The organism is Paenibacillus sp. Root444D2, from assembly GCF_001426375.1.
In the GTDB taxonomy this organism is placed as follows: domain Bacteria; phylum Bacillota; class Bacilli; order Paenibacillales; family NBRC-103111; genus Paenibacillus_E.
In genome coordinates, this window is sequence record NZ_LMEO01000012.1 from 257267 (window position 1) to 372609 (window position 115343).

Annotated in this window: 102 protein-coding genes, 1 pseudogene and 1 other annotated feature (1 of these 104 cut by a window edge); of the genes and pseudogenes, 17 read left to right on the forward strand and 86 right to left on the reverse strand. The window is 45.2% G+C overall.

The window, feature by feature from the left end:
• Positions 1–641: 641 nt before the first annotated feature.
• On the reverse strand, positions 642–2012 hold the full coding sequence (locus ASD40_RS09870) for a class I SAM-dependent rRNA methyltransferase (RefSeq protein WP_057303122.1): 1371 nt from the start codon (positions 2010–2012) through the stop codon (positions 642–644).
• Between the two features lie 126 nt (positions 2013–2138).
• Here ASD40_RS09870 and ASD40_RS09875 point away from each other — a divergent pair, with 126 nt between their 5' ends.
• Complete coding sequence (locus tag ASD40_RS09875; protein WP_057303123.1) at positions 2139–3173, forward strand: Na/Pi cotransporter family protein; 1035 nt, start codon at positions 2139–2141, stop codon at positions 3171–3173.
• Here the strand turns inward: ASD40_RS09875 and deoC are convergent.
• From deoC to prmA, 5 genes are all read right to left on the reverse strand, one after another.
• Complete coding sequence (deoC, locus tag ASD40_RS09880) at positions 3136–3819, reverse strand: deoxyribose-phosphate aldolase (RefSeq protein ID WP_057303124.1); 684 nt, start codon at positions 3817–3819, stop codon at positions 3136–3138. The two genes, ASD40_RS09875 and deoC, sit on opposite strands and share 38 nt — an antisense overlap.
• 133 nt (positions 3820–3952) lie before the next feature.
• Positions 3953–5293, reverse strand: a complete 1341-nt coding sequence (mtaB, locus tag ASD40_RS09885; RefSeq protein WP_057303125.1) for a tRNA (N(6)-L-threonylcarbamoyladenosine(37)-C(2))-methylthiotransferase MtaB — start codon at positions 5291–5293, stop codon at positions 3953–3955.
• Positions 5294–5298: 5 nt separating this feature from the next.
• Complete coding sequence (locus ASD40_RS09890) at positions 5299–6066, reverse strand: 16S rRNA (uracil(1498)-N(3))-methyltransferase (protein ID WP_057303126.1); 768 nt, start codon at positions 6064–6066, stop codon at positions 5299–5301.
• Positions 6067–6174: 108 nt separating this feature from the next.
• Positions 6175–6846, reverse strand: a complete 672-nt coding sequence (locus tag ASD40_RS09895; protein WP_057303127.1) for a site-2 protease family protein — start codon at positions 6844–6846, stop codon at positions 6175–6177.
• A 10-nt stretch (positions 6847–6856) separates the two neighbouring features.
• Positions 6857–7831: a 50S ribosomal protein L11 methyltransferase gene (gene prmA / locus ASD40_RS09900; protein WP_057303128.1), complete on the reverse strand. Its 975-nt coding sequence runs from the start codon at positions 7829–7831 to the stop codon at positions 6857–6859.
• A gap of 237 nt (positions 7832–8068) precedes the next feature.
• On the opposite strand from prmA, the gene ASD40_RS09905 reads away from it, so the two are divergent.
• Positions 8069–8875, forward strand: a complete 807-nt coding sequence (locus ASD40_RS09905; RefSeq protein WP_057303129.1) for a glycerophosphodiester phosphodiesterase — start codon at positions 8069–8071, stop codon at positions 8873–8875.
• A gap of 69 nt (positions 8876–8944) precedes the next feature.
• Here ASD40_RS09905 and ASD40_RS09910 read toward each other — a convergent pair whose 3' ends face one another.
• The 18 genes from ASD40_RS09910 to gpr all read right to left on the reverse strand — a co-directional run bounded on the left by ASD40_RS09910 (position 8945) and on the right by gpr (position 28915).
• The gene (locus ASD40_RS09910; RefSeq protein WP_057303130.1) at positions 8945–9316 is read right to left on the reverse strand and encodes a hypothetical protein; all 372 of its coding nucleotides are present in this window, start codon (positions 9314–9316) and stop codon (positions 8945–8947) included.
• Complete coding sequence (locus tag ASD40_RS36320) at positions 9316–9471, reverse strand: YfhD family protein (protein WP_082562148.1); 156 nt, start codon at positions 9469–9471, stop codon at positions 9316–9318. The genes ASD40_RS09910 and ASD40_RS36320 overlap by 1 nt, the downstream gene beginning before the upstream one ends.
• A gap of 84 nt (positions 9472–9555) precedes the next feature.
• On the reverse strand, positions 9556–10971 hold the full coding sequence (locus ASD40_RS09915) for a multicopper oxidase domain-containing protein (RefSeq protein WP_057303131.1): 1416 nt from the start codon (positions 10969–10971) through the stop codon (positions 9556–9558).
• An 81-nt stretch (positions 10972–11052) separates the two neighbouring features.
• The gene (locus tag ASD40_RS09920; RefSeq protein ID WP_235549213.1) at positions 11053–13203 is read right to left on the reverse strand and encodes an alkaline phosphatase PhoX; all 2151 of its coding nucleotides are present in this window, start codon (positions 13201–13203) and stop codon (positions 11053–11055) included.
• A gap of 226 nt (positions 13204–13429) precedes the next feature.
• The gene (dnaJ, locus tag ASD40_RS09925; RefSeq protein ID WP_057303132.1) at positions 13430–14545 is read right to left on the reverse strand and encodes a molecular chaperone DnaJ; all 1116 of its coding nucleotides are present in this window, start codon (positions 14543–14545) and stop codon (positions 13430–13432) included.
• A 282-nt stretch (positions 14546–14827) separates the two neighbouring features.
• Positions 14828–16669, reverse strand: a complete 1842-nt coding sequence (gene dnaK, locus ASD40_RS09930) for a molecular chaperone DnaK (RefSeq protein WP_057303133.1) — start codon at positions 16667–16669, stop codon at positions 14828–14830.
• Positions 16670–16737: 68 nt separating this feature from the next.
• On the reverse strand, positions 16738–17322 hold the full coding sequence (grpE, locus tag ASD40_RS09935) for a nucleotide exchange factor GrpE (RefSeq protein ID WP_029193540.1): 585 nt from the start codon (positions 17320–17322) through the stop codon (positions 16738–16740).
• 60 nt (positions 17323–17382) lie between these two features.
• A complete protein-coding gene (locus ASD40_RS09940) occupies positions 17383–18924 on the reverse strand; it encodes a TCP-1/cpn60 chaperonin family protein (RefSeq protein ID WP_057303134.1) in 1542 nt (513 codons plus the stop codon).
• A complete protein-coding gene (gene hrcA, locus ASD40_RS09945) occupies positions 18921–19949 on the reverse strand; it encodes a heat-inducible transcriptional repressor HrcA (RefSeq protein ID WP_057303135.1) in 1029 nt (342 codons plus the stop codon). Before hrcA ends, ASD40_RS09940 begins: the two co-directional genes overlap by 4 nt.
• Before the next feature lie 111 nt (positions 19950–20060).
• Positions 20061–20534: an N-acetyltransferase gene (locus ASD40_RS09950; protein WP_235549214.1), complete on the reverse strand. Its 474-nt coding sequence runs from the start codon at positions 20532–20534 to the stop codon at positions 20061–20063.
• A gap of 158 nt (positions 20535–20692) precedes the next feature.
• Positions 20693–21844, reverse strand: a complete 1152-nt coding sequence (gene hemW / locus ASD40_RS09955; RefSeq protein WP_057303136.1) for a radical SAM family heme chaperone HemW — start codon at positions 21842–21844, stop codon at positions 20693–20695.
• Positions 21845–22058: 214 nt separating this feature from the next.
• On the reverse strand, positions 22059–23873 hold the full coding sequence (lepA, locus tag ASD40_RS09960; protein WP_057303137.1) for a translation elongation factor 4: 1815 nt from the start codon (positions 23871–23873) through the stop codon (positions 22059–22061).
• A 74-nt stretch (positions 23874–23947) separates the two neighbouring features.
• On the reverse strand, positions 23948–24343 hold the full coding sequence (locus ASD40_RS09965; protein WP_057303138.1) for a DUF3679 domain-containing protein: 396 nt from the start codon (positions 24341–24343) through the stop codon (positions 23948–23950).
• Positions 24344–24422: 79 nt separating this feature from the next.
• Positions 24423–25652, reverse strand: a complete 1230-nt coding sequence (spoIIP, locus tag ASD40_RS09970) for a stage II sporulation protein P (RefSeq protein WP_057303139.1) — start codon at positions 25650–25652, stop codon at positions 24423–24425.
• 542 nt (positions 25653–26194) lie between these two features.
• Positions 26195–26362 carry a hypothetical protein gene (locus ASD40_RS37140; protein WP_156389954.1) on the reverse strand — a complete coding sequence of 56 codons (168 nt, stop codon included), beginning with the start codon at positions 26360–26362 and terminating at the stop codon, positions 26195–26197.
• Positions 26334–27311 carry a TIR domain-containing protein gene (locus tag ASD40_RS09975; RefSeq protein ID WP_057303140.1) on the reverse strand — a complete coding sequence of 326 codons (978 nt, stop codon included), beginning with the start codon at positions 27309–27311 and terminating at the stop codon, positions 26334–26336. The genes ASD40_RS37140 and ASD40_RS09975 overlap by 29 nt, the downstream gene beginning before the upstream one ends.
• Positions 27308–27781: a TIR domain-containing protein gene (locus ASD40_RS09980; RefSeq protein ID WP_057303141.1), complete on the reverse strand. Its 474-nt coding sequence runs from the start codon at positions 27779–27781 to the stop codon at positions 27308–27310. Before ASD40_RS09980 ends, ASD40_RS09975 begins: the two co-directional genes overlap by 4 nt.
• 135 nt (positions 27782–27916) lie before the next feature.
• Complete coding sequence (gene gpr, locus ASD40_RS09985) at positions 27917–28915, reverse strand: GPR endopeptidase (RefSeq protein ID WP_057303142.1); 999 nt, start codon at positions 28913–28915, stop codon at positions 27917–27919.
• Between the two features lie 289 nt (positions 28916–29204).
• Here gpr and rpsT point away from each other — a divergent pair, with 289 nt between their 5' ends.
• Positions 29205–29456, forward strand: a complete 252-nt coding sequence (gene rpsT, locus ASD40_RS09990) for a 30S ribosomal protein S20 (RefSeq protein ID WP_028557986.1) — start codon at positions 29205–29207, stop codon at positions 29454–29456.
• A gap of 74 nt (positions 29457–29530) precedes the next feature.
• On the opposite strand, the gene holA is transcribed toward rpsT, so the two are convergent.
• The 3 genes from holA to ASD40_RS10005 form a co-directional block, all read right to left on the reverse strand.
• A complete protein-coding gene (gene holA, locus ASD40_RS09995) occupies positions 29531–30550 on the reverse strand; it encodes a DNA polymerase III subunit delta (protein WP_057303143.1) in 1020 nt (339 codons plus the stop codon).
• A gap of 211 nt (positions 30551–30761) precedes the next feature.
• Complete coding sequence (locus ASD40_RS10000; RefSeq protein ID WP_057303144.1) at positions 30762–31970, reverse strand: zf-HC2 domain-containing protein; 1209 nt, start codon at positions 31968–31970, stop codon at positions 30762–30764.
• Positions 31967–32515, reverse strand: coding sequence for an RNA polymerase sigma factor (locus ASD40_RS10005; protein ID WP_056838612.1), 549 nt, complete (start codon positions 32513–32515; stop codon positions 31967–31969). Before ASD40_RS10005 ends, ASD40_RS10000 begins: the two co-directional genes overlap by 4 nt.
• Positions 32516–32863: 348 nt before the next feature.
• Here ASD40_RS10005 and ASD40_RS10010 point away from each other — a divergent pair, with 348 nt between their 5' ends.
• From ASD40_RS10010 to ASD40_RS10025, 4 genes are read left to right on the forward strand one after another with little or no spacing between them, the layout of a single operon-like run.
• Positions 32864–34432 carry a spore germination protein gene (locus ASD40_RS10010; protein ID WP_057303145.1) on the forward strand — a complete coding sequence of 523 codons (1569 nt, stop codon included), beginning with the start codon at positions 32864–32866 and terminating at the stop codon, positions 34430–34432.
• Complete coding sequence (locus tag ASD40_RS10015) at positions 34429–35538, forward strand: GerAB/ArcD/ProY family transporter (protein WP_057303146.1); 1110 nt, start codon at positions 34429–34431, stop codon at positions 35536–35538. Before ASD40_RS10010 ends, ASD40_RS10015 begins: the two co-directional genes overlap by 4 nt.
• Entirely contained in the window at positions 35528–36706 is a 1179-nt protein-coding gene (locus ASD40_RS10020; RefSeq protein WP_057303147.1) for a Ger(x)C family spore germination protein, read from the forward strand. Before ASD40_RS10015 ends, ASD40_RS10020 begins: the two co-directional genes overlap by 11 nt.
• Before the next feature lie 7 nt (positions 36707–36713).
• Positions 36714–36902 (forward strand): hypothetical protein, encoded by a 189-nt coding sequence (locus ASD40_RS10025; protein ID WP_057303148.1) that lies wholly within the window; start codon positions 36714–36716, stop codon positions 36900–36902.
• 18 nt (positions 36903–36920) lie between these two features.
• On the opposite strand, the gene ASD40_RS10030 is transcribed toward ASD40_RS10025, so the two are convergent.
• The 3 genes from ASD40_RS10030 to ASD40_RS36325 all read right to left on the reverse strand — a co-directional run bounded on the left by ASD40_RS10030 (position 36921) and on the right by ASD40_RS36325 (position 41309).
• The gene (locus tag ASD40_RS10030) at positions 36921–39479 is read right to left on the reverse strand and encodes a DNA internalization-related competence protein ComEC/Rec2 (RefSeq protein ID WP_057303149.1); all 2559 of its coding nucleotides are present in this window, start codon (positions 39477–39479) and stop codon (positions 36921–36923) included.
• 587 nt (positions 39480–40066) lie between these two features.
• Positions 40067–40579 carry a deoxycytidylate deaminase gene (locus tag ASD40_RS10035; RefSeq protein WP_057303150.1) on the reverse strand — a complete coding sequence of 171 codons (513 nt, stop codon included), beginning with the start codon at positions 40577–40579 and terminating at the stop codon, positions 40067–40069.
• Positions 40580–40688: 109 nt separating this feature from the next.
• Positions 40689–41309, reverse strand: a complete 621-nt coding sequence (locus ASD40_RS36325; RefSeq protein WP_057303151.1) for a helix-hairpin-helix domain-containing protein — start codon at positions 41307–41309, stop codon at positions 40689–40691.
• 213 nt (positions 41310–41522) lie between these two features.
• Here ASD40_RS36325 and comER point away from each other — a divergent pair, with 213 nt between their 5' ends.
• Positions 41523–42341 carry a late competence protein ComER gene (comER, locus tag ASD40_RS10045; RefSeq protein WP_057303152.1) on the forward strand — a complete coding sequence of 273 codons (819 nt, stop codon included), beginning with the start codon at positions 41523–41525 and terminating at the stop codon, positions 42339–42341.
• Positions 42342–42377: 36 nt separating this feature from the next.
• On the opposite strand, the gene leuS is transcribed toward comER, so the two are convergent.
• The 18 genes from leuS to ASD40_RS10135 all read right to left on the reverse strand — a co-directional run bounded on the left by leuS (position 42378) and on the right by ASD40_RS10135 (position 60004).
• Positions 42378–44846 carry a leucine--tRNA ligase gene (gene leuS / locus ASD40_RS10050; protein WP_057303153.1) on the reverse strand — a complete coding sequence of 823 codons (2469 nt, stop codon included), beginning with the start codon at positions 44844–44846 and terminating at the stop codon, positions 42378–42380.
• An 87-nt stretch (positions 44847–44933) separates the two neighbouring features.
• Positions 44934–45280 (reverse strand) — a binding site (T-box leader).
• A 67-nt stretch (positions 45281–45347) separates the two neighbouring features.
• Positions 45348–46106: a class I SAM-dependent DNA methyltransferase gene (locus ASD40_RS10055; RefSeq protein ID WP_057303154.1), complete on the reverse strand. Its 759-nt coding sequence runs from the start codon at positions 46104–46106 to the stop codon at positions 45348–45350.
• Between the two features lies 1 nt (position 46107).
• Positions 46108–47001, reverse strand: a complete 894-nt coding sequence (locus ASD40_RS10060) for a CvfB family protein (protein ID WP_057303155.1) — start codon at positions 46999–47001, stop codon at positions 46108–46110.
• Positions 46998–47345: a ribosome silencing factor gene (gene rsfS / locus ASD40_RS10065; protein ID WP_057303156.1), complete on the reverse strand. Its 348-nt coding sequence runs from the start codon at positions 47343–47345 to the stop codon at positions 46998–47000. The genes ASD40_RS10060 and rsfS overlap by 4 nt, the downstream gene beginning before the upstream one ends.
• Positions 47346–47363: 18 nt before the next feature.
• Positions 47364–47930 carry a bis(5'-nucleosyl)-tetraphosphatase (symmetrical) YqeK gene (gene yqeK / locus ASD40_RS10070; protein ID WP_057303157.1) on the reverse strand — a complete coding sequence of 189 codons (567 nt, stop codon included), beginning with the start codon at positions 47928–47930 and terminating at the stop codon, positions 47364–47366.
• Positions 47920–48507, reverse strand: coding sequence for a nicotinate-nucleotide adenylyltransferase (locus tag ASD40_RS10075; RefSeq protein ID WP_057303158.1), 588 nt, complete (start codon positions 48505–48507; stop codon positions 47920–47922). Before ASD40_RS10075 ends, yqeK begins: the two co-directional genes overlap by 11 nt.
• A 12-nt stretch (positions 48508–48519) precedes the next feature.
• Entirely contained in the window at positions 48520–48813 is a 294-nt protein-coding gene (gene yhbY / locus ASD40_RS10080; protein WP_029193567.1) for a ribosome assembly RNA-binding protein YhbY, read from the reverse strand.
• Positions 48814–48833: 20 nt separating this feature from the next.
• A complete protein-coding gene (gene aroE / locus ASD40_RS10085; protein WP_057303159.1) occupies positions 48834–49697 on the reverse strand; it encodes a shikimate dehydrogenase in 864 nt (287 codons plus the stop codon).
• A gap of 17 nt (positions 49698–49714) precedes the next feature.
• Positions 49715–50830 carry a ribosome biogenesis GTPase YqeH gene (yqeH, locus tag ASD40_RS10090; protein ID WP_057303160.1) on the reverse strand — a complete coding sequence of 372 codons (1116 nt, stop codon included), beginning with the start codon at positions 50828–50830 and terminating at the stop codon, positions 49715–49717.
• Between the two features lie 8 nt (positions 50831–50838).
• Positions 50839–51333: a YqeG family HAD IIIA-type phosphatase gene (locus ASD40_RS10095; RefSeq protein ID WP_200957390.1), complete on the reverse strand. Its 495-nt coding sequence runs from the start codon at positions 51331–51333 to the stop codon at positions 50839–50841.
• 204 nt (positions 51334–51537) lie between these two features.
• On the reverse strand, positions 51538–52314 hold the full coding sequence (locus ASD40_RS10100; RefSeq protein WP_057303161.1) for an alpha/beta hydrolase: 777 nt from the start codon (positions 52312–52314) through the stop codon (positions 51538–51540).
• A gap of 60 nt (positions 52315–52374) precedes the next feature.
• Positions 52375–54609, reverse strand: a complete 2235-nt coding sequence (locus ASD40_RS10105; protein WP_057303162.1) for a transglutaminase TgpA family protein — start codon at positions 54607–54609, stop codon at positions 52375–52377.
• The gene (locus ASD40_RS10110) at positions 54602–55888 is read right to left on the reverse strand and encodes a DUF58 domain-containing protein (protein ID WP_057303163.1); all 1287 of its coding nucleotides are present in this window, start codon (positions 55886–55888) and stop codon (positions 54602–54604) included. Before ASD40_RS10110 ends, ASD40_RS10105 begins: the two co-directional genes overlap by 8 nt.
• Before the next feature lie 4 nt (positions 55889–55892).
• Positions 55893–56852 carry an AAA family ATPase gene (locus tag ASD40_RS10115; RefSeq protein WP_057303164.1) on the reverse strand — a complete coding sequence of 320 codons (960 nt, stop codon included), beginning with the start codon at positions 56850–56852 and terminating at the stop codon, positions 55893–55895.
• A 419-nt stretch (positions 56853–57271) separates the two neighbouring features.
• Positions 57272–57622: a stage V sporulation protein AE gene (gene spoVAE, locus ASD40_RS10120; protein WP_029193575.1), complete on the reverse strand. Its 351-nt coding sequence runs from the start codon at positions 57620–57622 to the stop codon at positions 57272–57274.
• On the reverse strand, positions 57619–58638 hold the full coding sequence (gene spoVAD / locus ASD40_RS10125; RefSeq protein WP_057303165.1) for a stage V sporulation protein AD: 1020 nt from the start codon (positions 58636–58638) through the stop codon (positions 57619–57621). Before spoVAD ends, spoVAE begins: the two co-directional genes overlap by 4 nt.
• 4 nt (positions 58639–58642) lie before the next feature.
• Positions 58643–59116, reverse strand: coding sequence for a stage V sporulation protein AC (gene spoVAC, locus ASD40_RS10130; RefSeq protein WP_057303166.1), 474 nt, complete (start codon positions 59114–59116; stop codon positions 58643–58645).
• A gap of 27 nt (positions 59117–59143) precedes the next feature.
• The gene (locus tag ASD40_RS10135) at positions 59144–60004 is read right to left on the reverse strand and encodes a DUF421 domain-containing protein (protein ID WP_057303167.1); all 861 of its coding nucleotides are present in this window, start codon (positions 60002–60004) and stop codon (positions 59144–59146) included.
• A gap of 239 nt (positions 60005–60243) precedes the next feature.
• Here ASD40_RS10135 and ASD40_RS10140 point away from each other — a divergent pair, with 239 nt between their 5' ends.
• The 3 genes from ASD40_RS10140 (at position 60244) to ASD40_RS10150 (ending at position 62500) form a co-directional block, all read left to right on the forward strand.
• The gene (locus ASD40_RS10140) at positions 60244–61077 is read left to right on the forward strand and encodes a phytanoyl-CoA dioxygenase family protein (RefSeq protein WP_057303168.1); all 834 of its coding nucleotides are present in this window, start codon (positions 60244–60246) and stop codon (positions 61075–61077) included.
• A gap of 51 nt (positions 61078–61128) precedes the next feature.
• Positions 61129–62130 (forward strand): LacI family DNA-binding transcriptional regulator, encoded by a 1002-nt coding sequence (locus tag ASD40_RS10145; protein ID WP_057303169.1) that lies wholly within the window; start codon positions 61129–61131, stop codon positions 62128–62130.
• 163 nt (positions 62131–62293) lie between these two features.
• Positions 62294–62500, forward strand: a complete 207-nt coding sequence (locus ASD40_RS10150) for a DUF1657 domain-containing protein (protein WP_057303170.1) — start codon at positions 62294–62296, stop codon at positions 62498–62500.
• Positions 62501–62663: 163 nt separating this feature from the next.
• On the opposite strand, the gene ASD40_RS10155 is transcribed toward ASD40_RS10150, so the two are convergent.
• From ASD40_RS10155 to galU, 4 genes are all read right to left on the reverse strand, one after another.
• Positions 62664–62804, reverse strand: coding sequence for a hypothetical protein (locus tag ASD40_RS10155; protein ID WP_047672235.1), 141 nt, complete (start codon positions 62802–62804; stop codon positions 62664–62666).
• A 23-nt stretch (positions 62805–62827) separates the two neighbouring features.
• Entirely contained in the window at positions 62828–63586 is a 759-nt protein-coding gene (locus tag ASD40_RS10160) for a C1 family peptidase (protein ID WP_156389955.1), read from the reverse strand.
• 113 nt (positions 63587–63699) lie between these two features.
• Positions 63700–64668, reverse strand: a complete 969-nt coding sequence (locus ASD40_RS10165) for a glycosyltransferase family 4 protein (protein WP_057303171.1) — start codon at positions 64666–64668, stop codon at positions 63700–63702.
• Between the two features lie 7 nt (positions 64669–64675).
• Entirely contained in the window at positions 64676–65548 is an 873-nt protein-coding gene (gene galU / locus ASD40_RS10170; RefSeq protein ID WP_057303172.1) for a UTP--glucose-1-phosphate uridylyltransferase GalU, read from the reverse strand.
• A 192-nt stretch (positions 65549–65740) separates the two neighbouring features.
• Here galU and ASD40_RS10175 point away from each other — a divergent pair, with 192 nt between their 5' ends.
• Positions 65741–68002: a carbohydrate-binding protein gene (locus tag ASD40_RS10175; protein ID WP_057303173.1), complete on the forward strand. Its 2262-nt coding sequence runs from the start codon at positions 65741–65743 to the stop codon at positions 68000–68002.
• 85 nt (positions 68003–68087) lie between these two features.
• Here ASD40_RS10175 and ASD40_RS10180 read toward each other — a convergent pair whose 3' ends face one another.
• The 15 genes from ASD40_RS10180 to ASD40_RS10255 all read right to left on the reverse strand — a co-directional run bounded on the left by ASD40_RS10180 (position 68088) and on the right by ASD40_RS10255 (position 85948).
• Positions 68088–68378 (reverse strand): putative quinol monooxygenase, encoded by a 291-nt coding sequence (locus tag ASD40_RS10180; protein WP_057303174.1) that lies wholly within the window; start codon positions 68376–68378, stop codon positions 68088–68090.
• A gap of 36 nt (positions 68379–68414) precedes the next feature.
• Positions 68415–69053, reverse strand: a complete 639-nt coding sequence (locus ASD40_RS10185) for a nitroreductase family protein (RefSeq protein WP_057303175.1) — start codon at positions 69051–69053, stop codon at positions 68415–68417.
• A 14-nt stretch (positions 69054–69067) separates the two neighbouring features.
• The gene (locus tag ASD40_RS10190; protein WP_057303176.1) at positions 69068–69496 is read right to left on the reverse strand and encodes a MarR family winged helix-turn-helix transcriptional regulator; all 429 of its coding nucleotides are present in this window, start codon (positions 69494–69496) and stop codon (positions 69068–69070) included.
• Between the two features lie 421 nt (positions 69497–69917).
• Complete coding sequence (locus tag ASD40_RS10195) at positions 69918–71036, reverse strand: rhamnogalacturonan acetylesterase (protein WP_057303177.1); 1119 nt, start codon at positions 71034–71036, stop codon at positions 69918–69920.
• Positions 71037–71049: 13 nt separating this feature from the next.
• Positions 71050–72075 carry a glycoside hydrolase family 88/105 protein gene (locus tag ASD40_RS10200; protein ID WP_057303178.1) on the reverse strand — a complete coding sequence of 342 codons (1026 nt, stop codon included), beginning with the start codon at positions 72073–72075 and terminating at the stop codon, positions 71050–71052.
• A 54-nt stretch (positions 72076–72129) separates the two neighbouring features.
• Positions 72130–72975, reverse strand: a complete 846-nt coding sequence (locus ASD40_RS10205) for a carbohydrate ABC transporter permease (RefSeq protein ID WP_057303179.1) — start codon at positions 72973–72975, stop codon at positions 72130–72132.
• A gap of 12 nt (positions 72976–72987) precedes the next feature.
• A complete protein-coding gene (locus tag ASD40_RS10210) occupies positions 72988–73875 on the reverse strand; it encodes a carbohydrate ABC transporter permease (protein ID WP_057303180.1) in 888 nt (295 codons plus the stop codon).
• 99 nt (positions 73876–73974) lie between these two features.
• Positions 73975–75303, reverse strand: a complete 1329-nt coding sequence (locus ASD40_RS10215; protein WP_057303181.1) for an ABC transporter substrate-binding protein — start codon at positions 75301–75303, stop codon at positions 73975–73977.
• A 116-nt stretch (positions 75304–75419) separates the two neighbouring features.
• Entirely contained in the window at positions 75420–76973 is a 1554-nt protein-coding gene (locus tag ASD40_RS10220; protein WP_057303182.1) for a response regulator, read from the reverse strand.
• A gap of 6 nt (positions 76974–76979) precedes the next feature.
• Positions 76980–78749: a cache domain-containing sensor histidine kinase gene (locus tag ASD40_RS10225; protein WP_057303183.1), complete on the reverse strand. Its 1770-nt coding sequence runs from the start codon at positions 78747–78749 to the stop codon at positions 76980–76982.
• A gap of 157 nt (positions 78750–78906) precedes the next feature.
• The gene (locus ASD40_RS10230) at positions 78907–80943 is read right to left on the reverse strand and encodes a beta-galactosidase (protein ID WP_082562159.1); all 2037 of its coding nucleotides are present in this window, start codon (positions 80941–80943) and stop codon (positions 78907–78909) included.
• A 552-nt stretch (positions 80944–81495) separates the two neighbouring features.
• Complete coding sequence (locus ASD40_RS10240) at positions 81496–82347, reverse strand: copper amine oxidase N-terminal domain-containing protein (RefSeq protein ID WP_057303186.1); 852 nt, start codon at positions 82345–82347, stop codon at positions 81496–81498.
• A 135-nt stretch (positions 82348–82482) separates the two neighbouring features.
• Positions 82483–84042: an ABC transporter substrate-binding protein gene (locus tag ASD40_RS10245; protein ID WP_057303187.1), complete on the reverse strand. Its 1560-nt coding sequence runs from the start codon at positions 84040–84042 to the stop codon at positions 82483–82485.
• A gap of 61 nt (positions 84043–84103) precedes the next feature.
• On the reverse strand, positions 84104–85003 hold the full coding sequence (locus tag ASD40_RS10250) for a carbohydrate ABC transporter permease (protein WP_057303188.1): 900 nt from the start codon (positions 85001–85003) through the stop codon (positions 84104–84106).
• 27 nt (positions 85004–85030) lie between these two features.
• The gene (locus tag ASD40_RS10255; RefSeq protein WP_057303189.1) at positions 85031–85948 is read right to left on the reverse strand and encodes an ABC transporter permease; all 918 of its coding nucleotides are present in this window, start codon (positions 85946–85948) and stop codon (positions 85031–85033) included.
• 254 nt (positions 85949–86202) lie between these two features.
• Here ASD40_RS10255 and ASD40_RS10260 point away from each other — a divergent pair, with 254 nt between their 5' ends.
• Both ASD40_RS10260 and ASD40_RS10265 read left to right on the forward strand, forming a co-directional pair.
• Positions 86203–87777 (forward strand): response regulator, encoded by a 1575-nt coding sequence (locus ASD40_RS10260; protein ID WP_057303190.1) that lies wholly within the window; start codon positions 86203–86205, stop codon positions 87775–87777.
• On the forward strand, positions 87774–89558 hold the full coding sequence (locus ASD40_RS10265; RefSeq protein WP_057303191.1) for a cache domain-containing sensor histidine kinase: 1785 nt from the start codon (positions 87774–87776) through the stop codon (positions 89556–89558). The genes ASD40_RS10260 and ASD40_RS10265 overlap by 4 nt, the downstream gene beginning before the upstream one ends.
• Positions 89559–89606: 48 nt before the next feature.
• Here ASD40_RS10265 and ASD40_RS10270 read toward each other — a convergent pair whose 3' ends face one another.
• The 7 genes and pseudogenes from ASD40_RS10270 to ASD40_RS10295 form a co-directional block, all read right to left on the reverse strand.
• Positions 89607–89933: an L-rhamnose mutarotase gene (locus ASD40_RS10270; RefSeq protein WP_057303243.1), complete on the reverse strand. Its 327-nt coding sequence runs from the start codon at positions 89931–89933 to the stop codon at positions 89607–89609.
• Between the two features lie 143 nt (positions 89934–90076).
• Positions 90077–91252, reverse strand: coding sequence for an MFS transporter (locus ASD40_RS10275; protein WP_057303192.1), 1176 nt, complete (start codon positions 91250–91252; stop codon positions 90077–90079).
• Between the two features lie 186 nt (positions 91253–91438).
• Positions 91439–92098, reverse strand: coding sequence for a DUF2238 domain-containing protein (locus tag ASD40_RS10280; protein ID WP_057303193.1), 660 nt, complete (start codon positions 92096–92098; stop codon positions 91439–91441).
• Positions 92099–92222: 124 nt separating this feature from the next.
• The gene (locus ASD40_RS37790) at positions 92223–92381 is read right to left on the reverse strand and encodes a hypothetical protein (protein WP_162251215.1); all 159 of its coding nucleotides are present in this window, start codon (positions 92379–92381) and stop codon (positions 92223–92225) included.
• Positions 92382–92548: 167 nt separating this feature from the next.
• Positions 92549–93382 (reverse strand): nucleotidyltransferase domain-containing protein, encoded by an 834-nt coding sequence (locus tag ASD40_RS10285; RefSeq protein WP_057303194.1) that lies wholly within the window; start codon positions 93380–93382, stop codon positions 92549–92551.
• 71 nt (positions 93383–93453) lie between these two features.
• Entirely contained in the window at positions 93454–96081 is a 2628-nt protein-coding gene (locus ASD40_RS10290; RefSeq protein ID WP_156389956.1) for a GH116 family glycosyl-hydrolase, read from the reverse strand.
• A gap of 50 nt (positions 96082–96131) precedes the next feature.
• Positions 96132–96452 (reverse strand): annotated as a pseudogene (locus tag ASD40_RS10295) (ABC transporter permease subunit); the annotation flags it as partial.
• 333 nt (positions 96453–96785) lie between these two features.
• On the opposite strand from ASD40_RS10295, the gene ASD40_RS10300 reads away from it, so the two are divergent.
• Positions 96786–97790: a LacI family DNA-binding transcriptional regulator gene (locus ASD40_RS10300; protein WP_057303196.1), complete on the forward strand. Its 1005-nt coding sequence runs from the start codon at positions 96786–96788 to the stop codon at positions 97788–97790.
• Positions 97791–97835: 45 nt separating this feature from the next.
• Here ASD40_RS10300 and ASD40_RS10305 read toward each other — a convergent pair whose 3' ends face one another.
• The 10 genes from ASD40_RS10305 to ASD40_RS10355 form a co-directional block, all read right to left on the reverse strand.
• The gene (locus tag ASD40_RS10305) at positions 97836–98081 is read right to left on the reverse strand and encodes a DNA-directed RNA polymerase subunit alpha C-terminal domain-containing protein (RefSeq protein ID WP_057303197.1); all 246 of its coding nucleotides are present in this window, start codon (positions 98079–98081) and stop codon (positions 97836–97838) included.
• A gap of 25 nt (positions 98082–98106) precedes the next feature.
• A complete protein-coding gene (locus ASD40_RS10310) occupies positions 98107–99012 on the reverse strand; it encodes a DUF3221 domain-containing protein (RefSeq protein WP_057303198.1) in 906 nt (301 codons plus the stop codon).
• Positions 99013–99202: 190 nt separating this feature from the next.
• Positions 99203–99964: an endonuclease/exonuclease/phosphatase family protein gene (locus ASD40_RS10315; RefSeq protein WP_057303199.1), complete on the reverse strand. Its 762-nt coding sequence runs from the start codon at positions 99962–99964 to the stop codon at positions 99203–99205.
• Between the two features lie 16 nt (positions 99965–99980).
• On the reverse strand, positions 99981–103229 hold the full coding sequence (locus ASD40_RS10320; protein WP_057303200.1) for a PQQ-binding-like beta-propeller repeat protein: 3249 nt from the start codon (positions 103227–103229) through the stop codon (positions 99981–99983).
• Positions 103230–103344: 115 nt separating this feature from the next.
• Positions 103345–104346 carry a zinc-dependent alcohol dehydrogenase gene (locus ASD40_RS10325; RefSeq protein WP_057303201.1) on the reverse strand — a complete coding sequence of 334 codons (1002 nt, stop codon included), beginning with the start codon at positions 104344–104346 and terminating at the stop codon, positions 103345–103347.
• A 34-nt stretch (positions 104347–104380) separates the two neighbouring features.
• The gene (locus tag ASD40_RS10330) at positions 104381–106630 is read right to left on the reverse strand and encodes a helix-turn-helix domain-containing protein (RefSeq protein ID WP_057303202.1); all 2250 of its coding nucleotides are present in this window, start codon (positions 106628–106630) and stop codon (positions 104381–104383) included.
• 58 nt (positions 106631–106688) lie between these two features.
• Positions 106689–107552, reverse strand: a complete 864-nt coding sequence (locus ASD40_RS10335; RefSeq protein WP_057303203.1) for a carbohydrate ABC transporter permease — start codon at positions 107550–107552, stop codon at positions 106689–106691.
• Complete coding sequence (locus ASD40_RS10340) at positions 107546–108430, reverse strand: ABC transporter permease (protein ID WP_082562160.1); 885 nt, start codon at positions 108428–108430, stop codon at positions 107546–107548. Before ASD40_RS10340 ends, ASD40_RS10335 begins: the two co-directional genes overlap by 7 nt.
• A gap of 172 nt (positions 108431–108602) precedes the next feature.
• Positions 108603–110222 carry an extracellular solute-binding protein gene (locus ASD40_RS10345; RefSeq protein ID WP_057303204.1) on the reverse strand — a complete coding sequence of 540 codons (1620 nt, stop codon included), beginning with the start codon at positions 110220–110222 and terminating at the stop codon, positions 108603–108605.
• Between the two features lie 245 nt (positions 110223–110467).
• Complete coding sequence (locus ASD40_RS10355; protein ID WP_057303206.1) at positions 110468–111823, reverse strand: TrkH family potassium uptake protein; 1356 nt, start codon at positions 111821–111823, stop codon at positions 110468–110470.
• A gap of 183 nt (positions 111824–112006) precedes the next feature.
• Between ASD40_RS10355 and uraA the strand changes: the two genes are divergently transcribed.
• The gene (gene uraA / locus ASD40_RS10360) at positions 112007–113278 is read left to right on the forward strand and encodes a uracil permease (RefSeq protein WP_057303207.1); all 1272 of its coding nucleotides are present in this window, start codon (positions 112007–112009) and stop codon (positions 113276–113278) included.
• A 100-nt stretch (positions 113279–113378) separates the two neighbouring features.
• On the opposite strand, the gene ASD40_RS10365 is transcribed toward uraA, so the two are convergent.
• Positions 113379–114284 carry an aminoglycoside phosphotransferase family protein gene (locus tag ASD40_RS10365; protein ID WP_057303208.1) on the reverse strand — a complete coding sequence of 302 codons (906 nt, stop codon included), beginning with the start codon at positions 114282–114284 and terminating at the stop codon, positions 113379–113381.
• Positions 114285–114478: 194 nt separating this feature from the next.
• On the opposite strand from ASD40_RS10365, the gene ASD40_RS10370 reads away from it, so the two are divergent.
• Positions 114479–114823: a DUF1904 family protein gene (locus ASD40_RS10370; protein WP_057303209.1), complete on the forward strand. Its 345-nt coding sequence runs from the start codon at positions 114479–114481 to the stop codon at positions 114821–114823.
• A 370-nt stretch (positions 114824–115193) separates the two neighbouring features.
• On the opposite strand, the gene fosM is transcribed toward ASD40_RS10370, so the two are convergent.
• Positions 115194–115343, reverse strand: partial view of a FosM family fosfomycin resistance protein gene (fosM, locus tag ASD40_RS10375; protein WP_057303210.1) — the final stretch only. The gene runs 276 nt beyond the window's last position; 150 of the gene's 426 nt are visible here — the last part of the coding sequence; its start codon lies beyond the right edge, outside the window; it ends in the stop codon at positions 115194–115196.

The window sequence follows — 115343 nt, forward strand, 5'->3', positions numbered from 1 at the left end:
CATCGTTAGATTCAAGTTCAGGTAGCATTGTGATTGCTGCAACGATGTTTTACATCGTTAGATTCAAGTTGAGGCAACATTGTGATTGCTGCAAMGATGTTTTTCATCGTTAGGAGGGGGATTGGGAGTATAACGGCTCATAAAAGGTTGATGGAACGATGTTTTTCATTGTTGCAAGGGAGCTCAATCTTCGTTCCAACGCTGCAACGATACTTTTCATCGTTGTGTTACAGGTCGGTAAACACGGCGTGCACTGTTTATCGTGTTCAGCCTAACTCACAGACATCTTCGACTACTTTTTGGACAACCACCACTTAATAAAGGGGCTGTCCAAAAAGTCATATTCGGGAAAATCAGCTCTCACTTTGTGAATTACGCATTTTGCCTACTACTACCATTGGATTAATCCAGTGGTAGTAGAGATTTGGCGACCTAAAAGTCAATTCCATTGGATTATTCCAATAGAATCATGAATTTCATAGCCTGAGAGTAGATTCATTGGAAAAATCCAATGGAAGAATGAATTTCGTTCTGCATACCGATTGGAATGTCCCAGAAGGTAATACGGCTTAAGGGGCTGTCCCCAAGTAGATTTCTACTTTTGGGACAGCCCCTTACAAAGTCCAATCTATTCGTTATTCCTACTTACTCCGTACCTCAAAGATGGCAAACTTCAAGTAATGTCCCTCGTCTACACCGAGGATGCGAGGATGGTCCATGCCCGCCTCACGGAACTCGATTAAACGTAGAATTTTACCTGCGTCAGTCGCCGCCGCGTGAATAGTCTCTAGGAATAACTCAGGGTGCATGTGATACGAACAACTCGCTGTTACCAAGTATCCGCCTTCGTTCACTAGCTTCATACCGTGCAAGTTAATATCTTTGTAGCCGCGGCAGGCGCCTTCCACGGCGCTCTTCGTTTTTGCGAAAGCAGGAGGATCAAGAATGACTACATCCCAAGTCCGTCCACCTTCTGCAACCGGCTTCGACGTATCCACTTTAGCTTTACCGCTGCCCGCATTGGCACGAACTTTACGCTCGTCCAATCCCTTGACTTGAGTACGCAAGTATTCGAAAGCATCTGCGACCACAAACTCTACGCGTTCTTCAAAACCGTTCAACGCAACGTTCGTCCGCGCACTTTCAATCGCATGCTCCGAAATATCGAGGCAGGTTACTTTTTTCGCACCAAATTTACAGGCATTTAACGTGAAGCTCCCCGTATGCGAGAAACATTCCAGCACCGAAGCGCCGTCCCAATATGGAAAGGAAACGATTTTGCCATTCGCATTCACAGGGAGTGTCTGGCTCACGCCATCCTCCTCAACCTCTTTCAATTCAATTCCGCTGCGATGGCCCCATCCTGTCATTAGGGGAGCGATGGCTGCGCGATTCTCTCTTTGGTCAAAGAAATAACCGGTTTTCTGACCTTCTTCAATGTCAACGCGAATGCGCAGGCCATTTTCTAAGATGTCAACATGCTTGGGACACTCGCCATACCGTAAGCCCTTGGTCTGTTTCAACCCTTCCAGCTCACGAATCGAAACATCACTGCGTTCAAATATGCCTGTGGGCTTCACAACCTGAACTAATGCGGCAACAATTTGTTCTCTGCAGCGATCCATTCCCATGGTGAGAATCTGAACAACCAGCGTATCCTCAAATTTATCTACAATGAGACCCGGCAAAAAGTCGGCTTCCCCATAAACCAAGCGATAAGATTGCGCATCTTTCACAAAGCGCTTGCGATGCTGCAAGCATCGCGTAAACCGTTCAACAAAAAATTCTGTTGTCATCGCTTCAAGCGGTTTATAGGATACGATCCGGACCGTAATTTGGGAAGCCTCGTTATAATAACCCGTTGCTAGGTATTGGCCGAGATGCGTTTGAACAGGAATTAGCTGTCCTGGTTCGATCTCACCATCTACACGATCGATTTCACTTTTGTATACCCATGGGTGTCCTTGCTCCAAACGAGGTTTGCGTTTCTTATGTAAAAATACTGCTGCCATTATGCTTTTAGCCGTCCTTTTTTGTGAAACCGTTCACTCTCATCAGCTTGCTTGTCATGCTTGTCTGTACGGTCACATATATTGGTTGAAAAATGATTAGCACGCTCGCGAAGGAGATCTGCTGCAATGATAACTACTACCATCGTACTGCCTGTATTAACAGGCTTAGCTCTATTTCTGTTCGGTATGAAGCTGATGGAAACCGCGCTTCAGCGGTGGGCAGGCCCCCGCCTCCAGCTGTGGCTGGAGCGGTTTACCCGCACGCCGGTACGTGGCCTCGCCACCGGCACTGTACTCACGGCGGCGCTCCAAAGCAGCACCGCCATTACCGTAATCGCCATCGGCCTCGTCGGCGCTGGCGTACTGACCTTCCCGAGAACGCTCGGCGTCATTCTCGGCACGAACATCGGCACGTGCCTCACCACCGAGCTGATCGGGCTCAGCCTCGGAGGCATCGGCCTGCCGGTGCTGCTCGCGAGCGCCGCCGTCTGGCTGGCGAGCTGGTTCGCCGGGCCGCTGCCGCAGGGCAGGGCCCCATCTGTTATCGCCACGCAGCCACTAGCGGCGACAACCGGCTCGCCCGCCACCATCGGCGGACGCAGCTGGCTGCGCAGCGTCCGCTACGGCTCGCTTGCGGTCAGCGGCTTCTCTCTCGTGCTGCTCGGCATCGAGATCATGCAAACCATCGGGCCTGCCCTTCAGTCCCGAGGTCTGTTCGCCTGGTTCGTGCTCCAGGCGCAGCATAGTCTGCTGTGGGGCGTCATCGCCGGCGCCGCGGTCACCGCGCTTGTCCACAGCAGCGCAGCCGTCATTGCGATGGCGATGGGCCTCGCAGCCGTTCAAGGCATTCCCGTCGAGCTAGGCGTAGCGATTACCATCGGTGCCAATGTCGGCACCTGTGTGACCGCACTGATCGCCGGGATGAGCAGTTCCCGCGCCGGGCGATACGTCGCCTGGTCGCATATCCTCCTCAATGTCGGAGGCGCAGTCCTATTCTACCCCTTCATCCATCAGCTCGTGAGCCTTTCAGCTCTTCTTGCTAGTGATGCATCCGAACAAATTGCCCGTTCCCAAACGATATTCAATATTGTGTGTTCCTTACTCGCCTTGCCGTTATGCTATCTTAATATGTGGAAGCGTCTTGAGTTCCGCTCACAATAGCAACACCTGAGCTTGTCCCTAATCTTGTAGCCCCTGCTTCAATCATAGCAATCGCAGTTTGCAAGTCTCTAACGCCACCCGATGCTTTCACGCCAATCGTGTCGGATACGTTTTGGCGCATTAAACGAACGTCTTCCACCGTAGCCCCGCCCGGACCAAAGCCAGTAGATGTTTTAACAAAATGAGCGCCAGCTTCTTCAGAAAGTCGGCAAGCAGCTGCTTTTTGCTCATCATTTAGGAAACCCGTTTCCATAATTACTTTAACAATCGCTTTGCCTTTTACAGCGTCCACAACTTGTTTAATGTCCGAACGAACAGCGTCATATTGCCCTTCAAGCAATAAACCGATCGGCAATACTGTGTCAATTTCAGCAGCCCCATTTTCTACAGCCTTAGCCGCTTCAAATGCTTTCACTTCGCTCAAGCTTGCGCCAAGCGGGAAGCCAACAACAGCAGCAACCTTTACACCCGTTCCTTCTAGTGCTTTACTTGCTGTTCCAACAAACTGGGAGTTTACACAAACACTAAAAAATTGATGCTTCGCAGCTTCCTCACACAATTTGTGGATCGCGGCTGTGCTCGCATCTTGCTTTAATAACGTATGGTCAATGTATTTTGCAATTTCCTTAGCGCTCAAAGTACTCATTTGATGCACCTCATCGTTTTTATTTTTGATACCATTCCCTATTTAAACCCTTTAATGAGAAAACCTCTAGCGTAGTCATTCAAGATGAGCAACTACGTTTAGAGGTAGGTTTTATAGCCTTAAGAGAAACGCATTACAAATTCACAACATTAGCCGCTTCTAAAACACGAACCAACTGTCCCTTACTTTCATTAACTCCGGCTTCCGTTACCTTAACGCGGCAAACTTGGCCAATCATATCTTCGGAGCCTTGGAACACAAGCTGCACATAATTATCGGAGTAACCCATGTACAATCCGCTGTCAGGAGCGCCTTTGTAAGCACGTTCTGGAATGACTTCCAGGACTTCACCTACAAATTTCTGCGCATAAGCAAGCTGCATTTTCTCGGAAAGATCGATGAGCTCGTGTACACGGGCATTTTTGATTTCCTCATCCACTTGGTCTTCCATCCGCGCAGCAGGAGTACCTGTCCGTTTGGAGTAAGGGAATACGTGCATTTCGGAGAATTTCATTTGCTCCATAAACTTGTAGCCGTCGCGGAACATTTCCTCGGTTTCACCTGGGAAACCTACAATAACGTCCGTCGTTATCGCAACATCTGGCATGATTTCATGAAGACGTTCGATTTTACGAGCGAATTCCGCTGTTGTATATTTTCTGCGCATCCGTGCGAGAACTTGATCATCGCCAGCTTGCAGCGGGATATGCAGATGACGGCACATTTTGTCCGAAGACTTCAGAACTTCAATGACTTCATCTGTAATTTGGCTAGCTTCGATTGAGGAGATTCGAATTCGTTTCAATCCTTCAACCTTGTCCAAATCCCAAAGCAGCTTCGCTAAGCTGTAGTCTTCAATATCTTCGCCATATCCACCAGTGTGAATACCCGTCAATACGATTTCTTGATAACCTGCAGCCACAAGCTGCTCAGCTTGTGCAATAACGCTTTGCGGTTCACGGCTGCGCATCAAACCGCGTGACCACGGAATAATGCAGAAGGTGCAGAAGTTATTGCAGCCTTCTTGGATTTTAAGGAAAGCTCTTGTCCGATCGGCAAAATCAGGCACATCAAGTTCCTCGAACTGACGTGTTTTCATAATGTTGCGCACGGCATTGATCGGCTGACGATCCTGCTCAAATTGTTTCACAAGCGGAATAATTTTCTCCCGATCCTGTGTTCCGATCACCATATCCACACCTGGAATAGCCATGATTTCAGCTGGTGAAGTCTGCGCGTAACAACCAGTTACGGCAACAATCGCCTCAGGATTACGACGAATCGCACGACGAATCATTTGGCGGCTCTTCTTATCCCCTGTATTCGTAACGGTACATGTATTAATGACATACACATCTGCCGTATTCTCGAAATCAACCTGTTCGTAACCCTCATTTTTGAATAGCTGCCAAATGGCCTCTGTATCATAGAAATTTACTTTACAACCTAATGTATGAAACGCTACCGTTGCCATAACGCTTATCCTCCCATCTCTCCGGTTTCATAGAAAAGGCACGTAAGACCTACCATTGCGGCAGTCTCCGTGCGTAAAATGCGCGCACCCAGTGATACGGAAGCGAAACCAGCCTCTTCGGCCTGCTTAATTTCCTGTTCCGTAAAACCACCTTCAGGGCCAACCGCAATCAGCACTTGTTTCCCTGGTCCCAATTTACCGGCAGCTTGCGCTTCCTGAATAGCAGGCTTTAATTGCTGACCATCTTCCTTCTCATAACAAATCCAAGCGACATCCGCTTCCTTCGCACGCTGCAGCAGCTGCTTCCAGGAATAAACAGATTCCACTTGCGGCACACGATTCCGATGAGCCTGCTCTGCCGCTTCTTTGGCGATCTTCTGCCAACGTTCGGTGCGCTTTGCTTCTTTCTTTGCATCGTACTGCACAATCGTGCGCTCTGATAAAAAAGGAAGAAACCGGGCTGCCCCGATCTCGGTCCCTTTTTGAATAATGAGTTCCATCTTATCGCCTTTGGGCAAGCTCTGTGCAATCCACACCCGAACAGCCGCTTCAGCATCCATAGGCAGCTCTTCCACGATCTCCGCGGTCGCATGCCCTTTATCCAGCTCCGAAATGCGAGCGAGCACTTCACGGTCTACGCCATTACTGCAAATAATCTTATCTCCAATATCTGCTCGCATGACTCGAATTAGATGATGTGCGTCGTCTCCCTCAATGGTGACTGTATGTGTAGCTTCGTGAAACTGTCCAGCCGGGAGAAAATAACGCTGCATAGTCTAAGCCCCTCTATCTTCATTCATTTCGTTATTGAAGTGAAACTTCCACTCACGATCATACCTTTTTTGGTCATGGAAATCTACAATGGGTTGAATTTGGAATGCTTACATCCCCAAGATCCAAGCAATCGGCGTTGAGAAAATACGGATGATGTCATTCCCCAAACTTAAGTAAGGATCTAACGTCACTTGTCGTAAAGGTCTTACAAATACAACTAGCAAGAAAATGACCGATGCCCATTGTTCAAACTTCTGCAGCGACTCCGTGTATCTCAGATCCACTAAATCTTGAATAATTCGATAACCATCTAATGGCGGAATTGGTATTAAATTGAATAGGAACAAGGTTAGATTCGTATTGATCATTAATTTCAAGAAGATAAGGATCGCGCTTGCGCTCCCCTTAGACATACCTTCTAACCAACCGTATTTCTGGAATAAAGCAAATACAAATAAACTGATAAAGGCAAGAATCAAGTTGCTTAGAGGCCCTGCTGCGGTCACAATGATCCCCATCAAGCGTGGGCTTTTAAAATTCCCGCGGTTCACAGGAACAGGCTTCGCCCAACCAAAGCCAGCAATCAACAGCATAATCGTACCGAACAGATCAAGGTGAACCATTGGATTTAAAGAAACTCTGCCGAACTGATAAGCCGTAGAGTCTCCTAATTTATAGGCGCTATACGCATGAGCAAATTCATGAATGGTAAAAGAAAGAACGAGGACTAGAATAACAAACGGCAATGTACTCCAGTCATAAAACAATAATCCTCCCATGTATGGACACCTACAGCTTTCTAGCTACAATCACAACCCAATTCGAATCATAGTTTTTCTCTACGATCGTAAATTTGGCTGCAATTAGTGCTTTTTCGACATCAGCTTCTTTGTTTGTAATAATCCCCGAGGTGATATAATAACCACCTTGCTGCAAGACTTCATACACATCATCTACGAAAAGAACAATGACTTCAGCCAAAATATTTGCAACTACCAACTGTACAGGAATAGAAACACCCAGCTTCGCAGCGCCTTCAGTCTCGCTTTCTTTCAGTACTCCAAGTAAATCACTAAGTTTGACAGTAATCTTATCTTCGAGCTGATTCTGTTTTGTATTATCAAGTGCACTCGTCACAGCTACCGGATCCAAGTCAACTGCTAGCACATGTTTCGCGCCAAGCTTTGCAGCAGCGATGGATAGAATACCGGAACCCGTTCCAACATCAATGACATCGTCCCCAGGCTGGAGCACCTTCTCCAGCGTTTTCAAACAAAGAGACGTTGTCGCATGCGTACCTGTACCGAAAGCCATCCCCGGATCAAGCTCCAAGATCAATTCATCAGGCGAAGCCGTATACTCTTCCCATGTTGGTTTAATCGTCAAACGGTCAGACACACGAATAGGTTTAAAATATTGCTTCCAAGCATGCGCCCAATCCTCATCGTCTACTTCTACTAATTCAAATGTTGGATTTCCAGTGTCAATATCGAACTCTTTAAGCTGCTCGACAGATTCCTTCAGGTTAGCCATGATCGGCTCCATATCAGTGCCATGATAGAAGTAGCCTTTAATAACGGCTCTTCCTTCTGGGATATCGTTAAAAGGTGTTTCGTACAATTGACCAAACGAGGTATCTCTCTCTTTGTTTAAGGTCCCTGATTCTTCAATGGAAACGCCCCCGGCGCCCAGTTCATGAACAAAGTTCGTAATCATTTCTATTGCTTCTTCTGTCGTATGTACAGTTAATTCCTGCCAAAGCATCGGTATTGCTCCTCCTGTCGGTTATCACTTACAAATAAACCAAGCCGTAATCGGCTGTTTGGGCTATTTTCACATTGATTATTGTACTACACTTCGCTTCTTGGGTAAAATGGCGCCCAACATGTAAGCGCTCTAAAATATTTTATTTCCTAACAACTTCCTAATACCTTCATGATAAATTGAGAAAGTAGACAGCATCAAGTCAGCCATAATTCATACGTAGAACGGAGTTTCCCTATGCTCAAAACACTTTTTTTGTTTATTGTTATCCTCGCGCTTGCGCTGACAGCTCCATTCACTACAACTACATTACTTGCTGACAACTATAGCCAGGTCACCGCTCACCGAGGCAGTTCCGCTGCTGCGCCCGAGAATACTCTAAGTGCATTCCGCCAAGCGATCTCAGACAAAGCGGGTTATGCTGAACTTGACGTCCAGGAAACTTCTGACGGAGTCGTCATGGTTATGCACGATGACAATGCCCTCCGTACAACGGGAATTAATAAAAACATGTGGGAAGTCACCTCTTCGAAGCTACTAGAGGCAAGCGCAGGCAGTTGGTTTAGCCCGGAATTCCAGAATGAGCGCGTGCCAACACTGGATGAAGTCATAGGATTAGCCAAAGGCCATTTAAAGCTAAATATAGAAATGAAAAATAACGGCCACGGTAAGCTGCTCGCAGAAAAAACAGTCGATCTTATTCAATCACACGGTTTCGAGAAGGAATGCACGGTGACTTCATTTGATGACAAGCTGCTTCATACCGTGAAAAAGCTTAATCCCCAGATCAAGACTGGCCTTATCGTGGGGCAAAAAACGGAAACCATTGAAACCATCATGGAGAATTCTGATTTCGATGTTATTTCTGCAGCCTATCCCCTCGTAACTGAATCATTCATGAAGCTTGCCGTGACACATCAGAAGGAAGTCTATGTATGGACGGTCAATCAACCGGCGATCATGAAGCAGATGCTTGCACTCGGTGTCTCCAGCATTATAACGGATCATCCAGACCAACTTGTTGAAATCATGAGTGGGCCATAAGCACTTTCCTATATAAAAAAAGCATCTGTTCATAAAGGCATTAGCCTTTTGATCAGATGCTTTTTATGCTTACATAGTTCCGCCAGCGCTTTGAATGACACGTACAGCCTGCTCATAGATAGAATCGTCGATGACGACAGCTAACACAGTGTCAATTCCCGTTACACCGCCGCCTCCGCCGTCACTCAAACCGCTTGCCGCTGGGTCGGCTGCAATCAAGATACCTTCATCCGGCGTAGACACATCCGCGGCCTGGGTTAACCTCCCCAAGCTGCCGAAATCGCCTGCATAAGGATTCATCACGGATTGGTACCCGCTGCCTGCATATTTGCCAAATCGATCTACCTGAACGTCAATCGCACGCAGTGCTTTCAGCTTGGAAGCTGCTCCCTCTGCTTGCTCCGGTGAATGAAAATAGGCGAGAATATTTTTCTCAGCCATTACTGTTCTTCCTGTCTGTAATCCGCCGATTGCGCTCTCTCAGCCGCCTCGAAATCATCGGCATCAGCTACTTCTGCCGCAAACTCAACATCCTCGTTTTTGACGATAGGAAGCTGGTTGGCACTTTGCTGCTTCTGCTTTTTGTTCTCACTCATGTTTGAACCTCCCTGAATCGGTATAAGTAAACCAATTTTATTGTCCCAAAGAGATTCATTTTTATGCAATGAAAGACTTATCTATTATTCCGTCACTTTGAGAATTGTAATTAAACCACCCATTTCGCCATTCGCCATTTCACCGGCATTCATCGTGTGGTCCAAAATATGACAATGGAACATCCAACTACCTATGGTATCGGCGGTCAATGCAATATCATAGGTCTCACCCGGGCCTATAAGCACAGTATTCATCGTTTGTGGTTCCTTAACAGGATGACCATCCTTCGCAATCACTTTAAAATCCATGCCGTGAAGATGCATCGTATGAACCTCCATCGTATCAATATTGGCCATACGGATACGGACTGTTTCTCCTTTTTTCACTATAATTGACGGTGTATCGGGATAGCTTCGACCATTAATCGTGTAATAGTCCTGATCTTCCTCATCCGAAGTGTTAACGTGGAAACCGCTAAGCATCATCGTATAATCATGGTCGTATTTGGTTTCCGATGAGCTGCTCTTAGGGTCAATAATAAATGCGCCATAAAGACCGTTACCTATCTGCTTCATATCATCATAGTGGGAATGGTACATGAAAGTCCCTGGATGACTTGCAACAAATTCATATGTATAGTTATCTCCTACTTGTACGGTTTCCTGTGTTAAGCCTGGAACACCGTCCATCCCATTTGGAAGATGCAGACCATGCCAGTGTATAGCCGTCCGCTCAGGTAGTTTGTTGTCCAGCTTAATCCGAACACGATCACCTTCTGTAACTCGTATGACTGGACCAGGTGCTTGGCCATTAAACATCCATGCGTTTGTGACAACCCCTTTGACTGGCGACCATGGGCCGATTTCAGCCGTCAAATGAAATTCCTTCGCACCGTCTGCCGCAATCACGGGCACCATTCCAATCCCATGAAATGCGTTATCAACTTGCTCTTGTTCTTTTTCAAACTGTGCCGTCGCAGATGAAATGATCTGTACCTTACTCAGCGCCTTATTCCACTTGACTTGAACATGGAAGGCTTTCTCAATGGTATCAGTCGAAACGAGCAAAGAGCCATTCATTCGGATAGGATCCATATCTGCCTGATACAGTACACCATCCAGGACGATTGGCGTTGGATGCATCATCATATTACCCATATCACCCATAGATTGATGTTCTTGATGGGCCGAGTGGTCCATGGAATTCGAATTATTTTCAGGATAAAATGCGCTATTGATTAGTACGGCTTGATGCTCGGCATCCCATCGAACCTCTGACCCCAGAATTTCTCCAATGCTGCGCAGCGGAAGCATCAGTTCGGACATATCACTGCTGATCATCGCGCTTCCTTCCACCATCCTGCCATCAACCATTACTTTTACAGAACCTTCTCCATCTTCCTCATGCATTTCACCGCCATGTGCAGAAGAAAGTATAGGGGAGACCTGCACCATCAATGCAAATAATGCTGCTAAGAGACCCATTTTTTTCATTGACATGATAGAATTTACCTCCTAATAAAATGAAGAGACCATGGGTGCAATGCACACCACAATGATCTCCTCCAAGATTTGTTAAAATTAATGAGTCAAGAAACTGTTCAAAACAGAAGTAGACATCATCGTTTTTTCGTTCTCAATGCGCGCTGCGTATGGCAATTGAACGGATTGACCATCAACAATAGCCGAAGTATCGTTAATTTTCACTACCAGGGAATGACTGCCTTTGATCACTGTAACGCTACGATCCGCTTCATTCCATTTTACCGTTGCGCCGTTAGCCTCCGCCATATCACGAAGAGCAGATAGCGATTTATCCGTCGACATCCACTCCAGCATTTGACCTGAAGTCGGGATTCCACTAACATAGCCAACTACCCCAGCACGCTTATTGTCATAAGTTTTATTAATAACTGCATCAACTTGGCCTTTCAACGGTTCCGGCAAAATCATTTCATCTCCGGGATGCTGCATATTGCTCATGACATAGCTGAAGCCATTCAAGTTATCTACCACTTGCAGCCCAGTAGCTTCTCCACCAGCTGGAATGGAAAGAATACGAGAAAGCTTTTTCGTATCTACGTTATAAGCCCAAGTGAAGTTATTCGCATGCATGCCGCTGTCTTCGCCAATAAACAAAGTTCTTAGCTCATCTGAGTAAGACAGATTATCAGGGTTCGCAACTAGATCCTCAACGGCCGTATTGCCTTTGTTATCAGCTTTTGCCAAGTCTTGACCAACAATTAGCCCCTTCATCATAGAAGGAACGTAGTCACTGTTGATTGGCTGCTTGCTGCGATCTATTTGTCCCCCTTTCATATCAAGCTCATAAGTTACGCCAGCTCTGATTTTTTTGACTTGGATATCGTCTGTAGGATCAGCAGCCTTCGTATCTTTTTCCATGGATTTCTCAACATAAGACATCGCTACATAAACTTTATTATCCTTGGCGTTAACTGCAACGCCTTCCATTTTGTTGAACTCAGCTGTCGCTCCGACAACTGCTCCATATCGACGAGACTCAAGGAAAGCAGCTGCCTTCTCCATACCCGGCTTCACTTTTAGCCATTCCACTTTACCGCTTGGATACGATTTGATTTTTGTAAATCCTGCTGTATCTTTGTCTGCTGTTTCGAAAATATCGCTAAATTTCAAACCTTTGTCTACATAACTTTTTACTTCAGCATCCGTCGCATGACCAAGCGGAATCCATTGAAGATTTGCGGATCCACCATTCTCGTCACTTGTTTGGATCCATTTAGCAGCATACAGCGTTCCAGCAGACAGGTCTTTCGCTTTGTCCGCAACATAGAGGAACAACATCGTATTTCCACCATCATCACCGAAGAAGACGGTTTTCATGTCAGGTGCAACACGGCCAAGTTCGTGTGAGAAACGACCCATACTATAATGCTTTACTACAGTAGATGTGTTATCTGCAAGGACAGTAACTTCAGGAATATAACCGTTAGCATAAGGATTTCCTACTTTTTTATCATCTTGATAGAACGATCTAACAAATGAATTTACATATGTTTGTGTAGGATCCGCTTCAAAAGCACGTGCATCGGCTTCATACTCTTCACTGCTTAAGTGTGTATTCCACGGTGTTAAAGAACCGTTACATGGAATCCACAAACCGTCTACGCCACTAAAATCCACTTTTTTCAAATCGATAGCCGCGAGTTCACCCGTTGTTTTATTTTGATCTAACGTAGTTAGTGACATCGACGCAGGAACCATTCCATAAGCTGACTTTCCAGCATTATTTAAAGTTATATATTCATAGTGAGTAATCAAAGAGAGTGGGTTGCCGCCTTTTGCCGTCGCCTTTGCGCCATCCACTTTAAATAAGGAGTTGGAATCCGGTGCATCGGAGACAAATGGAGTTGGGCTGTTAGGGACACTTGTGTCCATGATCGGCTTTCCATTCTTATCTTGAGATACACCAGCAACGGTGCCATTAATGGATTCATCCGTTTTAAACAGTGTTTTATACGTTAAAGGGAACGATTTAACCGTACCATCTGTATATGTAACTTGAACAGAAGAGCCAGAATACATTTTCGCCATATCTTGCGGGGTAGTTGGTGCAGCCATTCCAATGAACTCAACTGATTTCACTTTGACCTCGTTAGCCGCGTAAGCCATATTCGGAAGAACACTAGGAGCTAAAAGAGCAAGTCCTAAAACTGGCATTAACATTTTGCGGGAATTAAATTGATTTTTCAAAGTAATCTACCTCTTCCTATTAAAATAATTCTATTCATTAAAAGTTTACAAGTCTTTTGTAAAGGGACTATAGGATAAATTGGCGTTTTGTGTAAAATTGACGTTTTTTTTTTGTAAAGCCCCCATTTAACAAAACAAAAAAACACTCCGTTTCATAGAGCTAGACTAAAACCAACTTTAGTCTATATCTAAAAACGAAGTGTTTTTATCCCATTTATGACTCTCTTTAATCGCCTAAGAAGGCTCTTTTCATACGCTCGAAAATGGACTGATTCTGCTCAGACGTATTTTCGCCGCTTTGTTTACCGAATTGACGGAGCAAATCCTTTTGTTCTTCGCTCAGATTCGTCGGCGTCATTACGATCACTTTCACGTGCTGATCTCCTTGACCGAATCCGCGAAGGTGAGGAACCCCTTTACCTTTTAAGCGGAAGTACGTATCGGTTTGGGTACCAGCAGGAATTTTGAGCTTAACCTTCTCAGTAAGCGTTGGAATCTCGATCTCATCACCTAATGCTGCCTGCATGAACGTTAATGGAACTTCACAATAGACGTCATTGCCTTCACGTTCGAAGAATTCATGTGTTTTCACACGAATAACGACATAAAGGTCGCCCGCAGGGCCCCCGCGAGTTCCGCCTTCACCTTCGCCGGAGACACGCAATTGCGCGCCATCATCAACACCAGCAGGAATCTTGATGTGGATGGTACGCTGTTTTTTCACTTTACCAGCGCCATGACACGTTCCGCATTTTTCTTTGATGATCTTCCCTTGGCCATTACAAACCGTACATACGCGACGGTTAACAATACGGCCAAACGCTGTATTCTGTACCACTTCCTGCTGCCCGCTGCCATGACAACCGCCGCAAGTTTCTGGCTTCGTACCTGGCTTTGCACCGGATCCGTTACACGTATCACAATTCTCAGTTCGAGGAATATGGATATCGGTTTCTTTCCCGAAAATCGCTTCTTTGAACTCAATCGTCATTGTGTATTGCAAATCGTTCCCGCGCTGCGGAGCATTCGGGTTACGACGATTTCCACCGCCGCCACCGCCAAAGAACATATCAAAAATATCCCCAAAGCCGCCGCTGAAGTCTTGGCCGCCCATACCTTGGTTAGGATCTACATGACCAAAGCGATCATATTGGGCTTTTTTCTGATCATCGCTCAAAACATCATAAGCGTCTTTCGCTTCTTTGAATTTATCTTCCGCATCTGCGGCTTTATTCACGTCAGGGTGATACTGACGTGCCATTTTACGGTAAGCCTTCTTAATATCATCTTGCGATGCATCTTTGCCTAGCCCTAGCACCTCATAATAATCACGTTTACTCATTGTTCCACTCCCATGTTCAAGACTACAAACGGAAAGTCAAAGCCACGGAGAACCCCCTGGTGGCTTTGACTATTCGTTGATTAATAAAATACAGGTTTAAAAATTGGCTTTCAGAACCGAGAAGATTGGACGAAAATCGGTGAAGGAGGAACGGAGCGTAGGCAAACCTACGTGAGTACCGGACTTCCCGATTTTCGTTCAATCTTCGATGCCGTGATACTTCATGAAAAAACATCGTTATCAAAGTCAACTTTTTAAACTTCATATTTAATTAGGATATGATTATTTTTTTGGTTCGTCAACAACCTCGTAGTCCGCGTCGACAACATTTTCTCTGCCTTTAGGTGCTTCGCCAGCACCAGCATCGCCGTCTCCAGTACCTTGCGCCTGAGCAGCTTGCTCATACAGCTTAACTGAAAGCTGTTGAATCACTTCTGTCAACTCTTCTGTTGCTTTTTTGATCGCTTCGAGTTCGTTACCAGCTAGAGCAGCTGTCACTTTCTCTTTAGCAGCGTTCGCTTTGTCGATCTCGCCTTGGTCTACTTTATCGCCAAGATCTTTGATCGTTTTTTCAACGGAATATACGAGTTGATCCGCTTCGTTGCGAGCTTCTACAAGCTCTTTACGGATACGGTCTTCCTCAGCATGAGCTTCCGCATCTTTCACCATTTGTTCAACTTCTGCATCGCTTAGGCCGCTAGAAGAAGTGATCGTGATTTTTTGGCTTTTGCCAGTTCCTTTGTCAAGTGCAGACACATTAACGATACCGTTCGCATCGATATCGAAGCTAACTTCGATTTGCGGAACGCCACGCGGAGCTGGAGGAATATCACCAAGCATGAAACGGCCTAGTGTTTTGTTCCCGCTAGCCATCGAACGCTCACCTTGAAGAACGTGAATCTCAACGCTTGTTTGGTTATCTGCATAAGTGGAGTACACTTGTGATTTTGTTGTAGGAATCGTTGTATTGCGGTCGATCATTTTTGTGAACACGCCACCCGCTGTTTCGATACCAAGGGATAGTGGTGTTACGTCAAGAAGAACAACGTCTTTCACTTCACCAGTCAATACGCCCGCTTGAACCGCTGCGCCAAGGGCAACAACTTCATCCGGGTTAACGCCTTTATGAGGCTCTTTACCAGTTAATTTCTTGATCGCTTCAACAACTGCTGGGATACGTGTGGATCCACCAACAAGAACTACTTTATCGATTTGACTTGTAGACAAACCGGAATCCTGCAGTGCTTGACGAGTTGGTCCAAGTGTTCTTTCAACAAGGCTAGCGGAAAGCTCTTCGAACTTCGCACGAGTTAGGTTCAATTCCAAATGCTGAGGAACGCCGTCAGCTACTGTAATGAACGGCAGGGAAACAGTCGTTGTCAGAACGCCGGAAAGCTCTTTTTTCGCTTTTTCAGCTGCATCTTTCAAACGTTGTACCGCTGCTTTATCTTTAGAAAGGTCGATGCCTTGCTCTTTTTTGAATTCAGCTACGAGGTAATCGATGATGACTTGGTCGAAGTCGTCGCCGCCAAGCTTGTTGTCTCCGCTTGTTGCTTTAACTTCAAAGAAACCATCGCCTAATTCAAGGATGGATACGTCAAATGTACCGCCACCAAGGTCATAAACGAGAATTGTTTGATCTTCTGTTTTTTCCAAACCGTAAGCAAGTGCTGCTGCAGTTGGTTCATTGACGATACGAAGAACTTCAAGACCAGCAATTTTACCAGCATCTTTAGTTGCTTGACGTTGGCTGTCATTGAAATAAGCAGGGACCGTAATTACGGCTTGAGTTACTGTTTGACCAAGGTAAGCTTCAGCATCAGCTTTTAGCTTTTGCAGAATGATTGCTGAGATTTCTTGTGGCGTGTAATCTTTGCCATCGATGTGTTCTTTGTGGTTAGTACCAATGTGACGCTTGATAGAGCTAATTGTTTTGTCTGGGTTTGTGATTGCTTGACGTTTTGCTGTTTCACCAACAACGCGCTCGCCATCTTTCTTGAAACCAACTACTGAAGGGGTTGTACGGTTACCCTCCGGGTTAGGGATTACGACGGCTTCGCCGCCTTCCATTACGGCAACGCAAGAATTTGTTGTACCTAAGTCAATACCAATTACTTTACTCATGTAAAGCTGCCTCCTTTTGCTCCTATGGAACATTTCGTTTATTTGAATGTTGAGAAAAATAAGATCTCTTACACGCTAACTTTGACCATGGCAGGTCGGATGACTTTATCTTTTAGGATATAGCCTTTTTGCAGTTCTTCTACCACGATACCTTCTTCGTGTTCTTCGGATTCAACCTGCATAACCGCTTGGTGGAATTCCGGATTGAACGGTTGACCTACGGAATCGATCGGTTTAAGCCCTTCTGCTGTTAGCAGTTGATCGATGCCGCGGTACGTCATATCCAAGCCTTTCACCAAAGCGTCGAAATCCTTCGTCTCTTTGCTTGAAGACAGCGCGCGATCGAAGTTATCTACAATCGGTAAAAGCTGCTCAATCAATTTTAGCGAAGCGTATTTCGCGAAGTCTTCCTTCTCCGCTCTAGCGCGGCGGCGGAAGTTGTCGAAGTCCGCTTGAACGCGTAATAAACGCTGATAGTTTTCTTCTGCTTGCATACGCGCCGTTTCCAACTCGCTAACTTCTTTGGTTTCCTCAGAAACCTCCGCTTGCGAATCTTGGCTTACCGCTTCTTGTTGTTCAGCGGCTTGCTCGCCTTCGGCTGCGTATGTAGTGTTCACGTCTTGCTCGGCTGTTTTGTTATCTCCAGTACTCAATTGTCCTTCACCTCCTAAACATAATACATCATAATCTCTCTGACATCAGTTTGCCCATCTTTAGGCCTCTTCAAAAGGCTGCTTCATCTTAATAACCGTATGAATACGCAGCACAGCGGCAGCAACTTCTCCAGCCGCTTGCAGAGCGTGAATTTTCACATCCGCTGGATCCACAATGCCTGCTTCTAAGAAGTCAGTTACTTGTCCGGTATCACAATCGATACCGAGACTGTCGGTTTCAAGCGCTATCTGCGCGGCCTTCAGCTCTTCAACCTTCTCGAGCGGATTATATCCCGCATTGACAACAATCTGGGCCACCGGCTTACGAAGTGCCCCTGCGACAGCGGCAACTCCGAAGCCTTCCATGCCCTTCATCGTCTCGCGAACGCGCTCGAGATCATGGGCGACCGCCATCTCCGCGGCGCCGCCTCCAGGCAAGTACCCGCCGCGCACGGCGGCTTGAACGGCTGACGCAGCATCCTTCGCGATGCGCGAGCGCTCATGCGCCGCTTCGCGTGTCGCGGCGCCGACGATCACGGTCACGTGCTGCTCGCCGTGACCGCGCGCTACGCGCACGCGCTCCAGCCGCTCGTCGTACGCGGCATAGCCCGCGTGCCCAAGGGCGGCGCCGAGCTCGGGTGCGCTCTTGCGCAGCGCCGTGCGCCGCACCGGCCTAGCGCCGGTGTGCTCGCTCAGCAGCTGCATGTCCCTGCGGGACAGTCGCTGCAGCACGATAATGCCATGGTCGGAGCAGAACTGCTCCGCCTCGGGGTCAACCCCGCGGTCTGATGCGATCAGACCGACGCCAAGCTCCAGCAGCGAGCCTAGGCTGCTGCGGAACTGCTCCCGCAGCTGCATGTAGCGCTGGAAGCCTGCCTCGGTGACCAGCGCTTCTTCGCTGACCGCCTCAGGCTCCAGAGCATCATGCAGCACGAGAATTCGAGCATCACGCAGCTCATGCTCGAGATGCAGGTTCATCGGCTTCTGGTTCAGCAGAATGCCGGTCCATACCTCGCTGCTCGCCTCTTCATGGGCGAGCACGCTGTCTGCGAAGCGGTAGCCGTCTTCGCGAAGCTTCGCCTCACCGACCGCTTCGGCGGCTTGAACGATGAGCTTTGCGATGTCCGCCTGCTCCCTACCGGCCGTGATAGCAATGCGTTTCAGCGCGCTATCACCTAGACCGACAATTGCGCGGCTTCGGCTTTGTAAGCTTTTTACCGCAAGCTCGATGCCTTGCAGCATTCCGCTGACGACCTTAGCGACCGGTACGCCACGTGTTACCTGAGCGACACCTTCCTGTACCAACGCTCCAGCAAGAACCGTTGCCGTCGTTGTACCGTCGCCGATTTGGCGCTGCTGGCTGCGTGCGACCTGAATCATTAACCTAGCCGCGGGATGGGTGACGTCCATTTTTTCCAAAATAGTTACACCATCATTGGTAATAATGACTTCACCCTGCCCGCCAACTAGCATGGTATCGAGACCTTTGGGTCCAAGTGTCCCCTCGACCGCAGAACAAATCGCTCTTACGGCAGCAGCATTGTTGACCAGCGTAGAGTAACGTTCCTCACCCTCGCTATGAACTGTTTTCATTCCGCTCATTTGCCGTACCAACGCCCAAGAACGACTTCTAGATGCTTCGACAAATGTTCCATTAAGCTAATGACCCTGCCATATTCCATTCGGGTAGGACCCAATATCCCTATTGTTCCAAGAGGTTTATCACCGATCGAATACGAGGCCGTTATTAAGCTGCAATTATTGATAGCTTCAATACTATTTTCAGCACCAATTTTAATCTCAATGCCTTCATTTGACGATGTAAACAATTTGATGAGGGTGGGTGCTTCTTCCAATAGATCAAAGATGCTCTTGACCTTGTCAACATCCTTGAACTCGGGTTGGGTCAGCATATTCGTCATACCGCTTAGGAAGACGCGATCTTTCTCGTTACTTTGAAGCACGCTTTCCACAACCGAAAGAAGCTCTTGATACCCGTTCACATATTTGCTTAACTCGCTCGAAATTTCATTGTAAAGCCTGGATTTAAACTCTATCAACGGTACATTTTTAAGCTTTGCATTCAGAATATTAACGACTTTCTCGATCTCAGACATCCGTATGCCTTCAGGGATGGAAACTGTTTTATTCTCCACATGACCCGTATTCATAACAATAATGGCAACGGCCGTCGTCTCTGTAAGCGGGATAATCTGTAGGTGTTTCAGCGTTGTACTGAATACCTCAGGGCCAAGCACGATCGATGTATAATTCGTAAGACTGGAGAGCATTCCCGCAACGTGCTGGATCACACCTTCCATCTCTTGAATGCGTTCGGCAAAAGCACCCTTCATGGAGTCCAAATCGTTATTATGCAAGGTACCATGTTGAAGCAAATGATCGACATAATAGCGATAACCTTTGTGCGAGGGTATACGACCTGCGGACGTATGGGGCTGCTCCAAATAACCCATTTCTTCGAGATCAGACATCTCGTTACGGATCGTCGCCGGACTGAATCCGACATTGCCCCGCTTCGAAATACTTCGCGAACCAATTGGCTCTGCTGAACGAACATAATCATCAATGATAGCACTTAAAATCATGCGCTGACGCTCCGTCAACATAAGGTACCCCTCCTCTTCACAAATCACTATTTGCCACTTTCGTTAGCACTCGTATTTAGTGAGTGCTAAATCCTAATACAAAAATAACAGACCCTTAGGTCTGTTGTCAAGTCAATCCAAACGTTTAAGTACGGCGATTTCGTCGCAGCAATACTGTTTTTTGCAATGCATACAATCTTTCCAAACCTTCTCCGGGAAAATCTCTTTTGGCACGAGGGTAAAGCCGTTTTTTTGAAAAAAAGCAACTTCATACGTGAGCGCCATCACTTTAATAATGCCTTGGCTCCTTGCCTCTTCAACTAAGAAGTTCACAAGTTTTCCGCCGATTCCTTGTCCCTTGTAGCCTTGGGTCATCCCAAGTGAGCGAATCTCAACAAGATCAGGCCCAAGTCGTGTAAGGGAGCCGCAGCCAATCAGCAAGCCATCCGATTCGGCGACAACGAAAGTGTCGATCTGCTCCTGCAGCATCTCTTTGCTCCGCGGCAGCATAATCCCCTGCTTGGCATAGCCTTGTATAATATCATGCAGCTTCTCGATATCACTTATCGAAGCTTTTCTAACGGACACTGTAGTTGATAGACTCACTGTCATCCCACCAATCGCAACAAAATGCATAAAACCCACGCTAGCGCCACGACGGCTTTGCCGCTGATTCGCTTGTGGATTCATGTATAAATATACAATAAACCGTATATTTGCACAAGAGTTTTTTGCATCAAAACAGGTCTCTCTATGTTTCTCGCCTAGGCAAGGAACGAAGCAAAGACTTCGTTGCCAAGCAGGATGCCATGTTTGGACAATCGATACCCATCCGGTGTTTGTTCAAGCAGCTGTTTTCGCAGCCAGCCATTCAAGGTTTCCCCGAATTGTGATTCGATGGTAGTTCCGAATTGTTCGATAAAATCCGCATTCCGCACACCTTCGAGCAATCGCAAACCAACCATCATGAAGTCTTCCATAGCTTCCTGCCGCGTTACCTCAAATTGTTCCATGATCGGTAAGCCTACCTTTGCAGCATCAATATAAGGTTGAATTCCCTTCACGTTCACATGACGCTGGCCATTCATATATCCATGAGCCCCTGCTCCGAGTCCATAGTAAGAACGATTGCGCCAATACATCGAGTTATGTCTGCTCTCTCGACCCGGTTTAGCGAAGTTGCTGATTTCATATTGCTTATAACCCGCTGCCTCTAACCTCTTCATGATGAGTTCGTACATATCGACTTCCTCATCCTCACTTGGAAGAGGCAGTTGATTCTTATTGAACAATGTGTGAAACAACGTATTCTCTTCTACTTTTAGGCTATAGATGGAGTAATGCTGCAGATCTAGAGATAAAGCCTCATCCAATGTAGCCTGCATGATGTCCACGGTTTGTTTGGGAAGCCCGAACATCAAATCAATGGAAAGGTTATTGAATCCTAACTTTTTGGCATTCGCGATGCTTCGATGCACGTCATCTGTATTATGAATGCGCCCAATTGCGGCAAGCAAATCATTATTAAAAGATTGCACACCGAAACTGATCCGATTGACGCCGCCTTCTTTCATAACAGCCAGCTTATCTTCGTCCGTCGTTCCTGGGTTTGCTTCCATCGAAAACTCGATTTCAGCGCTATCTGCTGGAAAATACGTACGAACCATGCGGAGAAACCGCTCCATTTGATCAGGAAGCAAAACAGTTGGTGTTCCCCCGCCCACGAAAATCGTTTCCACCTTGATCGGCGGATTATTCCTAACCGTAAGCTCCATCTCGCGCTCAAGCGCATCCAGATACTCCATAACGGGTTGGCCTTTGAGGACATAAGAGTTGAAATCACAATAATGGCATTTGTTTGTGCAAAATGGGATATGAATATACACAGCTGTTGGGGCCGTATAGGTAACTAACATAGGGGTATTTCCTTTCTATTGAGAAAACCTCTATCGAGGCAATTCAAGGATGAGCGACCGCGTTTAGAGGTGGGTTTTATCGCCAATAAGAAAGCAGTTTTCGGGAACCGAAAACTTATACTTTCTTATGTGGTAAGAAAAAGCCAAGGGGCAGAGTTACTCTGCCACCCCAGCTTCTCATTCATTTCGATCTATTCTTCGATTTCATTTCAATCTATTCGTCGATTTTGAGAACAGCCATGAACGCTTCTTGCGGCACTTCTACGCTGCCGACTTGCTTCATGCGTTTCTTACCTTCTTTTTGCTTATCGAGGAGCTTACGTTTCCTTGAAATGTCACCGCCATAACATTTGGCGAGTACGTTTTTACGCATCGCTTTAACCGTCTCACGCGCAACGATCTTCTGTCCAATCGCCGCTTGAATCGGCACTTCGAACATTTGCCGAGGAATCAGTTCCTTCAGCTTATCACAAATGATTTTGCCGCGATGATACGCAGTATCACGGTGAACAATGAAGGAGAGAGCATCCACTTGCTCGGCATTCAAAAGAATGTCCATTTTCACGAGATTCGATTTCTTGTAGCCGGATATTTCATAGTCAAATGAAGCATAGCCCTTTGTTCTTGACTTCAACATATCGAAGAAATCATATACGATCTCGGATAACGGAATTTCGTACGTTAATGTCACACGGTTGGTATCCAGATATTCCATGTTCAAATATTCACCGCGTTTGCCTTGGCAAAGCTCCATAATCGTTCCTACGTAATCATTCGGAACAATAACCGATGCTTTGACATATGGCTCTTCAACGAAGTCAATACGTTGTGGATCTGGGTAATTCGATGGATTATCGATTTCCATTACATCGCCATTCGTCAATGTGATGCGATATATAACGCTTGGCGCCGTCGTAATTAACGGAATATTGAACTCACGCTCAATCCGCTCCTGAATAATTTCCATGTGCAGCAGACCCAAGAAACCACAGCGGAAGCCAAAGCCTAGCGCTGTAGATGTTTCCGGTTCAAAACGCAGAGAAGCATCATTCAGCTCCAGCTTCTGCAAAGCTTCACGCAGATCGTTGTAATCCGTTGTTTCGATCGGATACAGTCCGCAGAACACCATCGGGTTGATCCGGCGATAGCCTGGCAATGCTTCAGGCGCCGGGCGATCCGCTTCGGTAACCGTGTCACCGACTCGTGTATCCCCTACATTTTTGATACCGGCAACAACGAATCCAACATCTCCAACCTCAAGGGAAGGAACGGATGACATTCTCGGTTTGAAAGCCCCGACTTCAATGACTTCAAACACCTTGTTCGTCGCCATCATTTTGATTTTGGAGCCCGCTTTGATCGAACCATCTACGACACGCACATAAACGATTACGCCTTTGTAGCTATCGTAATGGGAATCGAAGATCAATGCTTTCAACGGATTGTCCGGATTTCCTTGCGGAGCCGGCACTTTCTCACAAATTTGCTCGATGATCTCTTTAATCCCAATACCGGCTTTCGCGGAAGCATGAACAGCCTCGCTAGCATCGAGTCCGATAACGTCCTCGATTTCCTGCTTCACTTTGTCAGGATCAGCACTAGGTAGATCGATTTTATTGATAACAGGTAAAATTTCTAAATTATTTTCCAATGCCAGGTATACGTTGGCAAGCGTTTGCGCTTCGATACCTTGTGCAGCGTCTACAACAAGCAGAGCGCCTTCACACGCTGCAAGGCTTCGGGATACTTCGTATGTAAAGTCTACATGTCCCGGTGTATCAATTAAATTAAGAATATAATCGATGCCATTGTCAGCACGATAAGCTAATCTAACCGCCTGAAGTTTAATCGTAATTCCGCGTTCCCGCTCCAAATCCATCTGGTCCAGCACTTGCTCCTGCATCTCACGCGATGATAACGCGCCCGTATATTCCAATATGCGGTCGGCAAGTGTTGACTTGCCATGATCGATATGAGCGATAATTGAAAAGTTGCGAATTCTTTGTTGTCTTTCTCGAATGTCCGTCATGCTAAAGACTAACCCCCACTACATGCAAATAATTTTCATTATAGCAGTTGTGGGAAGTTGCAGCAATGTACCCCTTAACCTTTCCCTAAGATGGCATCAAATATAGACACGAATAACTTAATTCCATGATGTGAAGCAATCTGCAGAAAGTCCCCTAATTTATTCCCAACGTGATTCAATGAATTATCGTGATCAGCAACCGGTTCGGTCTTCTTTTCAGCCTCTGGCTTCGCGGCAGTCTTAGCTTTCGCAGCTGCATCTCCTTTGGCCGCCCCAGTTGGTGACGCCTTAACTGTGGACACTTTCACAGGTGGCGTCTTGACATCTGACTCCTGTGCAGTTTTGGAGGATGGCTGAGGTCCTTGTATGCGTTCCATCCCGCTCGACGCCAAGCTGACTCCGAATAAAATACAGAACAACAGCAAGAGTCCAAACAAGCCTACTTTCATATAAAAATGCCTCAGCCTCATTTTGATATCCTCCTTAGAGTTTTCGTAAGAAAACTGGCATCGTAAGCTTTAACTGAGTTTTGCAATAGCAAAACGAATTCTATGACTGCTTAGGGGTAATAACCGGCGCATCCACTTTCTTCGCGTTCAAAATCACCTCTGAAATAGCTTCTGCCAACCAATCTGTGGTTCGATAGCACTCTTCGAGTGAATTGTACGGACCGCCGACCTCAATTAATATATTATTAGGCGAAAAGTTCTGATTATATAATCCGTTGCCTTCACTGGCTTCTTTTGCATGAATTCCTTTGGATATACCGGGATGCTTGGCTTCTAACGCTTGATGAATTTTGCTTGCGAATTCCTCGTTCTTTTTCCAATTCGGATTCTTACCGCCGATGATGAAATACACCTGGGCATAATCTTTGCCGTCGAAGGTTGCGGTCGTTTTATTGCGAGCAGCGGAATCCCGATGAATATCGAAGTAATATTGCAAATCCGGATGTGAAACAGCAGCTTCCTGTAACGTTTTCAAGGAATATTTGTAGGAATACGGATATTCGAAATTTTTGACTGTACTTGGATAGACCGTCTTGGAATGTACGGCACCGATGCCGTCCTTTTCCAAATTTTGAGCTAATCTTTGACCTACGGAAATGATATTCACCTTATCGCTATAAGCCTTGTCAGGATCCGTAACACCTCTTAGCTCCGGCAAAAATGACTCATTGCTGTGTGTTTGATAAATGAAAGCTATATTATCCCCCGCGGTTCTTGGCGGTTGTCCCGTTGGGTTTGTGATCGCAGCGGCACCACCCGCAGGTGAGGGTTCTGGTGATGGAGGAAGCTGAGGATTCCTCGCCTCTGCCTCTAGATCCTGAGAGTTTGGACTGTAATCAATAGGATCACTGGGATTCGTTTCTGTCCCTTTTACCAAGACCGTCGTTTTATTCGCATCCATACCAGGAACTTCACTAGCCACAAGGCTTTTGGGATCGCTCGGATTAATGTCCGTCATGAACTGAAAAGCGAAATGAAACACATTATGCTGAGAAAATGTAAATTTCTTCTGATCTTTATGTAGATGAGGCACTTCCATGCCCAGCATATCGATAAAAAATTGATTCGTGACGGATGCAGCTAAGCTCTTCATAGAAGATACTGGCGAAGTAGTCATAACTCTATTCTGCAAGAAGCCGCCTAGGCCAATAAGAACAAAAAGAGCTAATGTGCCGAAGCTGAGTATAAAAAAAGTTTTCCCGACGGAACTTGCGCTCTGAAACGTTTTCCGAACATGGCTGAGATTCAATGTAGCTGATGTCCATTTCATAGTTTGATTCCTCCTAATCTATCTTACTTCAATCTATGAAACGAGCTCCGTCGATAGAACCCGAAACACTAGAATTTTTCTGATAGAGAGAAAAAGAAACGCAAATAGACCTGAGACGCTGCTCAGGCTCTTTCTTCAGTCGATCCACTTCAAATTCACCTGTAGCCTCATGAATGGGAACGTAGATACCTTATTTGGGGCTAAATTGGTCTTTTTCATGTCTAGGCGGAACGACAATCTCTTATTCCTCCTTCGAGCGCAGTAAATCAGCCAAAAATGGCAAAATAACGCTTCTACGTTCCTCTACTTACCTAAAAGTGCAGTTATTTGATAAATAGCGTATCGTAGTTCCCCTTGGATCGACTTCTTGCGCCTGAACCCTTGAGTAATTATAATCCCCCCCATGTCTCGGGTCCGAAAAAGCTGTTACTTGTATCATTACTTAGTAGTCAGTAGTAATCGCGGGTTAAGCTAAATAGTAATATTACGCATATACGCAAAAAAGAACCCCATATGGGGTTCTTAAGTTTATCCTATTCATGCTACGCGAGGGATTCGAAATCAAATGACCCTTTGGCCACAATCGTTACCCCACTCGTTTTGTTCAGAACAGTAGGTCCGTTATATAATTTGAGCAGCGACTTGTCACTCGGTTTATGTTTATGGTCTGTGGTTGGTCGGTTACGAACTTTCTTCATGTGCTTCAGCATAAATAATCCTTCCTTTCACAATGGATTTGAGTGAAGACACGAGCTTCGCATTTCTTTCCGATAACTCCATCATGACTTGATGATGATTGCGCGCGGGAATATCCGTCCTTGTTTTGAAATGTATGGATGAAACAATGGTTGGATGCAGCTTAATGCAATAAATGTATTCAAACTCGCCATCTTCTTTATCCTTGGCTTGCCCCAGGTAGATGTTCGTATCTTTGCCCCGGTAACATTCGGCTAAATAGCTAGTTGGGTCATTGACGTTGAAACTGTGGTTGTTGCTAACCTGACCGGCACGGCCAAACTGCTGCAAGGTGACACCATCTTCGAGAAGCTCAAAGAGCGTTGCCGCTGTCACTTCTTGAAGCTCAATTATACCACAATTGGTATCAAATGTCTTATGGAATTTATCCAAAACGCGGTCATAATCCACACTGGACACACTAAGCGAATCCAAAGCATCGAACAAAAAACTGCGTATAGCATCGTTCTTCTTCATATCGGATTGCTTAAAGCGATTCTTATGAACACCGATACTATGTTTAATCGGGTAGAGATGAGGACCTGCTAGCTCCGCGATTCCCGAAACGGCCTGCTGATCATCGATTCGCAGAGGGTTATAACCCTCCAGATATTCAGGAAGTTCACAATTTTTAGACATCACAATGAACGTGCGGCTGTGACCCAATTCTCCGATACAAAGCCCTATCAATACGAGTATATTCCCGTAAACCAAGGGATCATGATAATCCGCATGTGTGATAATAAGAAGGGCAAAATCCGTCTCTTCGATATGCTTTTTTAGCATTTTCAATTTATGATTGGACGCTGTAAGCACACCCTGATTAATAACCGTAACCTCGGATGAAGACGACAACTGCGCTTGATAGAATTCTGCCCACAGCGAACTTGAAGGGGAGCAGCCTATAAATATCTTTGGTTTCATTTCTCTCTCAGCCCTAACTCTTTGAGCATTTGCTTCACGACGAAAGTTGCCGGTCCTAGGCCAGCCATTAGCCCAGAGGAATGATTCGCATCATAAGTAAGTGGTGTTAGGCCGATTAAATCGGAGGCTATATGTAATTTTTCTTTTTCCGGAATTAGAAAATATGTTCGCTCTAGACCTATTTGTCCAATAAATAGCCCCAATTCCAGAATAACATTGTCACGTACCGTGCTAACCAATGAATCTCTCAAAAGTGTCAAATCATTCGGTTGGAAGACAAAGATAGCAAAATCACTAGACTTCGCCTGCTTAATAAGTGGAGCCAAGGTTGTATGTGAAGGTGGGAAAAGCAATTGACTCCAAACTGTTACATCAAATGAAAAATGGAGATTAGACTGCAAGGCCTCTGCAACTTCAACACTTTCAGCAGATGACCCTATGAATAGCTTCGCTTTATTTGCGCTGCTCAACAGAACCACGTCCTCATTTAAGGTGATCGTCCCTTATTTCGACGCCCCCCTCCTTATTCCTTCCAAATTACGTAAAAATGGACAAAAAGAAAGAACTGTATCCGCCAATCTAGCGGACCCAGTTCTTAAAATCATTTAGTGCGTATAGGCCGCCACATTATCGACACTTACGGCATCGTGTAAGGCAGCATTTAAGCCGCTAGCAATAATATTGGCGATGTCTTCAATAAACTGGTCGATCTCCTTCGGCGTGACAAGCAGATCGTGTCCTACGGGGTTTAGCACCTCTTTCACAAGCATTAGACGCTCTTCCTCCTGCATACCGTCCAGAAGGCCTAGGATCTGCCCTGTATTTCGCGTCTGCTCGCTAAAATGTTTCTGCATCAGGTCGAAGGCATTATTGACGATGGTAGACGCATATACAACGGTCGGGACTCCAATGGCAACAACGGGAATGCCAAGGTTTTCTTTGGTCAACCCTTTGCGTTTATTTCCGATGCCTGAACCGGGATGAATGCCCGTATCCGCGATTTGAATGGTCGTATTGACCCGATCAAGGGATCTGGAAGCCAGCGCATCAATAGCAATAATGAAATCAGGTTTGGACATATCGACAATCCCCTGAACGATGTCACTGCTTTCAATTCCCGTGGTTCCGAGCACCCCTGGCGCTACCGCGCTAACTGCCCGATACCCTGGACTAACGTCCTCTGGAACTAGTTCAAAGTAATGACGTGTGACCATCACGTTATCCACAACCAAGGGGCCAAGAGCATCGGGTGTCACATTCGAGTTGCCCAGACCGATAACAAGAGCCTTCGCATTCTTAGGAATGCCGATTTCACGCAAAAACTGTTCAAACTCTTGAGCCAGTTTCGTGGCGACGCGGTCCTGTAATTGGCTGTCTTTCTCCCGCAGAGCTGGCACTTCTATCGTTATATAATGTCCGAGAAGCTTACCAAGCGCTTTGGAGCCCTCTTCGTTCAGAACGTTGATCTTGGTAACTCGTATCCCGTTTTCTCGTGTCGACTCCTGTTCAATGCCAGGTATCGGTTGCCCCTGATTAGCTGCATGAGCCATATCCCTTGCATCTAACGCAAGATCCGTATGTGTTGTAAAAGAGCCTAAGTCCATTGAAGTTCCCCTTTCTCAAAATATAAGAATTTATATGTTTCACATTATAAGCTTTGCATATTTCTGGGGAAACGCGCCTGTCCTTGGAGGACAGCTTAGCCGTTATCCTTGGGTGCATTGCATCCCTTATTGTGCTACGATTTACAACCACTTATACAAAAACTAAGACCACTGAAAACCTATTGACAGGTCTTGCATTTTCAATAGTTGCATGGTAGAATACTTAAAGTTGTCAGCAAACAAACAAATGTAACGTTGAACCGTGTTTTGTAAGTAGGAGGTGAATTTCATGCCAAACATTAAATCCGCTATTAAACGAGTAAAAGTTAGCGAAAAGCGCCGTCTTCGTAACGCTTCCCAAAAGTCCGCTCTGCGTACTGCTGTGAAAGCTTTCGAAACAGCTGTAAGCCCAGAAGCTCTAATTAACGCTTCTAAGAAATTAGATAAAGCAGCTTCTAAAGGCTTAATCCATAAAAATGCCGCTAACCGCAAGAAGTCCCGTCTGGCTAAAAAGCTGAACGCTCTTACGGCCCAAGCGTAATACACGGACATAAAGCAAAAGTCCAGTTCTCTTCACAGAGAGCTGGACTTTTTACTTTTCCAAAGGTTGTCCTCCTAGGCAGCAAGCCTAAGAAGAAACAACTCAAGACCTAACACTTTATCGATTTTCCCCGTTTTCATTTGGAAATCGAGATCCGCAAGCTGCGACATGATCCTGCTCAGCTTCTCAATATCATATTTGCGCGCCTGCCCTTCAGCCACCTTTACGGCAAAGGGATGCAAACCGATCTGTGAAGCCATTTGCTGCTGGGAATAGCCTTGTTTACTTAGCTCTTTCACCTGCAGCATGATGCGGAACTGTCTGGCGATGAGCGCCGCGATCTTGATCGGCTCCTCACGCTGCTTCAACAGCTCTTCAAGAATAACGAAGGCGCGTTCCAGCCTTACATTTACAATATCTTCTATAAGAATGAAGACGTTCTGTTCTGTACTGCGGGCCACCAATTGATCGATAACATCAACTGATGCTTCCGCACCTACTCCTACATATAAAGAAATCTTCTCAATTTCTGCAGATAAAGATTGCAAATTCCCGCCGGTGTATAAGATCAGTTGGTCGGCGGCTTCCCCCGTAAACGTAAAACCCAGCTGCCCAGCTTGTTTGGCCACCCATTGCTGCAATTCTTCCGGGCTCAGTGATAGGAAGGGAACCGCGGCTTCAAGGTCCTTGAGCGCTTTCACAATCTTCTTACGCTCGTCCAATTTATCTGCATCTACCGTAAACACCACGACGGTATGTTCCGCTGGAGATTTCAAATAATCGGTCAAACGATCCAAGTGATGTTCAATCTTCGAACTTTCCTTCGCCCCAGTGAAAAAAAGCGCATTCTTCGCGATAACCAGCTTCTTCGGAACCATAAAGGGAAGGGTCTCTGCATCCTCCAGCACCGCAGAGAGACTAATCTCACTTAAATCAAATTTACTCACTGCAAACTCTTTGTGCTCGGGCTCTATGAGCAAATCCGTTAATAGCTGAATAAATTCCCTCATCTTATATTTCTCAGGACCGTAGCACAAATAAACCGGTGCAGGGCGCCCTGCTTGTATATCTTTCAATGCTCTCTTTGCGTCCATAGCTAATGTTCACTCCTTGCAACCATTTTACCAACAACAAAGGGATTACGTCAAAGCCCGAAGACCTTGAGGTAACCCCTTTGTTTGTCTATTTAAACACCGGTTAAAGGCTCTAGAAACCTTATACCGTGTGGACAAACCACCAAAACATTGCCGCTTCCTTATACAACATACGCTAGAACCGTCACATTGGTGCATTCGTATCACAAATTTACTTAGCTGCTTCCTCTTTCGCATTTACATCAATGAGAATAGTGTGAAGCGTGCCTTCGCTTTGAACTTGATAAAATAATTTGTCGTCCTTAGACCATTCCACTAGCGTAATAAGATCACCAGACTTCCAAACTTGCTTGGACGCAAAAACAACTTCTTGGGTAGAGCTGTTTCGGATCACAACATGCTGCTCTTCAACAACAGCCTCGAGAACGCCTGTTGTTGATTTCAACGATTTCGCACTAGGTGCTGTCAAAGAATATATGCCTCCAACATCATTCGTTTCTCCACCATTCTTAGCAGCAGGCGTAGGTGTTGGTTCCGTAGTTTTCAATACCTTCTGGTCCGGCACTTTATTTGAAGTTTCACTGCCTGCTGGCGGATTCGTCGATACAGGGTCCGATCCCTTCTTCTCATTAGTTCCAGCGGAAGCTTGATCTTTCAGCCGTTCAGGCTCTGAGGTAGAAGGTGCCTGGCGCAAACCATTCGTATCTTTCGCGGCCCCAGATGAACTCAGCGTTTGCGGGTCCTCCAGTTTCGCGTCTGTTGTAGCTTGCGGCCCCACTATCTCATTCCCCGTTGTTACATCTGGCTTAGCTTTCTCTTGCCCAAATGACTCAGCGGCCGGGGCATTAGGTGCCTCCTGCTTTGCGTCTGCACTGTCTGCTGCCTTCTTCTTGCCAGCATCTTCTGCGGCCTTTGAATCGGACCCCGCCGTGCTTGGCATTTGTCCGGCAATCTGCTTTCCAGATGCAGCCTTGGGCTGCATTAAATCATCTGCTTGATCCAGCATAGGATGCTTTAGGTTGAATGCAAAAAAACCAAGGATGAGACCTGCGGCAACGACACCACCTGCGAATTTCCAGGAGAACTGTGATCCTAAACGGCGTGTCCAAGGGAGTTTGGGAGGCTGCACAGAAGCTGTCTGGCTAGCATGGGTGCCGAAAGCAGCCACCTTGTCGGTAATGGACGCCGCGGCATGTTTATCAATATCAGCTAGCTGCGGCATGATAGCATCGACCAAACTGTATGGAGGAATGACCTTTGGTAACTGGGTCAGTTCATCGGACAATCTTTGTAAACGTTCAAACATCTGTGCACAGTCCAAGCAATGCATCAGGTGAGCATGAAGCTCATCTTCCTCTTTTGCATCTAAATCCCCATCCAGCTGTCTTTGCATAAATTCCATCACCTCTTGACAATTCATCCCCGAACACCTCCTTTCTGATATTCTTGGAGCAGCGACTGTAATTGCTGTCTAGCTCGAAATAAGTAAGACTTCACCGTGTTTAACGGTAAGTTGAGAGATTCTGCAATTTCATGATACGAAAAGTCCTGCAAATAACGGAGAACAACAACAGATCGATGGTGTTCGGGAAGCTTTTCGATTGCTTCTCTAATATCTTTGGCTAAATAGCCAATTAACATTTCCTGTTCAACATTATGTTCTGCTGTAAAGGTCATATCATGCTCATCAATCGAAACCGTTGGTTTCGCCTTGCGAAATTTATCGATGCAGATGTTCGTTACAATCCGCTGTACCCACGTCTTGAAGAGCGCTTTTTCTTCATAGGAATTAATTTTTGTATAAATCCGAAGGAGTGCCTCCTGTGAAGCATCGAGGGCATCCTGTTCATTATTCAAAATATAATAAGCGGTTCGATAAACGTGAGACTCAATTTCTCGCAATAGGGTAATGAGAGCATCACGATCACCGGCTTGTGCAGATCTTACCAGTTCGGGTGCTACCACTGGGATCCCTCCCTCTTGCAATCTTACAGACGCAGTAGCGTCTCATAAGGTTGCAACTCTTTTAGAATAAAAAAACAATGGCCGTCTTGCAACTACCAGAATATCAAACTTCCTGAAATAAATACACTTGTTATTAGACGTATGCTAGACCGATTAGTTTCACCTTCGTCTCACAAACCGTTCTCCCCTCTCTCTCATTCATCAAATTACTCTCCATTGTAAGCTTTTTTAAAAGAAGGAATAGTACTATGTTTGGGTAGTACCGCCTAAGAAATTGCCATAACCGTTTAATTCTAACCGAAGTGGTAAATATTACAGATGAGCTATTCGAAAGTGGAGGGCTGCATCATGTTCAAACAATTATTTGGCAGAAAGCATCTGCTTCGAACCCCTAAGGATCCCAACAAGCCAATCACTTCAAGTCCAGATTCCAATAAACGGTTATCAGCATCATTGCAAGAAAATTTGACTACCATTCAGACAATCCTGCACCATCCAAGCGATCTGCTCATTAGACAGTTTACAATCGGTACAGAGCAATATCCGTGTGCTTTAGTCAGCATTGATGGTCTGGTCGACATAGCTATGATTAATGAACAATTACTAAGCCCGATGCTCCATTCCTTTGATCATCCTGTTACCTCATCTTCGGATTTAATAAACGTATTGAAGCAGCAAATTCTGACAGCTTATGAGTTGGAAACAGTTGAACTTCTGGACGAAGCTTTAATGGCCATTCTATCAGGCGATACGCTTCTTCTATTCAACAATCTCGCACAATCCATCATCATTTCCAGCTGCGGTTGGAAAACCCGTTCGATTGAAGAACCGCAAACTGAATCGATTATTCGGGGACCCAGAGCAGGCTTTACAGAAGACATACGCACGAACACCGCTTTGCTTAGAAGAAGAATTAAAGAAACCAACCTTGTTTTTGACACGTATCAAATCGGTCAAAGAAGTAGACGTGAGGTAATTGTCACTTATATTGCAGACATTGTGCATCCCGACCTTGTGAAAGAAGTTACTCGCAGAATAAAGACCATCGACATAGATGATATCGAAGGGTCCGGTTACTTGGAGCAATGGATAGCAGATAGTTTCCTTAGTCCATTTCCTCTTATTATGAATACGGAACGGCCTGATCGCGTATCTGGAGCACTTCTCCAAGGCAGAGTTGCCATTCTGGTTGATGGAGACCCCTTCGTCCTCATATTGCCGATTACATTCGCTTCAAGTTTACAATCACCCGAAGATTACTACCAACATTGGCTCATCTCTACGTTGACTCGGGTACTCCGATTAATATCGGCTTTCATCGCTACCTTTTTGCCAGCTCTTTATATCGCTTTGCTCGAATTTCATCATGGGATGATCCCTTCAAAATTGGCATTCTCCATCGCTGGAGCTCGGGAAGGTGTGCCATTCCCTGCAGTCGTTGAAGCTTTCGCTATGGAATTCACGCTCGAACTTCTCAGGGAAGCAGGACTCCGACTGCCCAAACCAATCGGCCAAACTATTGGGATCGTAGGCGGTTTAGTTATTGGAGAATCAGCTGTGGCTGCCGGCATGGTAAGTCCCGTTATGGTTATCGTCGTTGCCGTCACTGCTATCTCTTCTTTCTCGCTGCCTTCTTATTCGTTTGCCATTTCACTGCGCGTCATGCGATTCAGCATTATGTTGGCCGCTGCTTTTTTAGGCTTATACGGAATCATCTTAGCCTACATCATGATCAATATTCACCTGGTAAATCTGAAGAGCTTTGGCGTTCCATATTCCACCCCTTTTGCGCCAATCTTATTACGGGACTGGAAAGATCTCATTTTAAGATCACCGCTGTTGTTCGTAACAAAGCGGCCAAAAATGATGCAAACGAAAAATGATCAAAGAATGAGAGGAAGGAGAAATAGAGGATGAAATCTTTTGAATATGGCGATAGTGAGATCGGTTTCGTGGATATAGTCATCACGATTTCATCCATGATTATTGGCGTAGGTATACTATTTCTGCCGAGGGAGCTAGCGAAAACGGTTCAATCTTCTGACGGGTGGGTGTCCATGCTGCTGGCAGGCCTTCTTACGATCGTCTCAGCCTGGATGCTAGCCAAAATTGCGACTCATTTTAGCAAACAAGGTTATTTCGCTTATGCCTCAGCAGCCGTTACGAAGCCTATTGCCCTCATTGCAGTCCTTTCTCTCATCGGTTACTTTATCCTATATAGTGCTTATGAAGTTAGGGCTATTGCTAATATTTCCAAACAATACTTATTTGAGCGGACTCCTGTTGAAGCGATATCCTTAACCTTCTTACTGGTTGTCGTATATGCGGTTTCTGGCAGCCGAGTCGGTATTATTCGTCTTAATATTTTATTTTTACCCATTGTTATCGTCATCTCACTCGTTGTACTCACCTTTAGCATGAACATATTTCATTTAGACGACTTAAAACCTTTCTTAATCTCAGATTGGAAAGGTTTAGCGAAGGGAGTGCAAACAAGCGCGTTCTCGCTCTTTGGTTTTGAAGTCATCTTAATTTACATCACCCTAATGAATCACCCAGAGAAAGCCCCGAAAGCTGTTATGATCGGAGTAGCTATTCCTATTGTTCTATATACGGCAATCTACATTACTTGCGTTGGTGTATTTTCACATTTCGCCCTTCAACAAATTACGTATCCTGCCATTGAGCTTGCCAAGGAAATGCAAATTCCAGGCGCATTCTTTGAGCGTTTTGAATCTATATTTTTTACAATTTGGATTATGGCTGTTTTCACAACGACGATTATGGCCTATGACTGTTCCATCTATCTGCTTATGTCCGTTTTCCCTAAAACAAAGAAAAAAACGTGGGTATTCCTACTAAGTCCGTTCATTTATATCCTTTGCATGTTTCCACGAAACTTAGCTGATTTCGATGAAATAAGCGGTATCATTAGTTATATTGGATTAATTGTCGCCATTCTCTTTCCTATCCTCATCCATGTTGGTGCTAAACTTCGAGGAGTGAATAGTGATGCTTCTTAAAAAAAGGAGCTGCTGGACCAGTCTAATCTGCATCCTCTTCCTTTTAACAGGCTGCTGGGATCGTATAGAAATAGACCAACGGGGGTTTGTAGTCGGCGTTGCTATCGATTACAGCAATACTCCGAAATACAAATTCAAAGGAACCTATCAGATTGTCGTACCCAGTGGGCTGAAACAAAGCAGTCAAGGACAAAGCGGATCAGGCAGTTCCAATAAAGCCTACTTTAATTTATCAACAACCGAAAACTCCATGCCTGCCCTTAGCTCGAGATTGGCAATTAGGACGAGTCGTTCCCCTTATTTCGAACATCTAAAAATCATTATCATTTCCAGCGAAGTAGCCAAAGACGATAAAATTTTCGCTGACTTGTTGGACTTTTTCTTACGGAATAGTGAAATGCGAAGAGGCGTTCAAATATTAATTGCCAATGGAAAAGCCTCAGATATATTAGATATCCCTACTTTTAATGAACCAACACCTATCGATTATATTACATCTATTGCCAGAAATGACCGAAAATCCAATTACATGTTACCCGAATCACGAATAGGTGATGTCCACGAATTTTTGGTCAAACATGAAAGCTTCGCTATTCAAACTGTAAAATTGGAAGAGAAAGGCGTTTCAATGACCGGATCCGCTATCTTCGATGGTCATACGAAGGAACTGGTCGGATTCTTGCAAGGCGATGAAACGCAAGGGTTGAACTTCGTCACTGACCAAATTAAAGGCGGGATCATCGAAGCTAAGATTAAAGATCACACTTTTGCCTTCCGAGCGGAAAGAGCGAAAAGTAAAATAACAATGCAGCAGCTCAATCCAACAAAGTTCAAGTTTAATATTAAACTTGCAACTGAGGGCGTTCTTGATAAATCGATTTCAGATTATGATCCCTCTAGTTCAGAAGCAATTAAAGATTTGGAGAAAAGCTTGGAAGATATGGTCAAAGCCAATACCCTTAAAGCAATTAAAAAGCTCCAACAAACTTATAAAAAGGATGCACTGGGACTAGGGGCCTATCTCTATCAAAATCATTATAAAATATGGAAACCAATTGCAGATGATTGGGATCAGGGATTAAATATATTCACACAATCAGAAATTAACGTACAGGCTGAGGTCATTATAAGGCGTATCGGAAATATCATCAAAACGACAGAGGAGTAATGCATGTATGTGGTTTTCTCTCATTGGAAGGTTTCCATCAGGGATGATACTGATCTGTACCATTCTCTCATTCGTCATTCCCTTCGGTGTTCATTGGATATACAAAGAGCTGCACGCACATGGGGATCCACCATGGAAACAGGAGCCTACAGCAGCAGAAGAACACGAAGATCTACAATCGAACAACTCTGGATAGAGGCCATTCAGATGTTAATTAATCTATTATTTTAACACGGGAGTAAATCCCTTCTTTGCGGACTTCAAGTTGCACTTCCCCCATTTGATCTGTTCGTAAAACCTGCACTTCATTTTCATCCAAACGCCTTAATACATCGGGTGATGGGTGACCATAACTATTCATAGCTCCTACGGATATGACGGCCCAGGTAGGCTTCCAAAAGTCGATCCACCCTGGTGTCGTCGATGTTTTGCTGCCATGATGAGCAATTTTCAGTACATCGACCTTGTGATTTATATGTTGTTCTTGATCAATTAACGAAGAATGTTCTTTAAAATAATCGACCACAACAGCTTCAGATTCTTTCTCCATATCCCCCGTAAATAACCAACGCGTCCCCTGCATCTCGAGCAAAAAAACAACGGACTGCGCATTCTGTTCTTTGACAATTTCGATGAGCCGATTATCTTTTTCCAAAGGATACAGGACCTGCAATCTGGTAAGCGGATCGATCTGAATCCAATTGCTTACGTTCGCAGGCAAAAGCGGCACTTTTCGCGTTAGCAGGGTATCAAATAATTTCTCGATACTTGCCCCTGGCTTAAGCGTTCCATTAAAAAGAAATTGCTTGACGGGCATTTGCGCAATAACTGCTTGCAGACCGCCGCTATGGTCAGCATCTTCATGTGTGAGAACGACGAGATCAAGTTGATGAACACCGCGTTTCTTGAGCAGCGGAACAAGCAGCTTTTGGCCAACTTCATAAGGATCCTTGCGAATTTTCCAAGCTTCACCAGGTTTCCTAAATGTAAGAGTCCCTCCACCATCAACCAGAATATGTCGATCATATGGCGTCCGAATCAGTATAGCATCACCTTGACCCACGTCGATAAATTGAACGAGACCGGAACGGTTGAAGCGCTCAGGCGAGTATCCTATCCAAAGCAATAGCAGGAAACCTCCTGCCGCACATACTAACCATTTCGATAAGTTCACTTTCCTTTTACCTTTGACACTTACCAAAATGATTGGAAGCTCTCCTCCAGCTTGTTGAGACAAGCGCTGACATAATCCATAAATCATAATGAGAAAAGTATAATAAAAAACAATCCAGGGTAAGCTTGGCGACGGCCACAGCAGCTTAAACTGCTGTAAATGCTGAAGCTTGTCTGTCATCCAGAAAATCACTTCGTTTAACCAAGAAATAAGCCAACCGATGCTTTTCCCAGCAGGAACGTAAACCATTCCCAGAACTAAAGCAAGCAGGCCAGCTGGGAATACAATCATGCTAATAACAGGAACCAGGAAGGCATTAGCCAGCCAAGACAATAAAAAAAACTGATTAAAATAATAAATGGATACCGGAAAGGATACCATTTGGGAAACAAGCGTGATAGAGGTCGTATTTCTTATAATTGGGGAGGAAATCCAAGGAACGAATAAATCATTGACTCTTTGTACGCCAACGATGAGACCAAGTGTAACCAGAAACGAAAGCTGAAAGCTGACATCCAGCAGGAAGTATGGATCCCACAAAAGCATGACCCATGCGACAATCGACATAATATGCAAAACATCCTTAAAGAGCCCTCGCCGTGCTGCATAGAGGGCAATTATAGACATGAGTCCGGCCCGAACAATGGAGGGGGAAGCACCTGTCAGTAGGATATAGAATGGCAATAACCATATACAGATAAGCAAATAGGTCTCCTTTGCCAGCTTTAATCGGCGCATGATCCAAATGCAAACACCAAGAAATACGGCAATATTCAAGCCGGAAATGGCCAAAATATGCGTCAATCCCAGCTCCGAAAATTGCTGGAAGCGCTCGGGATCGAGATCGTCCGTCTGACCGATCAGCATGCTCTTCATGAACCCCGCCTGCGGCGCGGGGAAGATAAGGTCCATTCGCCTGCTGAGGGCGCCGCGCAGCTCATCGTTCCAGCGCAGCAGCTGGACGACGCTTAAGCGCGCAGCCGCAGGCTCGACCTGCGCCTGATCCACCCCTTTGGCGGAGAGCAGCCAATGGGTGTGGTGAAGGCGCAGGTATCGGCGGTAGTCGAAGCCGCCGAAGTTGCGGGCCGGGGACGGGCTGCGCAGCGTCCCGTGCAGCGTCAAGGCGTCGCCTCGGCGCCAGCCCGACGCCACCGCCTGCTGCTCCTGCTGGAGCAGGCGCAGCGAGACCTGCACGCTTTCCCCGCCGAGCGGGAAAGCTTCCGCACTTGGGAAGCGGATGGACTCCGCTTCCATCGTGAAGCTGGCCCTGTCGCCGTCAACGGTGACAGGGCTGGAGAATCGGCCGAGCAGCGTGACCTCGCTGCCGACCAGGTTCTGCTGCTGCGCTAGCGGCAGCAGCGCAGAGACGTTGCGCTGGTCGGTCCACTGGAAGTAGCCATAGGCTACCCCGACCAGCAGCAAGGCGCACAGCGGCTGTCTGCCAGGCAGCCGCAGCGCATAGATGACGATAAGCGCGGCTAACAGCAGCGCGCTCGTCATCAAAGATAACCACCGCAGCTCGGTATAGAGAGCGAGCGCGTAGCCAGTTATCCACAGACAACACCCTATAACAACTGGTCGTTTCATTAGCATTTGCATATGTATTCGCTCCCCCTCCTCTTGAATGTTATAAAATCGAATTGCAATCATTTACATGAGTTACGAAAATAGACGAAGCGATCTATACACTGAAAATTCATCATTCATCTTTCTTCTTTCTTCTTTCTTCTTTCTTCTTTCTTCTTTCTTCTTTCTTCTTTCTTCTTTCATCTTTCATCTTTCATCTTTCATCTTTCGCCTTCTTCCTTTATCTGGATCTTCAACATTCACCTTCATCATTTATCTCATCATCCATCTTCGTCATTGGATTTTTTACAATGCTTTCTCTCCTCAGACCTCGAAAAACAGTTTCTATTGGAGCAATTCCAATAGAAGTCTCTTAAAAAGACAATTTTCAAGGAAAACATTAATTCCATTGGATTTTCTCCAACAGAAGTACGATAACCCCAGTCAGAATATCGATTACACTGTATTTACTCCAATGAAAATGTAGATTCCGCGCCATTACCGCACCTTTGATATCCATACTTTTCCCCATCTAAAAAACAAACAAAAAACCTCTCCCCAGATCAGCTCCATAGGCTGCGTCTAGAAAAAGGTTCTTCCTCTCGCTTCAGTAAACATATTTAATTCACGACATCAGATACAGTACCAGGTGGAGGTTCATATCCTTCCATTCTACGGAAAACGATGCCTCTGTTCTCCATCAAATGGCTTACTTTCTCATGATCCTTTGGGTACCCGCGATGGAAAACGATCTCCATCACACCGCTGTTGGCCAGCATATTCGCACACGTCCAGCAAGGCTGATCTGTCACATAGACAGTCGATCCTTCGCGATCTTCCCGATCCGTGAACAGCAACAGATTTTGCTCAGCATGAATCGTACGAATACATCGCTGTTTACGAATAACTTCTTCCGTATCGTCCACAACTTTCAGCTCAATTTCTTCTACAAGCATGCAGCCTGCTTCTGTACAATCTGGAACACCCATCGGAGCGCCATTGTAAGCAGTTCCAAGCAGCTTCTTACCCTGCACCAACACTGCCCCCACATGCCGACGGTTACATCTTGATCTCGTTGAGGCCATGTAAGCAATATCGAGGAAATAAGTATCCCAATCTTTACGGTTGCTCATAACGGATTGCAATTCCTCCTTCCGAAGATCCTTGTATGTTCTTGGATCCCTTTTTTCATTTCTAGTATTCTCTCATATTTCCTAGCAAAATAAAAGAAAGGAAAGAATATTAAGAAGTTACATAAAGAAATACCATTAACTTCTCAAGCATTTTCTCTCCGATGCCCTTCACCTCCATCAGCTCTTCAATCTGGCTAAATCGTCCCTTTTTCAACCGATAGTCCAGTATGGCCTTTGCTTTGCTCTCTCCAATACCCGGTAATTCAACTAATTGCTTGAGCGTAGCTGTGTTTAGATCCAATTGATCGGTAGACCGTGCTGATGGCAAGCTAGCTTCTGGTTCTTCATTAGATACAACAGTAGGCGTAGGTATTGCTGTAAGTGCAGGTATTGTCGTATTTGGTTCAGTGTCACTCGTTGTTTTCGATTCTGTGTCTCTCGTTTCCTTCGGTTTTGTATCTTTCGTTCCCTTCGATTCTGTATCTACTTTTGCTTTCGGTTCTGTGCCTATGTTTGATTTCAAATCTGTTTTTCTTACAACCTCTGCTTCAGCTACCGGCTCATCTCCAGTATGAGAAATCATAGCCTGCATCTGAGAGTTCAAAGGCATAAAATCTGTTTGTATCATAGATCTGCCTCCACGAATGAATGGCCAAACGACAAAAGCAAATAAACAGATCGCTGCCATCATGAGCAGTATCCTTCCTCTTTTGGAACCAAAAAAATCCACGAATTCCCTCCTAAGAGTTTTGCTTTAGCAAAACTGACATCGTAAGCATAATCATTAGAATTTTGCTTTAGCAAACTTGCAACTTAAGTCTTTCCAAACATAATTGCTGACATATGAACATATACATGAAAAAGCATCTGAATGGCATTTATAACTGACCCCGTTCAATAAACTATGAAAGAAAGTGACTGATTTTTCGGGAGGGATTACTGGATGAAAGCAGGATTCATCGGTACTGGGAGTATGGGAAGTATTCTGATTGAAGCGTTCATTCATTCTGGAGCTTTCAATCCGGAGCAAATTATTGCGGGAAATCGAACAATTCATAAAGTTGAGCTTCTAGCGGAGACATATCCTGGACTTCATGTTGCCGGGTCGAATAGAGAAGTCGTACTGGGGAGCGATCTCATCTTTCTATGTGTGAAGCCGTCTGAATTTAAGAAGGTTATTGATGAAATCAAAGAGGACGTGCTTCCCTCTCAACTCATCGTATCCATTACAAGCCCTGTCCTGCTCAAACATTTGGAAGGTCTTCTGCCGGCGAAAATCAGTAAAATTATCCCGAGTATCACGAACTACGTGCTAAGCGGTGCTACACTATGTATTCATGGGAATCGAATGCAGCCTGAGGACAAAGAATGGCTAGAGAACCTATTTGCGCATATTTCCTCACCTATTCGTGTATCCGAAAATTATACGCGGATCTCTTCTGACATATCCAGCTGCGGTCCCGCTTTTTTAGCCAAATTCCTGCAATCTTTTATTGATGCAGCCGTTGAGGCAACTGGTATTTCTATTGAGGAAGCTACCTTACTTGCCAGTGAAATGACGCTAGGCACTGGAAAACTGCTTACAACCGGAGGATTCAACCCTGCTACCCTACAAAAACGCGTATCTGTTCCCGGCGGAATTACAGCGGAAGGATTACGTATTTTGGACGATGAGCTTGCGGGGATATTCTCACGAGTCATTAGTGCTACACATGCCAAATATGAAGAAGACATTGAGAAGGCTGAGCTGCTGTTTACTTAGAATCAGTAGCCTTCCCAAATTGCCCACTTTGTATTGTTATCCTACGACAATATTTACTAATTTGCCTTTTACAACAATCAATTTGCGAACGGCCTTTCCGGCGGTCGCTTCTTTGACTTTATCGAGGTCAAATGCGATTTTCTCCATCGCTGCTTCATCTGTATCCTTGGAAATCAGAACACGATCAACAATTTTACCATTGACCTGTACAACAATCTCAATTTCATTGTCGACTGTCCACACTTCATCATAGGTTGGCCACGGCTGATACGTAATTGATTCTGTGCCTCCGAGCTTCTCCCAAAGTTCTTCGGCCAAATGCGGCGCAATTGGAGATAACATCTGAACGAAATTTTTCATCGCTTCAAGCGGTAAACGCTCTGTTTTATAGGCTTCGTTAACGAAAATCATCATTTGACTGATCGCTGTATTAAACCTAAGGGCTTCGAAATCCTCGGTTATTTTTTTTATCGTCCGGTGCCAAGTACGTTTGAATGAATCACTGCCTAATGTTTCGTCGGCGCTGATTTTGGCGTTTATCTGACCATTCTCGTCAACAAACAGTCTCCACACACGATTCAAGTAACGATAGATGCCATCCACGCCTGTTGTATTCCATGGTTTTGTAGCTTCAAGTGGTCCCATAAACATTTCGTAAATACGTAGTGTGTCGGCCCCTTGATCGCTGACGATATCATCCGGATTTACAACGTTACCACGAGACTTACTCATTTTCTCCATGTTCTCACCAAGAATCATCCCTTGGTTTACAAGCTTATGGAAAGGCTCCTTGGTATGAACAAAACCAAGATCATAAAGCACCTTATGCCAGAAACGCGCATACAGCAAGTGGAGAACAGCATGTTCCGCTCCGCCGATGTAAAGATCTACAGGCAGCCATTGCTGCTGAAGCTCATGCGAACAAAACTCTTTATCATTACGCGGATCGATAAAACGTAAGTAGTACCAGCAGCTGCCGGCCCATTGCGGCATGGTATTCGTTTCACGGCGAGCTTTCATGCCGGTTTCCGGATCAATTGTGTTTACCCATTCGGATACGTTCGCAAGCGGTGATTCTCCTGTACCTGAAGGTTTAATTTCATCGACTTGCGGAAGTAAGAGTGGCAGTTGATCCACGGGAACAGGCTTCATCGTGCCATCTTCAAGATGAAGAATTGGAATCGGCTCTCCCCAATATCTTTGACGGCTGAAGAGCCAATCTCTCAAACGGTAGGTTACTTTGCCGCGGCCTTTGCTGTTTTGCTCCAGCCACGCGATCATATGGCTGATCCCTTGTTCGATATTCATGCCATTAATCGGACCGGAATTGACAATCGCCCCGTCACCAGTGTAAGCTTCCTTCTCAACATCTCCACCTTGCACGACTTCGACAATCGGCAAATCAAACTGTTTTGCAAACTCCCAGTCACGTTGATCGTGTCCTGGAACAGCCATGATTGCTCCCGTTCCGTAACCGCCAAGCACGTAGTCAGCAATCCAAATCGGCACTTTCACGTCATTAACCGGATTGACAGCATAGGCCCCTGTGAAAACACCTGTCTTGTCTTTTGCCAGATCCGTACGCTCGAGATCGCTTTTGCGGGAAGCCTTTTCTTGATACTCCTTAATGGCAGCAGCTTGATCTCCCGTAGTAATTTGCGCAACAAGCTCATGCTCAGGTGCCAGAACGCAGTACGTGGCGCCAAACAATGTATCTGGACGTGTAGTGAAAACCGTCAAACTCTTCTCATCGTATCCGTCAATCGCAAATTGGACTTCTGCGCCTGTTGATTTACCAATCCAGTTGCGCTGCATATCTTTAATGCTTTCGGACCAATCCAGCTCCTCAAGATCTTCAAGCAGACGTTCAGCGTACTCGGTAATTTTCAGTATCCATTGACGCATCGGCTTACGAATAACGGGATGGTTACCGCGCTCGCTCAGACCGTCAATTACTTCTTCATTAGCAAGAACAGTTCCCAGCGCTGGACACCAGTTTACAGGCACTTCATCCACATAAGCGAGTCCTTTATTGTACAACTGGATGAAGATCCATTGTGTCCATTTGTAATACTCAGGATCTGTCGTACTGATTTCACGATCCCAATCGTACGAGAAGCCTAGTGATTTAATTTGACGACGGAATGTATCAATGTTCTTCTTGGTGAATTCTCGCGGATCATTTCCCGTATCCAGTGCGTACTGTTCAGCAGGAAGTCCGAAAGCGTCCCATCCCATTGGATGAAGTACGTTAAAGCCTCTCATCCGTTTGAACCGTGAAACGATATCAGTTGCTGTGTAGCCTTCCGGATGTCCTACATGCAGACCAGCTCCAGATGGGTAAGGGAACATATCCAGCGCATAAAACTTCGGCTTATCCGAATTCTCAAGCACCTTAAACGTTTTCTTCGCATCCCAGTAAGCTTGCCATTTCGGCTCAATTGCTTGTGGATTATAGCCTTGCTGCTCTTTTGTTTCTTTGGTTTCTTTCGTTTCCTGTGTCATGTGTAAAATCCTCCCTGTGTACAGCCATCTTCTTCATGATTCAAAGCGCTGCAAGCGCCAAAAAACCCCTCATCGCTAGCGGATATCGCTAGGGACGAGAGGTTAGATTCCCGTGGTACCACCCTAGTTAACACAGACATTCTTTGCCTGTGTTCACTCTGCCCCTTAACGCGGGTGAGACGATCCGGCTAGCACCATATATAGGGACCTTTGAGTGTAGCTCAAAGTCTCTCCGCTTTGGGATCTTTGAACGTAGTTCAAAGTCTCTCCGCTGTAGGGATCTTTGAGCATACTCAAAGTCTCTCCGCTTTAAATGGTGATTCACCTTCTAGCTCCAAGGCGAGTTCACAAGACTGACATCTACCGGCTTCCACCCTACATCCGGCTCTCTGAAAGATGCTGTACAAGTTACTAATCCTCTTCTAAGCTCTAATCATCTAATTAGCTTTGATTATATGTAAAATAATGCCGCACTGTCAAGCCGCAATGAACCTCATTGTGTTATTTCTTAGCAATAAAGAAAGCTCTCTCTGTCATAGAGGTAGGCTGCTCCCAAGTGAAGTCAGCAGCCATATGCACCTCAGTGAAACCGACTGCAAGCAGCATTTCCTTAAGCCATTGTAAAGAATAAGCCCTTTGTAGATGAGTTTCATCGATGCGTCGGAAAGTATCCTTTCCGCTATCTTTGACAAATATGGTCAACTCGTGCTCAATTTGTACTCTTTCATCATCTAACTCGCTTGTCCAAATGTAGGCAACATCGTCTTCATTCAGGAAAAAGGGCTGAGAATCTGCATAAGCGAATAACTGCTCAGGAGTATGTACATCGAAAAGGAAAAGCCCCCCAGGCTTGAGCCCCTTAAAGGTTTGACGGAAAGCATCAATGATATCTTCTTCCTCTAACAAATAGTTGAGACTATCACAGATGGAAAGCGCAACATCCACTTGTTCACCGAGGTCCCATTCACGCAGATCCTGTTGTACCCAATGAATGGTGCCGCCGCGCAATTGACTTTTGTGCTCTCCCGTTTTTTGCTCAGCGACTGCCAGCATGTCTTCTGATAAATCAATACCCGTCAGCTGGTACCCCTCCAAGGCAAGAGGAATCGTCAAATTCCCAGTACCACAGCCCAGATCAACAATCGTAGATGGTTTCATACCAAATCGTTCGAAGCTTTCTTTCACGAAACGAAGCCAATCTTCATATGGCATGCTATTCATCAAGCGATCATAGGTGTACGCGAATTTTTCGTAACTCATGTTAACCTTGCGTCTCCTCTTGCTTCAGATAGGTCCAATCATCTTCCTGATAAATGAGCCCGTCCTTCATTAGCTTGCCTAATGCGCGTTTGAAAGCTGCTTTACTTAGGCCAAACCGATCCTTGATGACATCTGCCTGCGTTTTATCCGAAAATGGCATCGCATTCCCTGGTCGTTCTTGGAGGACACTCAAAATGGTCTCTGCATCTTCATCGCGCCCTTTTTCCTTCGGAAGCCGCATCGACAGATTGACCCGACCATCCTCTTCACGTACGAATGCGACACGCACTTCAACCATCTCACCTACACGAAGCAAGCGTGTCCGTTCCGGAGCAGCTATAAGTCCAATAACACCATAACCAAGGACTCCGGCTTCGCAAATGACGAAGGTGCCAATTTGCAAAGGTCTGTACACACGTGCTTTGACCCACTGATTACTCCAACTCGAGGGTGCACGAACGCAAAGAGGAGCCAGGTCCTCTTCCAGAGCCAGCTTAGCGATCAAACGTCCTTGCCGATCGTGAGCTAATGTGGCAAATACCTTATCTCCTACTTGTGGACGCAGCTCCTCAAGCTCTGGCACATGTCTGTAGGGAAGCAACAGGTTGCGGCCCAGTCCCATTTCCAGAAAATATCCAAATCTAGGATGAATATCTACAACTTCCAGAAGTCCTACTTCGCCCATGAGAAGAAGAGGACGCTTCATCGTAGCCATCAATCGATCCTGTGTATCGTGGAACATGAAGGCTTCAACATGCTCTCCGGGTTGTATCTTACCTACGATTTCTGCATAAGGCAGAAGAACATCCTGCTGGCCGTCAGTAAGGAAATAACCGTTAGGAGGAACCTCCCTCGCTACCTCTAGGGTAACAAGGGATCCTGCTTCCATTCTCATACGCGCTCCACAACTTTGGCATCGGACCAAAGTCTCTCGATATTATAATATTCACGATCATCGCGGTGGAAGACATGAAGAACAACATCCCCTAGATCAAGCAAAACCCATCTTGCTGTATCAATACCCTCGTAGCCTCTGATATTAACGCCGTACTCATGCGCTTTCTTTCTAGCTTCGCCGGCAATTGCTTGCACTTGTGTTTCTGAATTCCCGTGACAAATAACGAAATAGTCGGCGATTAGGGATACGCCTTTCAAGTTCAGGGTTACAACATCTGCCGCTTTTTTATCTTCAGCAGCCTCAACGACAAAAGCCAAGACTTCTTCTGGGTTTTTACTCATTCAATCATCCTCCAAGGTTTATGTGTTTATTTGTGTAATCAAATCGTTCCGAGTCAAAATCGTAAGCGGATAAATCCGTTTACCTTTGGCAATTAAAAAGCTAATCGTAGAATCAAAACCGGCGACCAGCGCCTTCTCTAGGCTTTGCCCAGCGATTTCGCGAATGATATCTACACCTGGAAAATCACGTCCGGGCTCCATATAATCCGCTAAGCATACGATTTTGTCCATTAATGTCATCTGAACACGACCGGAGGTGTGATACCGAATTGCATCTAGTATCTCCTCATCATGGATGTCAAATTGCTCCTTAGCGATATAAGCTCCAGCGTGGGAGTGCCAAAGCTCCTTATCATAGTCCAGCAAGTCTTGGGGCAATCCGTTCTCGCGGATAATCTTAGCTTGCTCCTGAACGGGCCAATACTTGCAATAATCGTGTAAAATGGCCGCCAGATCGGCTTTGACGGGGTCTCCGCCAAAGCGTTTTGCTAAGATAACGCTAGTTTCCATGACACCGAGTGTATGCAGCCAGCGTCGCTCAGGCATTTGTTCCTTAACCGCCGCTATCAGTTCCTCACGATTCATACAAACGGTTCACCTCCATATAACCATTCACCGCATCTGGGACAAGGTAACGGACTGAACCGTTCCTTTGCCTTTCATTACGAATAGCTGTTGACGAAATTTCAACAAGCGGCATGGGTACAATCGTGACTCGATTACGAATGTTAATAGGCATATGCGATAAGTCAAGTTCATAACCAGGTCTAGCTAATCCAATAAAGCGAATATGCCGCACGATGTCATCAATGCGATGCCACTGCGGCAAATATTGAACCATATCGGCACCTATAATATAAGCAAATTCCGTACCTGGATATTCCTTGCTTAGCAGCTCAATCGTATCGATACTATAAGATACGCCGCCTTTGTTGATTTCGATATCAACTGGACGAAAAAAAGGATTGCCTTCCGCTGCAAGGCAAACCATCTCCCAGCGCTGCTTCGTCGTCGCTTTCGGCGCATTTGGCTTATGCGGCGGCACATTTGCCGGCATCAACCACACCTCGGCGAGATCTGCTTCGACCCTCGCTCTCTCCGCCGCGATCAGATGACCGGTGTGGATAGGATCGAAGGTGCCACCCATTATTCCGACAAGCATACTTCCACCTCTTTAGCGCGGCAGTTCAATCTTCTTCTTGTCACGCGATTCTTTGTAAAGCACGACGATTTTACCGATAACCTGAACGAGCTCTGCGCCAGATTTTTCGGATAATTCAGTGCCGACCTCGTCGCGGTCTTCTCCACTGTTGTTGAGTACAGTAATTTTAATCAATTCACGAACTTCCAATGCTTCTTGAATGTGACGGATTAAATGATCGTTCACGCCGCCTTTACCTACTTGAAAAATTGGATCTAAATGGTGCGCCATTGAGCGCAAATAACGTTTCTGTTTGCCTGTTAACATTGATGTCCCTCTATTCATTCTTATTCAGCTAACGACTGTTCTACCACCTGTCTCATCGCCGCAACGGGCGCAGGGGTGCCAGTCCAATATTCAAAGGCAAAAGCACCTTGATAAATAAACATACCGAGTCCGCCATGTATGCGGGCTCCTCTTGCTTCCGCTTCACGAAGGAATCTTGTAATTCGCGGATTATAAATGAGATCGCTGACCAGATGATGCGAACGCAGGAGTTCAAGCGGCAACGGAACTTCCTCGACATGAGGATGCATACCGGCCGAAGTTGTATTCAGAACGAATTGGACCTCATCTACAACAGGTCCTAGCTCGTCCATGCCAAGTCCAATCGCTTCGGTGTACGTACTGATCGTGTCTGCAAGCTCCAAGGCGCGTTCTTTGGTACGATTCGCGATGTAGATACGGCGAATCCCTTCTTTTGCAAGGGCATAAGCAACGCCTCTGGCCGCTCCACCAGCCCCAAGGAGAAGAACACTTTTCTTTTTCAGATCAATACCCGTCTCTTCCTTGAGCGATCGCACATAGCCAATACCGTCCGTATTGTAACCGATGAGCTTGCCTGATTCATTAACGATGGTATTCACCGCCCCAACGATCCTAGCCCCTTCATCGATTTCATCCAAGTACTGCATAACTTCCACTTTATGCGGAATCGTTACGTTGACACCTCGATATCCTAATGCCCGTATCCCGCGAACAGCATCCCCAAGTTCTTCTGGACGAACGTGGAAAGCAGCGTAAACTGCGTTAATACCTGCTTCCTCAAAAGCCCGATTCAACATAATCGGGGAACGGGAATGCCGTATCGGATCTCCGAAAACCCCATATAGAATGGTATGACTGTCAATCGGCGTCACCAGTTTCTCCATGTTCTCCTCTTGTCCCCCTAAATCAACGACTCACGTGTGATAACCTTAATCCCCTTCGGCGCATGAACGGCAAGCTGAGCTCCAGCTAAGCTATTCACTTTAATCCAGCCTAAACCAGAGATCAGCACATCCATCTGTTTCCCCTTCGGAATGTGCAGCGGATGCTTCACAAGCTTAGGCAGCTCGTCCAAGTCCGCTAGGTTAGGAGGCGCAAGCATGACACCTTTATGTTCTTCATACAAATCATCAGCCTTTTCCAGCTTTGTACGATGAATTTGAATGGCATTAGACGTGTAGCAAGTAAATGATTGATGTTCACCGCTAATAAAATCAAATCGAGCTAAGGCGCCAAAAAATAACGTTTGCGCTTCATTTAACTGAAACACCATCGGCTTAAGCGGTTTGTCTGGCATGATTCTAGCTAAATCACGCTTTTTCACGACTTCGGTTAAACGATGAGTATGCACAATACCAGGTGTATCAACAATAAACCGACCATCATCCAGTGGGATTTTAACCAGATCCAGCGTTGTTCCAGGATATTGTGACGTTGTAAGCTCTGACTCCAGATCACTATAATCACTGATTAAGCGGTTAATGAGCGTCGATTTACCGACATTCGTTGCACCGACCACATAGACATCCATGTTGCCGCGATATTCCTGCACAGCTGTAATAACACGATCGAAACCAATGTTTTTCTTTGCACTGCAAAGGATGATATCAACAACCTTGAGGTTCTCCTCTTTGGCTCTGCGCTGTACCCAATTAATGATCTTGTTTGCGTTCGTCACTTTTGGCAGCAAATCGATCTTGTTTACGACTAACAGAACAGGATTCGTACCCACAAAGCGTGCAAGACCGCTAATCATACTGCCTTCAAAGTCAAAAATATCTACGATTTTCACAACCAGAGCTTTCGTTTGGCCGACATGTCCTAATAATTTAAGGAAGTCGTCCTGCTGCAATGTGATACTCGAAGATTCATTATAATGCTTGATGCGATAGCAGCGTTGACAAATAACTGGTTCCTTCTGCATCGCTTCAGCCGGGATAAAGCCCAGCTTCCCCTTTTCTTCCGTTTGCAGCAATACGCCGCACCCCGCACAATGATTAATCGTTTCTGTACTCATGAATCCTCCTATTTCTTCATCCTAGCTAAAGCCCATTTCTCAATACGGCGATTGATTTTCGTGAAAAACCCCTCATCCTTAATAGAAATGGGTTGAACTAGGATCGTGTATAGCCCCATTCGATTGCCTCCAAGAACGTCAGTTAACATTTGATCACCAATGACAGCTGTTTGTCTGGCATTCGTACCAAGCAGCTTCATAGCTCTGTGGAATGAAACGTTCGTTGGTTTCTTAGCTCGATGAATGAACGGAATGCCAAGCGGCTCCGCAAAGGCTGAAACCCGTCCATGATTGTTATTGGACACGATGACGACCTTGAAGCCCATTTTTTGCAAACGGTTCAACCACTCTATTAACTCCGGAGTCGCATGCGGATCTCGTGCGCCTACGAGTGTATTATCGAGATCTGTTATAATACCACGGACACCAAATCCCCATAGGTGATTGGCATCAATATCATAGATCGTATGTACAGACTGTCTGGGCACTAGCTTATTCAGCAAACAAATTACCTCCAACTGCTTCCTCGTAAATCAGAGAGACTTTGAACTACATTCAAACATCCCTAAGCGGAGAGACTTTGAACTACGTTCAAACATCCCTAAGCGGAGAGACTTTGAACTACGTTCAAAGATCCCTATATTATATACGTGAAACTATACCATAGTGATCCACTCGTTGCAAAAAGAAAAGAACATATTTTCCCGCTAGGAACGGGCCGGAAGCGGTAACCAGTTCAGTACGTTTTGAATTTTACGGTCCCAATAGCCCCACTCATGTTGGCCTGGCTCCTCCTCATAGGTCAGATCCATACCTAATTCGCGGCAATAATCTCGGAATCGAATATTATCATCATAAAGGAAGTCTTCCGTACCGCAGCATTGATAGAGCTTAGGGGATTGTCTAGTCGCGTCAGACAGCTGTTCAGCCAAATAAAACAAATCATTCTCGCTGCCTTTAATCTTGGACACATCTCCATAAATCAGTTTGAAATCGTCAGGAAAATTCAATGCTCTGTCTGATATATCTAATGCCCCCGATAAGCTTGCCGCTGCGGCAAACCTTTCCGGATGTGAAAGTGCCAGTTTCATCGCGCCATAGCCACCCATGGACAACCCAGCCACATAATTCAATTCTCTTTCCTCAGCTAAGGGGAAAAATGATCGCGCTAATGCTGGCAATTCTTCACTAATAAAGGTCCAGTATTTCGGCCCCAAAGCCATATCGGTGTAAAAGCTGCGGTTGACGGCTGGCATGACTACCGCTATCCCCAATTGCGAAGCATACCGTTCAATCGAGGTTCTCCGCATCCAGATCGTATGATCATCAGATAAGCCGTGCAGCAAATATAGCGTAGGATGCTTTACCCCATAAACTGCAGAAGCCAATCCGATTTGATTTTGAGCGGCTTGCGGCAAAATGACGTACATGGATGCTGAAACCCCAAGGGAATCTGAATAAAAATGACAGTCGATAAAAGCCATAAATAATAATCTCCTCTCATAGGAAAACCACCACCTCGAAAGGTGAGTGGCTTCTTTGTTCTATTTCATTTGTTCTTTTAAACGAATAATAGATTGACTAACGGTCTGGTAGTCGACTTCAGTGGAATTCTCCTGACTGTACTTCGCGCGCTCAAACAGTTCGAGTACCGTTTCCAGCTCTTTTTTCATCCACTTACTTTGGTTAGACCACCTTGTCGTCGCTTCTCGCATGGTTTCGTACTCATGTCTCGTGTAGCCCTTGCGACGGCTTAGCCGCAGCAGTTTTTCGAATTCAACAATAATTTTCTGATTGAAATTAACGACTTGCCTTTTCTTCCTGCGGGTTCGCCATGCTTTCCGATTGTCGCTTTTCAAGACAAAGAATAAAACAGCTGCAACAACTACGGCAGCTCCTAAACCACTTAATGTCAACCACAACCATGTAAGGCTTGGAGCCTCTTTTGTTGCGTCAGGCAAAGTAACTGGGTCACTTTCCGTTGATAGGTCAACGGGTGGCGGGGTTTGCTCTGGAAATACATTCGGCAGTTTGAAGCCTGAGGTCGGTTCAAAAGGTATCCAGCCAAAGCCTTCAAAATACACTTCAACCCACGAGTGAGCGTCTGAATTTCTAACGGTATAGGTACCTGCTCCATCCGCATCGATTTCAGAACCCAGTTGACTCAAAATACCTAAATCCCTAATTTCCGCGGGAATCGGTGAAGTGCCCGATGAATAACCTTTCACCCAGCGAGTTGGAAGCCCAATAGAACGAGCGAGTACAGCCATAGCTGATGAGTAATAATCACAATACCCTTGCTTCACTTCAAATAAAAAGCGGTCTACGAAATCCTTGCTCTTGCCCTTACTTTCATCTGGCGTATTCGTATACGGATAATGATCTGATAAATACTTCTCAATTGACTTCGCTTTGTCATAAGGATTCGTCGCTGCCTTGGTAATCTCAACAGCCAGCTGCTTCACTCGTTCAGGAAGGTCGGCAGGCACTTGTAGATACTCCGCCCATTCTAGTTGATTGGCATAGTCAGATTTGACTTCTCGCAATAACGCTTCTTCCAGTATAGGCTCCTGGGTAACAATTGTATAATCTTTAGGATAATTATTTCTTCCTATATAGCGAAGCTCGGACTGACGAGGAGACCATATTAGACGTTGAAACGGGTTCTCACCTTTATTCACTTCCACAATTTTCTGGATGGCGAATCCCCCGAATAAAACAGGAAATACTTCCTCTCTATCCATGACAACCGTTTGAGTCACTTCTTTGGTTTTCAAAAGTGACAGATCAAATCGCGGATCAAGCGGCAGCGGATTACCATTCACACGATTGACTGGCAATTTACGCTCCACGGGGCTAAGCTCCCAGCCTTTTCCGTTATATAACGATCTCGTTTCGCCTCGAAAATAGGTTCTCTTACTCGTTTCAACAGTCATAACCAGCGTGTAATCATAACGAAAACCGCCGCCAAGCCGACTGTCATCTCGACTATAACCGGAAGAAGCATCGGCACTCGTAGATGATGTGATGCTGACACCTTTTCCAAGTAAAGGAACAGCTTCGCCACGGCTTACTTTCCAAGCTGTATAAGGATCCGTTAATATCGGATTCACAGTTGGCGCTAGCAGGCCAACTAGAAAAGTGACACCGACTATCAATAGAACGGGAACAATGAGCGTTGACGGGTAATCCGTAATCGTTTCCCAAATGACCGGGGCCCGTCTCTTCAGTTGACTAAAATGCTGCACCATCAACAGTGAGAATCCGCAAAATATGACCATAGCTACTTGCGGCCACAAAAAGATCATACTGAAGGAATCGCGAATAGCAAAAAATAAAATACTGACAAAAATAAGGACAAACACACGCATTCTCGATTGGACAGACCACATGGCAAACAAATAAGTAATCCATGCAATTAAACTAAACCAAATGTATGGTTCCAGCTGCCCTGCATTCAGAGCAATCCATTTCACCGCATCATTCCATGTTGCCAAATTAACCGCCACAAAATGATAGCCCATACCAATTCCGTGCAGCCAAATAATCAAACCGAATTGAATCAAGGATCGCCAGCCGCGATGTAAATGCGGTATAAGGTAAGTAGCCGCTACAATGGAGAGAGTTCCCGTCACAAAGGCGACCGTTTCAGGCAGCCACAGTCCATCTTCTTTCATGATCCAGATAACAAATTGATAAAGGAAAATACCAGTAAGAATTGCTGTTACTCGCTGTGACCAATCTGTCAGTAAAATCCTTTTCCATAATGTGTTAGGCATAACGTTTCGCCCCTCCCAACAGGTTAGGCAAGTCCGTCAACTGACTAACCTCATAACCCATATAACCTTGTGAGCGAATCGCCTTGATCCAATCCTCTTGATTGCCTTCCTTGTCCAACCCTTGCGGTTTGAATGCATGGTTGGATTTAGCATGAACCCAAATATGGCATGGATTCATCTGGAGATGTTCCAGGTGATGAATCACCTGAATCATCGCTGAGCCCTTTTGCGGTGAAATGAGTACAAAGAAGCAGCCTGCTGGCCATTCCCGTGAACGTTCCTTGATAATTTGGTGAAGTGAGTGATAACCATCAGCCTCTACACCAACCAAATGCTGTATGATTTGTTTGTGATGATTCTGACTTTGCTTCGGTTCAAAATAAGAGGATTCCTTCCCGATCGAGAGTAATCCTAGTGCTAAGTCACGACTCGCTCCATAACGAAATAAAGAAGCTGCAACAGATACCGCCAGTTCAAATTCGGCAGAATCCCGATAGGCACGGGCATTCCGATCCAATAGAATAATCGTCTTAGGAAGGGATTCTCGCTCGAATTCTTTGGATTTCCATGTCCCTGTCTTCGCAGTGGCATTCCAATGTATACGTGATAATCGGTCTCCATAAATATATTCACGGACACCATTAATTTGCGTCGTTTCACGATGTGCTCGCGTCGTAGTGGAGTGATGCTGCATGCCTTTAAGCATTTGGTGAAATTGCGCCCATTCCCGAATAGCAACCGTTTGTGGATACACCGTGATCGGCTGCTGAAGCTCTAAACGGCCCTTATGCTGAAAAAAGCCAAAAATATCCTCGGTTAAGCACTCCGTTTCACCAAACCGATAATACCCTCTTCTTAATGGCGGAGTACTGTAAAGTAATTCACCTCTACGTTTCCAATCTGGAACAATGGAGCCTTCGAAAATCGTCTCTTCCCCATTCTGTCGAATAAGCTGGTCTTTAATCATCATATAAGGAATAGGCCAGTACCCCGGAATCTGTACGCCAATACCAATCTGCAGCGATTGCCCAGCCTCTATTTGAGTTTCTTGCCCTATGTTCGCAATCTTGCGTGTACCTTGCGTACGTTTAATTCCACTCCAGTTGCCAGAGAGCAAATAAGCAGACAACAACGTGATAATAATAAAAAGCATGGAGGCCAGCTTCCCACCTTGAAACAACAGGAACAATAAACTAGCTGTGAAACAAGCAATAAGAAGCCATAAAGCTGCCGGAAACCGGGGAAGTTCCCCGAATCGTTTGAATACCGGTCGATTCATAGGCTCACTTCTCCAATCGAACCGGCACGCGTACTTGCTCGAAAATCGCGCCGAGAACTGAGGAAACCGTAGCTCCGTCCATACGGGCTTCGGAATGAAGAATCATTCGATGACCAAGAACATAAGGAGCAAGGTATTTAATATCATCAGGAATCACATAGTCTCTTCCATGGAGAAACGCAAAAGATTTGGAGGCTAAAACCAATGAAAGCGTTGCCCTTGGACTGGCTCCAAGGAATATGGCCTGATGTTCACGTGTTTTTCTTGTAATGGTCACTAAATAATTGGCTACCGCTTCATCCAAGTGGACATGACGTACCTGTTCCTGGATGGCCAGCAATTGAGACGTATCCATGATTGCCTGCAGTGCTTCCATCGGATGCACTTTGCTTTGGGATGTAATCATCTGCTTCTCGGCGGCTTCACTCGGATAGCCTAGACTAAGCTTCATCATGAATCGGTCAAGCTGCGCTTCAGGCAAAATATATGTACCTTCGAAGTCGATTGGGTTTTGGGTCGCAAGCATCATAAATGGTGAAGGAAGCTCATGTATATCACCATCGACGGTGATATGTTGTTCTTCCATTGCTTCCAGCAAAGCAGACTGTGTTTTGGTAGTTGCCCGATTAATTTCATCGACAAGCAAAATGTTCGTCATAATCGGTCCTGAACGGAACAGGAACTTCTCTTCTTTGGGATGATATATAGAAACACCTGTTATATCGGAAGGTAATAAATCCGGATTACATTGAATGCGGCGAAATTGACCATCTATGGATCGAGCAAGCGCTTTAATCAGCACTGTCTTGCCTGTACCCGGCACATCTTCAAGCAAAACATGCCCACCGGCCAGCATCGCAGTTAGCAACAATTCAATCTCAGAGCTCTTGCCAAGAATGCATGATTCCAAATTCGCTTTCAACCTAGCTAGAGCTTCTACATGATGATGTGTGGCAGTTTCCATGTGTGATCCTCCTTAGAGTTTTCGTAAGAAAACTTACGTCGTAAGCAGTTGATGAGTTTCAGAAAGTTTACGACTTAAGTATTAGCTGAATTTTTCTTAGCAAATTGCGTTTATACTGCCATTTAGGGTAAAAATACTATCAAAAGTCCGTATTCCTTAAAATTGATAGGAAAATGAGCGTAAATCTAGTTTACAGTAAAGTTTTTCGTCCGTATACTTGTAAATCCTCTAAATTTATTTGTTAAATTTAACCATCCGTGCTATTTGACAATCCATGTCCCAATAGGGTTTGAAGAAGACCCCTAACGGAAGAAAGGGGCTGTCCCAAAAGTAGATAAATCTACTTGAGGACAACCCCTTAAGGCTTATTGAATTTTCCAAATATGACTTTCAGACTGCCCCTTACTCAAGCATTCATCTTATCCTTTAGGTTTGACAAATACGGCAGCTATGAAGGAGAAGATGATCGCCGCGGATATCCCCGCGCTGGTCACTTTAAAAATACCGGTGATGATCCCTATATAGCCATCTTTATGGAGCTCCTCTAACGCCCCGTGCACCAGAGCATTACCGAAGCTGGTAATCGGAACGGTTGCACCTGCACCGGCAAATTCAATGAACGGATCATACAAATTACAACCGTCGGCTATAGCGCCCAGCACGACAAGCGTGCTCATAGTATGAGCGGGCGTAAGCTTACCCACATCCATCAAAAGTTGTCCTAAAACACAGATGGCTCCGCCAATTAAAAAAGCCCAAAAAAAGTTCATGCATACAACCCTCCAGACTCAATTGAAACAGCATGTGCAATGCAAGGGATGCTTTCCCCTTGTTGGAAAGTAAGCGGCGAGAGTAATGCTCCGGTCGCTACGACTAGAATTCGCTTCAATTCGCCACTCTTTATGCGCTTTAGAAGATGACCATAAGTGACGGTTGCAGAGCAGCCACAACCGCTCCCTCCCGATTGGACCGTCTGCTTCATGCGATCATAAATGATCAACCCACAGTCGTCATATGTCGTTTGATCAATTGGAAACTTGTGCTTATCGAATAGTTCGCGCGCAATGTTCACACCCACAGTTGCCAAATCACCGGTGACGATTAGATCGTAATAACTAGGCTCAATATTCAGTTCTCGGAAGTGAGTTTGAATGGTATCTACTGCTGCCGGTGCCATTGCAGCGCCCATATTAAACGGATCCGTGATGCCCATATCAACGATTCGTCCGATTGTCGCTGAGGTGATGACGGGGCCATCACCGGTCTTACCCAGCACGGCGACCCCTGCGCCGGTGACTGTGTATTGAGCTGTCGGCGGCTTCTGCGATCCATATTCCGTCGGATAACGGAACTGCTTCTCCGCCGTACAGTTATGGCTGCAGGTGCCGGCCATTACGTAGTTAGCGGCCCCCGAGTCCACCAGCTGCGCGGCTAGCGCGAGCCCCTCCATCGATGTGGAGCAAGCACCGAATATGCCAAGAAACGGCATATTCAACGTACGCACAGCGAAGGTATTGGAGATGATCTGATTCATCAGATCGCCTCCAATATAGAACTGTATGCTGCCGCTCACCAGCCCGGCCTTATCAAGTGCTCGCTGCGCAGCTTCCTCTAGCAGCGCCTTTTCGGCTTTTTCCCACGTTTTTTGACCAAGGGTCAAATCACCATGGACGATATCGAAATCCTCACTAATTGGCCCTTGGCCTTCATCAGGTCCTACAACCGTCCCCGTTGATAGTATCACGGGTCGATTCTCGAAGACCCAGCTCTGATGTCCCTTCAGCATAAGGTCAACCCCCACCCGTAATGATAAGATGTACGATACCAACAACAAAGGCTGCGACGGTTCCGTATACGATGACGCTACCAGCTAACTTGAACATATTACCGCCTACCCCAAGAACAAGTCCTTCCGCCCGATGCTCAATTGCTGCTGAGCATAACGAATTGGCAAAACCTGTTACAGGAACGGAGCTTCCCGCCCCGGCCCATTGGGCTATTTTATCATACACACCGAAGCTCGTCAGTATGACGGATATGATAATTAAGACGGCAACCGTTGGATTCCCTGCCGTTTTTTCGGTAAAGCCAAACCAATTAACGAACATCTCCATGAAACATTCACCGATTAAACAGATTATCCCTCCAACAAGGAAGGCTCGCAGGCAATTTATTAGAACGGGTCTTTTGGGTTCTTGCTTCTTCGCTAGCTTCTGATACTCCTGTTGCGTCATTGTCAAATTCTTCTTCTTGTTATTGGCCATGTTTTCCCTCCTGCTTCCTCTAACGCCCTAAGTTCTTAGAATCATATGCAAATCCTGAATGACCTTCGTTAACTGCACCGAACATGCCTCATACATCTTCTTTGCCTGCGGATGACTAGTCGTCAATGAAAATAGTTCAAGATCTGCCTCACATTTCTTCAAAGTGGCTAATAAGGCAGGCCTTTCACTCGGTTGAGGCACTTTTAATTTATCATCATAAAGATCGACCGTTAATTCGCCATGCGTGTCTACTTGTGCGAGGAACACATTCTCCTTCGTTACTCCTAGCTTATCCAGTTCCGTATGTAGCCATCCTCTTCCTCTTCCTGTTGCAGCCAAGGGTTCATCTTGAATGACACCATCCATGATGACAGACTGTGTCGGTTTCTCGATATTCAGCTTCATCCCCAAATGATTTGGTGTCAGAGGCTGGAGTTCACTTTTAAGTAGAACACTTAAATCACCACTAGCTTCAAGCATAGCGAACTCGACATCTGCCATGCGAAAAACACTTTTGGTGCGCAGCTGCGACAGCAGCTCATCGCCAGTGTAGCGTTCTTTTTTCAAATTGTCCTCCAGAATTTTACCATCTTTAATGACAATAGTTCCCCTACCCTCAAACCAAAACCTCAATGTCTTACTTTTGAGCGTCAAAGTCTCCAGTATCAAAGGTATAAGAACCCAGACAAGTATAGCGACGACCCCATGCCAGAATCTGAAATCCATATCCATGGAAATAGTCCCAGCCAAGTCCCCAATCGTAATACCGAGAACATATTCAAAAAAAGTAAGTTGGGAAATTTGTTTTTTACCGAGAATTCGCGTTAGTACAAACAACAAGACTAGTGCAAAAAACGATCTGATTACGATACTCACCCAATCTGCCACAAGCTCTCCCTCCCCTTCCTAAAGCTCGAAACAACCTCATTATGTGCTATTTTGAAAGCAAGTATGATCAAATTGAGTTGGATTTAAATGTTAACGATTCGTGTGAAAAAATAAGTTTGCACGTTTTTATTTACACGAGTAAAATGTGTTTTATAATAAAAGAATAAGAGTAAATTGCTCCTTATCCATTTTATTTCCAATTTATTTTACACGAGTAAAATACAAGGAGGACGATGAGAATGACGACAGTGACGCTGAATATCCCTGAGCTCTCACGACAATTTGAAAATGACGGTTATTTACTGCTTCGTAATGTACTTTCGGAAGAAAGGATTACAGAATTGAATAATGCTGTAGACGGCATCCTTTCCGATGAACAAGAGTCATTATCCTACAACATTTACAATAGCGTAGAACGAGCCCCCTCAATTTTGTCCTTAATGGACAATCCGACAATTCTTCCACTTATCGTTAATTTGATGGGTTATAACATCCAACTTCATATCTCGCATCTTACCGTGCGCAAGCCTAATCCCGATGATCTCAAGACCGAGACCAACAGCTTTATTAACTGGCATCAGGATGGACCAACGCCCAAATTCCCAAGTATTAACGGACTAACATCCACCTACTACATTAAAGCTTGTTATATTTTGAGTGATATGTCTGAGCCAGACCGCGGGAATACGAAAATCATTCCGGGAAGCCATAAGTGGCCAGATTATCAACCCGTTCAAACCGACGTGAACGTGCCTTTACCAGGAGAAATACAGGTTTGCGGTAAATCTGGCGACGTATTCATTTTTGCACAAAATCTTTGGCATGCCGGTTCCCCGAATCGCTCCGACTTCACCCGCCGTCAATTATTTATCGGCTATAGCCCGATCTGGATGAGGCCTATCGATTACCACGCGGCTTCGCCGGCATTGCTCGAAGGGGCAGATCCGATTCGCCGCCAACTGCTGGGTGCAATTAGTGAAAACTATTTCAACTTCTACGTACCGGAAGAGTCCATGGTCCCTCTTAAAGAACTGTGGTTAGGTCGTGCTGCAACGAAAAGCGAGTACATTTAGATTTGTCCAAATTTATGATACCCTTGAGGAAACAAGAAAAGGGAGTTCCTTATGATTACCAGGAAAGAAGTGGCAGACCGGGCGGGTGTTTCGGTAGCCGTCGTTTCATATGTACTAAATAATCGGAGCATCGTCAAAGAGGAAACCAGACAAAAAGTGCTTGCCGTTATCAATGAACTAGGCTATCGCCCCAATCAAACTGCCCGCAGCCTCAAAACTAGGAAAACAGGTCAAATTGCCGTCCTCGTCCATTTCGTGGGAAACCCATTCGAGGGTGGACTGCTATTGTATATTGAGAAAAGAGCTAAACTTAGCAATTATTCTGTGTTTTTTCATTCCTTTGAACCTGCTCGTGAAGAAGAATTAAAAAATACACTAATGGGGCGTGTAGACGGCATTCTTCTTCTTGGCCAAACGCTAAGTGAGGAAAGTCAAGCATTTTACAGCTTGATGGAGCTCCCCGTCGTATCTCTTATGCAGCCTGGTGTTTCCATGCCGAGCATCCCCGTCGTTGATGTGGATTGGGTAATTGAAATGCGGCGGTTAATTGCGCATCTGCAAGAACAGGGGCATAAGCAGATTGCCTTTATGACCGCTGGAGATCCGCAGGATCCGATTGCTCATCGGCTCGTAGCTTTCCGCGAAGCCATGCGTAACGAAGGATTGAAACTCCCTGAGCGATATATTCTCGAAGGCGCCGGCCGCTTCGAGCAGGCTTTCGAGGCGTTAACCGCAACACTAAAGCAAGGTTTTGCTTTTACTGCTATCGTAGCAGCAAATGATTTGATGGCGTCTGGTTGCCTCGCAGCTTGCCGCGAATCCGGCATTCTTGTCCCACAACAATTAGCCATCGCCGGGTGCGAAGATATTCTAATGTCTTCGCAAGTCTCGCCAGCTTTGACATCTATCTGTTATCCGCGGATGGAGGTTGGCTTGGCGGCGACAGAACTTCTGTTATCACTCATTGACGGAGTTAACAAGAAGATACCTCGACTGGAGGGCAAGCTTTCAGTAAGAGCTTCAACAGTAGAGAACTCCTTGAATGTCACATAGCAATTAAGATGTACGAATCAGATAACCGCTATGAATAATCTCAATTGGATTTAATTGTTATATAGCTAGATGAAAAGTTAGGGCATATTAAAGATCGCAATCAATTGAAAAACGATCAATTTGCTTGCTATCCTACACAAATCTTAATGAAGAGGTGTACAACATGACTGTAGCTTCTCAAGTAAAAACAACACTGGCTTCACTTAAAAGTGCGCAAGCAAGCTTAGAAACGTTTGCTCTAGGCACGCAAAATCAAGAGGCCAAACAGTTGTATGAAGCGGCCGCCTTATCTGCACAAGACATCGTAAATCAAGTCGCCTCCCGTGTGCAGCAATTAGAAAATGAAGAACCTCAGTACAAAGGCTTCTAGTTAACAAACCAAACCAGCCGGCTGCGAACAAACGCAGACGGTTGGTTTTGCATTAGAACAAGATAACGAATACTAGAGTAAATAAAACGAATAGAATTAATATGAGCAGTATCAGTTTTTCTTTTGGCATTGAAGCCGCCCTCGTTTCGGATTAGATTCCTATTTATTCCAATGGCTGACCGGATGATTTTCTTAGCTCGTTTGCCAAACGATGAAATTCTTCTCTTGCCTCAGCATCCTCGGTTGCCAAATAAGCCGCAGACAAGAACGCAATGATTTTATTTGCATCTTCCACACTTAACATAGATTCAGCACCTCGCAGAAGTTTTATTTTCCGGTCCAATAATCGAACGTCATCACGTTGTTTTTGAAAAAGGAATAAGGCATGTAACAATAGCCTTGGTCTCCCCATGCTTTCCCCCACGAATTCCGCACAATGACTGTTCCCTGTCCCTTCTTCTTACCATCCTTATACCCGACGGCTAATAAGGCATGCCCGCCTAACATTTGCTCTTTTTTTCGATTCGGGTACGGGATCCTCCCTGTTCTTGCCGCCAGTGGACTTTCGAAAGATTGATACAACCAGATTCCGAAGACAACAGGCTGGCCATCAGCTAATGCAGCTTTGATCCCTGCCAAGTCATGAATCCGATGATATCCATCAATACGGTAGCTTCCTGCTGCAGCTTCCGCCTCTGAATCAGGCTTTTTTTTAAATTTGGCTATTCGATAAGGCCATTCGGCTTCTGGGCATACCCCTATTTTATGCAGCACTTTCATGCCATCGCGTACTGTGGCTCCCGAGTCCCAATTGATCGTACCCTCTAATTTACGCTCATGCCAATAATGAAAAAGGCGAGATAGCCGTAAAGTGGAATTTCGTTCTTGACGAAGCCAATACTCGCGCAGCCCGCTTACAATGGCATTCGATGTGCAAGAACCTAAATTCCCCTGATTCACGATAGGAGACAGTTCCTTGCGCAAATCTACTTTGCGGGGCAATTGCGATTCCCGGATATAATTGACGCTTCGGTAATAATAATCCCGAAAATCTCGCTGGTCCCGTTTAACCGTGTATTTACGCATCCCGTTGCCTCCCCACCGTTGTGTTAGCAGAATTGTACTTCAGTATATTCACCCATAGACTACAGCGTGCAAAAAGCACGCATCCCTATGGAATGCGTGCAGGCTGTTGCAGATTAATTTTTCATGGCTTTTTGATATATTTGTAAGTATTTTGTTGTCATTTGGTACGTTGTAAATCTACGAATGACATAACGACGAAGCTTTGCCGGATGCGGATAATTCCCTTCCTTTACCTTTGCAACCATCTCGGAAACGGAACGACAGATTAATTGAGGAAACCCCGCCATAACTTCGGGTACCGCACCACGTCGCAATGCGATTACTGGTGTACCGCAGGCCATTGCCTCAATCATGACGAGTCCGAAAGGCTCTTCCCACAACGTTGGAAACAGCAAACAACTTGCATATTTGAGCAGCTTCTGTTTGTTCTTCCCTCCAACAGGACCCACAAAATGAATGTTGGGATTTCTTCTAATTCGAGGTGCAATCTCATTACGATAAAATGTTTGATTTTTAATAGGTCCAGCAATAATAAGGTTTTTATTCGTTCTCTCCGCAATCTCAATCGCGTGCAGGACACCTTTCTCTCTCATAATACGTCCCATAAATAACATGTAATTGCGCTTTTTATCACTGAATTCATATTCCCTGGGATTAAGTCCGTTATAAACATAATGTCCGCGATTTTTACCCATCACCATTCTAGCACGTTTGGAAACATATACAGGAAGCTTCACCCAATGCTTCACAGGGAGATGCAACGTACACACCGTCGGAATATTCTGATTAAACCGTCCAAGCGCAGAACTGAATGTATGATCATGAATAACGTCAACATCCCGCGGCATATTATTCAAGACATACCTTGCTATTCCTTGGTTACGAAGACCCTTGGGGAACGGGACTAGCTTAGCACTGGTTCTACTGCCCCTTGCTGCAAATACGGTGACTTGATGTCCTCTTTGCACAAGGTTTTCGGTCAATTCATGCACAACTTTCTCCGTTCCTCCCTGGTTCCTGGGCGGCAGTTTCTGTGCATCTGGAAAGTTAGAAATCACCTGCACAATGTGAAGACGTTTCATTCCCCTATCACTCCGTTTCTCTTAACATTTTTTCTATGTGTTCGCGAAGCCATGGCCTCAGATTGGCTCTCTTGTTCGCTTCAGAAAGAATCGATGTTATAAATCCTCTATGGTTTCCAATGTCATGCCATTGTCCCTTTATCTCACAGGCAAAAATGGCTTCGATTTCGTTCAATGTAATCAGTGCGTCCGTTAATTGAATTTCTTTTCCTACGCCGGCTTTTTGAGTGGCCAATACCTCGAAAATCTGAGGTGTCAAAATGTAACGACCCAGGATGGCCAAATTAGACGGCGACATGGGAATAGCTGGTTTCTCAATTAGGTTTAATACACTATGAAAACCTTCATTCAGGGCTTTAGCCTCTATAATTCCATACTCCGAAACGAACTGATCCTCGACTTCCTGTACACCAATAATTGACCTTTGATATCGATTATAGTAATGAATTAATTGTGCTAATGCAGGCGTTTCGGCATCAAAAAACGTATCACCCAATAACACGGCAAAGGGTTCATTTTGAACGAAAGAGCGGGCGCACCAAATAGCATGTCCTAGCCCGAGCGGCTCGGTTTGGCGAATGTAGTGGAGGTTGGCTAGCTGGGTTGGCTCCTGCACACGCCCTAGAAGATCAAACTTTTGTCGCGTTCTTAGATAGCTCTCCAGTTCAAAAGCGGTATCGAAATGATCTTCGATCGCTTTCTTCCCTTTCCCAGTCACGATGATGATGTCTTCAATGCCTGAAGCTACCGCTTCTTCTACGATAAATTGAATGGTTGGTTTATCTATGATAGGCAGCATTTCCTTGGGCATAGCTTTGGTCGCCGGTAGGAATCGCGTGCCCAGACCTGCTGCAGGTATGATCGCTTTTCGAATCTTCAAACATATCACCATCTCTCAAGTAAAATAACAAAGCTTTATTATGTTTAAAATATGCAAACCAGTTTGGAATGCCACGGACAACTATCTTTTTCACTCAAAATATACTGGTTAAAACAGGTCATAGGCACACGATAAACTTTCAGTTATGATGAGGGTGTGAACATGATCAACTGACAGAAAGGAACAACCACCATGACGATGACATCATTCACGAAAGTGTTACTTGGTTGCGCCAGTCTCTTATTCACGTTGACCTTAGGGACTCAGACGACGGAAGCAAGGGAAAGTCAATTTACTAGAAATGGAACAGGGCCCCTCTATTGGAGCACTTATGAATATCAATACACACGTAATGCACCTATGAACGAGGCAGAATGGAAGAAAAACATTGATTGGATTGCAAGCGATTACAAAGCATCGGGCTATGACATGATAGCCTCCGACGGTTGGATTGAAGGTGCTCAGCACACAAATGAGAACGGTTACATTTTATCCCACAATGATAACTGGCAGCACGACTGGGCGTATTGGTCTACCTACATTCAAAATAAAGGCATGAAGCTCGGTGTTTACTACAACCCTTTGTGGGTAACGCGGAGCGCCGCGGCAGATCCAACGAAAACAATCGTCGGAACGAACTACAAAATTAGTGAAATTGCCAGCTCCGCAGATAAATTTAATGATGATTTGTATTGGGTAGATGTTACAAAACCCGGCGCCAAGGCGTATATTCAAGGCTATGTGAATTACTTCAAGCAGCTAGGTGTTCCCTACCTGCGAATTGACTTTCTTTCTTGGTATGAAACCGGAACAGATAAAGGCAAGACGATTGGGGTTAATCATGGCTCTGAAAACTATCAGACGGCTCTAAAGTGGATGCAGGAAGCAGCCGGCGATGATATGGAATTAAGTCTCGTCATGCCTCATTTGAACAATCATGCTGCTGGCGAACTGCCATATGGTGATATGGTCCGAATCAATGAAGACCTCGCCCATGGCGGTTGGGAAAACTTGAGTGGTCAACGTCAAAATTGGGTGAACAGCTGGTCGCAGTGGGCAAATCCGTTCCAAGGATTTACAGGATTTTCCGACATCGCTGGCCGCGGTTCCAATATGATTCTGGATGGGGATTTCATCCGCATGAATACTTTCAAAACGGATGAAGAGCGCAAAAGCATCATTCAATTATTCACCATGGCGGGATCACCTATTGCGATAACCGATCAGTATTCCACGATTGGCAATTCCGGCAGCTATTACAAAAACAAGAACATGCTTGAGCTCCATAATCAAGGATTCGTAGGCAAACCTTACTATAATAATGGGAAATCATTTAGCAGCGATCCGGCGGCAAGGAATTCAGAAAAATGGCTTGGACAACTACCAGACGGCAGCTGGGTGGTCGGGTTATTTAATCGGTCAGATGGTACAGCCACTCGTTCGGTCAATTATCTGAAAGATTTGGGACTTACTGAATCAGCGAATACGACCGAGCTTTGGACAGGAACTAGCCTTGGGAAGCTTAGTGCCTACAGCCCGAACCTTGTGAAACATGCATCAAAGGTTGTCAAAATTGAACCTGAAGGCACGAAGCTCAATTATGCTGCTGAGGTTGCCACTTGGATGGGCGGTACGCATTTTAACAATAATTATGCCGGTTATCAAGGGTTTGGTTTTGTGGATGGTTTGGGATTGACGGGGGCGAAAATCGTCTATGCTGTCCAGGCAGCTGAGGAAGGTGACTATGCGCTCACCTATCGTTATGCGAGTGCGTCAGGGATGAAGAGCTCTCTTCATGTAAGCGCAACTAATGATAAGGGAGTTGTGGTTCAACCTTCGCGGGTCGTTTCATTTGGTTCAACTTCAGCTTGGCAGACATGGAAGAACCAAGATGATCGTATCCATTTGAAAAAAGGTGTAAATCTGATTACTTTAGAACACACGGCCTCAGATACGGGTGAGGTTCACTTGGATGGTCTTGTGCTCGACAAGAATCGATTATCCGACATTGACTATTCGCTCCTTCAAAATGGGGATTTTGAAAGCGGTGACATTCGAGGTTGGTCGGAATGGCATCCAACAGGTCAGACAGCAAAGTACGGCGTTGATTCCTATGATGCGTATAAAGGTAAATACAAGCTCTATTTCTGGGACACCAAAGCCTATAAGCAAAGCATTCATCAGAAATTAACCGGTCTTCCGAATGGATCTTATACCGTCAGCGCATGGGTCAAAGAGACGTTATATGGAAATAAGCCAACGACAGTCCGGATGGAGCTTAGTGAGTATGGTGCAAAGGCACTATACAAGAACATTATTCCTAGCAAAGGTTATCAACGCGTTCAAGCAACCGTTAACGTAACGAATGGCAGCTTGGATATCGGATTCTATGTGGATTCACCGGGTTTAACTTCTTTGCAAATCGATCAAGTATCGATTGAGAAGATGGACTGATTGAGCAGGAATAAAAAGGAGCTCGCCAGCTGTAGACTGGCCTGAGCTCCTTTACATATTACTATTAAAACACAAGACCTACTTTTTATACGGGTTGTCCCTGATAAGCTTTTACCTGTAAGGGAGCATTGAGGAAATTTCCAGCTTTACCAACGAAAGAAGTGAAGTGATCACTAGCATTATGACTGGCAATTGCTGCTTGATCTTGCCAAACTTCAACCATGGTAAACTTATTTTCTACTTCTGTATCTTTGAGCAAATCGTATGAAATATTACCATCTTCAGCTCTCGAGGCAGCTATTAATGGTTGAATCTCGTTGAGAAAGGCTTCGTGTTTGGCTGGATAAACATTGAATTCTGCATGAATAATAATCATTGGACGTTAGTCCTCCATTCTTCGATTAAGTAGTGACTAGCTCCATTGCGTAATGGCATCGATAGGCAGACGTACGGATTTATGACCGCTATCCTGTGCTTTACCAATTGAAATAAGCATTACTGGAATATAACGATTTTTATCTAAGCCAAAAGCTTCGGCAATTTTATCTTTATCAAAGCCACCGATTGGATTTGTATCATAACCATGAGCGCGCGCTACAAGCATTAGCTGCATAGACACAAGTCCAGCATCAATAAGGACTGTTTCTTTATTTACAACCGGATCAAGTGCTGCGAAGTGTGGTTTAATTTTAGCTAGTGTCATTTCTTTTACCTCTAAAGGCATATAACCCAACTCGACCGCCTTGCCGAAAATTTCATCGGCATAATCCGAATTGTTTAAATCACCAAATACAGCAATCACAGCTGATGATGTTTCGACTTGAACCTGGTTAAATTTAGCAAGTGGCGCAAGTGTTGCTTTACCTTCGGCACTTTCGATAACAACGAATCGCCAAGGCTGCATATTTACGGAAGAAGGCGCGAGTGTTGCTTCTTTCAGGATGTCAGTCATCTCTTCACGACTAATTTTGACGGATGGATTATACTTTTTTATAGAACGGCGTCCAGTTATAATTTCTTTAAAATCGTTCGTGATTACGGTGTTATTCATTGGTCATTTCCCCTTCAATATTGGCTAATATTCGTTAACATGCGTTGGAGCATATCAGAGAGCTTATTGCATTCTTCTTCGTTAAAATCTTTAAGCATCTGAGTAATGAATTGTGCTTTTTCTTCTTTAAAGGAAATGATTTCTGTTCGTCCATGATCGGTAAGACGTACGAGCGTGACCCGATTATCGCCAGGATTCATACGCCGTGAAACCATTCCGCTTGCTTCAAGTTGTTTTAAATGCCGTGTAACGGCTGCGCTGTCAATGTTAACCTCTTTTTGAAGCGTTGTTTGACTAATTTCATCCACCTGATAAAGCTGATGTAAAAGACGAAGCCGCGACGGGCTAATACCCGTACAACGTTCAAATTTAGTGCTTATTTGTTTATTAAGGCTAAGAAATTTATCAAATAAACCAGTTTCGTTGACATAGGATTGGGTCAAAATATACCTCCTTTGAGACGGTTCATTCATAATAGTTGATAGCTCAATTGTTGATGCATCAATCATTGATATATCAACTAATATAGAGGATCTTCGTTAAAACTTCAAGTGTTTCGTAAAATTAAGCCTTAGTAAATTGTGGAATTCTGCTCCACTGCTTACTTTCTATTGCGATGAATAGCCTCGTATCCGGCCCTATATTGGATTAGAATGGTCAGTCCTCCCGAATTGAATTCACACCAAAACAAATACCCCGCCAATTGTGACATTTATCACGCTTGGCTGGGGTTATATGTGGTATTCATCACCCTGCTGGGGTTATTTAATACTCATCACCATTACTGGAGTATATGTGCTGCTCGCCACTCATAACTAGAATTCTACATCCTACTTCGATTGGGCTTCTATAGTCAGCCAATTACTAGCGAAGATAACGCATAAGCGGCTGGATATTTTGCTTCTTTATACAGTCTACGACCAGCTTGGCAACGGCAATACCGCCTCTTTCCTGGAAATGTGTATTATCCTCTGCGCCTTTGGGGAAGTTAGGGAACTCACCTGGCCACGCCCACATGAACAATGATTTCGTTTCCTCCGGACCTAGTTCCTCAAACAATTGCCTGCTCTCTTCTGCCAAATCGATCAGAGGAACGTTCTCTTCCTCGGCGAGCTGCTTCATCGCGCTGATATAGTCACCATGCGTATCTATGATTTTACCGGCAGTGTCAAAAAATCTTCGCTGCACAGGCGTTACTAGAATCGGGACAGCTCCCTGCAATCTGGCCTCTTGTATGTAGATGTTCAAATACTCTTTATACGTTGTAAAAGGGGATGTTGCCCGCTCTGCATCCAGCTTCTGATCGTTATGCCCAAACTGAATGAACAGGTAGTCATTCGCATTCATCTGGTCAAGAATGGGTGCCAGGCGTCCTTCCTCCAAAAAGCTTTTGGAGCTGCGGCCTGAAACCGCATAGTTGGCTACAGCGGCATCCGCTTTGATAAAAAGCGGCAGCATTTGTCCCCAACCTGCGTACGGATAGCCATCCTGCGGTTGATCGGTTACGGTGGAATCACCGACGATATATAAGTTTGCAGCTTGCGGCGCCGAAGTAATTTCTAAAGCATTTATTCGCGGGGCGACGCCAGAGAATTCCAATCTCAGCTGTCCATCTGCCACATGAACGGTAAAGCTGCTAGTAACAAACTCTCCTGCTGCCGTTAGAACATCGGCCAATACAAGTCTTCCAGGCCCCACCTTCAATCCTGTGCATGTTGCAGTTATCAGGTCTCCCATAAGTGTCTGAACCGTATAACTGCCATTCGGCACATCCACTACGAAGACAGCATCAAACGGAATGCAGAAATCTTGACGAAGCGCCGCGGGACGCCCACGATCTCGTTCAAACACAGTTGAACCATCCAGAAAGCCGTAGCCCATTCTTTCATTGTAATACGTTTGACCGCTAACTCTTGTGTACCCTTCTTTCAAATAGCTTGAACTCTGATCTGGACCAAAATCGAACCTGAAGTTTACGCTCATAAACGCCTACCTCCTACCAGTCTTTGCGATTAAGCAAGGATGCTAAGAAAGTAAGCCCTAACCCTTGTCCCCAGCCTTGAATCCTTTTGTAAGGAACCCCTTTATAACCATCAATGTCTCGCATTACCGCTGTCCCAGCTGAAACATGGGTTACTGTCCCATCTTCCGTGATGCGTGAAAGTATGCCTTGAATTGATTTGTTCGTATATTTGTTGTAAAGAGGACCTGAACTGATAAGCGCAGCCGCGATACCAGCAGAACCGCTCGTTTCCAAATAACCATCCTTGTCCGTTAAGACGGTATGCCAGAGCCCACTCTCATCTTGCAAGCGGACAAGTGCGCTCAATTGATCACGCAGTGAGCCCTCGAGAATCATAAATGAAGGATGCGTCACATGCACCAGTCTCAGCGCACGTGCCATCGTGATCGCTGCCCAAGCATTGCCGCGGGCCCAGAATATGCTCGACATATGATTTTGCGCTATATGATCCCAACCGTGGTAGTAGAGATTAGTAGTCATATCTTGCAAGTAATTCTCGTGACCGTGATATTGTTTTAACCCATCTTCGAAATAATCGTCACGCTTTAGTACGGAACCAATCCTCAGGAGGAAGTAACCTGCCATGAACATGGTATCCACCCATGCCTGCTGCGGAAAGTTATAGGTTTCCGAGTTCACCGTGTGCTGGAAAATACCTTCTCCGAAACGCTCAGCCTCATGCTGAAGGAATTCAGCCATTTGTGAGGCAAGATCGATATACCGATCTTCACCGGTCTCTTTGTACAGTGTCAACAAGGAGTGACCAATCGAGATCCCGTTGACAGATAACTTAGGCAAGCCATCCTCCAGCTTCTCATCGATCCAATCCTTCAGCAGCTGCAGATATTCCTCCTTGCCCGTCGCTTCATAGGCTTCGGTTACGCCATAGAAGGCTACACCACCCGGCCAATCCCAATTAAAGTCCATCCGGAACGTTCTATGAACAACACGGTCAATAACCTTGCGAATTTCATCTGGATCAAATTGTAAGGCTGGCATCTTTTCATTTCCTCCCTGTAGTTGGCTATTTTCTATGTTTGTATTCATCTTTACCTATCCCTTCAAACCGCTCGTCGATATCCCGTCAACAATGTACTTCTGGAATATGATGAAAACAACGAAAATCGGGACAAGGGATAACGTTGACATGGCAAACATGCCGCCCCAGTTATTCAATGACTCGCTATCCAAGAAAAGCTTCAATGCTAAGGAAACCGGATATTGACTCGGATTGTTCAAATAAAGCAGCGGCGTATAGAAATCATCCCATCTCCAATAGAAGGAGAAAATCGCCGAAGTCACGAGTGCCGGAACAATTAAAGGTACGATAATTTTGTAAAAGATGCTGTACTTGCTGCAGCCGTCCATTTTCGCGGCTTCATCCAATTCAGGGGGAATCGTACGAATAAACTGCATGATCAAGAAGATGAAGAACGGAATCCCAAAGAACTGAGGGACAATAATCGGTTTAAAACTGGATAACCAGCCTATTTTGGCAAATAAAATATATTGCGAAATAATCGTTACGTCTTGGGGGAGCAGCAAAGTAAGCATAACCGCTGAAAACCAGAATTTGCTTCCGGCAAAACGAATCCGGGCAAATCCATATCCTACTAAAGCGGAGGAAACTACCGCTCCTATCGTTGAGAGAATAACAATAATGAACGAATTTTTCATGAATGTAGCAAACGTATTGCCAGCAAAACCTTTCCAGCCCGACACATAATTGTTCCACTCGAGCCGACTTGGGATCAGACTGGTAGCTGTTGTGTAAATTTCATCATTCGGCTTCAGTGAGCTGGCAACCAGCCACAAGATCGGATAAATCGCCGTTATCGCGATGGCACAAACGATGAGATGATAAAGCAGCGTTTTCACATTTTTCACTCGTAAAACCATGGTCTACCCCTCCTAGCTTTCGTAATGAACCCAATATTTCGATGTTTTGAAAATCACTAAGGTAATGAGTCCGATCAGGAGCAGCATGAACCACGCCATGGCTGAAGCGTAACCCATTTCGAAGAAGACGAATGCTCGATGGAATAAATAGAGCGAATACAGCAAGGTATTGTTTAGCGGCCCACCCTCTCCATTTGAAATGATGTAGGCCGGGGTAAAGGTTAAGAAGCCTGAAATCGTTTGCAGGATTAAATTAAAAAGAATAATTGGGCTTAACAAAGGCAGTGTGATGTGGAAAAATTTGCGAATCGGTCCAGCACCGTCTACACTTGCGGCCTCGTAATAGGTCCCCGGAATATTTTTAAGACCGGCAAGAAAAATCAGCATGGAGGAACCAAATTGCCAAACTGACAGCAGTACTAACGTTCCAAGCGCCGTTGCCGGGAAGCCAATCCAAGATGTACTGGTGTGGATGCCGATATTTCCTAGAAACGCATTGATTAGTCCCTTATCACCGAATATTTGCCGCCACATAATGGAAACCGCTACGCTGCCGCCAATCAATGACGGTAAGTAATACGTGGCTCTGTATAAACCAATTCCTTTTACCGCGCGGTTCAGAAGCATGGCGACGAGCAATGCAATAATGAGTCGCAGGGGAACGGACGTAAGTACATAAGTCAGCGTCACTAGGATCGAGTCCATGATTTTGTCGTCATCTGTGAACATTTTCTCGTAATTAGAGAGTCCCACCCATCGTGGAGCGGAAAGCAGATCGTACTCCGTAAATGAAAAGTACAGTGATGAAAACATCGGAAACAGCGTGAAGATCAGAAAACCCAGGATAAAAGGTGATATAAACACATAACCGACTATGTGATCATTTTCACGTAGTTTCATAGTTCCACTCCCTTACATTCGTCAATGTCTATTTATTTAGGGAGGGGGGCCTGCATGAAGCTGCCCTTTTCCCCCTTTGTAAAGCTGCTTAAAAAGTTCTTATTTCTTATTTTTGGCAAGAATTGCGTTGGCATCGTTCATAAATCTGGCTGCGGCCTCTTCCACCGAGAGCTTCCTGTACAAGATTTGCTCTTGCATATCCCGAAGCAGCTTGCTTACTTCTGCAGCCCCTGGCGGATCCGGTGGATCCATAACACTGCTGTTCTGCTGCGCCCAAGCGACGTAATCATAGACTTTCTGATCAGCCTCTGTTAGTAGGGGTTTCAGACCTTCTTTAACAGCAGCCGAAATCGGAATCCCGCGGTCACCATTTATGAGCTTATTCGCTTCCATATCATTAATAAACCAAGAAATAAATTTAGCTGCTTCCGTTTTCTGCTTTGAGCTTTTCGAAATCGAGAACAGCATGGTTGGCTTCAGATAAAGTCCTTGTTTCCCATTTGGACCCGGCAGCCCTATCATGCTCAATGACTTCTTAGCGGCTTCCTGCAGAGTCACGAATTGATTGGACCACGCCATTGTCATGAAACCATCACCGAGTACAACCGGATTCTCCTCCGGTGTCAATTTGGTTAAAGATTCTTTATCCCAGTTTCGCATATAGCCGGCATCGTACCATTTGAGATACATCGTAAAGTAATCTATAAAATATTGGGGATCGCTATAACCAAGACTCGTACCATCCGAGCTAAAATAGTGCTGATTTTGCGTACGCAAGTAGTAAGGAAAGAACTGATCGAAACGCATATGATCGAGTACTTTGTCTTGTCCTTTCATACGCTTGGCAATTCGCTCCAGATCAGACCAAGTCCAGTTCACAGGAATCGAAGCGATACCGGCCTGCTTCAGCAGGGCTGCATCGAAAGTCGCTCCCATCGCATTCACCCCTAGAGGAATACCGTAAAGCTTGCCGTCAATTCGTCCAGAGTCTATCGTTTCCGCTGAAGCTGAACGAACATCAATCGTTCCGTTGGTCGTAAGCTCATCTAAATCTTCCAGCTGATTCTTCGAGCTATATTGATTTAAGTACGAGATATCCATCTGGATAATATCCGGCAGTTGGTTGGCCGCGGCTTGCGGAGCTAGTTTTTTCCAAAAATCATCGAAGCCGGCATATTCTGTATCGATCTTCACGCCTGGATTCTGCTGTTGGTACAACTCTATCAGCTTCAAGGTGTAGTCATGTCTGGCTTGACCGCCCCACCAAGCGATTCGAAGCTTAACGTCATGCTTGCTTTCACTTTTCGCTGTTTCTATTGTTCTTGATTTCCCAGTTCCCCCATTCGCTGATTGCTGACTCGAGCTGCATCCGATTACGGTTAACAACAACATGACTAGGAGCAGGACTGGTATTGGTATGCGTTTCATAGTTAGCTTCCCCCTATGAGTCACCTGCGCTCCACACTTCTTATTATCAGCTTGGAAGAGCGAAAGTTGAATCTAATTTACCGCGATAAATGTTCAAAAAACAGTGAAAACAAGGTTTAAAGCGTCAACTTCTTATACTCGGAAGGAGCGCAGCCTGCAATCTTTTTAAACACTTGGGAGAAGTATTGCGGATTGTCGCCAAAACCCAGTTGTTCCGCTAGTTCGAACATTTTAACATCATCATTATGTCTAATCATCTCCATTGCTTTCTTAATCCTAACGGTGACCACATAGTTAGAGAACCGTTCTCCTGTCTCTTTCTTGAACAATTTCCCCAGATAATCCGGGTTCATATACAGCATCTGATGGGCTACCCAATTGAGAGAAAGTTCAGTGTTGGCTAGCTCCATATTTATAATATCAATAACCTTTTGGACGACTTGCGAATGTTTATTTTTATTTTGTTCGAAGTTAATAAGCGAGATTTCGGATGCGATTTGCTTCAGCAAATGGATGCTCGCTTGCAGGGTCTCCAGTTGAGATATTTGACCGATTAGCCCCATGTAATGATTCATTTGCTCTTCCGCACATAGTCGCGTCATGGAAATAAATATTTGAATAACATACGACTTGGTCGTCTGAATATCGAGTCGGGAATTGGCCAGTTGATCGTGAAACGATTCAATGCTCACTTCAGCTTCCTCCCAATTGCCCGCCCTTATCGGGAACAGAATCCGATCTTCGTCATAGACGAAATCAGCTTTGCTCAATACGGCGGAATCCAGGATATCACGCATCGTAATCAGTCCGCCTTCACCGAGATAAAAGCGATGACCTAAACAATCGAGCGCTTGCAGATAAAGACGCCTCGCCTCTACGATATCACCCGATTCACTTAAGGCAACAGTCGTGTCAATTTTGTAATAGAGCATAAAAATGCGCCGTATCTCTTTGATTTGCTCTTGTAATCGCTCCATATCTTCGTGATCCTCAATCATAATTAGAATTTGCTCGGCAATGGTTGAACTTAGCAAAGGTTCATCGAGAATGTCCTCAGCAATATTTTTCACGGCAAAAAGATGCTCATATTCGAACTTGTCTTCCAGACGGAAAAGCAATAAGCGCACTTTCTTTCCGCTAACCTGCAGCCCAAATAAATCCTGATAATAATCCCAATCTCGGCTTCCATACGACTTGTTCGTCACGAATTCCTTCAGAAACTGTTCCTTCACATGGGGCAGTACCTTCCGCAAATTCGCCTTCATCGACTGAATAAAGCCTTCCTTGCTCTCTTCCTGCTTGTATTCCGCTGCAATTTCGCTTAAGGCCTTCAGAATGCTGTTCTCGTTGCATGGCTTTAGTAAATAATGCTTCACCCCATATTGCATGGCGATTTGGGCATATTCGAATTCATCGAATCCAGAAAGCATAATGAACCGGATGTGCGGATGGGTTTCTTTTACTCGGGCCACAAGCCCGAGTCCATCCATACCAGGCATGCGAATATCACTAATAATAATGTCAGGTGTATGTTCACACACGAAAGCGTAGGCTTCAACACCATTTCGCGCTGTTCCAATTAACTGTGTATCCACCGATTGCCAGTCTACAATGGCAGAAATACCCTCAAGAATCATCCGTTCATCATCAACTAACAGCACTTTATACATAAGCAGTTACCCTCTTTTCGTAATAGGAATACGGACTGTAATACGAGCACCGCCGCCCGCGCGATTTTCCACTTGGACGCCGAACTCTTCGCCATAAGAAAGCTTGATCCGTTCATCAATATTTTTCAAACCGATACCCGTACCTCTGGATTTACGTTCTCCTGCCAGGATCTGCTCTAAATAGGCTTCATCAATACCGGGTCCATTATCTTGCACGATGAGCAAAAGAGATTCGCCTTCTTCCTGGCCGATAATTTGAATCACACATGGCTCTAGCATGACTTCTACTGCATATTTAATCGCATTTTCCAAAAGCGGCTGCAGCGTCAGCTTTGGTATACTGTTACTTCTTATAGGTTCTGGAACATCGAGTCGAAAATCGAGCCGTTCTTCAAATCTGACTCTTTGAATCGTAATATAATGCTGCACAAGCTGCAGCTCTTCTTCCACGGTGATGATATCCTGCTTCAAACTAATCGACGAACGGAGCAAATAGCCGAGTGATTCAACCATTTGGGACACTTGCTTCTGTCCATTCATCTTGGAGATCCAATTGATTGATTCAAGCGTATTGTAAAGAAAATGCGGATTAATCTGCGCCTGCAAGGAACGAAATTCGGTTTCTTTGATGATCAACTGTTTCGTGTAGTTCTCTTTGATCAGCTCTTGAATACGCACTAGCATCATGCGATACGTACGCTGCAGCAAGCCTACCTCATCCATCTGCTGTGATAATGGTGCGATCGTCGGCAGTTCGGACTTCTCCAAATCGCTAATTTGCAGGCCGCGCATGTTGGTAATTAAGCCTTCTATCGGCCTTGTTACGCTTCTTGCAACCGTCATTCCAAAACCGACAAGGAGGAAAAAGCTAAGCAGGAATGCGGCAATCATCCAGTTTTTCATCAAAATAATATGATAAAAGATGGTTTGGAAGGGCAGGGTGTTGTAATACGTCCAGCCCAAATAATCAGAGTGAATATGGGAAACGAAATATTTCTCTCCGTCCTGTTCCATAATGCGAAAGCCCTTGGATGCCGACTCCGCTGGATTGCCCTCACTTAGCAAGGATTTCAAACTTGCTGCGCGCGGGTATATTAAATTCCCGTCTGATACTATGACGAGCTCGCCGTCCCTTGTTACGGCTTCTTTTGCGTATTGGTTAACAATTTTATCTAAATTCACATGCAGCACCAAGGTGCCCAGCTTGTTTAGCTCCAATTGGTCGAAGGAACGAATTTGTCTGGCAGCAATTAAGCTGTAATCCTGCGCGTCCGGGTTCACCCATCCCAGGGTGCCACTTCCCCGGTCAGCCGTCGTTTGGATAAGGTCTCTCCGCTCTGATGAGAGCGTTGTCAAATTTCCGCTGGAATAGCTGCTTCCCTTCACATCGGTTATATCTGCTGCAATGATATACGTCTCAGAATTGATATACTGCACGAGCCGATCCACAAGTTTAGCACGTGATTGGATACGATTGTAATCGGATTCATCCTCGTTCATCACGATCAAATTTTGCTGAATTTGTTCATCCGACATGATACTAAAGGTCAATCGTTCCACTTTGTTTAACTCGTTCTCAATCAAGGTAGAGGATAGATTCAGAACTTGAGATGATTTCTCATAAATTTGCTGATCATAAATCGAATAGGCAATCTGGAGCCCCACTAATGAGATACAAGAACTGACTGCCATAGTAATTGTAATGAGCAGAAAAAGCTTCGCTTTAATGCGCAGATTGCGTATTTCATTAAACCACTTGCTTATGCCTGATTTCATGCAACGTCACCACTTTTCTTCGCTAAATAAGGTTCATGTTGGTGAGAGTCTTCGTGATGGAAGTCTCATTTACCTTTAAAGGTAGCAAAAAAGGATGCTGGTATTAATAGCCAGGCATCCTCTTTCTTATATGAAATTAGGCACTCTCCAATGAATTCTACCGCTTACTTCGCTTCAGAATCCGTACCCCGTAAGGCTGGAGCTGCAAGATAGAATCAATCTTCACAGACGACGCGAAATCCGACGCCAGCATATCCGTATATGCTTGTTCATCCAATGTGATGGTGTGAGTTTTATTGCTAAAATTCAGGAGGAAGATGAACTCATTCACACCGTCCGTACGAATTTGAGCTGTTACCTCTGCAGGAAGCTCTGTTTGCAGAGCACCATCAATGCCCGCTTCTTGAAGGATCTGCTTATAGAAGCAGCTCTGGAAAATTTGATCTGTACGAGCTGCGATATAGTAAGCTTTACCTTTACCAACCGCATTGACTGTAAGCGCAGGTCGCCCTGCGTAGAAGTCATCACCATAGACGGCAAGAGTCTCTGCACCTTCTGTATGAATCAGCTCACACAGCTCACGAACCTCATATTCACCTGAGATTTGAAGCGCGTTGCCCTCCGTGAAGAGGACACGATTCACCTCATGATCATGCAGTCCGTCGATTTCCTCAGACCAGATACCAAGTGTTTTGCGAAGCGGTCCTGGGAAGCCGCCTTGAAAGCAAAGGTCATTCTCATCCACGATGCCAGACCAATACGTAGTGACGAAGGTTCCCCCGTTTGCTACAAACTGTTCGATTCGTTCGGATACGCCCGGACGTACCAAATATAACATCGGAGCGACAACAAGCTTATATTTGCTGAAATCACAGTCCATATCGATGACATCAACAGGAACGCCTTGTTCCCAAAATGCGCGGTAGTGGCTTAAAACCGTTTGTTCGTATTTGATCCCCATATTTCGAGGACCTTGCGAATCCTTAACGGCCCAGCGATTTTCCCAGTCGAAAATAAGGGCCGTTTGTGCGGGCACTCGTGTCCCAATGAGATCTGTCAGCTTCTCCAAAGCGCCGCCAAGCTCAGCTACATCTTGAAATACACGCGTATGCTCATGACCAACGTGATCAATCACCGCGCCATGCAGCTTTTCGCTGGCTCCTCGGCTTTTGCGCCACTGGAAATATTGCACGGAGTCAGATCCATGTGCCACAGCTTGCAAAGAAGACAGAAGATGCATGCCCGGCTTCTTCAGCTTTGAAACGGGCTGCCAATTCGTTAAGCTCGGTGTACTCTCCATCAACAGGAAAGGCTTACCGCCCTTAAGCGAACGAAACATATCATGGTTGAGTGAGAACCATGCGGCTAGATTGCTCTGATCTGTCGCATCATGCCAAGTTGGATAAGCATCCCAAGAGATGACATCCAGTACATTAGCGAACTTCCAGTAATTAAGACCTTCGTAAGCGTCCATGAGATTCGTCGTTACGGGCAGCTCTGTATTTTCAGCCTTCAGCGGAGCGATTTCATGACGGCAGAAATCAACCGTTTGATCCGTTACGAACCGTTTCCAATCCAAATTCATCGCGTGGACCAAATTCTCGCCATGCGGTGCAGGAGATTCAATCTGAGACCAATTCGTATACGTATGGCTCCAAAATGAAGTCCACCACGCCATATTGAGAGCATCCAGCTTTACATATTTGCGCTTCAGCCACCCGCGGAAAGCTTCCTGACAATAATTACAATGGCACTCCCCTCCATATTCATTGGAGATATGCCAGCCCACTACGGCAGGATGCTGCGCATAGCGCTCTGCCAACTGCTTGTTCATGATTGTGACTTTCTCCCGATAGACCGGGGACGTATAGCAATGATTATGACGTGCACCAAATAAATTGCGCACCCGGTTAGGGCCTACCCGCAGTACTTCCGGGTATTTCTCTGCCATCCATGCAGGTCTAGCGCCACTCGGGGTAGCCAACCACGCATAAATGCCGTTGGCCGCGAATGTGTCCAACACACGGTCGAGCCAATCTAAGGTAAACACACCTTCCTCTGGCTCAAGCGCCGACCAAGCAAAAATGCCGACAGCCATCACATTACATTTAGCTAGCTTCATCATGCGAATGTCTTCTTCCAGCACATGTGGATCGTGCTGCCACTGATCAGGATTATAATCGGCACCGTGCATGAAAACGGGTAATTTCGGACTTATTGGCGGATATTTCTGTGACAAGATGATCACCTCTAGGATAAATGTATGGACTCATATTAGGTTCATTGCATCCAAGTTTAACAGTTTCACTACCACAAAAATACCCGATAAAATATCGATTACCCGTCATTTCTTGCGATTTACGTACGAATCTAAGCGATCCTTTTGGGCGCCTTCCTATTTGACCCAAGCAATGTTGTATGTTGTACCATAAAAAGCCTGATAAGCATCGTTTTCCTCGCGATTATTGCAGTAAATACAACATTTCTCCCTATAACAACTCTATAGAAGGAAACAAGGCTAAATTGTTGTACAACGTACAACAATGACAGCTTAATGAGAAGAAACAAACGAAATTGTTGTACTCCGTACAACAATCACTCCTATAGATCAAGAAAAAAAGTCAGTCTAGACTACTAACTAATAACCGAAAAATTTCTGGTGTAAATCTCCACGGATTCCGATCTCCGGCTAATGACATAAACAAAAAAGAGCCTACCCGAAGGTAAGCTCCTCATAAAGTAACACTTATTGTTCTTCGTAAATCACTACGGACTTCGTTTCTTCTTCCCATTTAACTGTAGCTTTTAGAGCTTCGCTAATGAAACGAACCGGTACAACCGTGTTGCCTTCAACGATGGCCGCAGGAACTTCCAATGTTACTTCTTTACCGTCTACAGTAGCTTTCGTGCTATCGATAAAGAGCTTAACTGTAATTCCGCCACGAGTAACGGTTACCGAACGTTCTTCGGCGTTCCATGTTACTTCGGCTTTTAAAGATTCGGATATCGCGCGGAATGGTACCAATGTGCTGCCGTCTTTGATGAAAGGATTAACTTCCAAAGTAGGTTCCTCACCATTTACGTACAAAAACACACCTTTTTTACCTAGCTTTTCAAAAAGTTTGCCAAGTTTCTTGTAGGAATTCAAGTTCTTTATGTTCGCTTTTACGGCTTCCTTTTGAACATAAACCGCATCGGTTACACTACCCTGCTCGTCCAAAATGTCAGCAACAGCAGAAAGTGCAGCATCACGATCTTTAATCGCATCAAGTTCAGCCTTCAATTCGTCGCTAATATGTGCACCGTAGTTAGTCAAAAGTAGATCGGCAATAACAGCACCAGCTGGCTTATCCTTTACATTCTCTAGCGCATGAAGAAGACCGTGATATCCGTTTTTGCCTTGGTTATCATATGTATCGGAGGTTACAGTTACATCCTTATCTGCATTTACTTTTACATTCAATTCCACTGCTGGTTTGGACGAATCCGCTTTATCCGCATTGTTGCCATTCTCGGATTTTGCAAAGGCAGATCCTGTCATAAGGCTAGTTACAACAATACATGTAGCTGTGATCATCCAGGGCTTGTTCATTTTCATAATAACGACTCCTCGGTTGTTGGGATTTTATTAACTCCCTAACATATTCGACATCTTTCCTGTTTTTGGAGGGGTCACTTCGAAATGGTTAAAAAAATCCGCCTCCTGAAATCAGGAAGCGGATCTCTCTTCAACTTATTTTTTCGTAATCAGCGGATTAGCTTGATTCTGCATTTCAGCAACAACTTTATCGATACCTGCTTGCTTCAGCTTATCATTAAACACTTTCAGACCATGCTTATCATCATTAGGATCAACCAAACCGTAGAAGAGCGGTTTACCGTAAGTCTCCATTACGTTGCTAACAGCGGCGACCTCATTTTTCACTTTGGTATCATCAAATGTAAATGTCTCTAAAGGATGGTTGACAGTCACTGTCTTTTTCCAGTTTTCTGTGAATTTTTGCGTTTCAGCAGCTACCGTGGAATCCAAACGTTCATGTAAGGAGTTCCAGCCCCATGGATCCGTACCGGACGGAGGGAAATCCGCAGAAGCAGGAAGCGGTTTGAACTGATCGTTGCCTACAGGCTCATAGTGCTTGCCTTTAATCCCGTAGTTCGTCAGGTCATGAATTTCCGGATCATAACGGAGTAAGTCAATCGCCATTAAACCACGTTCGTAGTTTTTGGAACCTGCATGGATGGACATCCCATTATTGATGAACGGATTGGATAGACGCTTTTTATCTGCACTCAGATCATACAGCTCCACTTTCCAATCTGGGTGCGTAGTCAACATTTCGGATTTTGCACGCAATAATGTTCCTAAGTTCCACTCAACGGAAGCAAGCTTACCGTCTTTGAATGCTTGTGTTTTGTCGACTTTATTGGCAATGGCATCTCGGGACCAAGCACCTGTTTTTTGGGTATCATTCATTTTCTTAGCAAAATCTGCGAACTCAGGTGTATCAACATAGTTAAATAATTTACCTGAACCATCCGTTACTTTGTAAGCGACCGGTAGTTGAGGCACAACGAAGTTCCATTCATTCGGTTGAACCAATTCAATGGCATTAAACTCACTAACACCGATACTTGGTTTGAAGTCCTTCTCTTTTTCAGCAACCGTTTTCAAAAATGTCACATAGTCGTCATACGTTTTAAGCTCCGGCAAATTGTATTTTTGACGTAAGTCTCCTCGGATACCGACCATATGGTAACTGTACTCAAAATTATTTTGTGGAACCATATAAATTTTACCGTTGATTTTCGCTTGCTCCCAAGCTACTTTTGGCTCTTCCGCCCATGTTTTCGGGGCAAACTTTTTAATCATATCTTCTGTCAATTCCATATAGCCGTTTTTCGTAGCTTGCTGCGCATAGTAGGACCATGTAGCCGAGAAGACGAGATCGAAATCCTCGTTAGCTGCGAACATAAGCGGATATTTTTGTTGATACTCGCCCCAATCTAAGAAGCTAACATCCAGCGTCGCGTTAATCTTTTGCTTCATGATTTTATTAACTTCACCATAAACCTCATCAAAAGCTTTCGGCTTGGAACCAAGCAAAACCATTTTCAGCTTTACTTCTTTACTTGTATCAATACCATTGCTTGAAGTTGCGGAAGTGCTTGCTTGAGGTGTCGCAGACGTGCTTGGTGTCGGTGATGCATCCTTCGTTCCGCAAGCCGTCAGAACAGTACCCATCACGAAAAGTGATGCCAGACTGAGTTTAGCTAATTTCTTGGTGTATGCCATTTTTTTCTCCCCTTATAAAAGATAGATAATTTATGATAACCGGGAATGTGAATTCCCGGGGTTACCCTTTTACAGCTCCAACGGTTAAGCCTTGCACGAAATAACGCTGAACGAACGGATATAAGAAGATGATCGGTCCTGTAACAAGGATGGCGAGCGCCATTTTCAAGCTTTCACCAGGCAATTCCGTAACCTGCATACCCGTAATGGCCATAACCTTGCGAATACCTTCGAGATTGCCCAGCATTTTATAAAGTAAATATTGCAGGGTATACAGTTTCTCATTCTGTACAAACAGCAGAGAGTTAAACCAATCGTTCCAATAATTCAGTGCGGTGAACAGTCCAATTGTGGCCAGTCCCGGCTTCGCCAGAGGTAGAATTAAACGGATAAAAATCGTGAAATCCCCTGCTCCGTCAATCTTCGCAGATTCCGTAATAGCGTCTGGTATGCTCCGTAAAAACGTTCGTAAGATGATAATATAGAACACGTTTAAGAGCGGAGGCAAGAGCAGCGACCAGAAGGTATTCTTCATGTGTAAATAGTTAACCATTAGGATGTACCAAGGTACAAGTCCGCCATTAAAAAGGGTGGTGAAGTAGAAAAAGAAGGAAAATCCTCCTCGCCACTCAAAATCCTGACGTTGAAGGACATAGGCAGCCATCGCTGATATGAACAGTCCCACAATCGTCCCCGTTACGGTTAAAGCAATCGTCAACAGATAAGAGCTGACAAATTGCTGAGGATGTTTGAGCGCAAAAGCATAGGCGTCCCAAGAAAATTCCTTAGGCCATAATCGAAAGCCATCACTCGTAATCGAGGATTCGCTCGTTAACGAGCCGCTAATAATAAGTATAAATGGAATTAAACAAGCCAAGCTGATCAAACTGATAAACACATAGCCAATGATATCCAGCATCCGCTGATCGATTTGACTCTTTTTAACACTCGTCGTACTCATAGGTTCACCCCGCAAATTACATTCTGTTTAAAATAAGGCATTCTCTTTATCCGATTTACGCACAAGGAAATTCGTTACCATAATGGTCGCAAAACAGAGGATGGATTGATAGAATCCAATCGCGGATGACATCCCGATTTCATTGTTGACCAGGAGTGAACGATACACATACGTGTCAATGACATCCGTCGTTTGATACAGCAGACCATTGTTGCCCACGAGTTGGTAGAATAGTCCGAAATCACCGCGGAAAATACCGCCAATCGCTAGTAAAACAAGGATTGTTATCGTTGGACGTAGGGACGGAAGTGTAATATATCGAATTCTTTGAAACACATTGGCACCGTCAATTTCAGCAGCTTCATACGTTTCTCGATCAATACTCAGAATGGATGCCATGTAAAACACAGCGCCGTAACCAACCGCTTTCCACGCTGAGAAAAAGATGAGAATATACTTCCAATATTCCGGAGTCGTATAAATATCAAGCTCAGGAATATGTAGGGAGCGAAGCAGTGTATTGACAGTTCCGTGCTCATAATTAAAAAGATTGTACGCTACAGCACCTACGACTACCCAGGATAAGAAATACGGTAGAAACATAAGGGTTTGCGCCGTTTTGCGAAACAGCTTTGAGCCGATTTCGGCCATCAAGATCGCGACCACAATTTGCAGCCCATTATTAATAAGGATGAAAGCGGCATTGTAAAGCATCGTGTTCCTTGTAACTCTAAACGCATCACCCGTCATGAAGAAGAATTTGAAGTTATCAAATCCCACCCATGGTGAGTTCATAATGCCCAAATCATAACGGTACTGCTTGAACGCAAGCACGATACCGGCCATGGGCACATAGCTGAAAAGCAAGAAGTAAAGGACTGCCGGAGCAATCATGAACAGCAGTGTTTTCTTAGACTTGAGTCGATACAGGAGTCCTGTTCTCATCTTTATTCGTTCCCCCATCCGGTTCTAGTTGTCTCTCCTGTTACTAAATTAACAGGTTCCATGCAGCGCAGTAACCCGACAAAATATCGATTCCCTGTAACTTTTGCAGATAGCACCTAAGTTAGTGGCTTTGCTATCTAATATGCGCTAATCTTAAGCTACACTAGGATAAACGATTCCGCCGTCCTTCAGAACGAGCGCGTTTATGCTTACATCATAAGTTTCTTCGAAAATTCTTGGGGGCGATTTTAACTATGAAACTTCTTTTCGCAGAGGATGAAAAATTCACGAGAGAAGGTATTCGTAAATCAATTGCATGGGGAGAACTCGGGATTACTGAGCTTGTCGAAGCGGTCGATGGTTTAGAAGCGGTTGCTATCGCTGAGCAATTTCAGCCCGATATTGTGCTGACAGATATTCGCATGCCGCGCATGGATGGCATTGAGCTTGCCACACACCTTCGCCGGAAGTATCCGCTGTGCAAGATAGTTTTTATGAGCGGTTACGCGGACAAAGACTATTTGAAAGCAGCGATTTCATTGAAAGCGGTTAGCTATGTAGAGAAGCCGATTGATATCGAGGAACTGGAAGAAGCGTTGCGAAGCGCAATAGCCATTTGTTTGGAAGAGCAGCGGCATTTGGCGAACGACGCGGTAGCCAGAGATAATAAGAGCTATATCAAGCAAGAAGCAGCGCTTCAGCTCATTCGCGGGGGATTTGACGAGGAATTACTAGGTAAGCGGCTGTTGGCCGTTGGTTTCGAGGCGTCGCTTCACGCCCCAGCGGTTACGATCTTGTCCAAGCTAATTACGCCTCAACCAACCAAAGAAATCATCAATTCCATCATTGAATCAGCCTTGACCGGCTTCGAAAACCCGTATTTGTATGCACTGAAAGATGACAATCACGTCATCCTTCATTTATTTTCGAGCGGCAAAGAGCCTATAGAAAACAGCGGATTGCATCACGTTAGTTACGAGCTCTCTTCTGCTTTAAAAAAGGAATTTCATTCCTTCTCCATTGCCGCGGGGAAAATAGTACCAACGGTTAAACGGCTGCAGGAGTCGTATACAAGTGCTGTCATTCGTCTTCAGGAGTCATTTTTTCATAAACCTTGCTCCGTCATTCTGCATGATAGCCATGGCAGCGAAGTGCATTCCGAACATTATCAAGTTCCGGCTGAGTTATTCAACAGGTTCCAAGAATCACTTGTAGAGGAAAATTTTGAGGAAATCTCCCGTTTGTTGAACACGGTCACCGCAGACATTCACCAGCATCCTGGAACGCTAATTGTCAGCGTCAAAGAGCTCTATTATCGTTTTGCTTTGGAAATGGACAAATTTGCTCGCAGCCGAAATATCATCCTGTTCGATGTCTCGGAAGAAAATAATGTGCCGTGGAAGCTTATTCTGGAATGTCATTTCCTAGATGATATTCATCGAGTCATCACCCAGAAGCTGGATGAGCTGAAGCAATCCTTCAGGGAACGCGGGAACGGAACCATGTCATCTGCCAGCTCGCGGATCATTCGTTACATTCATCTGCATTTTGCAGAGGATAACTTGTCTGTCCAAGATGTGAGTGATCATATGCAAATGACTGCCTCGCATCTCATCTCGATTTTCAAAGAAGCGACTGGCAAAACGATCAAGCAATACGTCACAGAATACCGAATGGAAAAGGCGAAGGATTTGCTCCGAAATAATCGATTGAAAGTGCTTGACGTCGCCTCACAAGTGGGTTTTAAAGATGGGGAGCATTTCGCCAAAATATTCCGAAAATCTACGGGGATGACACCTTCTGAGTACCGGGAGCGATGCCAGCTATGATGTTCACTTTGATTCAAACGATACGAAAATGGCTGTACAACGCGAAATTAAGGCATAAAATCATGGTTACTTATTTGCTGCTGATCATGATTCCACTTGGCTTCTATCAATTCATTGCATCGGATAAAATGTCAGCCATCATCATTAATCATGTGACGTATTCGGCCAAGCAAGGCTTCGACCAGACCTATTCGTTCCTCAGCTACCGCGTACAGCGAATAGCGGAAACGACGAATATTCTGGTTTCGAATACAACCATTTCTGACATTTTAATGGATACGAGTATCACGCAAAATATTAATCGTGAGCTGCAGGATTACAGCAATCTCAAGCAGCTCCTCCGATCTATGCAGGACAGTCTTGATATTTCTCGGGTCATTCTGTATGTGCCGAAGGCGTTTATTTTTTCCAACGAATCGGAGAATTTCCTCCCTCTCGAACAGACCGCTGACAGTCCTTGCTTCGACCGGTTAAACGAACTGCATGCCAAATATTTATGGTGCTCGCCGCCGGAATTAGGTACTCATGCTACCCATGATAACTCCTACCTCTATGTGGTTAGGAGCATTCTGGATCCCAATAATTATTCGGTACCCATCGGCCAGCTGCGGGTGGATGTACAGGCGGAGACACTGCGCTCCATGCTAAAAAAAGCCAACGTGGTGAAGAAAAGCGCCACCTTCTTAGTCGACCAGAACCATCAGATCGTGCTTGCATCTGAACCTCTCACTCTTACCGACTTTACCCTGCCGGATATGGCCAGCGACGCAGTTACGATGAATTGGCAAAGCAACAATAACTACTATTTGTACCGACAGCTTCCATCGAATTGGGGTATGGTGACAGTCATTCCGCTGGATGAAGTCGTTCAGCAGAGCCATGAGCTTCGCAATGACTTGCTAGTTATTTTGCTTATTGTCAGCAGTCTTGCCTACCTGTTAGCCTATCTGCTCTCCTTCTCGGTCACACGGCGCATTTCACAATTGACAAGCCGTTTGCGTGATGTACAGAAAGGCAATCTAATCGCACTTGCTCAAACGCAAGGAAAAGATGAAATTGGAGAGCTGATTCAGACCTATAACTACATGATTGAACAAATTAGTTCGATGAATAAAGAGCATTACCGATTAGGACAAGAAGTGAAAAACGCGGAGTTGAAAGCACTCCAGTCGCAAATTAATCCTCACTTCCTGTATAATACGCTCGACCTCATTAACTGGATGGCTGACAGCGGTCTTAACACGGACATCAAAAAGGTCGTTAAAGCGTTAGCCCGCTTCTACAAAGTCAGCTTAAGCAGCGGGAAAGATATTATTTCGCTCCGCGAAGAATTAAAGCATGTTTCTTTTTACGTACAGATTCAAAATATCCGATTTGAAAATAAGATTGATTTTCAGATCCATGTGCCGGAGGAGCTGTTAGATAACGCGATTCCGAAGATTACTCTTCAGCCCATCGTAGAAAATGCGATTCTGCACGGTATTCTTGGACGTACTCACCGTGAAGGTACGATTACGATTAGTGGCACGAGGGTGAATGACAACATTCACCTGATCATCAAGGACGACGGTGTCGGCATGCGTGCCACCCAGGTTGAAGACATTATGACGGGTACGAGCCGCAGCAAAATCAGCGGCAGCGGATACGGCGTCAAAAACGTCATCGAGCGCATTCGCCATTATTTCGGCGAGCCAGCGAATTTGACGTATCGCAGCGTACCCAGCGAGGGGACGGAAGTGGAGATTACGATTCCGGTAACAACGGGATCAGAGATCCCATGATAGAAGAAGAGCCATGGAAGCTGCTGCTTTCCATGGCTCTTCTTCTATCTATTTCAAATAAAACACTTCACGCATCGGTTGGATTGGCACCGCTTCGCGGAAGTCGAAGGATCCGACGACCATCTTCGAAGTAATTGCATTCCATCGATTACAAGCTTCGCTTTCTGCTAAATAAGCGAAAGCAGCCTCTACATCATCGCACAAGAAGCAATAAAAAAATTGTGCGCCATTTTGAAAGATCGAGTAATCCCTAATCCCGGCTTTCGTGTGTTCTTCCATAATTTCCGGCCATGGAGCCAGATGCATAGTCACGTATTCCTCTAAATCTTCTTCACGTATAGTCCATGTCCAAGCGAATTTCCCACTACTCGTCATACGGTCACCCTTTCCCATTAACATTCAATCAATTGTACTTTACCGCGACAGCATCCTCCCGTCAATAAATTCATCGTCCAAGCTTTTATGCAGAAAAAGACGACAACCAATTAGGGCTGCCGTCTCTTTTTGCACCGTTTTTATTATTCAATTTTACGTGATGCGCCAATAAACCAAACGATAAAAGCGTAGCACAGGAGTGCAATAAAGCCATAGCCGCCGAACACGTCATACTTTGAAGCGAAGTAGCCGAAACCAAGACCTGTGAGAGTGTGCACGAGATTCTCACCTAACGACTGGAAAGAATCGATTGTTGCCCGCATAGAGGAATTGATCCGGTGATGCAAGTAACCGCTTGCGATCGGCTCCATCACGCCAGAGAACAAACAAATGAAGAGCATCGCTGTGAGGCCTATGATATCCTTACTTATGGCAACATAGGTGAAGCCGACGGCGAATACAACCATAATTATGAAAATCAGCGCTCTATAGCTGAAGCAACGTAACAGTACGTGTGCAATCAAATTGCCAGGGAGCTGCAGCAGCATGATCGCGGCGGATAACACGCCGAAGTATACAACCGGCATTCCCAATCTGCTCACGTATAACTGCCAGAATTCTTCGATGTAGCCCATGGCAGCACCTGTCACCATGGCTGAAAGCATCACAAGAGTGACACTTGGATTCGTTCGAAAAAAACGCAGAGACACAGCGACATATGTCTTAAAAGGAATAACTTCCTCGTCAGAAGTGCTGTCTTCTGCAGCAGGCTCAATCAATAGCAATGAGAGGACTAGAGCGATTATAGTACTCCCGAGTGATATCCAATAGTTCAGCTCAAAGCCGTATTTACTTGCGAGGAAGCTTCCGCACAAGGCGGCGAGTATCGCGGATACGAAGTCGCAGGCATTCAATCTGCCAAGTTGCTTTTCGAACGAAGAGGCCTTCCCCTGCAGCTTTAATGAATCATATAGCAAGGCATTTTCTGAGCCGCTGCTAGCTGATCTACTCACGCCCGCCAAGAAAACGACCAGAACAAAGTGCCAGAATTCCGTCGCAAATAGCAAAATCAAAAACTCACTGCACGCCAAGAGGGCGCTTAGTACTAGCATCCTTTTTCGGCCCCACTTGTCGGCCATAATGCCAGTCGGAATCTCCAGAAGGACGATTGTCAGGGCGTATATAATTTCGGTATACACGACCATCTGAATGGTCATACCCCGCTCTTCCCAGAAAAGCCTCTCTATGACGTAGGCTGGGATAAGGCTGGAAAAGAAGCGGAGCACATATAGTTTGGGAAGATTGGCTGAATAGTCCATGAAGGAGCTCCTCTCCTAAATCTGATTGGCTAATTAGGCTCAATCAAATCAGGAGGCGCTCGGGGTGGACTAGCGATTACGTCTTAGCAGGGAGGTCGTGCGAAAGCTATCATAATAGGGTCTCTCCTTTCATTCAGATTGTGGTTATCATCATCATAAGTTGCGAAGCATGGCGAGTCAATGTGATTATTTGAGCTTCTTTTCAATGCCTTTTAACGGATTATCATCCGTAGGATGACCGTGTAGATACCAGGCAAGTATGCCCATTGAAATAACCGCTCCGGCTAATCCAAGTCCCATGTCTTTTTGAGTATCAAAAACATCACCTTGCAGCCCGACATATTCCTCCCCATGTTGCCCGGCTACAAAAGCAGCCACCATCTCTATAATTTCGAAGCAGGCGCTGCAGCTGAAAACGACTGCCGTGGGAATGCCAAATGACCAAAATCCACGCTGCGCGGCGGCCCGGGTTAGCAATTCACGGAACGGATATGCCCAGAGCAACCCGAATGTGAAATGAACGACCCGATCGTAGTAGCTTCTCTGGGAATGAAACGAAGCCTTCAGCCACTTGTCAAACGGTGTTCCCTGATAGGTATAATGGGCCCCATAAGTATGTAAGCAAAGAAAAATAAACATGAGTAAATAGGAAGCATTAGAGAACCGGAAAACTTTATAAGTAAAAGCGAGAACAAGCACGACGATAACGGGAAGTATGCTCTCCATCAACCATTGTATCCGGTCAGTGGGTGCGATGGCCGTGAATCCCCAATACACAGCAAATACGAAGATCATCAAGTGCAAAGGCCAATTGCGGGAAAACGGTATGTTCAGGTTCGTCAACATGTTCGTCCGTTCCTTACAGATGGGATGCCAGTCATGTAAAAGTCAACCTTTCTTCCGCCTTGTTTTTACTGGATATAACAAAATCCCGTTAGCCATTTCGGCCAATGGGAGATTTATCAATACATTAGTCTTCTGGTGTACGATCCAAGTATAAACGAGTCACTGAAGTAACATCGCCCTTTTCAATATCTTCTTCCGTTGCTTTTTTTTCAAGAGGATCATGCATGTTCATACCCGGTGCAATTGTCGGCTCGTTATGATTGGATTGGGACTTGTCTTCCAAATTGATCACCTCCATCAACCATAGTTTGGATAAATATGCTGATTCTATACTTGGACGGCAAATTCTTTATAGAATTACTTAACCTTTCATACGCGGAACGTCGATGCATTATTTCGGGAAATCTGCGCTTCATTATCATTAACTTCAACTGTTTTCCACGGCCTCGTTTATGAAGCAATCTCTGCCGTTTCACGGACGAGCGCGTCAAATAGGCTAATTGCCTTGGACAAATTAGAACACTCAGCCGATAAACAGGCGAAGCCTTCCCGAACACGTAGCTCAAAATCAGTTGGAGCCAATTGAAAACGGCTGCACTGAGCTACCGCTCCTTTTTCGTTCAGAAGATAAACCCCATTGCATGCAAACAATACTTGAGCCAAACAACTTACCGTCCGAAAGAGATGACCTGCTGCATATGAAACATCCTTGCGGCTCATTGCTTTTTTGGCATTCGATACGGAAAATTCAGCTTCCCACATAAACTTCGAGATTGTTGCTTGCCGAAGGGTAGCCGGATATGGATCTGTCAACATTTTCATCTCAGCTACTAGGCCATCAGGATCCCAGAGAGGTCGGCAATATGCTGCTTCTCCCATGTAAATGGATGTGCAAAATCCATGAGGATGCCCTGGCTGATAATGGATGTCGATCCGCCCTTGGCGGCAATCGTTGATCACGCCAGTTACAATCTCCGTATCGCGGTAGAGGAGGTCCAATGAATAACCTCCTACCTTTAACCAGCCGCCGCCGTTAATCCATGGTCCCCATCCGCCTAGTGGCGTAATTCGCCCACTGCGACGTTCGTCGTCTATTGCCGATGCTAATCTATCAAGAGCATCCGTGTCGATCGGGTATCCAGATCGGTAGTAGAGTCCAATGTCAATGTCGGATTCAGGTGTTTCTGTACCACGAGCCCGAGATCCGCCCAGCACGACTGCCCTGATTCCCTCGACATTACGTAATTGCTCAACAACCGAATCAATTACATCGTTTGCATCCATGTTCCATAGCCTCCGTTCCATATGAAAGCCAGCCCCAGCATGATGAAGGGGCAGCTCTAAACACATGTGTATTAAAACTGTAGGACAAGTATGGTTTGCGGTTCAAGAACTATTTTTTCTTTCCATATCAGATTTCCCTCTGCCTGTTCAAAAGAGACGCTTTTCCCGCCAATCATTACGCTCTTCACTTCTCGCCCAACCAACTGGCCACTTCCAAAGCTGGACAGCTTTAGTTCACCCATCATTACCTCTAACTCCAGCTGCCCATCGTTACTGCGAAACTCGCCCCAACCATCGTTCAAGCTCCAGAAACAACGAAAATCATCTGCTTGCCATCTTGGGTTAAAGCCGATATGTCCGCCTACCATATCATATTCGAAACCGCTTAGAGCAAGAAGCAGGCCATAGGACGCCATGGAACGGGCATAATTGCTGCCGCATTCGAACTCGTTCCATGGGTTGCGGCGCTCTCCATCGTATCGGTCCCGGATAGACTTAACAGCATTCAATCCTTCCATCACGAGCCCTTCATAAATCATATGGCAAGCAGCTTGATATTCGAACCCATTCATGCATTCGTCTGCATAAGGAACTGGCACGATCGGGCTGTTCTCATCAGGCCAAGTACAGATCATCAGACCAGACTCGTCATTCAAACCATAGATGCGGCAGGCGTTAGGAAAATCCCGCAAATTCTCAATATAATTATTGTCATAAATTGATTGGACCGCTCGTTTCACCTTCACAGGATCAAGGACATATCCGAGACCAACAAGATGAGCAAACCATTGACCAAGTACTTGATCTATGCCGCAGCCTTCACCAATCTGATATTTATGTTCCCCTGCCTCATCATTCCAGTACACTTCTTCTGCTTCATATTTTTCCAGGACTGATCGGTCTTTGAGATCGACCAACTGATGGAAGTACCGGCCATTGAACAGTTGCTCGTTCGTCCAAGCGGACCCTTTTGCGCAAAGCGCGTCGTACTCTGCCGCAATCTCCTGTTCACCGAGAGCTTCCGCCATTTCTGCTGCCGCCTTCAATGCAGTCAAGTACATACTCGTCAGCCAAGAATTAGGGCCGAACAATTCCATGTCCAGCGTATGATGCTGACGCCCTTCCATGACACCGTCCTTGTCAGCATCCCATTGGTCCTCGTTTGTAGGATCCCAGGCATATTCGAGAGTTTTGCGAACATTTGGCCATATCGAGCGCAGCCATTCCGTATCGCCCGAAATTTTCCATTCCCTATAGGATTTAATCACGCCTCCCATCTGACCGTCGGCAGCAGCCCTAAACGTGTTATCAAGAGTCGTTCGCTCAGCCGGCAGCATGAGGCGGAACGCCATTTTCCCATTCTCAAACTGGGCGTATTTGTACTCGATGTCGCGCATCGAACGGGCAAGAGAAGGGAACAAGAAAGCTGTCGCCTGCTCGTAATTCCATACATGCGTGCAGGAACCTTCACACGAGCCTTCGTTCGTATGAACGCCCTCGAAACCGTATAGTGTCCCGTCAGTCAATCGCAGTACAGTAGGGGATTTTAGGATCGAAATATTGCTGCTAATTGCGTCAATCACAGTGTCGGGTAGCGTAGAACGGAAGAGTGTCTCTTGGAATAAGCGCGTCTCCTTGTTCAATCGATCATAGTGTTCCAAAATGTAATTTGCCGTATCGGTGGAGTCATGGAATAACGTCGAGTAGTAGTTTTTCCAAGAAGGTAGTCGGCCACTTTCATCCCCACTGCCGGGATTCCAGAAGTTAACGCAATTCGGAAAGTTCCAGGCAAGCACGAACCGGAATTTAGCCTTCCCACCGGCGACTACAGTACTATGCCCGCTCAGCAGGCCAACATCCTGATGCTTTTCATGCAGCCTTTTCGCATCAAGCTCACGCGGTCCTTCGTAATTTCGCTCCTGAAAGCGGCCTGGCCGACGGAAATCCTTCCAGAATACGGTCAAGTTATCGAACCATCCACCACGGTACCAATACGATTGGTAGCTGACGTCATCATGGTCAGTCATCAACGTCAGATCGCCGAATTCCGCTTCATCCGCTTCATACTGTGTGGAAGACATACGGATTGCACGTCGTCCACCGTATTCCACCGCTTCATTGACGGCTCCCTGACGAAACGGATTTGACACATTGCCGACCACACTGATCTCCAGCTCATCCGCTGACCGATTAGTCACCTCATATTCGAAAATGGCACAAGGTATAGATGAATCCCGATCATTCAGAGGAATGAATGGATTAAAAGCTGTCAGTTTGACCGTGATCGGGTCATCAGCATCGTTGAAGTTCATCTCTGCGAACGGGAATTGTCCACGGAACGATGTATTCGAAAAGTGCGGAAATCCGGCCATGTTTTCCCGTCTGGGTCCATACCCATAACCCTCGTATTTGCCTTTCCCTTCTCCTGTGTATGGTGCCTGCATATCCCCATTGAGTACTTTGGTCAGTTTGACCTCACCTTTGCATTCCGCTTTTACGGCAAAGAAAGAGAATCCGTTAAAGCTCAGCTTATTGGGCCGGTTGAAAATCTCCCAATCAATCAACCGTCCGTTGCCAGCGAGACCGATACTTCCCGTTCCAATCCCGCCAAGCGGAAAAGAGATTTGGCTCGTCTTGGCTCCTGTATACATAAAATCTTTGTCCATACGAAACTTTTCGTTTACTAACTTGTTGCTCATTTCTTGACCTCCTTAAGTTCCTAACTGATTTCATGAATCCTAACAGGCACTCACAGTTTAAGTCCACCTGCCGTAATGCCATCAAGCAAGTATTTTTGTCCGGAAATATAAAAGAGCAGCGGTACGATAAGCGACAATGTCACCCCTGCCAGGATGGAAGACAAATTCCCCGTCGCGAACGCTCCGGTTAATGCCGTCATACCGATCGGCTGCGTCATTTTCTCGAAGGAATTCAGAAAAATTAAAGGGCGGAAAAAATCGTTCCAATGCGCGATGAAACTGATGACCGAGGTAACGGCAACCGCCGGAAACGACATGGGAAGAATAACTTTAAGGAAAACCCATAATCGGCTAGCACCGTCCATATTAGCGGCTTCGTCATAGGTAGATCAGTTCCGTGCACGTGCACGGAAAAGGCTAAAAAAATTTGTACCGAAGATACTATTACCGATAGGGGCGTCCCCCGTCGCCACTTTCCCTGCATCTGAGTGGCAAATTAACATTGTGAGCTCCAACAACATAAATCGTGCACGTAAACGACCTTATCTTAACAAATGCCCTCATGTTTGTAAACGCTTTTATTAGAAATTAGTTCATCTTTCCTATTCCTACTCTTTCCTGTATCGTTCACGAGCACGGGTATTGACCAGCCCGCTCTGTTAAGCTACGATTAGACCACTAGATTCCATTCTCACGGAGGCCGCATGAACATTACCAGTAAACAAATCGCCGAGCTGTGCGGAGTTACACGGGGAACGGTGGATCGGGCGTTAAACAACCGTCCCGGTATTAATCCGGAGACTCGTGTGAAAATACTGCGGGTCGCAGAGGAGCTCGGCTACCGCCCCCATTTTTTAGCACAAAGCCTTGTTAAAGGACATACCAAAACGTTAGGTATCGTGCTGTTTGACATCCATAATCAGATTTTCTCCCAGCTATTCCACGCATTCGAAGCCGAAGCTAGGAAACGGGGTTATATCGTTTATCTTGTCCTTTCTAATCGCGACAAGGACCTAGAGCTAGAGTATATCAACAACTTGTTAGATCGTAGAGTTGACGGAATCGCACTATTGCCGACCAATTTCAACAAAAAATTCGAAACTCTTTTGACTCGCTCGCGGACACCTATCGTAACATTCGGCAATCGCCTTTCAGGCCAGTTTCCTTATGTTTGGATCGACGATAAGCAAGCAATCCGAGACTCAGTCGCCTTTCTTTCCAGTCAAGGCTATCGGCACTTGATCTACTTAAGTCCGCCTCTGATGCGAAAGGGAAAAGAGAATATTTATGTGCCCGAGCAACGATATCTTGGTTTTATCGAAGCATGTGATGAGATCTCCGATATGCGGCATAACGTCATCGCACAGAAAAATTATTTGGCTGAATTGGAGCAATTGATAGAGAAAACGGACAGCAAAAGCGCGATCTTATGCTCTAGTGACGTGTACGCACTTGAGGTTCTGAAATGGTTGAAATCCCGTAAAATCCGAGTACCTGAACAAATTGGCCTCATGGGTTTCGATAACATTCATGTATTAAAATACATGAATCCCTCACTAACAACAGTTGATTATAATGTGGATGAAATCGGCACTAAACTAGCCGACATTTTAATTAGCCAAATTAACAATGATGAAGTTCCTGCCGAGACCCTTATCGCTCATCATGTCCTTCAGGGAGAATCCGTCACTCTTGACAGAGACTTATAAGTCTCTGTTTTTTTAGCGCGAAGTGAGTTGCCAACCGAAATAATTTCAAGAGCCATCTGTGAACGATTGGCCCTTGGCGGCAAGGGCTTGACGAATCTGATCCAGAGCCTTTGGTCCCATACCATGCAGCTTCAAGATCTCGGCCTCGGTGAGCTTGGTGAACTGCTCTAGTCGCAAGTAGCCTGCATTAGCGAGCGCTCGACGTGCTGGATTGCTTAACCTCGGAAGATCAGATTTCTGGTCGTCGATAGTTTCCGTATGATTAGGTTCAATGTTTTTGTTCTTTGGCATAGTAAGTTCTCCTTTTTTTCTCCCATTAACGTTCAATGACAACCTGTGTCACGATTTTCTCCGGCCCAATCTCGTACCCTGCAAACCAAATCTTTACACTTTCTCCCATTTCGATGTCGGAGAAGTCCGCATTTTCATCGTTCACCCACACTTGTGTAATTGGGAGCAGTCGATGCTTCACACCATCAACTTCGATTGTTCGTTCTGTGTTAACGCCTTCACCCGTTTTCTCTAATCGCGTGACATTACCTCTTGCATCGCCTATTCCATTGTCTCTTGTCATTATTTCAAGGCGTAGTCCCGTTGTTTGCCCTGGGTAACTCGTCAACATCATCCCTTCGCTCCAAACCTTGACTATAGAGCCGATTCTTACGTCCCTCGCATGGACTGGCTTCCCTTCAAACTCGATGTTCGCATCGTCCGACATCGTGTACCACGCAGCTTCAGGCATTTTCATTTCTTTGTCTAAGAATTTATTGGATGACACAACCAGAAACCGACCCTTTTCATCGATTGCAGTGATTTTGCCAGTCAAACCTGGTTGATCGCCAATTGTGTATACCGAAATGTTCAGTGGAAACTCGCCACCAACCGCCTTATAGATCGATTGTCTGAGCTCGGTTTCCTCTTCCTCAGACAGCAACTTCGAATCATCGCCAATTCGGCGGATTTCTAGGAAACCTTCGTTTTCGTTGCTGTATGATGACTGGAACTTCACACGGTGGCTATCAAATACGTTTTTCAATAAGGGGAGCTGATTCACATACTTTTCCAACTCCTGTTTTGATATAGATGTTACCTTTCCAGGAGTTTTGGATGGATCAGCTCCCTCATCTCTGTTCAGGAGATTCGATTTCCCGCAACTTGAAAATAACATGGTCACAAATAATATACAAACAACTACACCGAACAACCTCATCTCTTTCCTCACGACACGCCCCCTTATTCAAGAGTAGGATAGATACTATTAACAGGTATCCTTTCATGATTTTGTAAATATTAGACGCGTTAAAGCTAATCATAGTTTCGTTAAACTGCCCTTCTAAATGGCACAAAAAAACCCACAGCAACAGGCTGCGGGTTAAGTTTTTGGCAAATATAGCTGCTATAGCTGTTCCTTGCTACAATCTTACACTCGCCACGACTGGATAATGGTCTGACGGATAGCGACCGTTGTACAGGCTTCGGTCGACGTTGATTGAACTCACTTGAATTTCGGGCGTCACGAAAATGTAATCTATCGGCTCTCCCGTGTCGCCGCCGTTAAAGTCATGCCAGGTGCAGCCTACATTATCGTCCGCGCCATAACCATTACAAAGCCCCGCTTGTGTCAGAATTTCGATCACATCGCTGCTTGGGCCGCAGTTAAAGTCACCCGTCAATATTGTCGGAATCCCGTCTCGACCGTCCATGGTGCGGATTCGTTCTACAATAAGCTGGATGCCGTTCGTTCTAGCTTCCTCACTCATATGGTCCAAATGAGTATTGAACACGTACCACTCCTGTCCGTCTTGCTGCCTCAGCCGTACCCAGGTGCATATTCGCGGACAGCCAGCGTTCCAGCTCAAGTAACCTAGCCGTTCAGGATACTCGGATAGACCGAAGTTCCCGCTCTCGACTGGCTTCAGCAAACCACGATGATAGAAGATGGCGCAATGCTCGTCTTCGTTCCCTCCCTGACGGCCTTCACCGAGCCAGGCGTAATCCGATAGCAGCGCTTGCAGATCCTGCAGCATAGCGTGCGTTCCCTCCTGCGTGCAAACAATCGCTGCCCCTGCTTTTTTTATGGCCTCAGCCGCTTCATTGATACGGTTCGGCCATGCATTGTCGCCATCCTGCTGGACATTAACCCTCAGGTTAAACGTCATCACCGTTATATCCATTGTTCTCCTCCAATAGTTACAAATAACCTGCCAACTTTGTAAGAATTTGCGCTTGTTCTGTCGTCAACTTTTTGCCGCTTTGGGCTTCCACTTCGTTTAAGAAAGCATGAAGCATGCCTTCCTTTGCCTTTAGATTTCCTCGCTTCTCTGCTTCCTGAGCACTCAGAAGCTTGCTGCAAAGCCCACTTACAATCCCCTGATCATCAGCCATAAACTGACGAATGAGTCCACACAGCCCGTCATAGGTCACAGAAACCTGAAACGTAAATGTGGCGGTACTGGTGTTTCCTGCCAAGTCTGTGGCTGAAACCGAAATATCGTGGCTTCCAGGTTCAAACGTATAGGCAGGTTGCCCAACGAGTGAAGATGAACACGAATTCGTAACAAGCCCGGATAATGCGTCTGCAGCTGTGCAGCCAATATAAACCGCTTGTTGTACAGTATACGAACGTTCGCCCGAGAATTCAATAACCGGAGCCGTTTTGTCGATCCGAATGTCCATCGTTCGTGGAGTCTCCTTGATACCTGAGAAGTTCGTAGCGGCATACGTCACGCTCGTAACCCCTTCGACAGATATCGGGAATTGGAGTGATGATCCCTTTACGGTCGTTTGAGCAATCTGCTGCGCCCCCAATGCCGAATAGGAGATGGAGTAGGCACGGTTTGCTTCAATCGTTACGGCAGCATCCTTGTTGATCCATCCGCTTTCGTTCGGAGACGGATTGATGCTTGCGACTGAGATTGGCGGGACTGAATCTTTGACGCTAATGAAAAAATCATCATAATATGCAGATGAAATATTATAACGGCTCGTTACCGCGATTAGACTAGCGTAAGCTGCGTTGGCCGGCGCCTTTCCTTTGAGAGTCACCTTCTGCCATTGGGCTAATCTGGATTCGTCCAAATGGATTTCGAGTGTGGAGATCGTCGCGTTGTTCTTGTCAAAGAAGCGGAACATGAATCCCGGTTGACCTGATTCAATGTACAGATTGACGCCTGCTTGGTATTCTTCCCCAGGTTTGACCGGAATCTTGTCACTTTGTACGGCAACGGAAGCTGTCCGGAGTTTATCCGTGATCTTCAGGCTTTTGGAGCCAGAGAAGCTGCGCTCGCCGCTGATCTCAAACCGGTAATCTGTTCCTGTCGCGAACAAGGAAGTCCAGCCGGGAATGACGCTATTATTCACATTATCTTCCAACCCTGCGTTGTGGACAGGAACTGGGATGCCCGGTGGCTCCTCCACGATTTCCCCATCTACCTTCATTCGGTATAAAATTGTATTGGTCGCCTGATCGGTAAAGTACAAGTCCCCATCCATTCCCAGATCAAATCTTGATGTGTCCGCCAACGTGCGGAACTCCAGCGTTTGCGGATCGATAACGGTCAGTTTGTTATTAAAGAGGACATAGAGCAGTCCGTCCTCCGACCAGCGAAGCGGATGATGAGCCCATTGGCTAAAGCTCAGACTCGGATAGATTTTCTTACTTTTTACAACGTTGTAGGTATTTGGATCTATGGCAAAAATGTACTCGTAAGAAGCGCCCCAGATCAAGCCGTCCGGTCCGACGGCCAGATCGCCGATGAAGATCGGTTTCGTCAAGCCGGGAACCCGAAGTGGGAATTCAGCAATTTTCTGCTCCTTACCAACATCCCATACGAAGATTTTCGCTTCCTCTTCCGTCGGTTCGGAGCCAAGGCCGTTCCGGATCGTGGTAGATCCATATATTTTGCCATTAAGGTAAGCTGTGCTGAGTACGCTTTGATTCTGAACAACGTTGCGGTGAACTTTCGTTTCCCCCGTTGCCGGATCATGAACCGTTAATGAACCGCCTAACGTCCCATAACCGGATATCGTGGAAATAAACAGCTTGCCCTGACCGCCTGTGATATTTACAAGCCGTTCTTGATCATCCCCTAAAACAGCTAAACGTTTCGGATTTGAATCGCTCGGTTCAGCTGCCAAGTTGTATTCATACAGGGCGCCTTCCGGATAAACCCCCATATATACTTTGTTCCCAACAGGGTATACACTATCTGCTTGACCGATGCTGAAGGGCTTGGCCGTGTTATCCGTCAGATTGACAAGCGATGATCGTGCCTGTGAGCCTGTCGTGATCAGCTGTGTTTCTGAGACGCTTTGGAGTCGATTCACAACTCCAGGAAGTCCTGGTATGATAGGCGGTTTGAGATAAACCTGCTTCGTTTCGATATTCATCAACGTCACGCCGCCGTCATAACGTACTGTCACCAAGGTTTTGCCGGGCAGTTCAGGGTTATTCGGAATCTCCACCCAATCCGCACCGCGAAAGCCGGAAGCATATTCCATTCCAGTCAACGCGACTTCATGCGTCGCAAGATCGAAGGTCTTCAGCTTTTTATCTGACATATAGTACAGTTTTCCGTCTAGTGAGTCCGTGGCATGCAATCCCGTCACATTCTCCAATTGGACGTCCAGCCAAGCTTCTGTTTGCGTATCGTAGATGTAAGCTTCTCCCGGCACCCCGCTGCCATCCGTATAACGGGCAAACAAATATCGGTCGTCAATGGTGTCCAAGTCATATACAGTATCATTCTTAACGCTGAGGGAAGCGGCAATATTCGTTTTCATACCCGTTGCCAAATTTACCCTCACAATTTGCTTCTGTGCGGTTCCCGCATAGACGTTCCCGCCTTGGTACGCGATAGAACGTACATATTCTTGATCCATAGCGCCGATGACTCGGCCGTAATCCTTGGTCATTTTGGAGGCAGGGTCATACTGGTATACCTTTCCGCCGGGATATGTCCCCACGTAAACACGTCCCTGCTCATCCGTTGTAATACTATTCGGTACGGATTGCCCATCGAATTGGGCTACCTGCGTTGGCGTATGCGTAACTGGCGAGTAGCTCCAAAGCCTTGCCCCGCCACCATCAGCTGCTAGGTATAAGGTTCCGTCAGGGGCGACAGTATGCGCCCAGGAACTCTCCGAAGGGCCGATTGGAATGCTTCGCAACAGCTTATAATCCTCCAGATCAATGACATTGAGATGTCCCGGCTTCCCTTTGCTCGTCGCATAAAGCACATAATGCCCATCTTCTCGGCCTACAGTGCCGTTGAATACTGCAACCGTATAATTATTCGGAATTAGGAGCTCCTCAGGAGTCCCGTAAGTTTTCTGTGAAAGCCGACTGCCCTCAGCCGAAACGAAAACAGCCCCCCAACTTGTCAAAGTGATTAATAGGACCATCATGAGCACGAACACACGATACTTACTGTTTGGCATTACAAAACCTCCTAAGCATTCTCATTAATTTCCCTCTTCAAAATGTAAGCGTTTTCACGCAAGCTCAGAACCCGAACTCTTCTTCCCTTCCACTGTTCTAATACTCCTCAAGAGCTCATTTTTCATATTTCAAAAGTGTCCCCATCACATTGCCTGGCTGCTCATAATTCCGGTAAGCATCTTCCGCACGCTCCAAAGAGAAAATATCAGATATAAGCGGCTCTACCTTGATTCGCTTCTCCGCCAGCAGACGAACATATTCGCCGATATTCCGGCCTTCTGTCCAGCGCACGTATCCAATCGGATAATCGCGGTTTTCCAGCTCATATTGAACATCGTACCTCCCGGGACCGCCGGCTCTGGAAATTAGAACCTCTGCTTCCTTGCCGAACATAAGCCCTCTAGAAAACTCAGTCGATAAATCTCCGACAATAACGATCTTACCTTTATCCCTGATCCACTTGAGTGAGCGGTTAATCAGCACTTCACCGGGGCCACTCGCACACAGAATCACACTATCAGCGCCATGACCGCCAGTCAGGTGTCCAAGCCTATCTTCTAACTGTTCTTGATCGACAAAAGCATGCCCGCTTCCCTGTTGTTTGAGCAACTCAGCGCGACTGGCATTCAAATCTATTCCGGCTACTAGAAAACCCGCCGCAGAAGCAATTTGGGCGATCATCTGCCCCAAAATGCCTAATCCAACGATAACCGTGGATTCCCCGAATCTTAAATCCGCTGTGCGCAGCGCATGGATGGCAATGGCGCCTAGCCCCGCAAATGCTGCGTCCTCTGGACGGACATGGTCTGGCACAACAGCGGTTAAATTGGCCGGGACAGTCAGCCATTCTGCATGGCGTACATAAGGGGCCCCGTAGCAAGCAACTCTCTGGCCTAATTGCAAACCGGTCACATTATCCCCGATCTGTTCAATGACGCCGACGGCGCTGTAACCTAGCAAACCTTGCTGCTCCGAAGCGCGTTTGATATACGTTATTTCGGTTCCGGGACTAATCGCCGAGTACTCAGTCCGTATACGCACATGACCATCAGGTAGGACGCCAAGGTCAATGTCTGTAATCATAATATTGCCTTTTACAGCTGCAACAGCCTTCATTCTGGTTCTCCTCTTCCCATCCGAATTCCTAGATTTAATCTACTGGTTTCTTGCGATATTCACTCGGTGAGATGCCGCAATATTTTTTGAATGTTGTTGTGAACGTGGATGAGTTCAAATACCCGGTCTTTTCCCCGATCTCCGCGATACTCAGTTCCGTATGTTTCAAATATTCTTTTGCGTGCGACAATCTGACCTTATTGAAATATTCCACATAATTGATGCCGAACGTTTTCTTAAAATAGTTCGAGAAATATTTGGGACTCGTATTCAGCACTTCGGCCATATGATCTAGATACAAGTTCTCCATATAGTGCAGCTCGATATATTGGGAAATGAACTCCGGATTCAGCTTGCTCTTCTGATCATGATTCCGCTTGTTGGCGATGAATCGGACCACCTCTATAAGCGCGTTCTGGATTTCGCCATAACCAAAAGCGTTATCCACTTTCCAACAAAAGTCCATTTCCAATTTGCAAAAATCCTTATTTCCGGAAGAGGAATCCTCGACCTGCTTGGAAAGGTAGAAAAATATGCACTTGGCTATATGCGCAAGCTGATGGTAATGAATATTCCGATCCTTATTTTCCTGAATAATCTCTGCAACAATTCGGATGCCATCGTCTGCTTTTCCGCTTAACAACGTATGAGACAGCTTCTCAATCTTCTCAAAAGGAAAATAAATATCCGAGACGTAGCGAATGGCGTCCATGTCGACAATTGTCCGAGGCATATTAACATTCCGGTAAAGCATGCCGTATGTAATGTCTTGGTAGGCTTCATTGCAATTACTAACTTTAGAATCGTACAATTTGCTGACGCACCCCCAAACTGAGTACCCTTTCAGCTCTTCTTTCATAGCACGATTTACAAAAGACTCAAGTGCATCCATAACCGTCTTCCGTTCGGAGGCTTGTTCGATTCCTATGAGAGCCAGAAACTGCATACTGCCTGCATGAAATACAACAGAGTGATCTACCTTGCTGCTCAATCCGCTGCTCAAGATATCTGTCATTTCATCAATCCTCAGAAGGGGTTGATCGTACTCCTCGAGACGCTTAACGTGCAGGACAGCCATAACAAACTGACGCTTCCGAAAAAAATCGGAATAATACTTTTGCATTTGTATGTCGTATTCCTGAGCATGCGAAAAACCATCCAGCATTTGCAGAAAAATTCCTCTGCGCATCTCAGAATCAACAAAGTCCATTTGTTTCTTGAGCGATTCATTTTCCGCCTGTACGCTGACAATACCGCTGTATATTTTCCGAAAATCGTTCCCCTTTACATGCCCGCCGCCAAGCAATTTGAGTATATCTTTGACCGGACGGTACAAGTAGATGCTTAGAAAGGCGGAAAGCAGAACGGCACTGATGATCGCGCTGATCATAATCATGTGATTGGCGGTTGCAACCGAATTAATATTTTGGAATTGATACGGAACTTTATTGATATAAATGTAATCGTTGTACTCCGACCTATAGAAGTTATATTCGAAATTCTCGCGAGTTAAAGAACTTTCCTGTGACGAATTAAAATAAACATCATTTAACACCTTATCTAGATTCCATTCCTTGTCCGTGCTGAAAATCATATTGCGATTAGCGTCGAGAACGATCAAGGAAGCTCCCGGAATCATCGCGCTGAGATCGATTTTCTTCAGCAGTTTGTCTGCATTCAGCAGAACCATGACATTCTTATCGGACATTCGGACTTTATTGCCGTCCATGGCCACCATTAAGCGCTGTTTTCTGTTCGTTAAACCGTCATTCGAAACGGAAAAGTCTTCCACCGGAAAAAAAGTTAACGCATGCTTGGATTTGGCAAACGCCCGCCAATACTCATAATTCCAGCTTTCGTGTTTGTACTTTTTTTCGAAAAGAATCTTCAAATCACTAGTGCCTTTAGCCGTAACGGCTAATTCAATGTTGTTGTAAAATACGATCACATCTTCGATATAATCCACGGAAGAGGCCAGCCTGGAGATGTTTTCCTGCATCGTGTATGCCTTTGTCATATCGATGCGTTTGTCTTCTGCCGATTCAAGATTGTCGTATGGCAGTCCTTGGATGCTAAACATGAGATTGTTAACGTTCGTAAAGCTGCTGTCAAACGATTGAATAATATTTTTGATAGCTAACCGGTTATTTTGCGTCACTTTCTCATAGATCCCGGAAATGGAATTTTTATAGACAACATAGTTGGATACAAACATGATCACAATGACTAGCAATAATGCGAAAAAGATTTGCAGCAAGCCTCTGTTAGCCATTAATCGGTTCATTGGTGTCACCTCATTACCTCTCACCTTTGTCTCCAACTAATATTCCACATTTGTCTATTTAACCCTTCTCGGAACCAAGCATCACCCCTTTCGCGAAATACTTTTGAGCAAATGGGTAGATCACTAAGACAGGAATCATGGAAAGTACAATCGTCGCGTTTTTCATCGCTTGCGGCGCCAGCGCGGCCCGATCGACAAGGGCGGCATCATTTTCAGCATTGAAGATAAGCATATCCCTGAGTACAACCTGCAAGGGGTACATATCTTTATCGCTCAAATAAATCATCGGGAGGAAGAAGCTGTTCCAATGTCCCATGAAATAGAATAATCCGATGGAAGCAAGGGCCGGCTTGGATAGCGGGATGACGATACTGAACAAGATGCGGTATTCAGAAGCGCCGTCTATGACCGCAGCCTCCCTAATTTGGCTGGACATGTTCTCGTAAAAGCTTTTCAGAATAATCAATTCCATCGTCCATATCGCATTCGGCAGCACAATCGCCCATACTGTGTCCAAAAGTCCCAACTGCTGTACGACCATATAAGTTGGAATAATACCGGCGTTAAAGAACATCGTCATCACAATGGCCAGCATAAAAAACTTTCGTCCGAAAAATGTTCGCTGTGAAAGCGGGTAGGCGGCAATCGAAGTAAACAGCAAATTAATGAATGTCCCAAGCGCCGTATAATAAATCGAATTCAAATATGCTCTTGGAATTTTATCGTTTTTAAGCACTTCCATGTAGGCACCCAGATTAATTCCTTTCGGAAATAAAAAGACTTTTCCTTGTATGACGGATGAGGTCTCACTTAAAGAGACTGCTATCATGTACAGAACAGGATACAGAGTCGCTATGGCTACACAGATCAATAGGATCCCATTCACAATGCCGAAGACAGACAGTCTGTGTTGTCCTACCATAGCCCGTTCCCCCCGATCCTTTTGCTCAAATAATTAGCACCCAGCAGCATAATCATGGCTACTACCGCTTCGAACATGCCAACCGCAGCCGCATAGCTGTAGTTTGATTCCAATAAACCTTTTCTGTATACATACGTGGAAAAAACATCGGCAACGTCATAGGTCATCGGATTGTATAAAAGCAATACTTTTTCATAACCAATCCGAATCATCGATCCCGTCTTTAAAATAAACATCACAAGTAAGGTTGGCAGCAGTCCAGGAATGGTAATATACCAAATCATCCGGAATCTGCTTGCTCCGTCGACTCTCGCCGCCTCATACAGCGTTGGGCTTATTCCTGCTATCGCTGCCAAATAAATAATCGCTTCATAGCCCATTGTGCCCCATATTTCAGACACTACGTAGATCGGACGGAACCAATCGGGATCAATCAGAAAATACTTTTTTTCAATGCCGACAGCAGAAAGAAGTTGATTGAATAACCCATTAGTGGGTGAGAGAAAATCGATGATCATACTGCTGATAATGACGACGGATAAGAAAGCAGGAAGATAGCTTAATGTTTGAACCGATTTCTTGAACCACTGCAATCTGACTTCATTCAGCAAAATGGCCAATATAATCGGAAATGGAAAGCCAAATATCAGCGTATAAAATCCTAACAATAGTGTGTTTCTGAATAATATCCAGAAATCTTGATTGGTGAAAAATTGGATAAAATGCTTCAGTCCGACCCACTCACTGCCCAGCACGCCCGAGAAGACGCTGTAATCCTTAAAGGCTATAATTAACCCGTATAAGGGTCCGTAACGGAATAAAACGTAGAAGATTATACACGGAATGAAAAGTATTAGCAGCTGTCGATCCCTTCTCATATGCTTAAATGCGGCCGATAATCGGGATTGTGTCTTTGGGTGTTTTTTCGATGGTGCTGCTGAAGCATCTAATATTGGTTGCTGCACGGTTCCATCCCCTCCTTTACCGATGAAGGGCACCCAGAAACTAACTTCTGAGCGCCCGGCTCACCATCTCTAGCTGCTTGATCTCTTATTTGGCTGCATCATACCGTTTTTGAGCGTCGTTGTAGACTTTGATATACGCATCCAGTCCTTTTTTCGCAATCGTTTTTTTCCATTCTTCCCACTGGCTATCCCCGTATTTTTTATCAAGGATATACTTGGCGTTAAATTCTTCGGCTGCTTTTTGCAGCGTGGTTTGCAGTTGAGCTAGGGTCGATATTTCTTCATCTGTGAAGTTCAAAATAGGATCGACGGGCTCAAACTTTTTCCCTTTCAGAATCTTATCTTGAGCTTCTCGTTCTTTCTCAGAAAATTTGTAATACACACTGCGTCGATCCGGTCGCAAGTAGGCTCCCTCTAACCACATCGCATAACGGTCTTCCAGTACGCTGATGTCAACCAGAGGCAAATCCTTCAGTTGCGGATAGACAGGGACCCCATCTTTGCCCCACTCAAAATTCACGCCCTCGACCCCAATCGTCATCAATTCGCCGCCGGACGGGCTAGTCAAGTAGTCAAGCAGTTTAAGAGCTGCTTCTTTGTTTTTATTGTTGGAGACTGTCACGCTAAAATCAGATACTTTAGGCAGTGTTCTTACATTGCCCGTCGGTCCTATCGGATTGGCATAACGCAGATTATAGTCGGGATTTTTATCCTTAATTTGGTTATAGAATAAATCCAAACGTCCAATCCAATCCCAAGTAACAAAAGATTTGCCGGTGGTCATCTTCGTTGTCCACGAATCCTGTGTATCCGTCAAAAACTCAGGGTCCATCAAGCCTTCGTTGTATAATTTCTTCATGAAATCCAGCATTTCTTTGTGCTCGGGCTGAACGCTTGCATACTTCCAAGTTTTATCTTTCTCGTCATAATAGGAAGGATACGTATCTCCGTTGCCTAAGCCCCAGCCGAACGACCAGTCTCTAAAAATATTCACAAGACCTTTCGAGGCATACGGATAGGAGTCCGGGTAAGCTTCTTTCAGTTTTTTGAGCGCTTGATAAAACTCTTCCGTATTCGTCCATTCTTTTATCCCTAATTTGTCAAAAACATCTTTTCTAAACATAAAACCGTGATTGACATCCCGATTCAGGTTGAATATTGGCCAGGTATAAAGCTTACCGTTTTCATCGCCGTAAGATTTTATGACCCAATTGTTTTCTTCCACATATAATTTTTTGAAATTCGGAAGCTGGTCCGTGTAATCATTGATGGCAACTACACCTTTTTGTTTACCAATTTTCTTTAATTCCGCCGGCTTGAGACCGCTGAAAATGTCCGGCAGCTTGCCTGAGGCGACAACAACCTTAAGCTTATCTTGATAAGTTTGAGGCGAATACGTTTGGAACTCGACTTTAATGCCTGTGCGCTTTAATATTTCCTGAACAACCAGCCGATCTTCTTTAATATTGGATGAATTGCTCGGCAGCATCCAAGTCAGTGTCGTTGGTTTGTCCACCAGGGGAAGCTTTAATCCTCCGGTATCTCCGTTAGGTTTGGCCGCAGCGCTGGGCGAGCTTACAGGTGTGCTCGTCGCATTGCCGACTGCACCTGCATCCTTGTTTAAGTCGGCCTTTCCACTGCAAGCAGCCAGAATCATAATGATCGTTGATAAAACGGTAATGATGCGGATCGGCTTTCTTGTCATTTGCGTTCCTCCCTTTTATTTGCATTTACGCTTTTGGTATTTACTTGTAAGCGCGTCAGCTTCCCTTTTTATATTAAAAGCGCTTCCAACTTTCGTAAATAAAACGATTTCCACCGAGTTATATTTTTCTCGAGATTTCCTTCAAAAACAAAAAAAACCTTGTCATATCAAGGTTTTCCTGCGTGTAGAGAATGATAAAGAGGTAGAAATTCGTGAAGAATGAGGAATCGCAACGTCTTCTATTATCAGCCGATTGTGATCTTCCCCTCCGGGTAACGATACGGTTCTTTTTTCGGTAATGGTGATAAGGTATAAGCCAATGTGACGGGACCAAGACGTCCTACAAACATTAAAATAATGATAAACACCTTACCGAATCCCGAGAGCTGTGACGTTAATCCAACCGACATTCCTGCGGTAGCATACGCCGAAGTAACCTCGAACAAAATGCCTAAGAAATGGAAGTTCTCGGTGATCGAGAGGATCATTGTCGAAAGTACAATTAAGATAAAGGAGAGCAAAGTAAATGTAATAGCTTTATAAATCCGATCCTTCGAAATTCTTCGGTGGAATAGTACAATTTCTTCCCTGCCTCGAACCATTGCATAAACCGCTCCGACGAGGATTACGAAGGTAGTCACCTTAATCCCCCCACCGGAAGAACCGGGCGCGGCTCCAATAAACATCATGATAATGATAAAAAACTGTGTAGCTTGCCTCATCGAGGCAATATCGACCGTGTTCACTCCCGCTGAACGTGATGACACGGATTGCAGCATCGCACTGAGCGTTTTGCCTACGGTGGACAAAGGCTGAAGCGTGAGGGAATTGGTGAACTCAAACACGAAGACGACCAGTGTTCCTACCACTATCAGAGCGGCGGATGCAGTTAAGACAACCTTGCTGTGCAGCGTTAGTTTTCTATTCTTAGGGAATGTAAGCAAGTCAGAGATAACGATAAAGCCGATTCCGCCTAAAATGATAAGTAACATCGAGACGATGTTAATGTAGGGGTCCTCTACATAATGCATGAGACTTCCCAGTCTATTAGGTATACCGCCAAAGAGATCGAATCCCGCGTTGTTGAATATCGAGATGCTATGAAAAATGCCGAAGTACAACGCTTGGCCGATTGGCATTTCAAATGACCAGCGAAGTGCGAATAACAGTGCGCCTGCAAGTTCAATATATAGCGCGTAGATCAACACCTTACGAATAAGACGAACTATACCTTCTGTTGAATGGTGGTTCATCGCTTCCTGTAAGATGAGACGTTCCTGAAAAGAAATACGGCGGCGGAGTACGAGTGCAATGAGTGTGGACATCGTCATGAAGCCGAGACCGCCAATTTGGACTAGCAAAATAAGAACAATCTCCCCAAAGGCCGATAAATGTGCTCCTGCATTGATCACGGACAGCCCGGTAACACATGTAGCGGAAGTCGCCATAAATAAGGCGTCAATAAATGATAATCTGCCTACGCCAATATAGGAGATTGGCAACCACAGTAGTACGGCACCAATTAGGATGATCACTAAGAATCCGATCGCCATAACTTGCGGCGGACTCCAACGGAATTTTTTCTTGGAATGAGGTAACATATAGGACTCCATGAACTTATGATTATCCGACTATTGTATAATCTGTCAATAACAAAGTAAAGAAAGCATGAACAAGACGGCATGCCACTAAATTGCCTTATAGAATTTTTGAAAATTATTTCTTTTTTTCATTCCAATTATGGTAAGATATCGTACGATAAGTTTAAGAAGGGAGCTCCCACCGTGTCTCGTATTATTCAAGTAGATGAACGCCCCTCCATAGGCGAAAGCATTCCCCTTAGTTTACAGCATTTATTTGCTATGTTTGGCTCCACCGTGCTGGTCCCTATTTTGTTTCATGTCGATCCAGCTACTATTCTGTTGATGAACGGGATAGGCACCTTGCTTTATATTTTCATTACAAAAGGAAAGATCCCCGCATTCTTGGGGTCAAGCTTCGCTTTCCTCTCTCCCGTTTTCGCCGTCCTCGCCTCCAAAGGATATAGTTCGGCGTTAGGTGGATTTCTGGTCGTCGGATTGATTTTTACGATCATAGCGTTGTTAATTCGTGTCGTGGGGACACGCTGGATTGACGTCGTATTTCCACCTGCTGCGATGGGAGCGATCGTTGCCGTTATCGGTTTAGAGTTGGTACCTACAGCCGCCTCTATGGCAGGCATTATTTCGCCGGCTAATTTAAAAGAAGCCTGGGTTCCAGATCCTATCGTTATATCGGTTTCTATTTTTACACTTTTGGTAGGAGTCGTAGGTTCCATTGTCTTTCGTGGACTTTTGAAGGTCATTCCGATTCTGGTAGCCATCGTTGCAGGCTACCTACTCGCTGCATTGCTAGGTTTGGTGCATATTGGAGAAACATTGGGAGCTGCTCAGTGGTTCAGACTCCCTACTTTCTACAGCCCAACATTCGATCTGGCGAGCATTTTAATCATCGCTCCTGCTGCTTTAGTTGTCATAGCGGAGCATATAGGCCACTTGATTGTAACCGGGAATATGGTAGGAAAAGATTTATCCAAAGACCCTGGATTAAGTAGATCCTTACTCGGAAATGGCATCTCTACCATGCTGTCATCCTTAGTAGGCTCAACACCAAATACAACTTACGGTGAAAACATCGGTGTCATGGCGATTAGCCGCGTATATTCTGTGTGGGTTATAGGAGGAGCAGCGATCCTAGCGATTGTTCTCTCCTTTGTCGGGAAAATCTCGGCGTTGATTCAAACTATTCCAACTCCTGTCATGGGCGGCGTTTCCTTGCTGCTGTTCGGTATCATCGCCTCTTCGGGGATCCGCATGCTTGTGGAAACCAAAGTCGATTATTCCAAACCGGTCAATCTGATTCTAACAACCGTTGTTCTTGTCATCGGCCTTAGCGGAGCAACGCTGAAATTGAGACATTTTGAACTGAAAGGTATGGCTCTAGCCACCATAGTTGCCATTCTGCTCAGCTTGTTCTTCAAGCTGCTGGAGGTTCTCAAGCTTTCTAACGACAAATAATCAAATGGTATAAAGAATGGCTATCCCTAAAGTCTTAAGAGACCTAAGGGATAGCCATTTATTTAAATATGATACTAAATTAAAAACCGTCCAGTCATCGCTATATCTGCTTCAAGCTCCTAAAAACATGGATGGCATCAAAAAAGGGCTTGCTATACCTACCATCCTCTTGAACGCTCCAACAGGTTGCTAGAACAGAATGTGCAAATCCCCACGATATCAATCTCTTCTTGTCTAAGTTCAACTCTTTTACAAATATATCAATTCGCTTCTCAATGACATGTGTTGAATCTCCAATAGGCAATTTATTTAACAAATATTGAATGACATCGTATTCTCTGTCTCCAATCAACCCTTTAGGATCAATCGCTAACCAAGGTTCTCTAGCAGCCATTAAAATATTGTAATGATGTAAATCGCCATGAAGCAAAAATGGTTTATCCGGCATAGCATTCATTGATCTATAAGTGTCCACAGCTTCTTGCAGTATTTCCTTAGTTATTGGACCGAGACCTTCTGTATTTCTCTTATAAATATTGATTAATTTCTCTTCCATATTCATTGTTGTTGGAATGCTAGATGAATTGGAAGGAGCAGGAATCCACAATTTCTTCATTACTTGCGAGGCTATATGTGCAGCTTCCTCCTCATTTTCTAATGAGGCAAGTGTTTGCCCAGGAATCAATCGTTCAAGAATAAGAATCCCTTTTGCTATATCTACATCAATGATTTTAACAATGCCATTCCCATTATACAGTTTAAGGGTTTCGACTTCAGATACAAATTCATCACCTGGAACGACGAGTTTTATCACAACTTCAGTTCCGTCTTCCCGTATGGCAGGAGCCACAAAATTAAAGGATAAATCAAACGGGGACATCATTTTTATTTGCCAACGCTTTTCACAATCACAAATAAGCTTGTCAAAATTTCTCAACCATTCATCAGCTTTATCCTTATGGACGTCTCTTATTGTTTGAACGAATTGTTTTGGTAAGCTGTTCATTGTCTTTACCCCCACAATAGTCAATTCTTCTCGATCAATTGAAAGTACAATCGATCTCATTATAAGATATATTGTTCAGATTAGGTACTTATCTACATATGAGAATGGTTTCATCTAATATAGGATTTGTTTTTATGTGAATTTTTTATTAAAATAAATAAATTCGCTAACCATTTTGCAAAGAAGGAACCCATATGCCTTTTCTCAGATTTAAAGGTTTTCAAAAGGATTTCATTTCTTCGATTTCAAGTACCATCATCCTACAATTTTCGAAGTTAACTGGCGTTGTGCAAGAGAAAATAAAAATTGAACTTCTTCTTGTGGAACAATTAAATAATTCTCCCCTATCCTTAGAAATATATATGTTCCCTAGAGATCAGGAATTGCATGATAGCATTGTTAAAGAACTCTATACGATTTTATGTGAGCATGGCTTTCGCGATGTTCATATCTTTTTTATCCTACTTTCTCCTCATTTGTACTATAAAGAAGGACAACCATTAGTATCCAATCATTCAGAGCCTTTTTTAATTACATGACTTTATGGAGTGGAAAAAAAACATGAAAAGGCACGCTTTTAGCGTGCCTTTTCTCTATTTAGCACATCCACCACGGCCTAAGTCAGCAAAAATATTATCATCAAAAGTAGATGATCGTAAATCCTAACTCACAGTCATCTTCGTCGATTTTTTGAACAGCTATTTTTGCTGCAATGATGTTTTTCATCGTTAGATTCAAGTTGAGGTAGCACTACGATTGCTGCATTGATGTTTTATGTTTTACATCGTTACGAGGGAGAATTGGCGCGAATAACTTTTCATATAACTCCCGACATTCACTTTCCAAATAATCAGATTATATGGATAGCTCCAATCTATTTCGTAGCCGCGGAACATCTCGTGAAGCCGATTATTCATCGTTAAACACCATATGTGTTTTTTCCTGTTTGTAATAATCTAATCTGTCCTGTAAAGTACCTGTATGAAATTCGAATTTATGACCGTCTGGGTCTGTGAAGTAAATAGACCTCTTGTCTTTCTCGTCTCTTAGGCGACCTGG

What these genes read in the sequence shown, in the direction of transcription:
- ASD40_RS09870 (WP_057303122.1), bottom strand. Translation starts at nt 2,012, where the DNA reads ATGGCAGCAGTATTTTTACATAAGAAACGCAAACCTCGTTTGGAGCAA.
- ASD40_RS09875 (WP_057303123.1), top strand. Translation starts at nt 2,139, where the DNA reads ATGATAACTACTACCATCGTACTGCCTGTATTAACAGGCTTAGCTCTA.
- deoC (WP_057303124.1), bottom strand. Translation starts at nt 3,819, where the DNA reads ATGAGTACTTTGAGCGCTAAGGAAATTGCAAAATACATTGACCATACG.
- mtaB (WP_057303125.1), bottom strand. Translation starts at nt 5,293, where the DNA reads ATGGCAACGGTAGCGTTTCATACATTAGGTTGTAAAGTAAATTTCTAT.
- ASD40_RS09890 (WP_057303126.1), bottom strand. Translation starts at nt 6,066, where the DNA reads ATGCAGCGTTATTTTCTCCCGGCTGGACAGTTTCACGAAGCTACACAT.
- ASD40_RS09895 (WP_057303127.1), bottom strand. Translation starts at nt 6,846, where the DNA reads ATGGGAGGATTATTGTTTTATGACTGGAGTACATTGCCGTTTGTTATT.
- prmA (WP_057303128.1), bottom strand. Translation starts at nt 7,831, where the DNA reads ATGCTTTGGCAGGAATTAACTGTACATACGACAGAAGAAGCAATAGAA.
- ASD40_RS09905 (WP_057303129.1), top strand. Translation starts at nt 8,069, where the DNA reads ATGCTCAAAACACTTTTTTTGTTTATTGTTATCCTCGCGCTTGCGCTG.
- ASD40_RS09910 (WP_057303130.1), bottom strand. Translation starts at nt 9,316, where the DNA reads ATGGCTGAGAAAAATATTCTCGCCTATTTTCATTCACCGGAGCAAGCA.
- ASD40_RS36320 (WP_082562148.1), bottom strand. Translation starts at nt 9,471, where the DNA reads ATGAGTGAGAACAAAAAGCAGAAGCAGCAAAGTGCCAACCAGCTTCCT.
- ASD40_RS09915 (WP_057303131.1), bottom strand. Translation starts at nt 10,971, where the DNA reads ATGTCAATGAAAAAAATGGGTCTCTTAGCAGCATTATTTGCATTGATG.
- dnaJ (WP_057303132.1), bottom strand. Translation starts at nt 14,545, where the DNA reads ATGAGTAAACGTGATTATTATGAGGTGCTAGGGCTAGGCAAAGATGCA.
- dnaK (WP_057303133.1), bottom strand. Translation starts at nt 16,669, where the DNA reads ATGAGTAAAGTAATTGGTATTGACTTAGGTACAACAAATTCTTGCGTT.
- ASD40_RS09940 (WP_057303134.1), bottom strand. Translation starts at nt 18,924, where the DNA reads ATGAGCGGAATGAAAACAGTTCATAGCGAGGGTGAGGAACGTTACTCT.
- hrcA (WP_057303135.1), bottom strand. Translation starts at nt 19,949, where the DNA reads ATGTTGACGGAGCGTCAGCGCATGATTTTAAGTGCTATCATTGATGAT.
- hemW (WP_057303136.1), bottom strand. Translation starts at nt 21,844, where the DNA reads ATGTTAGTTACCTATACGGCCCCAACAGCTGTGTATATTCATATCCCA.
- lepA (WP_057303137.1), bottom strand. Translation starts at nt 23,873, where the DNA reads ATGACGGACATTCGAGAAAGACAACAAAGAATTCGCAACTTTTCAATT.
- ASD40_RS09965 (WP_057303138.1), bottom strand. Translation starts at nt 24,343, where the DNA reads ATGAGGCTGAGGCATTTTTATATGAAAGTAGGCTTGTTTGGACTCTTG.
- spoIIP (WP_057303139.1), bottom strand. Translation starts at nt 25,652, where the DNA reads ATGAAATGGACATCAGCTACATTGAATCTCAGCCATGTTCGGAAAACG.
- ASD40_RS37140 (WP_156389954.1), bottom strand. Translation starts at nt 26,362, where the DNA reads ATGCTGAAGCACATGAAGAAAGTTCGTAACCGACCAACCACAGACCAT.
- ASD40_RS09975 (WP_057303140.1), bottom strand. Translation starts at nt 27,311, where the DNA reads ATGAAACCAAAGATATTTATAGGCTGCTCCCCTTCAAGTTCGCTGTGG.
- gpr (WP_057303142.1), bottom strand. Translation starts at nt 28,915, where the DNA reads ATGGACTTAGGCTCTTTTACAACACATACGGATCTTGCGTTAGATGCA.
- rpsT (WP_028557986.1), top strand. Translation starts at nt 29,205, where the DNA reads ATGCCAAACATTAAATCCGCTATTAAACGAGTAAAAGTTAGCGAAAAG.
- holA (WP_057303143.1), bottom strand. Translation starts at nt 30,550, where the DNA reads ATGGACGCAAAGAGAGCATTGAAAGATATACAAGCAGGGCGCCCTGCA.
- ASD40_RS10000 (WP_057303144.1), bottom strand. Translation starts at nt 31,970, where the DNA reads ATGAATTGTCAAGAGGTGATGGAATTTATGCAAAGACAGCTGGATGGG.
- ASD40_RS10010 (WP_057303145.1), top strand. Translation starts at nt 32,864, where the DNA reads ATGTTCAAACAATTATTTGGCAGAAAGCATCTGCTTCGAACCCCTAAG.
- ASD40_RS10015 (WP_057303146.1), top strand. Translation starts at nt 34,429, where the DNA reads ATGAAATCTTTTGAATATGGCGATAGTGAGATCGGTTTCGTGGATATA.
- ASD40_RS10020 (WP_057303147.1), top strand. Translation starts at nt 35,528, where the DNA reads ATGCTTCTTAAAAAAAGGAGCTGCTGGACCAGTCTAATCTGCATCCTC.
- ASD40_RS10025 (WP_057303148.1), top strand. Translation starts at nt 36,714, where the DNA reads ATGTGGTTTTCTCTCATTGGAAGGTTTCCATCAGGGATGATACTGATC.
- ASD40_RS10030 (WP_057303149.1), bottom strand. Translation starts at nt 39,479, where the DNA reads ATGCAAATGCTAATGAAACGACCAGTTGTTATAGGGTGTTGTCTGTGG.
- ASD40_RS10035 (WP_057303150.1), bottom strand. Translation starts at nt 40,579, where the DNA reads ATGAGCAACCGTAAAGATTGGGATACTTATTTCCTCGATATTGCTTAC.
- comER (WP_057303152.1), top strand. Translation starts at nt 41,523, where the DNA reads ATGAAAGCAGGATTCATCGGTACTGGGAGTATGGGAAGTATTCTGATT.
- leuS (WP_057303153.1), bottom strand. Translation starts at nt 44,846, where the DNA reads ATGACACAGGAAACGAAAGAAACCAAAGAAACAAAAGAGCAGCAAGGC.
- ASD40_RS10055 (WP_057303154.1), bottom strand. Translation starts at nt 46,106, where the DNA reads ATGAGTTACGAAAAATTCGCGTACACCTATGATCGCTTGATGAATAGC.
- ASD40_RS10060 (WP_057303155.1), bottom strand. Translation starts at nt 47,001, where the DNA reads ATGAGAATGGAAGCAGGATCCCTTGTTACCCTAGAGGTAGCGAGGGAG.
- rsfS (WP_057303156.1), bottom strand. Translation starts at nt 47,345, where the DNA reads ATGAGTAAAAACCCAGAAGAAGTCTTGGCTTTTGTCGTTGAGGCTGCT.
- yqeK (WP_057303157.1), bottom strand. Translation starts at nt 47,930, where the DNA reads ATGAATCGTGAGGAACTGATAGCGGCGGTTAAGGAACAAATGCCTGAG.
- ASD40_RS10075 (WP_057303158.1), bottom strand. Translation starts at nt 48,507, where the DNA reads ATGCTTGTCGGAATAATGGGTGGCACCTTCGATCCTATCCACACCGGT.
- yhbY (WP_029193567.1), bottom strand. Translation starts at nt 48,813, where the DNA reads ATGTTAACAGGCAAACAGAAACGTTATTTGCGCTCAATGGCGCACCAT.
- aroE (WP_057303159.1), bottom strand. Translation starts at nt 49,697, where the DNA reads ATGGAGAAACTGGTGACGCCGATTGACAGTCATACCATTCTATATGGG.
- yqeH (WP_057303160.1), bottom strand. Translation starts at nt 50,830, where the DNA reads ATGAGTACAGAAACGATTAATCATTGTGCGGGGTGCGGCGTATTGCTG.
- ASD40_RS10100 (WP_057303161.1), bottom strand. Translation starts at nt 52,314, where the DNA reads ATGGCTTTTATCGACTGTCATTTTTATTCAGATTCCCTTGGGGTTTCA.
- ASD40_RS10105 (WP_057303162.1), bottom strand. Translation starts at nt 54,609, where the DNA reads ATGCCTAACACATTATGGAAAAGGATTTTACTGACAGATTGGTCACAG.
- ASD40_RS10110 (WP_057303163.1), bottom strand. Translation starts at nt 55,888, where the DNA reads ATGAATCGACCGGTATTCAAACGATTCGGGGAACTTCCCCGGTTTCCG.
- ASD40_RS10115 (WP_057303164.1), bottom strand. Translation starts at nt 56,852, where the DNA reads ATGGAAACTGCCACACATCATCATGTAGAAGCTCTAGCTAGGTTGAAA.
- spoVAE (WP_029193575.1), bottom strand. Translation starts at nt 57,622, where the DNA reads ATGAACTTTTTTTGGGCTTTTTTAATTGGCGGAGCCATCTGTGTTTTA.
- spoVAD (WP_057303165.1), bottom strand. Translation starts at nt 58,638, where the DNA reads ATGCTGAAGGGACATCAGAGCTGGGTCTTCGAGAATCGACCCGTGATA.
- spoVAC (WP_057303166.1), bottom strand. Translation starts at nt 59,116, where the DNA reads ATGGCCAATAACAAGAAGAAGAATTTGACAATGACGCAACAGGAGTAT.
- ASD40_RS10140 (WP_057303168.1), top strand. Translation starts at nt 60,244, where the DNA reads ATGACGACAGTGACGCTGAATATCCCTGAGCTCTCACGACAATTTGAA.
- ASD40_RS10145 (WP_057303169.1), top strand. Translation starts at nt 61,129, where the DNA reads ATGATTACCAGGAAAGAAGTGGCAGACCGGGCGGGTGTTTCGGTAGCC.
- ASD40_RS10150 (WP_057303170.1), top strand. Translation starts at nt 62,294, where the DNA reads ATGACTGTAGCTTCTCAAGTAAAAACAACACTGGCTTCACTTAAAAGT.
- ASD40_RS10155 (WP_047672235.1), bottom strand. Translation starts at nt 62,804, where the DNA reads ATGTTAAGTGTGGAAGATGCAAATAAAATCATTGCGTTCTTGTCTGCG.
- ASD40_RS10160 (WP_156389955.1), bottom strand. Translation starts at nt 63,586, where the DNA reads ATGCGTAAATACACGGTTAAACGGGACCAGCGAGATTTTCGGGATTAT.
- ASD40_RS10165 (WP_057303171.1), bottom strand. Translation starts at nt 64,668, where the DNA reads ATGAAACGTCTTCACATTGTGCAGGTGATTTCTAACTTTCCAGATGCA.
- ASD40_RS10175 (WP_057303173.1), top strand. Translation starts at nt 65,741, where the DNA reads ATGACGATGACATCATTCACGAAAGTGTTACTTGGTTGCGCCAGTCTC.
- ASD40_RS10180 (WP_057303174.1), bottom strand. Translation starts at nt 68,378, where the DNA reads ATGATTATTATTCATGCAGAATTCAATGTTTATCCAGCCAAACACGAA.
- ASD40_RS10185 (WP_057303175.1), bottom strand. Translation starts at nt 69,053, where the DNA reads ATGAATAACACCGTAATCACGAACGATTTTAAAGAAATTATAACTGGA.
- ASD40_RS10195 (WP_057303177.1), bottom strand. Translation starts at nt 71,036, where the DNA reads ATGAGCGTAAACTTCAGGTTCGATTTTGGTCCAGATCAGAGTTCAAGC.
- ASD40_RS10200 (WP_057303178.1), bottom strand. Translation starts at nt 72,075, where the DNA reads ATGCCAGCCTTACAATTTGATCCAGATGAAATTCGCAAGGTTATTGAC.
- ASD40_RS10205 (WP_057303179.1), bottom strand. Translation starts at nt 72,975, where the DNA reads ATGGTTTTACGAGTGAAAAATGTGAAAACGCTGCTTTATCATCTCATC.
- ASD40_RS10210 (WP_057303180.1), bottom strand. Translation starts at nt 73,875, where the DNA reads ATGAAACTACGTGAAAATGATCACATAGTCGGTTATGTGTTTATATCA.
- ASD40_RS10215 (WP_057303181.1), bottom strand. Translation starts at nt 75,303, where the DNA reads ATGAAACGCATACCAATACCAGTCCTGCTCCTAGTCATGTTGTTGTTA.
- ASD40_RS10220 (WP_057303182.1), bottom strand. Translation starts at nt 76,973, where the DNA reads ATGTATAAAGTGCTGTTAGTTGATGATGAACGGATGATTCTTGAGGGT.
- ASD40_RS10225 (WP_057303183.1), bottom strand. Translation starts at nt 78,749, where the DNA reads ATGAAATCAGGCATAAGCAAGTGGTTTAATGAAATACGCAATCTGCGC.
- ASD40_RS10230 (WP_082562159.1), bottom strand. Translation starts at nt 80,943, where the DNA reads ATGCACGGTGCCGATTATAATCCTGATCAGTGGCAGCACGATCCACAT.
- ASD40_RS10240 (WP_057303186.1), bottom strand. Translation starts at nt 82,347, where the DNA reads ATGAAAATGAACAAGCCCTGGATGATCACAGCTACATGTATTGTTGTA.
- ASD40_RS10245 (WP_057303187.1), bottom strand. Translation starts at nt 84,042, where the DNA reads ATGGCATACACCAAGAAATTAGCTAAACTCAGTCTGGCATCACTTTTC.
- ASD40_RS10250 (WP_057303188.1), bottom strand. Translation starts at nt 85,003, where the DNA reads ATGAGTACGACGAGTGTTAAAAAGAGTCAAATCGATCAGCGGATGCTG.
- ASD40_RS10255 (WP_057303189.1), bottom strand. Translation starts at nt 85,948, where the DNA reads ATGAGAACAGGACTCCTGTATCGACTCAAGTCTAAGAAAACACTGCTG.
- ASD40_RS10260 (WP_057303190.1), top strand. Translation starts at nt 86,203, where the DNA reads ATGAAACTTCTTTTCGCAGAGGATGAAAAATTCACGAGAGAAGGTATT.
- ASD40_RS10265 (WP_057303191.1), top strand. Translation starts at nt 87,774, where the DNA reads ATGATGTTCACTTTGATTCAAACGATACGAAAATGGCTGTACAACGCG.
- ASD40_RS10270 (WP_057303243.1), bottom strand. Translation starts at nt 89,933, where the DNA reads ATGACGAGTAGTGGGAAATTCGCTTGGACATGGACTATACGTGAAGAA.
- ASD40_RS10275 (WP_057303192.1), bottom strand. Translation starts at nt 91,252, where the DNA reads ATGGACTATTCAGCCAATCTTCCCAAACTATATGTGCTCCGCTTCTTT.
- ASD40_RS10280 (WP_057303193.1), bottom strand. Translation starts at nt 92,098, where the DNA reads ATGTTGACGAACCTGAACATACCGTTTTCCCGCAATTGGCCTTTGCAC.
- ASD40_RS10285 (WP_057303194.1), bottom strand. Translation starts at nt 93,382, where the DNA reads ATGGATGCAAACGATGTAATTGATTCGGTTGTTGAGCAATTACGTAAT.
- ASD40_RS10290 (WP_156389956.1), bottom strand. Translation starts at nt 96,081, where the DNA reads ATGAGCAACAAGTTAGTAAACGAAAAGTTTCGTATGGACAAAGATTTT.
- ASD40_RS10300 (WP_057303196.1), top strand. Translation starts at nt 96,786, where the DNA reads ATGAACATTACCAGTAAACAAATCGCCGAGCTGTGCGGAGTTACACGG.
- ASD40_RS10305 (WP_057303197.1), bottom strand. Translation starts at nt 98,081, where the DNA reads ATGCCAAAGAACAAAAACATTGAACCTAATCATACGGAAACTATCGAC.
- ASD40_RS10315 (WP_057303199.1), bottom strand. Translation starts at nt 99,964, where the DNA reads ATGGATATAACGGTGATGACGTTTAACCTGAGGGTTAATGTCCAGCAG.
- ASD40_RS10320 (WP_057303200.1), bottom strand. Translation starts at nt 103,229, where the DNA reads ATGCCAAACAGTAAGTATCGTGTGTTCGTGCTCATGATGGTCCTATTA.
- ASD40_RS10325 (WP_057303201.1), bottom strand. Translation starts at nt 104,346, where the DNA reads ATGAAGGCTGTTGCAGCTGTAAAAGGCAATATTATGATTACAGACATT.
- ASD40_RS10330 (WP_057303202.1), bottom strand. Translation starts at nt 106,630, where the DNA reads ATGAACCGATTAATGGCTAACAGAGGCTTGCTGCAAATCTTTTTCGCA.
- ASD40_RS10335 (WP_057303203.1), bottom strand. Translation starts at nt 107,552, where the DNA reads ATGGTAGGACAACACAGACTGTCTGTCTTCGGCATTGTGAATGGGATC.
- ASD40_RS10340 (WP_082562160.1), bottom strand. Translation starts at nt 108,430, where the DNA reads ATGAGAAGGGATCGACAGCTGCTAATACTTTTCATTCCGTGTATAATC.
- ASD40_RS10345 (WP_057303204.1), bottom strand. Translation starts at nt 110,222, where the DNA reads ATGACAAGAAAGCCGATCCGCATCATTACCGTTTTATCAACGATCATT.
- ASD40_RS10355 (WP_057303206.1), bottom strand. Translation starts at nt 111,823, where the DNA reads ATGTTACCTCATTCCAAGAAAAAATTCCGTTGGAGTCCGCCGCAAGTT.
- ASD40_RS10365 (WP_057303208.1), bottom strand. Translation starts at nt 114,284, where the DNA reads ATGAACAGCTTACCAAAACAATTCGTTCAAACAATAAGAGACGTCCAT.
- ASD40_RS10370 (WP_057303209.1), top strand. Translation starts at nt 114,479, where the DNA reads ATGCCTTTTCTCAGATTTAAAGGTTTTCAAAAGGATTTCATTTCTTCG.